The 112,239-nt window shown below is 68.0% G+C and carries 108 protein-coding genes, 1 tRNA gene and 1 pseudogene (1 of these 110 only partly in view); 65 read left to right on the forward strand and 45 right to left on the reverse strand.

Annotation, left to right across the window (positions count from 1 at the left end):
• Positions 1-104: 104 nt before the first annotated feature.
• The 3 genes from ACFOSH_RS15935 to ACFOSH_RS15945 are packed head-to-tail and all read right to left on the reverse strand — an operon-like array spanning position 105 to position 3,139.
• Positions 105-1,289 (reverse strand): PQQ-dependent sugar dehydrogenase, encoded by a 1,185-nt coding sequence (locus tag ACFOSH_RS15935; RefSeq protein WP_378239668.1) that lies wholly within the window; start codon positions 1,287-1,289, stop codon positions 105-107.
• Positions 1,290-1,310: 21 nt separating this feature from the next.
• Positions 1,311-1,976 carry a response regulator gene (locus ACFOSH_RS15940; RefSeq protein ID WP_378239669.1) on the reverse strand — a complete coding sequence of 222 codons (666 nt, stop codon included), beginning with the start codon at positions 1,974-1,976 and terminating at the stop codon, positions 1,311-1,313.
• Positions 1,973-3,139, reverse strand: coding sequence for a sensor histidine kinase (locus ACFOSH_RS15945; protein ID WP_378239670.1), 1,167 nt, complete (start codon positions 3,137-3,139; stop codon positions 1,973-1,975). Before ACFOSH_RS15945 ends, ACFOSH_RS15940 begins: the two co-directional genes overlap by 4 nt.
• 131 nt (positions 3,140-3,270) lie before the next feature.
• Here ACFOSH_RS15945 and ACFOSH_RS15950 point away from each other — a divergent pair, with 131 nt between their 5' ends.
• On the forward strand, positions 3,271-3,900 hold the full coding sequence (locus ACFOSH_RS15950; protein ID WP_378239671.1) for a class I SAM-dependent methyltransferase: 630 nt from the start codon (positions 3,271-3,273) through the stop codon (positions 3,898-3,900).
• On the opposite strand, the gene ACFOSH_RS15955 is transcribed toward ACFOSH_RS15950, so the two are convergent.
• Positions 3,827-4,591 carry an MmyB family transcriptional regulator gene (locus ACFOSH_RS15955; protein ID WP_378239672.1) on the reverse strand — a complete coding sequence of 255 codons (765 nt, stop codon included), beginning with the start codon at positions 4,589-4,591 and terminating at the stop codon, positions 3,827-3,829. The genes ACFOSH_RS15950 and ACFOSH_RS15955 overlap by 74 nt on opposite strands.
• An 86-nt stretch (positions 4,592-4,677) precedes the next feature.
• On the opposite strand from ACFOSH_RS15955, the gene ACFOSH_RS15960 reads away from it, so the two are divergent.
• The 4 genes from ACFOSH_RS15960 (at position 4,678) to ACFOSH_RS15975 (ending at position 11,193) form a co-directional block, all read left to right on the forward strand.
• Positions 4,678-5,592 (forward strand): LLM class flavin-dependent oxidoreductase, encoded by a 915-nt coding sequence (locus tag ACFOSH_RS15960; RefSeq protein ID WP_378239673.1) that lies wholly within the window; start codon positions 4,678-4,680, stop codon positions 5,590-5,592.
• Positions 5,593-5,648: 56 nt separating this feature from the next.
• A complete protein-coding gene (mfd, locus tag ACFOSH_RS15965) occupies positions 5,649-9,203 on the forward strand; it encodes a transcription-repair coupling factor (RefSeq protein ID WP_378239961.1) in 3,555 nt (1,184 codons plus the stop codon).
• Between the two features lie 68 nt (positions 9,204-9,271).
• On the forward strand, positions 9,272-10,276 hold the full coding sequence (locus ACFOSH_RS15970; RefSeq protein WP_378239674.1) for a hypothetical protein: 1,005 nt from the start codon (positions 9,272-9,274) through the stop codon (positions 10,274-10,276).
• Entirely contained in the window at positions 10,273-11,193 is a 921-nt protein-coding gene (locus tag ACFOSH_RS15975; RefSeq protein WP_378239675.1) for a MazG family protein, read from the forward strand. The genes ACFOSH_RS15970 and ACFOSH_RS15975 overlap by 4 nt, the downstream gene beginning before the upstream one ends.
• Here ACFOSH_RS15975 and ACFOSH_RS15980 read toward each other — a convergent pair.
• The gene (locus tag ACFOSH_RS15980; protein ID WP_378239677.1) at positions 11,190-12,104 is read right to left on the reverse strand and encodes an NADP-dependent oxidoreductase; all 915 of its coding nucleotides are present in this window, start codon (positions 12,102-12,104) and stop codon (positions 11,190-11,192) included. The two genes, ACFOSH_RS15975 and ACFOSH_RS15980, sit on opposite strands and share 4 nt — an antisense overlap.
• Before the next feature lie 67 nt (positions 12,105-12,171).
• Here ACFOSH_RS15980 and ACFOSH_RS15985 point away from each other — a divergent pair, with 67 nt between their 5' ends.
• Genes ACFOSH_RS15985 through ACFOSH_RS16010 form a run of 6 tightly spaced genes read left to right on the forward strand, consistent with a single transcriptional unit; the run spans position 12,172 to position 16,754 of the window.
• The gene (locus tag ACFOSH_RS15985; RefSeq protein ID WP_378239678.1) at positions 12,172-12,588 is read left to right on the forward strand and encodes a winged helix-turn-helix transcriptional regulator; all 417 of its coding nucleotides are present in this window, start codon (positions 12,172-12,174) and stop codon (positions 12,586-12,588) included.
• Between the two features lie 54 nt (positions 12,589-12,642).
• Positions 12,643-13,185: an RNA polymerase sigma factor gene (locus tag ACFOSH_RS15990; protein ID WP_378239680.1), complete on the forward strand. Its 543-nt coding sequence runs from the start codon at positions 12,643-12,645 to the stop codon at positions 13,183-13,185.
• Positions 13,182-13,997: a zf-HC2 domain-containing protein gene (locus ACFOSH_RS15995; protein WP_378239681.1), complete on the forward strand. Its 816-nt coding sequence runs from the start codon at positions 13,182-13,184 to the stop codon at positions 13,995-13,997. The genes ACFOSH_RS15990 and ACFOSH_RS15995 overlap by 4 nt, the downstream gene beginning before the upstream one ends.
• Before the next feature lie 17 nt (positions 13,998-14,014).
• Entirely contained in the window at positions 14,015-14,818 is an 804-nt protein-coding gene (locus ACFOSH_RS16000) for an ABC transporter ATP-binding protein (protein WP_378239682.1), read from the forward strand.
• Positions 14,815-16,185, forward strand: coding sequence for a hypothetical protein (locus ACFOSH_RS16005; protein ID WP_378239683.1), 1,371 nt, complete (start codon positions 14,815-14,817; stop codon positions 16,183-16,185). The genes ACFOSH_RS16000 and ACFOSH_RS16005 overlap by 4 nt, the downstream gene beginning before the upstream one ends.
• Complete coding sequence (locus ACFOSH_RS16010; RefSeq protein ID WP_378239684.1) at positions 16,182-16,754, forward strand: hypothetical protein; 573 nt, start codon at positions 16,182-16,184, stop codon at positions 16,752-16,754. The genes ACFOSH_RS16005 and ACFOSH_RS16010 overlap by 4 nt, the downstream gene beginning before the upstream one ends.
• Positions 16,755-16,808: 54 nt before the next feature.
• On the opposite strand, the gene ACFOSH_RS16015 is transcribed toward ACFOSH_RS16010, so the two are convergent.
• Positions 16,809-17,219: a PPOX class F420-dependent oxidoreductase gene (locus ACFOSH_RS16015; protein WP_378239685.1), complete on the reverse strand. Its 411-nt coding sequence runs from the start codon at positions 17,217-17,219 to the stop codon at positions 16,809-16,811.
• A 331-nt stretch (positions 17,220-17,550) separates the two neighbouring features.
• Here ACFOSH_RS16015 and ACFOSH_RS16020 point away from each other — a divergent pair, with 331 nt between their 5' ends.
• Positions 17,551-22,767, forward strand: coding sequence for an AAA domain-containing protein (locus ACFOSH_RS16020; protein WP_378239686.1), 5,217 nt, complete (start codon positions 17,551-17,553; stop codon positions 22,765-22,767).
• A gap of 64 nt (positions 22,768-22,831) precedes the next feature.
• Here the strand turns inward: ACFOSH_RS16020 and efeB are convergent, their stop codons facing one another.
• From efeB to efeU, 3 genes are read right to left on the reverse strand one after another with little or no spacing between them, the layout of a single operon-like run.
• Positions 22,832-24,097, reverse strand: coding sequence for an iron uptake transporter deferrochelatase/peroxidase subunit (gene efeB, locus ACFOSH_RS16025; protein ID WP_378239688.1), 1,266 nt, complete (start codon positions 24,095-24,097; stop codon positions 22,832-22,834).
• Positions 24,094-25,224 carry an iron uptake system protein EfeO gene (gene efeO / locus ACFOSH_RS16030; RefSeq protein WP_378239689.1) on the reverse strand — a complete coding sequence of 377 codons (1,131 nt, stop codon included), beginning with the start codon at positions 25,222-25,224 and terminating at the stop codon, positions 24,094-24,096. Before efeO ends, efeB begins: the two co-directional genes overlap by 4 nt.
• A 5-nt stretch (positions 25,225-25,229) precedes the next feature.
• The gene (gene efeU / locus ACFOSH_RS16035) at positions 25,230-26,069 is read right to left on the reverse strand and encodes an iron uptake transporter permease EfeU (RefSeq protein ID WP_378239691.1); all 840 of its coding nucleotides are present in this window, start codon (positions 26,067-26,069) and stop codon (positions 25,230-25,232) included.
• A 274-nt stretch (positions 26,070-26,343) separates the two neighbouring features.
• Here efeU and ACFOSH_RS16040 point away from each other — a divergent pair, with 274 nt between their 5' ends.
• Positions 26,344-27,051, forward strand: a complete 708-nt coding sequence (locus ACFOSH_RS16040; RefSeq protein ID WP_378239692.1) for a murein transglycosylase — start codon at positions 26,344-26,346, stop codon at positions 27,049-27,051.
• Here the strand turns inward: ACFOSH_RS16040 and ACFOSH_RS16045 are convergent.
• Complete coding sequence (locus ACFOSH_RS16045) at positions 27,024-27,944, reverse strand: NAD(P)/FAD-dependent oxidoreductase (protein ID WP_378239693.1); 921 nt, start codon at positions 27,942-27,944, stop codon at positions 27,024-27,026. The two genes, ACFOSH_RS16040 and ACFOSH_RS16045, sit on opposite strands and share 28 nt — an antisense overlap.
• Positions 27,945-27,998: 54 nt before the next feature.
• Between ACFOSH_RS16045 and ACFOSH_RS16050 the strand changes: the two genes are divergently transcribed.
• Positions 27,999-28,568 (forward strand): helix-turn-helix domain-containing protein, encoded by a 570-nt coding sequence (locus tag ACFOSH_RS16050; RefSeq protein WP_378239694.1) that lies wholly within the window; start codon positions 27,999-28,001, stop codon positions 28,566-28,568.
• Between the two features lie 39 nt (positions 28,569-28,607).
• Here the strand turns inward: ACFOSH_RS16050 and ACFOSH_RS16055 are convergent, their stop codons facing one another.
• Positions 28,608-29,021, reverse strand: a complete 414-nt coding sequence (locus ACFOSH_RS16055) for a tetratricopeptide repeat protein (RefSeq protein ID WP_005155777.1) — start codon at positions 29,019-29,021, stop codon at positions 28,608-28,610.
• A 71-nt stretch (positions 29,022-29,092) separates the two neighbouring features.
• Between ACFOSH_RS16055 and ACFOSH_RS16060 the strand changes: the two genes are divergently transcribed.
• The 12 genes from ACFOSH_RS16060 to ACFOSH_RS16115 all read left to right on the forward strand — a co-directional run bounded on the left by ACFOSH_RS16060 (position 29,093) and on the right by ACFOSH_RS16115 (position 41,987).
• Positions 29,093-29,581, forward strand: a complete 489-nt coding sequence (locus tag ACFOSH_RS16060) for a VOC family protein (RefSeq protein WP_378239696.1) — start codon at positions 29,093-29,095, stop codon at positions 29,579-29,581.
• A gap of 104 nt (positions 29,582-29,685) precedes the next feature.
• Positions 29,686-30,972 carry a phosphopyruvate hydratase gene (eno, locus tag ACFOSH_RS16065; RefSeq protein ID WP_005155779.1) on the forward strand — a complete coding sequence of 429 codons (1,287 nt, stop codon included), beginning with the start codon at positions 29,686-29,688 and terminating at the stop codon, positions 30,970-30,972.
• A 186-nt stretch (positions 30,973-31,158) separates the two neighbouring features.
• A complete protein-coding gene (locus tag ACFOSH_RS16070; RefSeq protein WP_378239962.1) occupies positions 31,159-31,521 on the forward strand; it encodes an FtsB family cell division protein in 363 nt (120 codons plus the stop codon).
• A 57-nt stretch (positions 31,522-31,578) separates the two neighbouring features.
• Positions 31,579-32,055, forward strand: coding sequence for a DUF501 domain-containing protein (locus ACFOSH_RS16075; RefSeq protein WP_378239963.1), 477 nt, complete (start codon positions 31,579-31,581; stop codon positions 32,053-32,055).
• 183 nt (positions 32,056-32,238) lie between these two features.
• On the forward strand, positions 32,239-33,393 hold the full coding sequence (locus tag ACFOSH_RS16080) for a lytic transglycosylase domain-containing protein (protein WP_378239697.1): 1,155 nt from the start codon (positions 32,239-32,241) through the stop codon (positions 33,391-33,393).
• Positions 33,394-33,416: 23 nt separating this feature from the next.
• Positions 33,417-34,370 carry a Ppx/GppA phosphatase family protein gene (locus tag ACFOSH_RS16085; RefSeq protein WP_378239698.1) on the forward strand — a complete coding sequence of 318 codons (954 nt, stop codon included), beginning with the start codon at positions 33,417-33,419 and terminating at the stop codon, positions 34,368-34,370.
• A 256-nt stretch (positions 34,371-34,626) separates the two neighbouring features.
• Positions 34,627-36,243 (forward strand): peptide ABC transporter substrate-binding protein, encoded by a 1,617-nt coding sequence (locus ACFOSH_RS16090; protein ID WP_378239699.1) that lies wholly within the window; start codon positions 34,627-34,629, stop codon positions 36,241-36,243.
• Positions 36,244-36,330: 87 nt separating this feature from the next.
• Positions 36,331-37,257 (forward strand): ABC transporter permease, encoded by a 927-nt coding sequence (locus ACFOSH_RS16095; protein ID WP_378239700.1) that lies wholly within the window; start codon positions 36,331-36,333, stop codon positions 37,255-37,257.
• Complete coding sequence (locus ACFOSH_RS16100; protein ID WP_378239701.1) at positions 37,250-38,203, forward strand: ABC transporter permease; 954 nt, start codon at positions 37,250-37,252, stop codon at positions 38,201-38,203. Before ACFOSH_RS16095 ends, ACFOSH_RS16100 begins: the two co-directional genes overlap by 8 nt.
• Before the next feature lie 6 nt (positions 38,204-38,209).
• A complete protein-coding gene (locus tag ACFOSH_RS16105; protein ID WP_378239702.1) occupies positions 38,210-39,202 on the forward strand; it encodes an ABC transporter ATP-binding protein in 993 nt (330 codons plus the stop codon).
• On the forward strand, positions 39,195-40,193 hold the full coding sequence (locus tag ACFOSH_RS16110; RefSeq protein WP_378239703.1) for an ABC transporter ATP-binding protein: 999 nt from the start codon (positions 39,195-39,197) through the stop codon (positions 40,191-40,193). Before ACFOSH_RS16105 ends, ACFOSH_RS16110 begins: the two co-directional genes overlap by 8 nt.
• Before the next feature lie 75 nt (positions 40,194-40,268).
• Positions 40,269-41,987 carry a S8 family peptidase gene (locus ACFOSH_RS16115; RefSeq protein WP_378239704.1) on the forward strand — a complete coding sequence of 573 codons (1,719 nt, stop codon included), beginning with the start codon at positions 40,269-40,271 and terminating at the stop codon, positions 41,985-41,987.
• 87 nt (positions 41,988-42,074) lie between these two features.
• Here ACFOSH_RS16115 and ACFOSH_RS16120 read toward each other — a convergent pair whose 3' ends face one another.
• Both ACFOSH_RS16120 and ACFOSH_RS16125 read right to left on the reverse strand, forming a co-directional pair.
• The gene (locus ACFOSH_RS16120; RefSeq protein ID WP_378239705.1) at positions 42,075-42,737 is read right to left on the reverse strand and encodes a hypothetical protein; all 663 of its coding nucleotides are present in this window, start codon (positions 42,735-42,737) and stop codon (positions 42,075-42,077) included.
• 429 nt (positions 42,738-43,166) lie between these two features.
• Positions 43,167-44,663, reverse strand: coding sequence for a S10 family peptidase (locus ACFOSH_RS16125; RefSeq protein ID WP_378239706.1), 1,497 nt, complete (start codon positions 44,661-44,663; stop codon positions 43,167-43,169).
• Between the two features lie 28 nt (positions 44,664-44,691).
• On the opposite strand from ACFOSH_RS16125, the gene nfi reads away from it, so the two are divergent.
• The 7 genes from nfi (at position 44,692) to ACFOSH_RS16160 (ending at position 49,641) form a co-directional block, all read left to right on the forward strand.
• Positions 44,692-45,372, forward strand: coding sequence for a deoxyribonuclease V (gene nfi, locus ACFOSH_RS16130; protein WP_378239707.1), 681 nt, complete (start codon positions 44,692-44,694; stop codon positions 45,370-45,372).
• Positions 45,369-46,061 (forward strand): uracil-DNA glycosylase, encoded by a 693-nt coding sequence (locus ACFOSH_RS16135; RefSeq protein WP_378239708.1) that lies wholly within the window; start codon positions 45,369-45,371, stop codon positions 46,059-46,061. The genes nfi and ACFOSH_RS16135 overlap by 4 nt, the downstream gene beginning before the upstream one ends.
• A gap of 84 nt (positions 46,062-46,145) precedes the next feature.
• Positions 46,146-47,474: an NAD(P)/FAD-dependent oxidoreductase gene (locus ACFOSH_RS16140; protein WP_020631502.1), complete on the forward strand. Its 1,329-nt coding sequence runs from the start codon at positions 46,146-46,148 to the stop codon at positions 47,472-47,474.
• A 64-nt stretch (positions 47,475-47,538) separates the two neighbouring features.
• Entirely contained in the window at positions 47,539-47,691 is a 153-nt protein-coding gene (locus ACFOSH_RS16145) for a hypothetical protein (RefSeq protein ID WP_378239709.1), read from the forward strand.
• Positions 47,692-47,714: 23 nt separating this feature from the next.
• Positions 47,715-47,788, forward strand: a tRNA-Leu gene (locus tag ACFOSH_RS16150).
• Positions 47,789-47,852: 64 nt separating this feature from the next.
• Positions 47,853-49,115, forward strand: a complete 1,263-nt coding sequence (locus tag ACFOSH_RS16155; RefSeq protein ID WP_378239710.1) for a sulfite oxidase — start codon at positions 47,853-47,855, stop codon at positions 49,113-49,115.
• Between the two features lies 1 nt (position 49,116).
• Positions 49,117-49,641: a winged helix-turn-helix domain-containing protein gene (locus ACFOSH_RS16160; RefSeq protein WP_378239711.1), complete on the forward strand. Its 525-nt coding sequence runs from the start codon at positions 49,117-49,119 to the stop codon at positions 49,639-49,641.
• Here ACFOSH_RS16160 and ACFOSH_RS16165 read toward each other — a convergent pair.
• The gene (locus ACFOSH_RS16165) at positions 49,628-50,821 is read right to left on the reverse strand and encodes a type I restriction endonuclease (protein ID WP_378239712.1); all 1,194 of its coding nucleotides are present in this window, start codon (positions 50,819-50,821) and stop codon (positions 49,628-49,630) included. The genes ACFOSH_RS16160 and ACFOSH_RS16165 overlap by 14 nt on opposite strands.
• A gap of 201 nt (positions 50,822-51,022) precedes the next feature.
• Between ACFOSH_RS16165 and ACFOSH_RS16170 the strand changes: the two genes are divergently transcribed.
• Together ACFOSH_RS16170 and ACFOSH_RS16175 are read left to right on the forward strand one after the other, a co-directional pair.
• Positions 51,023-51,859 (forward strand): alpha/beta fold hydrolase, encoded by an 837-nt coding sequence (locus tag ACFOSH_RS16170; RefSeq protein ID WP_378239713.1) that lies wholly within the window; start codon positions 51,023-51,025, stop codon positions 51,857-51,859.
• Between the two features lie 43 nt (positions 51,860-51,902).
• Positions 51,903-52,487, forward strand: coding sequence for a DUF7010 family protein (locus ACFOSH_RS16175; protein ID WP_378239714.1), 585 nt, complete (start codon positions 51,903-51,905; stop codon positions 52,485-52,487).
• On the opposite strand, the gene ACFOSH_RS16180 is transcribed toward ACFOSH_RS16175, so the two are convergent.
• Together ACFOSH_RS16180 and ACFOSH_RS16185 are read right to left on the reverse strand one after the other, a co-directional pair.
• Positions 52,460-53,107 (reverse strand): response regulator, encoded by a 648-nt coding sequence (locus tag ACFOSH_RS16180; RefSeq protein ID WP_378239964.1) that lies wholly within the window; start codon positions 53,105-53,107, stop codon positions 52,460-52,462. The two genes, ACFOSH_RS16175 and ACFOSH_RS16180, sit on opposite strands and share 28 nt — an antisense overlap.
• Positions 53,108-53,137: 30 nt before the next feature.
• Positions 53,138-54,337, reverse strand: coding sequence for a sensor histidine kinase (locus ACFOSH_RS16185; protein WP_378239715.1), 1,200 nt, complete (start codon positions 54,335-54,337; stop codon positions 53,138-53,140).
• Positions 54,338-54,558: 221 nt separating this feature from the next.
• Here ACFOSH_RS16185 and ACFOSH_RS16190 point away from each other — a divergent pair, with 221 nt between their 5' ends.
• Positions 54,559-55,110 carry a DUF4190 domain-containing protein gene (locus ACFOSH_RS16190; protein ID WP_378239965.1) on the forward strand — a complete coding sequence of 184 codons (552 nt, stop codon included), beginning with the start codon at positions 54,559-54,561 and terminating at the stop codon, positions 55,108-55,110.
• Positions 55,111-55,185: 75 nt separating this feature from the next.
• Here the strand turns inward: ACFOSH_RS16190 and ACFOSH_RS16195 are convergent, their stop codons facing one another.
• Positions 55,186-55,464 carry a hypothetical protein gene (locus ACFOSH_RS16195; protein WP_378239716.1) on the reverse strand — a complete coding sequence of 93 codons (279 nt, stop codon included), beginning with the start codon at positions 55,462-55,464 and terminating at the stop codon, positions 55,186-55,188.
• Between ACFOSH_RS16195 and ACFOSH_RS16200 the strand changes: the two genes are divergently transcribed.
• Positions 55,457-56,011, forward strand: coding sequence for an acyl-CoA dehydrogenase family protein (locus tag ACFOSH_RS16200; RefSeq protein ID WP_378239717.1), 555 nt, complete (start codon positions 55,457-55,459; stop codon positions 56,009-56,011). The two genes, ACFOSH_RS16195 and ACFOSH_RS16200, sit on opposite strands and share 8 nt — an antisense overlap.
• Positions 56,012-56,120: 109 nt before the next feature.
• On the opposite strand, the gene ACFOSH_RS16205 is transcribed toward ACFOSH_RS16200, so the two are convergent.
• Positions 56,121-56,567, reverse strand: coding sequence for a MerR family DNA-binding protein (locus ACFOSH_RS16205; protein WP_378239718.1), 447 nt, complete (start codon positions 56,565-56,567; stop codon positions 56,121-56,123).
• Positions 56,568-56,695: 128 nt separating this feature from the next.
• Between ACFOSH_RS16205 and ACFOSH_RS16210 the strand changes: the two genes are divergently transcribed.
• A complete protein-coding gene (locus tag ACFOSH_RS16210; RefSeq protein WP_378239719.1) occupies positions 56,696-57,493 on the forward strand; it encodes a TIGR03084 family metal-binding protein in 798 nt (265 codons plus the stop codon).
• Between the two features lie 98 nt (positions 57,494-57,591).
• Positions 57,592-58,230 (forward strand): histidine phosphatase family protein, encoded by a 639-nt coding sequence (locus ACFOSH_RS16215; RefSeq protein WP_378239721.1) that lies wholly within the window; start codon positions 57,592-57,594, stop codon positions 58,228-58,230.
• Here the strand turns inward: ACFOSH_RS16215 and ACFOSH_RS16220 are convergent.
• From ACFOSH_RS16220 to ACFOSH_RS16235, 4 genes are all read right to left on the reverse strand, one after another.
• On the reverse strand, positions 58,227-59,432 hold the full coding sequence (locus ACFOSH_RS16220; protein ID WP_378239722.1) for a cytochrome P450: 1,206 nt from the start codon (positions 59,430-59,432) through the stop codon (positions 58,227-58,229). The genes ACFOSH_RS16215 and ACFOSH_RS16220 overlap by 4 nt on opposite strands.
• A gap of 37 nt (positions 59,433-59,469) precedes the next feature.
• Complete coding sequence (locus tag ACFOSH_RS16225; RefSeq protein WP_378239724.1) at positions 59,470-60,174, reverse strand: TetR/AcrR family transcriptional regulator; 705 nt, start codon at positions 60,172-60,174, stop codon at positions 59,470-59,472.
• Between the two features lie 107 nt (positions 60,175-60,281).
• Complete coding sequence (locus tag ACFOSH_RS16230; RefSeq protein ID WP_378239725.1) at positions 60,282-61,220, reverse strand: alpha/beta hydrolase family esterase; 939 nt, start codon at positions 61,218-61,220, stop codon at positions 60,282-60,284.
• Between the two features lie 176 nt (positions 61,221-61,396).
• The gene (locus ACFOSH_RS16235) at positions 61,397-62,638 is read right to left on the reverse strand and encodes a glycoside hydrolase family 3 N-terminal domain-containing protein (RefSeq protein ID WP_378239726.1); all 1,242 of its coding nucleotides are present in this window, start codon (positions 62,636-62,638) and stop codon (positions 61,397-61,399) included.
• 256 nt (positions 62,639-62,894) lie between these two features.
• On the opposite strand from ACFOSH_RS16235, the gene ACFOSH_RS16240 reads away from it, so the two are divergent.
• From ACFOSH_RS16240 to ACFOSH_RS16250, 3 genes are read left to right on the forward strand one after another with little or no spacing between them, the layout of a single operon-like run.
• On the forward strand, positions 62,895-63,257 hold the full coding sequence (locus ACFOSH_RS16240) for an ArsR/SmtB family transcription factor (RefSeq protein WP_378239727.1): 363 nt from the start codon (positions 62,895-62,897) through the stop codon (positions 63,255-63,257).
• A gap of 18 nt (positions 63,258-63,275) precedes the next feature.
• The gene (locus tag ACFOSH_RS16245) at positions 63,276-63,761 is read left to right on the forward strand and encodes an SRPBCC family protein (RefSeq protein ID WP_378239728.1); all 486 of its coding nucleotides are present in this window, start codon (positions 63,276-63,278) and stop codon (positions 63,759-63,761) included.
• Positions 63,762-63,766: 5 nt separating this feature from the next.
• Entirely contained in the window at positions 63,767-64,342 is a 576-nt protein-coding gene (locus ACFOSH_RS16250; protein ID WP_378239729.1) for a TIGR03086 family metal-binding protein, read from the forward strand.
• 283 nt (positions 64,343-64,625) lie between these two features.
• Here ACFOSH_RS16250 and ACFOSH_RS16255 read toward each other — a convergent pair.
• Positions 64,626-64,883 (reverse strand): annotated as a pseudogene (locus ACFOSH_RS16255) (MerR family DNA-binding transcriptional regulator); the annotation flags it as partial.
• On the opposite strand from ACFOSH_RS16255, the gene ACFOSH_RS16260 reads away from it, so the two are divergent.
• Genes ACFOSH_RS16260 through ACFOSH_RS16270 form a run of 3 tightly spaced genes read left to right on the forward strand, consistent with a single transcriptional unit; the run spans position 64,831 to position 67,122 of the window.
• Complete coding sequence (locus ACFOSH_RS16260; protein ID WP_378239731.1) at positions 64,831-65,160, forward strand: oxidoreductase; 330 nt, start codon at positions 64,831-64,833, stop codon at positions 65,158-65,160. The pseudogene ACFOSH_RS16255 and the gene ACFOSH_RS16260 sit on opposite strands and share 53 nt — an antisense overlap.
• A complete protein-coding gene (locus ACFOSH_RS16265) occupies positions 65,157-65,915 on the forward strand; it encodes an oxidoreductase (protein WP_378239732.1) in 759 nt (252 codons plus the stop codon). The genes ACFOSH_RS16260 and ACFOSH_RS16265 overlap by 4 nt, the downstream gene beginning before the upstream one ends.
• A gap of 28 nt (positions 65,916-65,943) precedes the next feature.
• Positions 65,944-67,122 carry an amidase gene (locus ACFOSH_RS16270; protein WP_378239734.1) on the forward strand — a complete coding sequence of 393 codons (1,179 nt, stop codon included), beginning with the start codon at positions 65,944-65,946 and terminating at the stop codon, positions 67,120-67,122.
• A gap of 82 nt (positions 67,123-67,204) precedes the next feature.
• Here ACFOSH_RS16270 and ACFOSH_RS16275 read toward each other — a convergent pair whose 3' ends face one another.
• The 4 genes from ACFOSH_RS16275 to ACFOSH_RS16290 form a co-directional block, all read right to left on the reverse strand.
• Complete coding sequence (locus ACFOSH_RS16275) at positions 67,205-68,326, reverse strand: cell division protein DivIVA (RefSeq protein WP_378239735.1); 1,122 nt, start codon at positions 68,324-68,326, stop codon at positions 67,205-67,207.
• Positions 68,327-68,444: 118 nt separating this feature from the next.
• Positions 68,445-70,436, reverse strand: coding sequence for an SDR family oxidoreductase (locus tag ACFOSH_RS16280; RefSeq protein ID WP_378239736.1), 1,992 nt, complete (start codon positions 70,434-70,436; stop codon positions 68,445-68,447).
• Positions 70,437-70,536: 100 nt separating this feature from the next.
• Positions 70,537-71,220 (reverse strand): class F sortase, encoded by a 684-nt coding sequence (locus tag ACFOSH_RS16285; RefSeq protein ID WP_378239737.1) that lies wholly within the window; start codon positions 71,218-71,220, stop codon positions 70,537-70,539.
• Positions 71,221-71,233: 13 nt separating this feature from the next.
• On the reverse strand, positions 71,234-72,703 hold the full coding sequence (locus ACFOSH_RS16290) for a SpaA isopeptide-forming pilin-related protein (protein WP_378239738.1): 1,470 nt from the start codon (positions 72,701-72,703) through the stop codon (positions 71,234-71,236).
• Positions 72,704-73,016: 313 nt separating this feature from the next.
• Here ACFOSH_RS16290 and ACFOSH_RS16295 point away from each other — a divergent pair, with 313 nt between their 5' ends.
• The 5 genes from ACFOSH_RS16295 (at position 73,017) to ACFOSH_RS16315 (ending at position 78,429) form a co-directional block, all read left to right on the forward strand.
• The gene (locus tag ACFOSH_RS16295) at positions 73,017-73,856 is read left to right on the forward strand and encodes a Bax inhibitor-1/YccA family protein (protein WP_378239740.1); all 840 of its coding nucleotides are present in this window, start codon (positions 73,017-73,019) and stop codon (positions 73,854-73,856) included.
• A 74-nt stretch (positions 73,857-73,930) separates the two neighbouring features.
• Complete coding sequence (locus tag ACFOSH_RS16300; RefSeq protein ID WP_378239742.1) at positions 73,931-74,464, forward strand: LppU/SCO3897 family protein; 534 nt, start codon at positions 73,931-73,933, stop codon at positions 74,462-74,464.
• Between the two features lie 144 nt (positions 74,465-74,608).
• Entirely contained in the window at positions 74,609-75,172 is a 564-nt protein-coding gene (locus ACFOSH_RS16305; protein ID WP_378239743.1) for an LppU/SCO3897 family protein, read from the forward strand.
• A gap of 228 nt (positions 75,173-75,400) precedes the next feature.
• The gene (locus ACFOSH_RS16310) at positions 75,401-76,669 is read left to right on the forward strand and encodes a YeeE/YedE family protein (protein ID WP_378239744.1); all 1,269 of its coding nucleotides are present in this window, start codon (positions 75,401-75,403) and stop codon (positions 76,667-76,669) included.
• A 224-nt stretch (positions 76,670-76,893) separates the two neighbouring features.
• Complete coding sequence (locus tag ACFOSH_RS16315; protein ID WP_378239745.1) at positions 76,894-78,429, forward strand: DHA2 family efflux MFS transporter permease subunit; 1,536 nt, start codon at positions 76,894-76,896, stop codon at positions 78,427-78,429.
• Positions 78,430-78,522: 93 nt separating this feature from the next.
• Here the strand turns inward: ACFOSH_RS16315 and ACFOSH_RS16320 are convergent, their stop codons facing one another.
• Positions 78,523-79,743 (reverse strand): acetyl-CoA C-acetyltransferase, encoded by a 1,221-nt coding sequence (locus ACFOSH_RS16320; RefSeq protein WP_378239746.1) that lies wholly within the window; start codon positions 79,741-79,743, stop codon positions 78,523-78,525.
• 181 nt (positions 79,744-79,924) lie between these two features.
• Between ACFOSH_RS16320 and ACFOSH_RS16325 the strand changes: the two genes are divergently transcribed.
• The 5 genes from ACFOSH_RS16325 (at position 79,925) to ACFOSH_RS16345 (ending at position 85,475) form a co-directional block, all read left to right on the forward strand.
• Positions 79,925-81,295, forward strand: a complete 1,371-nt coding sequence (locus ACFOSH_RS16325; protein ID WP_378239748.1) for a cystathionine beta-synthase — start codon at positions 79,925-79,927, stop codon at positions 81,293-81,295.
• Between the two features lie 233 nt (positions 81,296-81,528).
• The gene (locus ACFOSH_RS16330; RefSeq protein WP_378239749.1) at positions 81,529-82,911 is read left to right on the forward strand and encodes a hypothetical protein; all 1,383 of its coding nucleotides are present in this window, start codon (positions 81,529-81,531) and stop codon (positions 82,909-82,911) included.
• Positions 82,912-83,063: 152 nt separating this feature from the next.
• Positions 83,064-83,603, forward strand: coding sequence for a hypothetical protein (locus ACFOSH_RS16335; protein WP_378239750.1), 540 nt, complete (start codon positions 83,064-83,066; stop codon positions 83,601-83,603).
• A 42-nt stretch (positions 83,604-83,645) separates the two neighbouring features.
• Entirely contained in the window at positions 83,646-84,266 is a 621-nt protein-coding gene (locus ACFOSH_RS16340; RefSeq protein WP_378239751.1) for a hypothetical protein, read from the forward strand.
• A 51-nt stretch (positions 84,267-84,317) separates the two neighbouring features.
• Positions 84,318-85,475, forward strand: a complete 1,158-nt coding sequence (locus ACFOSH_RS16345; protein ID WP_378239752.1) for a cystathionine gamma-synthase — start codon at positions 84,318-84,320, stop codon at positions 85,473-85,475.
• Positions 85,476-85,606: 131 nt separating this feature from the next.
• Here the strand turns inward: ACFOSH_RS16345 and ACFOSH_RS16350 are convergent, their stop codons facing one another.
• From ACFOSH_RS16350 to hppD, 8 genes are all read right to left on the reverse strand, one after another.
• Positions 85,607-85,885, reverse strand: a complete 279-nt coding sequence (locus ACFOSH_RS16350) for a hypothetical protein (protein WP_378239753.1) — start codon at positions 85,883-85,885, stop codon at positions 85,607-85,609.
• A 131-nt stretch (positions 85,886-86,016) separates the two neighbouring features.
• Positions 86,017-86,868, reverse strand: a complete 852-nt coding sequence (locus ACFOSH_RS16355) for a ferredoxin (RefSeq protein ID WP_378239755.1) — start codon at positions 86,866-86,868, stop codon at positions 86,017-86,019.
• 8 nt (positions 86,869-86,876) lie between these two features.
• Entirely contained in the window at positions 86,877-87,329 is a 453-nt protein-coding gene (locus ACFOSH_RS16360) for a hypothetical protein (protein WP_378239756.1), read from the reverse strand.
• Between the two features lie 64 nt (positions 87,330-87,393).
• The gene (locus ACFOSH_RS16365; RefSeq protein WP_378239757.1) at positions 87,394-87,834 is read right to left on the reverse strand and encodes a hypothetical protein; all 441 of its coding nucleotides are present in this window, start codon (positions 87,832-87,834) and stop codon (positions 87,394-87,396) included.
• The gene (locus ACFOSH_RS16370; RefSeq protein WP_378239758.1) at positions 87,831-91,838 is read right to left on the reverse strand and encodes a hypothetical protein; all 4,008 of its coding nucleotides are present in this window, start codon (positions 91,836-91,838) and stop codon (positions 87,831-87,833) included. The genes ACFOSH_RS16365 and ACFOSH_RS16370 overlap by 4 nt, the downstream gene beginning before the upstream one ends.
• Entirely contained in the window at positions 91,838-92,152 is a 315-nt protein-coding gene (locus tag ACFOSH_RS16375; RefSeq protein WP_378239759.1) for a type VII secretion target, read from the reverse strand. Before ACFOSH_RS16375 ends, ACFOSH_RS16370 begins: the two co-directional genes overlap by 1 nt.
• Before the next feature lie 33 nt (positions 92,153-92,185).
• A complete protein-coding gene (locus ACFOSH_RS16380) occupies positions 92,186-92,734 on the reverse strand; it encodes a YbaB/EbfC family nucleoid-associated protein (RefSeq protein ID WP_378239760.1) in 549 nt (182 codons plus the stop codon).
• A 241-nt stretch (positions 92,735-92,975) separates the two neighbouring features.
• Positions 92,976-94,175: a 4-hydroxyphenylpyruvate dioxygenase gene (gene hppD / locus ACFOSH_RS16385; RefSeq protein WP_378239761.1), complete on the reverse strand. Its 1,200-nt coding sequence runs from the start codon at positions 94,173-94,175 to the stop codon at positions 92,976-92,978.
• Between the two features lie 122 nt (positions 94,176-94,297).
• Here hppD and ACFOSH_RS16390 point away from each other — a divergent pair, with 122 nt between their 5' ends.
• Positions 94,298-94,771, forward strand: a complete 474-nt coding sequence (locus ACFOSH_RS16390) for an Lrp/AsnC family transcriptional regulator (protein WP_378239762.1) — start codon at positions 94,298-94,300, stop codon at positions 94,769-94,771.
• On the opposite strand, the gene ACFOSH_RS16395 is transcribed toward ACFOSH_RS16390, so the two are convergent.
• From ACFOSH_RS16395 to ACFOSH_RS16405, 3 genes are all read right to left on the reverse strand, one after another.
• Positions 94,768-95,571 (reverse strand): MBL fold metallo-hydrolase, encoded by an 804-nt coding sequence (locus ACFOSH_RS16395; protein ID WP_378239763.1) that lies wholly within the window; start codon positions 95,569-95,571, stop codon positions 94,768-94,770. The genes ACFOSH_RS16390 and ACFOSH_RS16395 overlap by 4 nt on opposite strands.
• Before the next feature lie 90 nt (positions 95,572-95,661).
• Positions 95,662-96,162 (reverse strand): transcription elongation factor GreA, encoded by a 501-nt coding sequence (gene greA / locus ACFOSH_RS16400; protein ID WP_364039515.1) that lies wholly within the window; start codon positions 96,160-96,162, stop codon positions 95,662-95,664.
• A gap of 202 nt (positions 96,163-96,364) precedes the next feature.
• Positions 96,365-96,820, reverse strand: a complete 456-nt coding sequence (locus ACFOSH_RS16405) for a DUF4307 domain-containing protein (RefSeq protein ID WP_378239764.1) — start codon at positions 96,818-96,820, stop codon at positions 96,365-96,367.
• A gap of 145 nt (positions 96,821-96,965) precedes the next feature.
• Between ACFOSH_RS16405 and mca the strand changes: the two genes are divergently transcribed.
• Positions 96,966-97,859 (forward strand): mycothiol conjugate amidase Mca, encoded by an 894-nt coding sequence (gene mca / locus ACFOSH_RS16410; protein ID WP_378239765.1) that lies wholly within the window; start codon positions 96,966-96,968, stop codon positions 97,857-97,859.
• Entirely contained in the window at positions 97,860-98,174 is a 315-nt protein-coding gene (locus tag ACFOSH_RS16415) for a hypothetical protein (RefSeq protein ID WP_378239766.1), read from the forward strand.
• 69 nt (positions 98,175-98,243) lie between these two features.
• Here the strand turns inward: ACFOSH_RS16415 and ACFOSH_RS16420 are convergent, their stop codons facing one another.
• Together ACFOSH_RS16420 and ACFOSH_RS16425 are read right to left on the reverse strand one after the other, a co-directional pair.
• Positions 98,244-100,736, reverse strand: a complete 2,493-nt coding sequence (locus ACFOSH_RS16420; protein WP_378239767.1) for a polynucleotide kinase-phosphatase — start codon at positions 100,734-100,736, stop codon at positions 98,244-98,246.
• A complete protein-coding gene (locus ACFOSH_RS16425; RefSeq protein WP_378239768.1) occupies positions 100,733-102,100 on the reverse strand; it encodes a 3' terminal RNA ribose 2'-O-methyltransferase Hen1 in 1,368 nt (455 codons plus the stop codon). Before ACFOSH_RS16425 ends, ACFOSH_RS16420 begins: the two co-directional genes overlap by 4 nt.
• A 63-nt stretch (positions 102,101-102,163) precedes the next feature.
• On the opposite strand from ACFOSH_RS16425, the gene ACFOSH_RS16430 reads away from it, so the two are divergent.
• Positions 102,164-104,182, forward strand: coding sequence for a thioredoxin domain-containing protein (locus ACFOSH_RS16430; protein ID WP_378239770.1), 2,019 nt, complete (start codon positions 102,164-102,166; stop codon positions 104,180-104,182).
• On the opposite strand, the gene ACFOSH_RS16435 is transcribed toward ACFOSH_RS16430, so the two are convergent.
• On the reverse strand, positions 104,163-104,663 hold the full coding sequence (locus ACFOSH_RS16435; protein ID WP_378239771.1) for a hypothetical protein: 501 nt from the start codon (positions 104,661-104,663) through the stop codon (positions 104,163-104,165). The genes ACFOSH_RS16430 and ACFOSH_RS16435 overlap by 20 nt on opposite strands.
• A gap of 183 nt (positions 104,664-104,846) precedes the next feature.
• On the opposite strand from ACFOSH_RS16435, the gene ACFOSH_RS16440 reads away from it, so the two are divergent.
• From ACFOSH_RS16440 to ACFOSH_RS16450, 3 genes are all read left to right on the forward strand, one after another.
• Positions 104,847-105,407: a hypothetical protein gene (locus tag ACFOSH_RS16440; RefSeq protein ID WP_378239966.1), complete on the forward strand. Its 561-nt coding sequence runs from the start codon at positions 104,847-104,849 to the stop codon at positions 105,405-105,407.
• A gap of 69 nt (positions 105,408-105,476) precedes the next feature.
• Positions 105,477-106,838: a glycoside hydrolase family 28 protein gene (locus tag ACFOSH_RS16445; protein WP_378239773.1), complete on the forward strand. Its 1,362-nt coding sequence runs from the start codon at positions 105,477-105,479 to the stop codon at positions 106,836-106,838.
• A 66-nt stretch (positions 106,839-106,904) separates the two neighbouring features.
• Entirely contained in the window at positions 106,905-108,791 is a 1,887-nt protein-coding gene (locus tag ACFOSH_RS16450) for an acyl-CoA dehydrogenase family protein (RefSeq protein WP_378239774.1), read from the forward strand.
• On the opposite strand, the gene ACFOSH_RS16455 is transcribed toward ACFOSH_RS16450, so the two are convergent.
• Together ACFOSH_RS16455 and ACFOSH_RS16460 are read right to left on the reverse strand one after the other, a co-directional pair.
• The gene (locus ACFOSH_RS16455) at positions 108,748-109,494 is read right to left on the reverse strand and encodes a potassium channel family protein (protein WP_378239775.1); all 747 of its coding nucleotides are present in this window, start codon (positions 109,492-109,494) and stop codon (positions 108,748-108,750) included. The two genes, ACFOSH_RS16450 and ACFOSH_RS16455, sit on opposite strands and share 44 nt — an antisense overlap.
• Before the next feature lie 38 nt (positions 109,495-109,532).
• Positions 109,533-109,904, reverse strand: a complete 372-nt coding sequence (locus ACFOSH_RS16460; RefSeq protein WP_378239776.1) for a pyridoxamine 5'-phosphate oxidase family protein — start codon at positions 109,902-109,904, stop codon at positions 109,533-109,535.
• Positions 109,905-110,081: 177 nt separating this feature from the next.
• Here ACFOSH_RS16460 and ACFOSH_RS16465 point away from each other — a divergent pair, with 177 nt between their 5' ends.
• Entirely contained in the window at positions 110,082-110,498 is a 417-nt protein-coding gene (locus ACFOSH_RS16465; protein WP_378239777.1) for a prevent-host-death protein, read from the forward strand.
• Positions 110,495-110,920 (forward strand): cytotoxic translational repressor of toxin-antitoxin stability system, encoded by a 426-nt coding sequence (locus tag ACFOSH_RS16470; protein ID WP_378239779.1) that lies wholly within the window; start codon positions 110,495-110,497, stop codon positions 110,918-110,920. The genes ACFOSH_RS16465 and ACFOSH_RS16470 overlap by 4 nt, the downstream gene beginning before the upstream one ends.
• 7 nt (positions 110,921-110,927) lie before the next feature.
• On the opposite strand, the gene trhA is transcribed toward ACFOSH_RS16470, so the two are convergent.
• Positions 110,928-111,569: a PAQR family membrane homeostasis protein TrhA gene (gene trhA, locus ACFOSH_RS16475; RefSeq protein WP_449224188.1), complete on the reverse strand. Its 642-nt coding sequence runs from the start codon at positions 111,567-111,569 to the stop codon at positions 110,928-110,930.
• A 131-nt stretch (positions 111,570-111,700) separates the two neighbouring features.
• On the opposite strand from trhA, the gene ACFOSH_RS16480 reads away from it, so the two are divergent.
• Positions 111,701-112,239 carry the 5' portion of an isoprenyl transferase gene (locus ACFOSH_RS16480; protein ID WP_378239782.1) on the forward strand. It continues 238 nt past the right edge of the window, so the window shows 539 of its 777 coding nt (coding positions 1-539); the start codon lies at positions 111,701-111,703; its stop codon lies off the right edge, out of view.

Below are 112,239 nucleotides of genomic sequence, written 5' to 3' on the forward strand. Positions count from 1 at the left end.
CACCAGCCGATCAGGGTTAGTCCACACAACCGACCATGATCAACTGGTGGCCGCACCTGTCTGCGGGCAGCCCACCAGCGACATCACGAAGTCCGTCTGGAGTATTAGGCGCCCGGGGTGACGCGCAGCAGTTTGTCGTCCTTGCCTTCCGAAGTCGTGACGTAGAGGGCGCCGTCCGGTCCGCTCCGGACGGCCCGCAGCCTGCCGAACTTGTCGTCGAACTCCGGCGGCAACGTCACTTCGGTGACCTTGCCGGTTTCGTCGAGGCGGAACAACAGGAGTTTCTGCCCCTTCAAAGCTGTCACCGCGAGCGATCCTTCGATCGTTCCCCACTGCGATCCGGTGAGGAACTCGGCGCCGCAGATCGCCTCGGTGATCTCGCCGGTCGTCCACAAAGGACTGACCGCGTCCGGGAAGCGCTTCGTGTCGGTCATCGGGACGTCTTCGTCGTAACTCGTCTCGGTGCCGCCCTTCGACGGGTCCCAGCCGTAGTTCGCGCCGGCGCGTTCCATGTTGACTTCGTCGTCGATGGTCGGCCCGTGCTCGGCGGTGAAAACCTGCCCGGTGCCCGGCCGGACCGTGACGCCCTGGACGTTGCGGTGCCCGTAGGTGAACACGCGCTGTTCGTTCGGATTCGCGGACGTAATGAACGGGTTGTCCGGCAAGGGGTTCCCGGTCTTCGCGTCGACACGGAGCACCTTGCCGCCGAGGCTCGTGCGGTCTTGCGGGTGCTGAGGCCGGGCGGTGTCGCCGGTGCCGACGAGCAGCGCGCCGTCCGCGCCGAACGCGGGACGGCAACCCGAGTGCCTGCCGCTGGGGTTCACCGGCAGTCCGGTGAGCAGGTCCTTGACCTTCGTGGCGCTCGCGCCGTCGTCGGAAAGCCGCCAGGTGACCAGCCGGATGTCGACGGCGTTGTCACCCTCTTTGTGGGTCTGGCAGGTGATGAACTCGCGTGACGTCGCGAAGTCCTTGCTGATCACCATCCCCATCAGGCCGCCTTCGCCACGTACGAGGACGTCGGAGAAGTCGGCGGTGACGTCGCGCTTCGTGCCGCCGTCGACCAGGGCCAGTTTCCCGGGGCGCTGGGTGACGAGGATCTTCCCGTCCGGCAGGAAGCCGACGTCCCAGCCGTGTTCGAGCCCGGCCGTCACCTGCTCGACCTTCAGTTTCGTCACGGCGGACTTCGAGGTGACCGGCGGCGCGCTCTGCACCGTTTCGCTCGATGCCCCGGAACAGGCTGTGACCAGTAAGAACAGCGAGGCGAACGCGGCGACGGCGGTAGTGCGCATGGCATCAGCATGCCATCGCGCTCAACCGCCCGCGCGAACCAAACCGCTTTCGTAGGCGAACACGACGGCGTGGACGCGGTCGCGTAGTGACAGTTTCGCGAGGATCCGGCCGACATGGGTCTTCACCGTCGTTTCCCCGATGTAGAGCTTCGCGGCGATTTCGCCGTTTCCCAGACCGCGCGCGATGAGCGTGAGGACGTCCCTTTCGCGTTCGGTCAACTTCTCCAGCCGGGTGCTGGCGGCGACGTCCCGGTCAGCGGCCAGATAGCGGTCGAGCAGGCGTTTCGTGACCGAGGGGGAGACCATCGAATCGCCGCGAAGGACGCCTCGGATCGCGACGAGGATCTCGTCGGCAGGGGCGTCCTTGACCAGGAACCCGCTGGCACCCGCGCGCAACGCGGCGTAGGCGTACTCGTCGAGGTCGAAGGTGGTGATCATGAGAACGCGCGTTTCCGGCAAGGACGCGCAGATCCGCTCTGTCGCCACGACACCGTCGAGGACCGGCATCCGGACATCCATCAGGATCAGATCCGGCCGCAGCTTCAGGGCGGTCTCGACGGCTTCGGCGCCGTTGGCGGCTTCGCCCGCGACGATCAGATCTTCCTGACTCGCGACGATCATGCCCATCCCGACCCGGACCAGTTCCTGGTCGTCGCAGATCAGCACCTTCACCGGCGTCGCCGTCATCCCGGCTCCACCACCAGGTTCGCCGCGACCCGATAGCCGCCGTCGCGAGTGAGCCCGGTTTCGAGTGTGCCGTGGAACATTTCGACGCGCTGGGCCATTCCCGCGAGTCCCCGGCCCGACGACGGCAGCCGCGGCGCGAGCGGGCCGGAGCCGCCGGTGTTCGTCACCGCTATCCGGACGTCGCGGCGGTGGCCGCCCCGGCCGAAATCGATCTCGACGGTTCCACTCGCGTCGCCGGGCGCGTGCTTGATCATGTTCGTGAGGGCTTCCTGGACGATCCGGTACGCCTGGAGCGCGGCACTGGGTGGCAGCCCGTCGGCGTCGCCGGTCAACTCGAGGCCGACGTCGCGACCGCTCGCGCTCACTTGCGCCACCAGGTCGCGAAGCTCCGCGACGGCGGGTTGCGGGCTTCGTGCCGCTTCGCCGGCGTGGAGCACTTCCAGGAGACGGCGCAGTTCGGCGAGGGCGTCGCGACCCGCCTTGCCGATCGTGTCGAGCGTGCGGTCGACGGCGTCAGGATCCTTGTGCCGCATGAGTTTCGCGCCCTCGGCGTTGACCACGATGACGCTCACGTTGTGCGCGAGGACATCGTGCAGTTCCCGGGCGATGCGGGTGCGCTCCTCGGCGACGGCGGCTCGCGCGCGGGCTTCCTGTTCGGATGCCGCGAGTTCGGCTTTCACCGCTTCCTCGTCCGAAAGCCGTTGCCTCGCGCGGAAGAACTCGCCGAGCGCCCAGGCGGCGACATGCAGCGGGATCGTCGCGAAGATCGCCACCTGTGGCCCCTGCTCGGTGGTCGCCCCCCAGGTGAGACCCCACGTGATGTCGAGGGCGAGGACGGCGACGGCGATCAGCGCGGCGAACCGGCGGTTTCCCGCGCGGACCAGTGTGTAGAGCGCGACGGCCATCGCCAGTTCACCGCGGCCTCGGTCGTAGGCCCAGATCTCCACGAGGTTCTGCGTGGTCACTCCAGCGACGATCAGCACCGCGGCGATCTCGGGATGACGCCGCCGCCACAGGAGCGGGACGAGGAAGAGGTACGGCACGAGCAAGATCGCTTTGGGGATCGCTGAGGACCCTGTCGGAGCGAGGATCACGAACCACGCGTACAGGGGCATGTCGGTCGTCCACGGATGGGCGCGGAGCCGGTCGAACAGCCTGGGCACGATCCGAACGTAGCGCCGGCGGGTACGAGAGCGCGTCGTCCTGGAGTACTCCCGGGGTCCTCCCACGGGAGGACGGAACCGGCCGTCGCGGCCGACGCGGGGCCACGGAATCCCTTCCTAACGTCGGGATCATGTCGATCACCAGGGAATTCCTTCGCCATCCGATGTTGACCGGAGCCATCGCGGCCAGTTCACCGCGACTCGCCGAGGTCATGACGACCGGACTCGGACTGGAGACCGCCGGGCTCGTCGTCGAGCTGGGACCGGGCACGGGCGTGTTCACCGACGCCGTCGTCCGCCGATTGCCGCCGGGCGCACGGCTCGTCGCGGTCGAGATCAATCCCCGGCTCGCCAGGGAACTGCGGGCGCGGCATCCGGACGTCGAGATCGTCGAAGGTTCCGCCGAGAACCTGGACGAATATGTCCGCGAAGCGGCCGACGTCGTGGTCTCCGGTCTGCCGTGGACGGTCATGCCCGCCGAACATCAGGAGCGGATCCTCGACCGGGTGGCGGAGATCCTGACCCCGAACGGGCGGTTCACGACGTTCGCCTACGCGCACGCCGCCTGGACACCGCCGGCCCGGCGGTTCGCCGCCGCGCTGCGGGACCGGTTCTCGGTGACCGGGCGGACGCCGCTGGTCTGGCCGAACCTGCCGCCCGCGTTCGCGCACCGCGCGGCACTGCCGGTCAGCGCGTCAGGATCTCGGCCGTTTCGGCGTCGGCGGGAAGGAACGTCTCCAGTTTCAGTTCCGACACCGTGACGTCGGCGGCGGTCGCGAAGGTCGTGATGGCCGTGATCAGCCGCAGTTCGCCCGCCGAAGTGGACAGGCGCATCGGGACGGCGAACCCGAGGTGGTCCGGCCCGGGCGGCCCGGGCTCCGGAACGTAACTTTCGAGTTCGGCCAGCAGCGCGGTGAGCCGCTCGTCGGGGGCGTGCGCGATCTCCTGCGTGAGCCGCTCCAGGATGTGCCGTGCCCAGTCCGCGAGGTTCCGCACCCGCGGCGCCATGCCCTCCGGATGCAGCGCGAGCCGCAAGGTGTTGACCGGTTCCTCCAGCAGTTCCGGTGCCACGTCCTCGAAGAGCAGGTCGAGCGCGTCGTTGCGGGCGACGAGCACGCCGTAGCGGTCAACCACGATGGCCGGGTACGGCCGGTGCCCGTCGAGCAGGCGCCGCATGCCGTCGAGGACCGGCCGCAGCCTGGGATCGTCCAGGGACGTTTCGGGAAAACCGGGCGCGAATCCGGCCGCGAGCAGGAGGCCGTTGCGTTCCCGAAGCGGCAATTCGAGCGATTCGGCGACGCGCAGCACCAGGCCGCGGCCGGGGATCGACCGGCCGCCTTCCAGGAAACTCACGTGCCGTTGGGTGGTTCCGGCCCGGATCGCCAGTTCCAGCTGGGACAGCCGCCGCCGCTCGCGCCAGCCCTTGAGCGCGGGGCCGAATCCGGAAACCATGGTCTTCATCTTGGCCGAGTCGCGCGCGGCGCCGCTATTCCTTCGAGGGAATTGAGACGATTCCCCGCCGCGGAGATGCTTCCGGCATGAAATTCGGTCTGGTCGTTCCCACTTATCGGTCCATCCTCGACGCCGGGCGCACCGCGCCGGAAATGGTCGCCGTCGCGGTCGAAGCCGAAGGCCTCGGCCTCGATTCGGTCTGGGTCGGCGACACCCTCGCGAAGGCGCCCGTCGATCCGTTGACGTTGCTCGGCGCGTTCGCCGCCAGAACCGAGCGGGTCACCCTCGGCACCGCCGCGCTGCTCCCGGCCTTGCGGGATCCGCTCCTTTCCGCGAACGCGATCCTCTCGCTCGACCTGCTCAGCCAGGGCCGGATCACGCTCGGCGTCGGCGCGGGGTTCGCGGGCCGAAGCGAACCCGAATTCGCCTTCACCGGCGTCCCCTGGGAGCGCCGCCGCGCCCGGCTCGACGACATCGTCGCGCTGTGGCGGCACGTCTGGAGCGGGAAGAGCGGCCCGTTCCACGGCGAAGTGCTGCACTACGACACCCTTCCGGAGTACCCGGAGCCGCACCGTCCCGGTGGCCCGCCGGTGTGGCTGGCCGCCTTCACCCCCGGGGCGTTGAAGCGAGTGGGCCGGTCATACGACGGCTGGCTGCCGTATCCGCCCGACGTCGCGGACTATGCCGAGGGCCTCGCGAAGATCCGCGAAGCAGCCGTACGCCCCGTGACACCCGCGCTGTTCGCGACAGTGCTCATCGAAGACGACCCGGTCCGGGCACGCGAGCGGCTGGAGGACTACGCGCAGCGCAACTACGGCGTTCCGCTGGACTTCGTCGAGAAGATCCAGGTGCAGATCGCGGGTAGCCGGGATCAGGTCGCGGAGCGGCTTCGCGAATACGGGGAAGCGGGTGCCGAACACGTGCTGATCCGGATCGCGACGCAGGAACCGGCCGAGTTCGACGAGCAGCTCCCGAAGGTGGTCGACGCCCTGTCCAGGTAATCGCGCGGCGGACTGTCGGTGCCCCCACGTAGGCTGGGACGGTGACAAACGCTCCATTGTCCGGACTCCTTCATTCCATCCTTCCCGATCCGGCCCTTCGCGGGGTCGTCGAGCGGGCCGGTGCCCCGGTGCTCGAGCTCCAGGGCGCGATCGCCACCCGCCAGCTGGTCGCGGGCGCCCTCGCCGCGGACGAGGGCGCCGGCCGCCCCGTGCTCGCGGTGACCGCTACCGGCCGCGAGGCCGACGAGCTGACAGCCTCGCTGAAGTCGTTCCTCGGCGAAGGCGCCGTCGTCGACTTCCCGTCCTGGGAGACGCTGCCGCACGAGCGGCTGTCCCCGCGGGCGGACACCGTCGGACGGCGGCTGGAGGTGCTGCACCGGCTCAAGACGGGCGAGGACGGCCTGCGCGTCGTCGTCGCGACAGTCCGCAGCCTCATCCAGCCGATGGCTCCCGGGCTCGGTTCGCTCGCGCCGATCGACCTGGTCGTCGGCGAGGAGCAGAGCTTCGAAGGGCTGCTGGAGCGACTGGTCGAGCTCGCCTACACGCGGGTGGACATGGTCGAGAAGCGCGGTGAGTTCGCCGTGCGCGGCGGCATCCTCGACCTGTTCGGGCCGACGGCGCAGCATCCGGTGCGGGTCGAGTTCTGGGGCGACGAGGTCAGCGAGATCCGCGCGTTCGCGGTATCCGACCAGCGGTCGCTGCCGGGCGAGATCCAGCACGTCAGCGCGCCGCCGTGCCGCGAGCTGCTGCTCACCGAGCCTGTCCGGGCGAAGGCCGCCGAGCTGGCGACGACGTACGAGGCGGACGCCCAGCTCACCGAGATGCTCACCAAGCTGTCCGGCGGGATCCCCGTCGAGGGCATGGAGGCGCTCATCCCCGTGCTGTGCGAGGGCGAGCTGGACCTGTTGACCGACGCGATGCCCCAGGGCACGCACGTCCTGCTGGCCGATCCGGAGAAGATCCGCGCCCGCGCGGCCGACCTGGTCCGCACCGGGCAGGAGTTCCTCGAGGCGTCCTGGACCACGGCCGCCGCGGGCGGTCAGGCGCCGATCGATCTCGGTGCGTCCGCGTACCGAGGCCTCGCGGAGGTCGCGAAGCACGCTCAGGAGACGAAGCGTCCCTGGTGGACGCTGACGCAGCTGGCCAGTGACGACCCTGACGTCTACCGCGTCTCGATCGAGGCCGCGCCGAACTACCGCGGCGAGGTCGAGCGCGCGACTGCCGACCTACGCGCGCACACGGCCGCGGGGGGAACGGCCGTACTCGTCGTCGCCGGGCACGGCACCGCGACCCGTGCCGTCGAGCAGCTGTCGTCGGGAGACGTGCCCGCGTCGCTCGCCGAAGGACTCACCGGACCGGCGTCGCCCGGTGTGGTGACGGTGACGTGTGGCGGCCTTTCGGACGGTTTCGTCTCGCCGGAGCGCGCCCTCGTGGTGCTGTCCGAGTCGGATCTGACCGGCCGGGGTTCCGGCGCCGGAACGTCCACTAAGGACTTCAGTACCAAGATGCCTTCGCGGCGCCGCAACGCCGTGGATCCGCTCGCCCTCAAGGCGGGCGACTACGTCGTGCACGACCAGCACGGCATCGGGCGGTTCGTCGAGATGGTGCAGCGCACCGTCGCCGGCGCGACCCGCGAGTACCTGCTGCTGGAGTACGCCTCCTCCAAACGCGGGCACCCGGGCGACAGGCTGTTCGTCCCGACCGACCAGCTCGACGAGGTCTCCCGCTACGTCGGCGGCGAGCTGCCGACGCTGAACAGGCTCGGCGGGTCCGACTGGAAGAACACGAAGGCCAAGGCGAAGAAGGCGGTCAAGGAGATCGCCGCCGAGCTGGTGCAGCTCTACGCCGCGCGGCAGGCCGCGCCGGGGCATCCGTTCGGGCAGGACACCCCGTGGCAAGGCGAACTCGAGGACGCCTTCCCGTTCACCGAGACCAACGACCAGCTCGCCGCGATCGACGAGGTCAAGGCGGACATGGAACGCGGCGTCCCGATGGACCGCGTCATCTGCGGCGACGTCGGCTACGGCAAGACCGAGATCGCGGTGCGCGCGGCGTTCAAGGCGGTGCAGGACGGCAAGCAGGTCGCGGTGCTGGTGCCGACGACGCTGCTGGCGCAGCAGCACCTCAACACCTTCACCGAACGCATGAGTTCGTTCCCGGTGAAGATCAAGGGCCTCTCGCGGTTCACGAACAAGAACGAGTCCGACGCGATCCTGGAGCAGCTGGCCGCCGGCGAGGTCGACATCGTGATCGGCACGCATCGCCTGCTGCAGACCGGGATCCGGTACAAGGATCTCGGCCTGGTGATCGTCGACGAGGAACAGCGGTTCGGCGTCGAGCACAAGGAGCACATCAAGGCGCTGCGGACACACGTCGACGTCCTGACGATGTCGGCGACCCCGATTCCCCGGACGCTGGAGATGTCGCTCGCCGGGATCCGGGAGATGTCCACGATCCTGACCCCGCCCGAGGACAGGCACCCGATCCTGACCTACGTCGGCGCGTACGACGACAAGCAGGTCGGCGCCGCGATCCGGCGCGAACTGCTGCGTGACGGCCAGGTCTTCTATGTGCACAACAGGGTTTCTTCGATCGAGAAGGCCGCGAAGCGCATTCGCGAGATGGTGCCGGAGGCGCGCGTCGTCACCGCGCACGGGCAGATGAACGAGGAAAAACTCGAGAAGATCATCCAGGGTTTCTGGGAGAACGAGTACGACGTGCTCGTCTGCACCACGATCGTCGAGACCGGGCTGGACATCTCGAACGCCAACACGCTGCTGGTGGAGCGAGGTGACCTGCTGGGACTCGCGCAGCTGCACCAGTTGCGCGGCCGGGTCGGGCGCGGTCGTGAGCGCGGGTACGCGTACTTCCTGTACCCGCCGGAGGCTCCGCTCACCGAGACCGCGCACGACCGGCTGGCGACCATCGCACAGAACACCGAACTGGGCGCGGGTATGGCCGTCGCGATGAAGGACCTGGAGATCCGCGGCGCGGGCAACATCCTCGGCGCGGAGCAGTCCGGGCACATCGCCGGTGTCGGGTTCGATCTGTACGTGCGGCTCGTCGGCGAAGCGGTCGACGCGTTCCGGCGGCACGCGGGCGCGGACACAGCGGAGGACGAAGAACTCGCCGATGTCCGGGTCGACCTCCCGGTGGACGCGCACATCCCGCACGACTACGTCCCGGGCGAGCGGCTGCGGCTGGAGGCGTACCGCAAGATCGCGGCCGCGCCCGACCAGGCCGGGCTCGAAGCCGTGCAAGAGGAACTGGTCGACCGCTACGGCCAGCCGCCCGCCGCGGTGCGACGGCTGCTCGCGGTCGCCGCTTTCCGGCACACCTGCCGCGCGGCGGGCGTCACCGAGGTCGCCGTCCAGGGCACGTCGATCCGGTTCGCGCCGCTGCCGCTGGCGGATTCGCAGATGGTGCGGCTGAAGCGCTTGTACCCCAAGGCTCTCTACAAGGCGGTGACGAACACGGTTTCCGTGCCGAAGCCGACAGAGGGTCCGGCGGGCGGCCGCATCGGCGCTCCGGCGTTGCGGGACGAGGAACTTCTCGACTGGTGCGCGAAGCTGCTGACGAATCTGATGAAGTCGCCGGCACCCGTCGCGTGAGCGAAGCCGAATCGCGATTCACGACCTGGTTCTCTCGCCGGGGCCGGTATGAGAGGGTAGGCGCTGTGATGCGGATCATGGGGCGCCGTCGTGCGCTGGTCGGGGTTCTTGCCGGTTCTCTTCTCCTCGCCGGCTGCAACGCCGGACCCGGGCAGGTCGGCGCGGCGGTGATCGTCGACGGCAAGACCGTTTCGGTGGATCGCGTGCAGCAGCTGATCGACAAGGCAGTCCGCGAGCATCCGTACGGGCAGCAGCTCGCCTCGGAGCACAAGCTCGATCTCGTCGGCCGTGAGATCGTGCGCCAGGAGGTCCTCCACGACCTCACCGAGCGCGCCGCTCGGCGGGAAGGCGTCCAGGTCGACGAGTCGCTCGTCGTGAACGCGTTGCAGAACGATCCGCTGGCGAAGCCGATGGAGGCCAACCCGCAGAACGACCCCGCGATCAGCGTCCAGCAGCTCGTGGCGCGTGTGCGGGACCACCGCGAATCCCTGGTCGACGCGGCGGTGCAGACCCAGCTCGCGATGAAGTACCTGGACAAGCTCACCGTCACGTTCGACTTCAGCTCGATCTCCTCGACCGACGCCACCGGCTCCGACGCGGACAAGCTGCGCGAGCAGGCGATCGAGAAGGCCAAGCGGTTCGCCGCCTCGCCGACCGCGGCCGCCGAAGTGATCGAGCAGGACAAGACCGCGCCCGGCACGAAGGTGGATGTCGGGTTGAAGCTGCCGGCGATCCAGTCGCCGGGGATCGCGAGCACCGTCCTGTTCGGCATCCAGCCCAACACCGTCACCGCGTTCCAGCCGTCGCCGGAGCAGCCGGTGTGGGTCATCGCCGTGGTGCGTGAACGAGCCGCCGACAAGCCCGTCGCGACGGATCAGGCCACGCAGCCCAGCGCGCAGCAGCTGGCCGGCGTGGGTATCCGGCTCCTGCAGCCGTACCTCGACCAGGTCGACCTCAAGGTCAACCCGCGCTACGGCGTGTGGGACGTTGTGGGCATGGACCTCGCGCCCAACGAATCTTCGAAGAAGGGCATCGTGCTGCCAGTGCACGGTGCCGCCCCGCAAAACCCGTGACCGCTGCCGTCGTTGTGATCGCCCGCGGGGCGGCACTGCCCGCCGCGGCACTCTCGATCTTGCGAAGCAGTCCTTCCGTGTACGCGGCTTCCGATGTCGATCCCGACGTTTTCGGGATTCCCCCGCTCGGTGACGCACAGGTCCGCGACCTCGTGCTCATCGCCGGTTCGCGAGGGGAACCGAGGGCCGCGGCCCTGATCAGGGCGGGCGCGCGGGTGATCGAAACGCCGGTTCCGCCGCTCGTCGAAGCCGTCGAGGTGATGGATCGGCTTCGTTCGCCGGGCGGGTGCCCGTGGGACGCCGTCCAGACGCACGAGTCGCTGCGCCAGTACCTGGTCGAGGAGACCTACGAACTGCTCGACGCGATCGAGGAGGGCGACAGGGCCGCCTTGCGCGAGGAACTCGGCGATGTCCTGCTCCAGGTGCTGTTCCACGCGCGCGTCGCCGCCGAGGACGCGGGCGACCCGTTCGGGATCGACGAGGTCGCGTCCGATCTGGTCGGGAAACTCGTCGGGCGTCATCCGCACGTGTTCGCCGACGCTCCGCGGGTCGAGACCGTCGGTGACCAGAACCTCAAGTGGGAAGAACTGAAACAGGCCGAAAAGAGCCGCCAGTCCCTTGTGGATGGCGTCGCGCTCGGCCAGCCCGCCGTCGCGCTGGCCGGGAAGCTCGGCCAGCGCAGCGGCCGCGCCGGGATCCCGCTCGACCTGTTCCCCGCCGGTTCCGAAGCGGCGGCCCAGTTGTTCCGGGTGGCCGCGACCGCCCGCCGGGCAGGCGTCGATCCCGAGGGCGAGCTCCGTGCGGTGGCGAAGCGGTTCGCGCAGGACATCCGCGATGCCGAACAGGCCACCCGCGACGCCGGTCTCGAACCGACGACGCTGGAGGCCGACGGCTGGCGCAAGTTCTGGCCGAACTAGATCGTCAGCACGAGCTTGCCCTGGACGCGTCCGGACTCGCTCAGTTCGTGCGCCTTCGCCGCTTGTTCGAGCGGGAGGACTTCGGCGATCGAGACCCGGAGTGAACCGGCATCGGCCAAAGTGGCGATTTCCGCCAGATCCGTTCCGGACGGGGAGACGTAGAACTCTTCGAAACGGAATCCGAGTTCTTCGGCCTTCCGCCGGACCTCCGTCCGGTCCGGACCGTGCCCGACGATGTCGATCAGCGAACCTCCCGGTTTCAGCGTGTCCAGGGAGCGAGGACCGTAGTCGCCGGAGATCGGGTCGAGCACGACGTCGATGACCTGCGATTTCGAAAAATCGCCGGTCGTGTAGTCGATCAACTCGTCGGCGCCGAGATCGCGCAGAAACGCGTGTTTCGCCGCCCGTGCGGTCCCGATGACGTACGCGCCCCGGGCCTTCGCGATCTGGACGGCGAGATGGCCGACCCCGCCCGCCGCGGCGTGGACGAGCACCCGGTGACCCGGTCCGACCGGGAAGACCCGCGTGAACGGCTGCCACGCGGTCAGCGCCGCGATCGGGAGCGCGGCCGCCTCGACATGATCGAAACTTTCCGGTTTCAGCGAGAGAGCGTCTTCGCTGACCGTGACGTACTCGGCGTACGAGCCGTTCGGCGGGAACGTGACGCCGTAGACCTCGTCCCCGGGCCGGAACCGCGTCCCGGCCGAGTCGACCACTCCGGAGAAATCGAGTCCGACGGTCAGCGGCAGATCGCCGGTGACCAGCCCGTTCCGGATCTTCCAATCCGCCGGATTCACCCCGGCGGCGTGGACGCGCACCAGGACCTGGCCCTCTCCCGGAACGGGCTTTTCCGCTTCGGCGAGGTGAAGAACTTCGGGCCCGCCGAAGGAGACTTGCTGGATCTTTCGCATGGAAATGAGCATCTCGGTGTCAGGTACCCGTTGTGAAGTAGGCACTGCACTGGTATCTAGGTACCTCATGGGTACCTTCGATGAGCGGCGGATATTCGAGGAATGGGTGGCCGTGCACGGCCGTGACTGCCCGTCCAGGACGGTCATCGAAGTGCTCGCGAACAAATGGGCGCTCTACGTCCTCGGCGCGATCCGGCGTTATGAGCGGCCGATGCGGTTCAGCGAACTTCGCCGTTTGCTCGACGGGATCACGCAGAAGATGCTGACTCAGACGCTTCGCTCCCTGGAACGGGACGGGCTGATCCGGCGGGACGTCTATCCCACCGTCCCGCCGCGGGTCGAGTACGGGCTCACTCCGCTCGGTGTCGACGTCGGAAGGCTGACGAACGCCGTCGCCGAATGGGCCGTCGAAAACGTCGACCAGATCTTCGCCGCCCGCTCCGCTTTCGACGAGAAAGCGGCAGTGCCCGCGCAGCCGCTGTGATGCGGAACACAATCGAGTGAGAACCGATCACGTGATCCCGGCGTCTTGCCGGTTGTGAAGGGAACAGAACCGGACGAAGAGCAGCTCGTCCGCCGCACGGCCAAAGGTGACCGCGCGGCGTTCGAGGAGCTCTACCGCCGCACGTCGCCGTGGCTGGCCGTGCGCCTGCGCCGTCGCTGCGCCGACGAGCAGATCGTCGCCGAGGTGATGCAGGAGACGTACCTCGCGGTGTGGCGCGCGGCGGGCGCGTTCGCCGGTTCGGCCGTCGGCGGGAGCGCCGTCGGCTGGCTGTGGACGATCGCCGCGCGGCGGTTGGTCGACGCTTTCCGACGCCGAGCCCGGTATGCGCAGCCGATGCCGGTCGCGGAAACGGCCGTCGCGCCCGCCGCCGAGGACGAGGCGCTGGCCGGTGCGGTCGGCGACCACGTCGGCGACGCGCTGCGAAGGCTCGCTCCTGAACTACGCCAGGTCCTGCAGGCCATGGTGCTCGACGGGCTGACCGTCCGTGAGACCGCGGTCCTGCTCGGCCTGCCTGAAGGAACCGTCAAAACCCGCGCAAGGCGGGCTCGGATCGCGATGCGGGAGGCGCTGTCGTGAAGAAGGAACACGTGTCCGGACAGCTTCTCGCCGGTTACGTCCACGGGGACGGCGGCTTGGCGGGCGACGAGATCTGGGCTGTCGAAGCCCACCTCGAAGCGTGCGCGGAATGCCGGGGGAGGCTGTCCGAAATCAGTTCGCCGACGGTGTCGGCGCTGGTGGGCGACGTCTGGGCCGGGCTGGGCCCGAAACTGGCCGAAGCGGGGCCGGGGCGATCACGAAGCCGGTGGGCCGGGCGGCTGCACACCTGGGTGACGCCGGTGATGCTGCCGTGGCTGGTGATGATCATCCTGATCCCGGCGATCGGCTTCCTGCTGGACGGGGCCGGTTTCATCTGGAGCGGGCATTACTCGTTCGTCCAGCTCTTCTCGCCCTTGCTGCCGGTGCTCGGGGTCGCGGTGTCCTGGTCCAAGGGTCTTGATCCAGCCTACGAACTCGTCACTTCCGCGCCGAGGGGCGGGTTCTACCTGGTGCTGCGCCGGACGACGGCGGTCCTCGCCGTCATCCTGCCGGTACAGGCCCTCGCCGGCTGGGTCGCCGGCGGCGGATTCGGGCTCGGGCTCCTGCCGAGCCTGGCGTTCACCACCGGGACGCTCGCGCTCGGCGGGGTGATCGGGGTGACGCGGGCGGCGTATGTCCTGGCCGGGATCTGGCTGGCGGTGATCCTCTTGCCCGTGGTGGCTTCGCAAGGGCGTGCCACCGCGCTCGATCCCGGGCTGCTTCCGGTGTGGGGCGTGATCTTCGCGCTGACCGCGGTCGTGGTGGTGCTCCGTCGGGGTGCCTTCGGCCTGCTCAGCGGAACCGAACGATGAACGAAGGGGAGAACGTGATGCGTGCTGTCGGGGCCGCGGAGGTCGCGCCGACGACCTACGCGTGGCAGATCAAAGCGGAGGGACTGAAGATCCGGGTCGGTAAACGTAAGTTCGCCGTGAACGGGCTCGATCTGGAACTGGGCACGGGGGTGCACGGTCTGCTCGGCCCGAACGGGGCAGGGAAGACCACGCTGATCCGGGCACTGGCGACGGTGCTCCGGCCGGCGGAGGGAGGGCTGTCGCTGCTCGGTGAATCCGTCGGGGGGTTCACCGATCAGCGCCGCCTGCGCCGTCGTATCGGCTACCTGCCGCAGAATTTCGGCTTCTACAAGCGCTTCACCGTTCGCGAGTTCGTCGAGTACATCGCGTGGCTCAAGGAAATGTCCAAAGAGGACATCCCGGGAGCGGTGCAGCGTTCGATCGAACGGGTCGGCCTCGCCGATCGCGCCGACGACAAGATGAAGACGCTCTCCGGCGGCATGGTGCGGCGGGTCGGGATCGCGCAGGCGATCGTGAACGATCCGGACGTCCTCCTGCTGGACGAGCCGACCGCCGGACTCGACCCGGCGCAGCGCGTGCGGTTCCGGGAGCTCATGCAGGAAATGGGGCGTGACGCCTGCGTCGTGGTCTCGACGCACCTGGTCGAGGACGTCGCCACCGCGTGCACTGATGTCGTGCTGTTCGAAAACGGCAAGCTCGTCTTCCAAGGGACTCCGGACGAAATGGCCGCCGCCGGGACCGCCGAGTACGTCGGCGACAGCCCGATCGAACGCGGCTATTCGGCACTCCTCGGGCACGAACAGGGGAGGGGGAACTGGTGAACACGCGGATTCTGCGGATCGAACTCCGCCGCACCATCGCCCCTTGGGCCACTCTCGCGATCCTGGTCATCGCGTTCGGATTCCTGTATTCGTTCTCCGGCCCGTGGACGAAGACACCGTTCGCCTGGGACGAGCAATGGGTCCACGCCGCGGCGTGGAGCCGGTTCCTGCTGGTGTTCCTGTGGCCGATCGCGATCGGCGCCGGCGCTATCCAGGGCATGCGGGACAGCCGGTCCGGCACGGCCGAACTCATGACCACCATGCCGCGTCCCGGCTGGCAGCGGGCCGCGAAACTCGCCGGCGCACTGGGCGGCCTGCTGGTGCTGGGCTATCTGCTGATCTTCGCCGTCGGCGCCGTCCAGGCCGTCTTCAGCGGCGGGTTCTTCACCTTCGGCTGGCTGCCGATCGTCGTGGTCGGCGTGCTCGCGATGCTCGCGGGCGCCTGGATCGGGCTCGGGATCGGCCGGTTGCTGCCGCATCCGCTGACCGCGCCGGCTGTGGCCGTCGCCGCTTTCGTGACCGCGATCGTGTTACAGATCGCCGGGTCGGGAGGCAGCATCCTGATGGATGCCGCCCTGGCCCGGGTCTCGTTGCTTTCCCCGGCGTTGGACGTCGCCAACGATCCGTTCGTCACCACCGCCAGCCGGATGGATCTCGGGCAGGGAGCCTGGCTCGCCGGACTGGCCGCGACCGGGTTCCTCTTGCTGGCTGCACATTCCAAGCGGGCGAAGGCACTCGCCGTCGTCCCCGCGCTGGTGGCGGTCGCGATCGCGGTGCCGGTTCTGCCCGCGACCATGGCCGAAGCCAAGGTCGTCGACAAAAGCGCGACCGAGATGGTCTGCGATGGCGCGGTCTGCGTTCCCCGCGTGCTCGAGGCCGAACTCCCGCGTCTCGCCGGGCCTGGCAAGGAAGCGTTGCGGCTACTGGGAACGCTGCCGGACGCGCCGGTCAAGGTCACGGTACTGGACAGGCGGGTGGACTTCGACAAGGTGCCGCCGCGTGCCGCCGACACCGTCTCCGTCGACCTGCTGGACTGGTCCATCCGTTCGAGCATGAATTCGGACGACGTGACGCGGATACTGGTGGCCGGTGCCGGGACACCGACCTGTTATTCGCTCCACGGCACCTCGGACTTCTTGGACGAACTCGCCGCGCGGTCGATCTCGTCGAGCTGGTTCCTCGGTGAGTGGAAGATGCTCGAAGGTGCGTGGCTGACCGACGAGAAGAAGACCGAGCTCATCCGGAAGTGGGAGATCTTCCGTGCCCTGCCGCCCGACGTGCAGCGCGACCGGATCATCGCGCAGCGGAAGGCGGGCCTGACCTGCCAAGGCAAGCAACTCGACGTCCTACTCGGCGGTGCCCGATGAGATGGGCGGTGCTGTACGCCCGCTCACGTGCCATGCCGGCGTCGTTCGCGGCGCTGGTGGTGAGCATGGCGGTGATCTGGTTCCTGGCGCGGGACCGCTGGTCGGAGATCCCGGTTTCCCTGGCGCTCTTGGTGGCGGTCGCGGTGACCGCCATCGGCCTCGGCGGGCAGGACGTCGATCTCGATCGGACCGCCGCGATCCGGTGGGCGCCCCGGCGCGGCCTGCATCTCCTGTTGATCGGCGGCCTCGCCATCGGTGCCGTGCTCCTGCCGCGATTGTGGGAAGTGGAGCGGGTCCCGATGGAGATCATCGTGCGGAACGCGGGCGGGCTGCTCGGTCTCGTCGGGATCGCCGCGGTGCTGTTCGGCGGGGCCTTCGGATGGACGTTGCCGCTGCTCGTGTTCGTCGTCTCGTTCGTGGTCTGGGCCACCACGTCGGGCACGGACACCACGCACCTGGTGATCACCTGGCTCCTTCAGCCCGCCGACGTGGCCGAGGCCACGTGGACCGCGGTGGTGCTCGCCGTGGCCGGCTTCGGGACCTACATGGTCTTCGGCAACCGCCGCTGACCCTGTCGCGACGAAAGGGGCGTTCCCGGTGAATCGGGAACGCCCCTTTCCCTGTCAGACGTTCCGGTTGTGCGGAACGAGATCGAGCGGGTCGTGGTCCGGGTCGTCGACGCCGAGGCTGATGATCCGCGAGGGATGGATCCGGATCACCGCGCCGTCGAAATGACCGTCGGCCGTGCGGGCGCCGGTCAGCGCCTCGGCCCGGCCGCGGATCTCGAGGCAGCGGATCCTCGGCGGGTCGTACGACGGCATGTCGTCCACCACGAACGCGGCCTGCCCGTTGGCGGCCACGTTCCGGAACTTCTTGCTCTTCGCCAGTTCGTAGCCACTGATGTCGATCGTCTTGGTCTCGGTGTTGTAGGCGTAGCCGACCGGGCTGACCTGCAGCGTCCCGTCCGGCTGTGCCGTCGCGAGCCGCCCGAGTCCTTGGTCGGCGAGGTAGTCGAGTTCCGCTTCACTGAACATGGAACCCAGTGTGCGACCTCCACTTAACTGGAGGTCAAGAGAAGGGCGGGCAGGCTGCTTCTCTCAAGGCGACGCGCTGGACGAGCGCGTTCGCCCGCGCGGACAAGGTGGTCATGAAGGGGCGGTGATCCTCGCGTGTCTCGAACGGTTCTTTGCGCGTTTTTCTTGGATGAAGCCAAGATCGTCATGCGCGCAGCGGATGCCTTGCGAGCAGGGGTGGCACCCGCGCGATTGAAGCGCGTTTCGTAACGGTGTGGTGTCGACTGTATCGCCTTAGGCCACTTGGGCGATGAGAACGATGATCTATTCGGTGGCGAGAAGGGGAACGGCTGTGGCGAACAAGGACGCTGCTCCGAAGCCGCAGGGTACGGCGGTTGATCGAGCGGTACGGCTCTTCCAGTTCCTCGCGCGGAGTCAGCAGCTCAAGTCGAACTCGCCGCGCACCACCGACAGGTACGACTCGGTGCAGTGGTTCTGGCAATTGCCGGAGCATCCTGCCATCCGGTCCGCGCATCGCGAGGAAGCGCCGGAGCCGGGAGAGGTCTTGCTCTCGGTCGAGAGGGTCGCACACCACGAACCGCCCGAGCCGGATACGGAGCTGAAGTCCTGGCTGGACGGCGAGTGGGACGATCCGAGCACTCAGCCGGGGCTGCACGAGTCGATCGGTGAAGGAGACCAGCGCGTCTCGCTCGAGAATGTGCCCGATATCCGCGATGCCCACGTTGAATGGGTGGCTCGGTGGTCGGAGTGGGCCGAACTCGAACAGGCCGATCAGCCTGCCCGGGACGTCTACAACGACTTGTTCTCCGCCTACGTCACCGCGGCCGCGCATACCGAGGAACTCGAACTGGTCATCGGTGTCGGCTGTTTGTCGTGGTCGCCGCCTGGCCATTACGTCGTCCGGCGGCATCTCGCCACGGTGCCCGCGACGATCCACTTCGACGACGGCACGGGCCGGTTGACCCTCCAGCAGGCGGAGACGGCGGACGGCTTGAACATCGAGCTGGACATGCTCGATCCTGGTCGTGTCGCCAATCCTCAGCATGTCGTGCAGATCAGGAACGAAGGACGTGAGGTCACCGCCGCGGTCCTGGACCGCGAGATCGTGGGTGGCGTGTTGCGACGTCTCGTGCACGCCCTCGATGGCGATGCCGCATACCTCGACGAGGACGACGCGCAGAAGCCCGGCGCCCATGCGGTGGCGGCGTTCGCGCCAGCCGTGATCCTGCGCAGACGTTCGAGCCAGGGGATCGTCGACATCCTTGATTCGGTCGCCGCGCAGATCGACGAGTCCGGTGTCGTCCCGGATGGGCTGCTCCCGCTCGTCGATCCGGACCATCGGCCCGCGGCGGAGCGCTCACCCGAACCAGGCGCTCTGGTCGAGGTCGACGATGAGCCCTTCTTGCCTCTCCCGGTCAACGACCGTCAACTGCGTGTCCTCGCGCAAGTCGACTCGAAGGCCCAAACTCTTGTTCAGGGCCCGCCCGGGACCGGCAAGACGCACACCGTCGCAGCTCTGCTATCCCACCTTCTCGCACAGGGAAAGCGGGTTCTCGTCACCGCGCACACCGACCGTGCGCTGAAGGAAGTACGGGCGAAACTGCCTGAAGCCATCGCGCCGCTGGCTGTCTCGGTCGTCGGATCCTCGCGGTCGGACCTGGCAGATCTCAAGGTCGCGGTGGAACGAATCAGCCACATGGCCAGTGAGTACGACGCTGATGGGGCGCGACGGGCCATCGACGATCATCTTGGCGCTATCGAGGACCTGCGGTTGCGCCGCGCCGGGTTGTACCGGCGGTTGATCGACGCGCGTGGCGGACAAGTGACGGAGCATGAGATCTGCGGCTACCGCGGCACGCTTGCCGGCATCGCGCAACGCGTGGAGGCAGAGCGGACGCGTTTCGGTTGGCTGGAGGGCTTGGTCGACGCGATCGGGGTCGTTCCGTCCCCGATCGCCGCGAGTGACCTTGCCGAATGGCATCGAAGTGTCGTGGACGACGCGCTGAACGCCGACGAGTCGGAGGCACAGCTCAAATTGCCGCGTCTCGCTGATGTGCCCACACCTGAAGCGTTCTTCGCGCTCGTGGCTGCCGAACAACAAGCCATCGCGGTGGAAGAGGGACACGGAAGCCTTACTCAGCACACTGCTTTCGACGCTGTCCGCCGCCTCGATCAGTCCACGCGAACCGTGCTCCGCGAGCGGCTCAATGGGTTCGCGCGAGAAGCCGAAGACCTTTCGAGGCGGCGCGAAGAGTGGATGAACGACGCGCTTTCCGACGTGCTCGTCGGCCGCGCGAACCACTGGCGGTCGCGCTGGAACCAGATCGCCCAGCTCATCGGGCGCGTCGGTCCCCTCGTCGACCGCCTCGGCCCGGTCACCGAGGTACGGGTCGGTCCTGCCGACATGGGCGTACTCGTCGCCCTGGCCGGGACACTCCGTACACATGTCGGCACTGGCGGGAAGCTCAAGACCAATCCGGACGGTTCACCCAAGACCGGAGCACTCGCACCCAAGGCCGTCAAACAGGCACTGCCGTTGTTCCAGGCAGTCCGGGTGAACGGCCTTCCGCCGACCACGGCAGACCAGCTCGACGTGTTCCTTGTCTGGGCCGAAGCCAGCAGAACGCTGGACGCACTGGACCGGGCGTGGCCCGAGTCGGTGCGTATTCCTGCTGAAGACACGCTGGGCGAGCGGCTTCAATGGCACGTGACCGAGCTGGAGCAGCTGCGTCGAGTCTTGGCTCTGGGTGAAGCCCTCGAAGCAGAGGAGCGAGGTTTGGCGGGGCGCGGCCTCCCGCGTCCGAACTGGACCGACCTCGACGCTGTGCAGACCTACGCCCGGCTCGTCGACGCCGCGGCGGCTTCCGACGCACGCACCGCCGCGACGGTGCCGTTGCTGGACGTCGTCCGGGCTATCGCGGAGGTAGCACGGTGGGCGGACGCGGCACCTTGTGTGAAGCACTTGATGCAGGCAGTCGAGGAACGCGACCACGAGTCCTACGCGGCCGCTCACCGGAGGATGGTGCGTCTGACCGACGTCGCGGGGCTGGCGCGCCGACGTGACGAGATCGCGGCGGCCCTCACTCACCTGCTGCCGCGTCTTCAAGAGGCGGTGTCGGCGCATTCACGTGACCCCGCCTGGTCGGAGCGGCTGGCCGATTGGGACTCCGCGTGGTCGTGGAACATGGTGCTGAAGTGGCTCTTGGCGCGGAAAGCCGAGGACGTCAATTCGCTTCAGGCCGAGGTTCTGAACGTCGAGAAGCAGGTCCGCGGCCGGGTCGAACGGTTGGCTGCCGAGCGGGCCTGGGGGCACGCTGTGTCCCCGGACCGGTTGTCCGGTAAGGCGCGCGCCGACCTGCTTCAATACGCCCAGCTGGTCAAGCTGCTCGGTAAGGGCACCGGTGTGTACGCGAACCAGCGCCGGGCAGACATCAAGGCGGCGATGGATCGTTGCCGCCCTGCCGTCCCGGTTTGGATCATGCCCGTCTATCGGATCGCCGAGCAGTTCCGCATCCAGCCGGACATGTTCGACGTCGTCGTGGTGGACGAGGCTTCGCAGGCAGGACTGGAGGCGACGTTCCTCCAGTACCTCGCACCCAAGATCGTGGTCATCGGCGACGACAGGCAGGTATCGCCCACAGCTGTGGGCGTCGACCAACAGCAGCTGCGTCACCTGGCTGACCAGTACCTGTGGGACAACCCGTATCGGGCTACTTGGCAGGAGCCGAAGAGTAGCCTCTTCGACGAAGCGAAGAAGCGCTTCGAAGGCATGACGACACTTGTCGAACACCGGCGCTGTGTGCCGGAGATCATCGGCTTCTCGAACCGGATCGCGTACGAGCCGGACGGTATCCGGCTCGTCCCCGTACGCCAATACGGTGCGGATCGTCTTGAACCGATCAAACCGGTCTTCCTTGAGAACGGTTATGAACGTGGGGTGACCGACAAGATCAACCCCGTCGAGACGGACGCCATCGTCCAGCAGATCGAGAAATGCATCGCCGATCCGCGGTACGACGGGATGACGTTCGGCGTCGTGTCGCTGCTCGGTCGCGCCCAGGCGAAGAGGATCGAGAAGCGCTTGCTGGAGCGCATCCCGCCCGAAGAGTGGAAGGCACGTGAGCTGCGGTGCGGCGATTCGGCCGACTTCCAGGGTTCCGAGCGCGACGTGATGTTCCTGTCCATGGTCAAAGCCGCGGAACCAGGTAAACGGATCGCGTCGCTCACACAGGACATGTACGTCCAGCGCTTCAACGTCGCGGCGTCCCGTGCCAAGGACCAGATGTGGGTCTTCCACTCCCTGCGTCTGTCCGATCTCGGCAATCCCGAGGACATGCGCTTCCAGTTGCTGGACTACTGCTATGCGTTGTCAGGGCGTGCCAACGACGTGGATGGCGCCAGGCGTTCGATCGTCCCCGACGACGAGCGGGTGAAACCCTTTGACTCGCTGTTCGAGCAGCGCGTGTTCAATCGGATCGTCGACCGTGGGTACAGCGTCATCCCGCAGTTCCCGGCTGATGGCTATCGAATCGACCTGGTGGTCATAGGCGCCAAGGCCCGATTGGCGGTCGAATGTGATGGTGACGCCTGGCACGGACCAGAGGCATACGGCCGTGATCTCGCCCGGCAGCGTGACCTCGAGCGATGCGATTGGCGGTTCTTCCGTATTCGCGAGTCGGAGTTCTACGTGGATCGACCGGCGGTCCTGGCCCGGCTGTGGGACGTGTTGCACGGGTTGGACATTCATCCCTCCGGTTGGACTTCGGATGGCGACGATCCGTCCGCCGAGGTGCCGCGACAGCCGGCGGAGAACGTCGAGCCCGCACCGATGACGGTCGCACTTGAAGCGGTGGTGCCGCAACCGGTCCTGACCGAACCGGTTGTTCCGCAACAGACCTCGCACGCTCCGCTGGTGGAAACCGTTGTCCTGCCGGAACTCGCAACGGCAGTTGAGGACCCGGAGGCGTCCGGGGCGGTGGTTTTGGAGTATGAAGAAGAGTTGCCGCCAGTGACTGCCGACGAGCAGGTGGTGCGCGCGGAAGCGTCCATCCTTGCCGGGTACAGCCAGTTCAGTGGAGTCGCTGTCCAGGTCGGCACAGCGTCCAAACGGGAGCTGGTGGATGGCTTGGTGCGGATCGTCGAGGCCGAAGGGCCTGTGCTGGGCAGTCGGCTGCACACCGCCTATGTCCGCGCGTCGGGAGCTGTCAGGGTCACAAAGCTGGTCGCAGGTGAGTTGAACAAGGCGATCTCACAGGCGGTGAGACAGGGACAGCTGGTCGAAGACAACCCACTCGGCCAGAGCGGGATCAAACCGCGTACCTACCGGCTTCCTGACCAGCCCGAGGTGATGACTCGCCACCTGGGCCCGCGTTCTTTCGAGGACGTTCCTCCGAGCGAACTGGCGACGTTGCTCGACCACATCACAGTCAGGGACGGCGACAAGGGACAGGAAGCGTTGCAACGTGCGGTCTTGGAACTGCTCGGTTTGAAACGGCTCACCGACAACGTCAAGAACCGCTTCGCCGAGGTTTGGACTCTCCGGTCTTGAGGTGACTTGGTGGCTGGCTCCGTTTGTGTACCAGCCACCAACACCTCGCGCGCTTAACTGGAGGTCAAGAGAACAGGCCCTCGCCCCAGAAACCGCCTTCGCGCACGCCCGGAGGCACGGCGAAATGGGCGGATCCGGTGTGCTGCAGGTACTCCATCATCGCGTCCTTCGACGACAGCGCCTGCTGCATCGGCACGAACTGCTTGCGCGTGTCCCGGTTGAACGCGAGGAAGAACAGCCCCGCTTCGAGGTGCCCGACCCCGTCGGATCCGTCGACGAAGTTGTAGCCGCGGCGCAGGATCCGCGCCCCGTTCAGGTTCTCGTGCGACGCCAGCCGGACGTGGGAGTCCTCCGGGATCAGCTTCTCGCCACCGGCGCCACCGACCTGGAAATCGGGGGCGTCGAATTCGGCGGACTGTCCCAGCGGCGCGCCCGCGCCCTTCGACCTGCCGACGATCCCTTCCTGGCCCTTCAACGATTCCCGGTCCCAGGTCTCGATGTGCATCCGGATCCGCCTGGCCACCAGGTACGACCCGCCCGCCATCCACGGCTGCCCGTCTTCGGCCGTCGCCCACACCTGGTCGCGCAGGACGTCGGTCTCCTCGGACTTGATGTTGCGCGTCCCGTCCTTGAATCCGAACAGGTTCCGCGGTGTGGACTGCGCCCGTGACGTCGACGAACTGCGGCCGAACCCGAGCTGCGACCAGCGCACCGCGGTGACGCCGAAGCCCAGGCGTACCAAGTTCCGGATCGCGTGCACCGCGACCTGGGGGTCGTCCGCGCACGCCTGGATACAGATGTCGCCGCCACCGCGGGCCGGGTCGAGTTTGTCGGCAGGGAACAGGGGGAGATCGATCAGCGCGGCGGGGCGTTTCGAAGCGAGCCCGAACCGGTCGTCGAACAGCGAGGGGCCGAAACCGATGGTCAGCGTCAGTGACGACGCCGCCAGGTCGAGCGCCTCACCGGTGTCGCTCGGCGGGGCGGCGGGGGCGCCACCGACGGCGCCGCCCGTCCCGACCTCCTGGCCCGTGGTCATCCGCCGGGCGGCGTCCGTCCACGTGCGCAGCAGTTTGACCAGCTTTTCGCGATCCTTCGTCGTCACGTCCAGCGCGACGAAGTGCAGGTTCTCCTGCACCGGCGTCACGATCCCGGCCTGGTGCTCGCCGTGGAACCCGACGACGCTCTGCGCCGCCTGCGCCGGGCTGTCCCCGCCGAGGAGCCGGTTCGCGCCGATTCCGGCGGCGGCGCCGGTTCCGACCAGGGCGGCACCCGCTCCCGCCATGCCGAACAGCTTCCGGCGGGAGACCGAGGTGCGCTCCGCCCCGGTCATTGCGCCGCGACCTCGGCGACCTTGCTCAGCGGTTCGCTCAGCGCGTCCACCGCCGACGCGAATTCCTTGATCTGGTCCTGGCTCAGCGCGGTGTACGGCTTGAAGCCGTCCCCTTCGCGCTGCTTGTCCAGCAGGGCCTGCACGCTGCCGAACTCCTTGTCCAAAGTGGACACGAGTGCCGGGTCCTTCGCCTGCAGCAGCGGGCGCAGCGAGGCGATCGCGGCCTTCGAACCGTCGAGGTTGCCCTGGAAGTCTGAGAGGTCGGTGTGCGAGAACGCCTCTTCCTCACCGGTGATCTTGCCGGTGGCGATCTCGTCGAGCAGTTCCTTGGCGCCGTTGGCCAGGTCGAGCGCGTTCAGCTCGATCGCCGCGGACTTGGTGACCAGTTCCTTGACGTCGGCGAGCAGCTGGTCGGCGATCTGGCCCGCGTCGGCCTGGAGCCCGGTCACCCAGAGGTCCTTCTCCAGCCGGTGGAACCCGGTGAACTTCTGGCCCGGTTCGAGGTCGGCCTCACGTGCGTCGATCTTCGGGTCGAGGTCGCCGAACTTCTCGGCCACCGGCTCGACGCGCTCGAAGTAGACGCGCGTGCGGGCGTACGCGGCCTTCGCCTCGTCGACCTTGCCCGCCTTCACCAGCGCGACGAACTTGGTGGTCTCCTCGTCGAGCGCCTTGGTGTTGTTCGCGACGTACTCCGCGTAGCTCTTGACCGACTGCGCCTTCTGCGAGTTCGGGTCGTTCTGCTTCGCACCGCCGCCGGTGACGGTGAAGTCGCCCCGGATGCCGCCGCCGGTCATCCCCGGCTTGCACGCGGTCTGGTACTTGCCCGCCTCCGCGACCTCGACGATGAGCCGCCGGTTCAGCCCCGGCGCGATGTTCTCGACCTCGCCCATGATCCGGTCGCCCTCGGCGTAGAGGTAGAACTCGGTGACCTTGCTGCCCTTGTTTGTGATCTCGAAGGTCACGTTGCCCGCGTTCGCGGTGTTCACCGAGACAGCGCAGGCACTGTCGGAGGCTTCGACCTTGATCGGGCCGCCTGCCGCGGCGGGCGTTTCCCCGCCACCACCGCAGGCGGTGAGCACCAGGGCGCCGGCGCCGGCGAACGCGGCGAGCGGGAATCGACGAGACACGGGGGTTACTCCTTGATCGCGGCCGCGGCGGGTGCCGCCACGGCCTTCTTGGGCCTGAGGAACAGCGGCAGCACGATCGCCACGTACGCGACCCACGCGACGGCCTGCAGGACTGTCGTCTGCTGCGAATAGTTGAAGATCCCCTTGAGCAGCGCGCCGTACCAGCTGGTCTCCGGGAGGACGGCCGACGCGTCGAAAGCGAGCGTGTTCAAACCGGGCAGGAAGGCGGCCTCCTGCAGGTCGTGCAGGCCGTAGCCGAGTACGCCCGCCGCCACGAACACCAGCAGGACACCGGTGATCGTGAAGAACTTGCCGAGGTCGAACCGGACGGCGCCGCGGTAGATCAGGTACGCCAGCACGACCGCGACGAGAATGCCCGCGGTGAACCCGATCAGCGGCTCGCTCGTCCCGCCCTGCGCGGTCTGCACGGTGGAATAGAAGAACACCGCCGTCTCCAGGCCTTCGCGGCCGACGGCGAAGAACGAAAGAACGAGGACCGCGACAGGGCCCACGTCGAGCGCTTCGTCGAGCTTCCCGCGCAGTTCCGCGGCGATCGTCCTCGACGCTTTGCGCATCCAGAAAATCATCGCCGTCACGAATCCGACCGCGACGATCGACAGTGTGCCGCCGAGCAGTTCCTGCTGCTCGAAGGTCAGCTGCGCGGTGGAGTAGGTGAGGATCGCGCCGACCCCGACAGACAGCAGGACGGCGACGCTCACCCCGAGCCACACCCAGCGAAGCGCGTGCCGTCGTCCGGTCTTGACCAGGAACGCGACCAGGATGCTGACGACGAGGGCCGCTTCCAAGCCTTCACGTAGGCCGATGAGCGCACTCGCGAACCACACGTCGTTCTCCCTGGTCGTGCCGACTGAACCTCCTGGTTTTAGGTAAGGCTTCCCTGAAAGTCCAGGGGGAGTGACGCGGTCTGAAAATGGACGAAACGTTCGAAGAGGTCTTGATCGGACGGGGGGCTCGTAAGCTTCCCCAGGTCAGCGCGTCCTGGGTAAGGCATATAACGAATCGGCCGCCGAGGACCGGTCGCCGATTCGCTTTACCGTCAGTTGGCTTCGTAAGCCGAATGGGTCATCGCCCGGAAGAGTGGCGAAGTAACCTGACCGGGTGGCCGAAACCGCCCAGAGCACCGAAGCCCCGGAGCACCCTGCCCGTCCTCTGCCGCCGTACGTCCCCAGGCTCGCTTTCGCGGGCGGGCTCGTGCTTGCGGGCGTGGTACTGATCTTGACTGTCGGGGTGAGCCGGCCGGAGGGGTCGGAGCCGCCTCCGCCGCCGCCACAGCCCCAGCCCGCGCTCACGGTTCCCGACCAGAAGCCGCGGCCGGGGGCGGCGACGCCGCGAGCCGGGCTCGCCGCGCCGCCCGACCGGCCCACCGTTTCCGACGCGGCCGAACTCGAGATCTGGGCGAAACGAGTGGCAGGGAAGACCAAGCTCTCCGCCACCGACCTGTCCGCTTACGGCCGGGCGGAGATGTGGCTTCGGCGGCAGAAGCCGGGTTGTCACCTCTCGTGGGCGACCCTCGCCGGAATTTCCCATGTCGAAGCGGCGCAGGGGAGGCCCGGCCCGATCACGCTCGCGCCCGACATCTGGGCCAAGCATTCCGCCCGCGCCAGAAGCGACGGGAAGCAGCCGGATCCGAAGGACCTCGACGACGCCGCCTTCACCACCGCCCGCTACCTGTGCGCCGCCGGCGACGACGTCGCCACCCCGGAAGGCTGGTGGAAGTCGATGCGGACGTTCGACCCCGCCGTTCCGTACACGCAGGAAGTCTTCAGCGCGGCCGACGCCTACGCGGACGCCAGCGTCGCGCCCTGATCCTCGAGTACCAGATCGAAATTGAGCACGGTCGCCATCCGGTAGGCGTCGCCCGCCGCGACGACCAGCTGCGCCATCGGATCGACGACGTTCCCCGCCGCCCAGACGCCGTCCACGTTCGTCCGGCCCTGCGCGTCCACCTCGATCGCACCGCTCTCGGTGCGCGCGCACCCGATCTGGGCGAGAAGCCTGTCGTGCGGGACGAACTTCGGGCCGACGAACACGACATCGCGTTCGACGAAGTCGCCGTCGACCAGCCGGACGCCGGTCAGCCGGTCGTTTTCGACGGCGAGTTCGGACACCTTCCCGTCGACGATCCGGATGTCCAGCCCGGTCAGCTTCGCCCTGTCCTCGGCGGAGATCTGCTGTGTGTGCGTGAAGAAGGTCAAATCCTTGCTCCACTGCCAGACGATCAGTGCCTGGTGGATCGCCTTGTCGGAGGTGGCGAGCACGCCGAAACGCTGATCTCGCACTTCCCAGCCGTGGCAGTACGGGCAGTGCAGCACGTCGGTGCCGAAGCGCTCCGCGACGCCGGGGATGTCCGGCAGCTCGTCGGCCAGCCCGGTGGTCACGACGATCCGGCGCCCGCTGACGACCCGGCCGCTCGCCAGCTCCACCGCCTTGTCGTGCCGTAGCCGGTGGACGACGTCGTCGATGATCTCCACGCCGTAACCGCGGACTTCGTCGCGACCTATCGCCAGTAACTCTTTGGGTGGAATTCCGTCCCTGGTCAGGAAACCGTGCGCGTGCGCGGCGGGGGCGTTGCGCGGGGTGCCTCCGTCGACCACGACCACCTTGCGCCGCGCCCTGCCCAGCACCAACGCCGCGCTAAGGCCCGCGACACCACCACCGATGATCACCACGTCATATTCGTCGTCCATGCTCCCGAGCATCCGTACTTGTTCGAAATCTGGCAAAGTTCATTGCCGATTTGGCAAACTGGAGGCATGGAGGACATCGAACGGCGGCTCGCCGAGGTCGGCCCGAAACTCAAGCAGCTTCGCAAGGAGCGCGGCACCACCCTTTCCGCTCTTTCGGAGGCGACGGGGATCTCGGCCAGCACGCTCTCGCGGCTCGAATCGGGCACCCGGAAGGCCACCCTGGAGCTGCTGCTCACGTTGTCGGCGGCGCATCAGGTCCCGCTCGACGAACTGGTCGGCGAACCCGAGCCGTCCGATCCGCGGGTCCGGATGAAACCGCAGAAGTTCGGCCGGTTCACCGCCTGGTCGCTGACCGCGCAGCCGGGCCAGCCGCAGGCCTTCAAGCTGCTGATCCCGGTGGAGGACATCGAACCGGTGCAGCGGACGCACGAGGGATACGAGTGGATGTACGTCCTCAGCGGACGGTTGCGGGCGGTGCTCGGCGACCGCGACTTCACGATGGGTCCCGGCGAAGCCGCGGAATTCGACACGCGGGTGCCGCACTGGTTCGGGAGCGCGGGACCGGGGCCGGTGGAACTGCTGGTGCTGTTCGGCAAGCAGGGCGAGCGCGCCCACCTGCGGGCCAGGTCCAAATGAGAGCAAAGGTCCCTTGCTCCCGCCGCGACCGCGCTCAGGTCAGTCGCGCAACGCGATCCGCGCGCTGACCTCGCTGATCGCTTCCAGATACTCCGGGATCGGGTGCATCGCCGACGCGATCCGCATCTGCGCGAGCGCCTCGGTCAACCGGCCGAGGCGCTGGAGGGTCCGCCCGAGCACGAACCGTGCGTAGTGATCGGTCGGATCCAGTTCCAGCACCCGGGTGAAGGCCCGTTCGGCCCGCCGCAACTGTGCGGAGTGGAAGTACGCGCGGCCTGCCAGCAACTGAACGCTCGGTTTGTCGGTTTCTTCCTCCAGCAGGGGCTCGAGGGCTTTGAGGGCGTCGAGCGGCCTGCGGCTTTCGACCAGCGCCTCCGCCTGTCGGAAGGCGCGGAACCGAGACTCACCGGACGAGTCCTGACCGGGTTCTGGGGCGGGTTCGGCATCCATCATGGTCCGCTCCACGATACGCCGGGGCAGGGCCGATCTCGACTGCTGAAACGGTCATGGTGGACTGTCCTGCCATGAGCAGTACCGAAGCGGATAGGCCCGAAAGCGAGCCCGGCTACCTCGGGCTCGCGCCGTACCTCTACTACGCCGACGCGACCGAGGCGGTCGCGTGGCTGGTCAGAGTGTTCGGGTTCACCGAAGAGGTGCGCTTCGCCGATGGCTCGGGCGAGGTGTTCCAGGCCACGCTGTGCGCCGGCCCGGCCAAGATCCAGCTGGCCGGGGTCGGGCCCGAGTACTGGCAGGCCAAGGGGGTCGACGGCCCGGTCGGGCAGCTGAACATCGTCTACGTCGCCGACGCCGACGCGCAATACGAGCGGGTCCGCGCCGCACTGGGCGAAGACGCCGACCTCGACGCGCCCCAGGACCAGCCCTACGGCGCCCGCGTGTTCACCGTGTCCGACATCGGCGGCAACAGCTGGACTTTCTGGCAGCAGTTCTCCGACACCGTCGAGCTTCCGTCGGGCTGGCGTGAAGTTCGCGCAGGTGAACCAGTCGAGGAGTAAGTCCGCTTAAAGCTCGATGTGGCGCGTGCCTCCAACGGGTGAACGGCGCCGACGGCTAGGCTGGGCCCCGTCACCGCAGGCACGACCCACATGAGGAGCATGGCGTGGCGCTCATCGAGCAGGTAGGCGCTCGCGAGATTCTGGACTCGCGAGGCAACCCGACGGTCGAAGTGGAGGTGGCTCTCGACGACGGCACGCTGGCGCGGGCCGCGGTCCCCTCGGGTGCGTCCACCGGCGAACACGAAGCCGTCGAGCTGCGTGACGGCGACACTGGCCGGTACAACGGCAAGGGTGTCGAGCGCGCGGTCGCGGCCGTCCTGGACGAGATCGGCCCGGACCTGGTCGGCACCGAAGCCGTCGACCAGCGCATCGTCGACCAGAAGCTGGTCGACCTCGACGGCACCCCGGCGAAGTCCCGCCTCGGCGCGAACGCCATCCTCGGCGTTTCGCTCGCCGTCGCGAAGGCCGCCGCGGAGTCGGCCGAGCTGGAGCTGTTCCGCTACCTCGGCGGGCCGAACGCGCACGTGCTGCCGGTGCCGATGCTGAACATCCTCAACGGTGGCGCGCACGCCGACACCGATGTGGACATCCAGGAATTCATGATCGCGCCGATCGGCGCCGAGTCGTTCCGCGAGGCCCTGCGCTGGGGCACCGAGGTCTACCACTCGCTGAAGTCGGTCCTGAAGGGCCGCGGCCTGTCCACCGGCCTCGGCGACGAAGGCGGCTTCGCGCCCAGCCTGAAGAACAACCGCGAAGCGCTCGACCTGATCCTTCAGGCGATCGAGAAGGCCGGGTACGCCCCGGGCCGCGACGTCGCGCTCGCGCTCGACGTCGCGGCGACGGAGTTCTTCTCCGACGGCGCGTACACCTTCGAAGGTGCGAAGAAGAGCGCAGAGCAGATGTCGGCCTACTACGCCGAACTGCTGCGCGACTACCCGCTCGTGTCCATCGAGGACCCGCTGAGCGAGGACGACTGGGACGGCTGGGTCCAGCTGACCGCCGAGGTCGGCGAGAAGGTCCAGATCGTCGGCGACGACCTGTTCGTCACCAACCCGGACCGCCTCGAAGAGGGCATCACCCGCCGCGCCGCCAACGCGCTGCTGGTGAAGGTCAACCAGATCGGCACGCTGTCGGAGACCCTCGACGCGATCTCGCTGGCCACCTCGTACGGCTACAAGTCGATGATGAGCCACCGGTCCGGCGAGACCGAGGACACCTTCATCGCGGACCTGGCCGTCGCGACCGGTGTCGGGCAGATCAAGACCGGCGCCCCGGCCCGCGGCGAGCGGATCGCCAAGTACAACCAGCTGCTCCGCATCGAGGAGACCCTCGCCGACGCGGCGCGCTACGCCGGCGACCTCGCGTTCCCGCGGTTCAGCGCCGAGGGGTAACCAGCCATGGCAGACCGGGGGAAGGCGCGGACCCGTCGTAGCGGGCGTGCGGACGGCGGTGGCTCCAGCAGGGGCCGCCGGCCGGAGAGTGCCCGCCGCACGACGACGACGGAGGTCCGCGCCCGAACCCGGCTGCGCCGCAGCCTGGCGGCGAAAAGGGCATCGGGTGCCGCGAAGGTGCTCGGCATGTCCACCACCCGCCGGGCCGCGGTGGTGGCGATCGTGGTGTGCGCGCTCGCGTTCACCATCGCCGTCCCGCTGCGCACGTACCTCAGCCAGAAGTCCGAGGTGAACGAACAGCAGCAGTTGCAGTCCGAACTGCAGCGGACCGTCGCCCAGCTGGAAGGCCGCAAGGGCGAGCTGAGCGACCCCGCGCAGATCGAGGCCGAGGCTCGTAAGCGCTTCGGTTTCGTGAAGCCCGGCGAGACGCCGTACATCGTGCAGCTCCCCGAGGACAAGGCGCCGGAACAGGGAGAGCCGCAAGGCCAGCAGCCGGTGCCCGCGGGCTCCTGGTACGAGAAGCTGTGGGATCAGGTCGCGGGCGGCTGAAGCACTCCCTTTAGCCTTAGGGACGTGAACAGCACGGAAAAGTCTTCATACGAGCCTGTGACCGACGCCGACCGCGAGATCATCGCGGAACAGCTCGGCCGGGCGCCCCGTGCGCTGCGCGCCGTCGCCGCGCGCTGCCCGAGCGGCCACCCGTCGGTCGTGCAGACCAGCCCCCGCCTCGACGACGGCACCCCCTTCCCGACGCTCTACTACTTGACCTGCCCGAAGCTGACTTCGATGGTCGGCACGCTCGAGGCGTCCGGGCTGATGAAGGAGATGACCGACAGGCTCGCGGAGGACCCCGAGCTGGCGGCCACCTACCAGCGGACCCACGAGAGCTACCTTGCCGAACGCGACGCCATCGACTCGCTCGGCCACGAGGTCAGCGCCGGCGGGATGCCCGGCCGCGTCAAATGCCTGCACGTCCACCTGGCGCACACGCTCGCCGTCGGCCCCGGGGTGAACCCGTTCGGGGACGAAACCCTCGCGCTGCTCAAGGCCACCGGATGGCCGTCGGGCGACTGCCAGGGGTAACACCGGCGCCCGGTGCACAGATAGTTCCTCCAGGTGGGTTAATTCACCCTTCGTCGACCAACTGGTCCTCCCCTATGGGGTGAAACCGGTCACCGTATGCGGCAGGCTGTGCACGGTCGAGGGTTTGTCGGGGTGGGAAGTACCGGATCGCCGAGTCGCGGTCCGCCGGGAGGGTTCTGAGGTATGCGCGTGAGGCACGTGCCAGGCGCGGTGAACGGTCATGTCCGGAGACTCTGTCTCCGGCACCGCACGATCGCCGCGGTGACCGGAGGTGTCCTCGCCATCGTCCCGGCCGGTGCCGCGGTCGTCGGTGCCGGCAGCTGGGCCGCGACGGCGAGCACGGTCCATACCGGCAACGTCGCCCTCGTCGGCGGCTATGACCCGAAGAACCCGCTCGTCCAGCAGATCGGCGTCGACGGCAGCCTGCCGAACGCGCCGACCCCGCTCCCGCTCCCCGCGGACGAACTCCCCAACGGTCCGCTCGGCATCCCGGTCACCGCCCTCGCCGCGTACCGCAAAGCCGCCGACATCCTCATCGCCGAACAGCCCGGCTGTCACATCGACTGGGCGCTGATCGCGAGCATCGGCCGGATCGAGTCCAACCACGCGCGCGGCGGTTTCGTCGACGCGAACGGCAACACCCTCGAACCGATCCTCGGCCCGCAGCTCAACGGCGCCGGACCGTTCGCGGCCATCCCGGACACCGACGGCGGCAAGTACGACGGCGACACGGTCTGGGACCGCGCCGTCGGCCCGACGCAGTTTATCCCGTCGACCTGGGCCCGCTACGCCTCCGACGGCAACGGCGACGGTGAGTCGAACCCGAACAACATCTTCGACGCGGCGCTCGGCACCGGCCGCTACCTGTGCTCCGGCGGGCTCGATCTGTCCAAACCGGACCAGTTGCGCGCGGCCGTGTTCCGCTACAACAATTCCGACACCTACGTGAACACCGTGCTGATCTGGGCCGAGGCCTACCGCACGGGGGTCATGCCGACGCCGGACAGCCGGGTGCCCATCGGTGCCCCGAACGCCGCCGCCGCGCCGCCGCCCGCCTCGGTGCCGCCGCCCCCGGTGCCGCCGACGCCGCCCGGTTCGGTGACACCGCCGCCGTCGAGTTCGCTGCCGCCGAGCAATTCGGGTTCGTCCTCGTCGAAACCGTCGACGAGCAGCTCGAAGCCGGCGTGCCCCACGGTCACCGTGACGGAGACGCAACCGACCACCTCGAGCACGAGCCCGACGACCACGACTCCGCCGCCGACGACCTGTTCCTCGCCGACGACGACCACGACGACCACGACGGTGACCTCGACGAGCAACAGCACCAAACCCACCTGATCGGCATTGACTAGGCTGAACACATGCCTCGTGTTGCCGCGATCGACTGTGGGACCAACTCCATCCGCTTGCTCGTCGCCGAGCTGACCCCCCGTCACGACGGGACGGTCGACCTGCGCGACCTGCATCGCGAGATGCGGATCGTCCGCCTCGGTCAGGGTGTGGACGCCACCGGCAGGTTGGCCCCCGAGGCGCTCGATCGCACCCGCGCGGCGCTGGCCGACTACACGATCGCCGCGCGCCGCAAGGGCGTGGAAAAGGTCCGCATGGTCGCGACGTCGGCGACTCGCGACGCGAGCAACCGCGACGAGTTCTTCGCGATGACGCGTGAAGTGCTCGGTACCGAGGCCGAAGTCATCAGCGGCGACGAAGAGGCGCGGCTGTCCTTCACCGGCGCCGTCGGTGAGCAGGATCCCGATGACGGCCCCTTCGTGGTGGTGGACGTCGGCGGCGGCTCGACCGAACTCGTGGTCGGTACCTGGGACGGCCGTCAGGCCGAGGTCATCGCGGCCAAGTCGGTCGACATCGGCTGCGTGCGGATCACCGAACGCGCGTTGAAGTCCGACCCGCCGACAGCGGGCGAGATCGCCGAAGCCCGCGAGCTGGCCGCCAAGGTGCTCACCGAGGCCTTCGACGTCGTGGACGTGTCGACCGCCAAGACGTGGATCGGTGTCGCCGGGACGGTCACGACCCTGACGGCCGTGGCACAGGGGCTGTCCGAGTACGACTCCGAGCGAACCCACCTCTCGAAGCTCTCCCACGCCGAAATCGACCGCGTCGCGCAGTCGCTCCTCACAGCCGACCACGCGACCCGCGCCGCGAACCCGGTGATCCACCCCGGGCGGGTCGACGTGATCGGCGGCGGCTCGGTGATCGTGCAGGTCCTGGCGGAGCAGTTCGCCACGCGCGGTGGTCCTGACGAATTGGTGATCTCCGAGCACGACATCCTCGACGGGATCGCGCTGTCACTGGCTTGACAGCCGGGTTTCTCTTACGTGAAGCCATTTCTTTCGGTGATCAAGTGGTGACCTCCAGTCCGGATTAGCCCGTTCGGACCAGCCCCGTTCCTACCAACGTTGTGCTCTAACCGGGTGGTCCGGGACACCGTCACCCATTTGCAACACCAACGCACTGTGATCGGCTTCACCTGTCCCATAGCGTCGTCTCACCTTCTGGGCGGTGGGGCGCGACCAGCGCTCGCCGGACTATCCGACGACGAGAGTTGGAGGGGACATGCGGGCTTCACGCGGGTTCTGGGGAGCGACGGCGGTGGTGGCCACGGCGGCCCTGCTGCTGACGGCCTGTGGGGGTGGTGGGTCCAAGGACGACAAGGGATCCGGCGCCGCCGACGCCAACGCGTCCGTTTCGGTCTACGGCACCGAGCCGGAGAACACGCTGATTCCCGCCAACACCAACGAACTCGGTGGGTCCAAGGCGCTCAAGCCGGTCTTCTCGGCGCTGGTCGGCTACAAATCCGACACCGCCGAGCCGTACAACCTGATGGCCGAATCGATCACCACGACCGATTCGAAGGTCTTCGACATCAAGCTCAAAAAGGGCTGGAAGTTCCACGACGGGACCGAGGTCAAGGCCAAGAACTTCGTCGACGCGTGGAACTACAGCGCGAACGGCAAGAACGGCATGCAGAACGCGTCGTTCTTCGAGCAGATCCAGGGCTACGACGAGATCAGCGCCAAAGAGCCGACGGTCAAGGAGATGTCCGGGCTCAAGGTCGTGAACGACTACGAGTTCCAGGTCACCCTCAAGGGCCCGTTCTCGGTGTTCGCCACCAAGATCGGTTACCTCGCCTTCGCGCCGCTGCCGGACAAGTTCTTCGCCGACCCGGAGGGGTTCGCCAAGGCCCCGATCGGGAACGGACCGCTGAAGTTCGTTTCGCGCACGCCCAACCAGAACATGAAGCTCACGCGCTTCGACGAGTACCAGGGCGAGGACAAGGTCAAGTTCAAGGACCTGGAAGTCCGCATCTACACCAGCCAGGAGACCGCGTACCAGGATCTGCTGAGCAACCGTCTCGACTTCATGGAGGCGCTCCCGCCTTCGGCGAAGGCCGGCGGGAAGTACAAGGCCGACCTCGGTGAGCGTCTGGTCGAAGGAAACCTGCTCGGCATCAGCGCGCTCGCCATCCCTTACTACGTCCCGGGTTACGACAACCTGGACCTGCGCAAGGCGATCTCGATGGCCATCGACCGCGAGCAGATCGTCAAGACCGTCATGAACGACACCTACTCGCCCGCCGACGGCTATGTTTCGCGCGGTATCGAGGGGTACCGGCCGGGCGTCTGCGAGTTCTGCAAGTTCGATCCGGTGAAGGCCAAGGAGCTCTTCGCGAAGTCCGGTTATACCGGCAAGCTGACCATCGCCTCGAACGCCGACGGTGGCCGCAAGGAACCGCTGGTCGCGGCGTGCAACAGCATCAAGAACGCGCTCGGCGTCGAATGCGACTTCGTCCCGGCGACCGACTTCGGCCAGTGGCGCAGCATCGTCAACAACCGCCAGCTGACCGGCATGGGCCGCTCCGACTGGTCGGCCGACTACCCGTCGATCGAGAACTACCTGAACCCGCGCTACAAGAGCACCGGTTCGTCGAACGACTCGACGTACAAGAGCCCGGCCGTCGACGCGCTGCTGAACCAGGCGGACCAGACCGCCGACAAGACGGCGGCGATCAAGCTGTACCAGCAGGCGGAGGACCTGATCGCGAAGGACCTGCCGCAGATCCCCGTCTGGGAAGAGAAGGGTGTCGGCGGCAAGTCGAACCGGCTGAAGGTCGCGAAGCTCGACTTCGGTCGTCTCGCGGACTACTCGTCCATCGAGGTCGCGGCGAAGTAATCGCGTGGTCCGGCGGGCCGGGTGCGCATCGCGCCCGGCCCGCCGGAACCCCGGCTCCCACCACGCGATCCCCAGGACGGCACGCCCATGCCCCAATACATCCTTCGACGCCTCCTTCAACTCATCCCGGTCTTCTTCGGCACCACGTTCCTCATCTACGCCCTGGTGTGGGCGGTGCCCGGTGACCCGTTCGCCGGCAAATGCGGTCAGGTCGCCTGCCCGCCCGCCTACATCGAGATGATGACCGACAAGTTCAACCTCGACGATTCGATCTTCGTCCAGTACTTCAAGTACCTCGGCAACCTGTTCACCGGCGACTGGGGCGAGACCTTCAACGGTGTCTCGGTCGGCGAGCTGATCGGGAACGCCTATCCGGTGACCGTCCGGCTCGCCCTCATCGCGGTGGCCATCGAAGCGATCATCGGCCTGTCCGCCGGCATCCTGACCGGCCTGCGCGGCAAGGGTTTCCTCGACAACCTCGTGCTGATGTCCACCACGTTCCTGATCTCGATCCCGGTGTTCGTCACCGCGATCGTGCTCCAGATCGTCCTCGGTTCGGAACTGGGCATCATCGACGCGAGTGTGTCCGAGGACGCCACGATCGGCGAACTGATCGTGCCCGGAATCGCGCTCGGTAGTCTGTCCATGGCCTACATCGCCCGATTGACCAGAACGAGCATCGCCGAGAACCGGCACGCCGACTACGTCCGCACGGCCGTCGCGAAAGGACAGCCGCGCAGCCGGGTCGTCGGAGTGCACCTGCTCCGGAACTCGGTGATCCCGGTGCTGACCTTCATCGGCACCGACATCGGCGCGCTCATGGGCGGGGCCATCGTCACCGAAGGCGTGTTCAACATCAACGGCATCGGCGGGCTCATCTTCCGCGGTATCCAGAACCGGGAGGGCGCCACCGTCACCGGCGTCGTCGTTCTGCTGGTGGTGGTCTACCTGCTGGTGAGTCTCGTCGTCGACCTGCTCTACGCCGTTCTCGACCCGAGGATCCGTTATGACTGACCCCAACGTGGCCGGCGGCGTCTCCTCCGTGGACGTCGCGAGCGCCGGAGTCGCCGACGATTCCGCGGTGGCGCACAAACCGCGCAGTCTCGGCGGCGACGCCTGGCGAATGCTGCGCAAGCGGCCGTCGTTCCTCATTTCCGCCGCCATCATCGCGCTCGTCGTGCTCATCGCGATCGCGCCCGACCTGTTCAGTTCCCGGCCCGCCGGGTTCAGCGATCTGCTCCACGCCAACGAAGGACCGTCCGCGGACGCCTGGTTCGGTTACGACAACCAGGGTTACGACGTCTACGCGCGGACCATCCACGGCGCGCGGGCATCGCTGCTGGTCGGCGTCTTCGCGACGGTGCTGACGATTTTGATCGGCTCGGTGGTCGGGATCGTCGCCGGGTACTACGGCCGTCTCATCGACAGCCTGTTCTCGCGGGTGGGCGACATCTTCGCGGCGCTGCCGTTCGTGCTCGGCGCGATCGTCATCCTGACCACGTTCAACGCCCCCGGCTCGAACCCCGGCGCGGTCACCATCATCGTCCAGGTGGTCGTCTCGATCGCCGCGCTGAGCTGGCCGGTGGCGATGCGCATCATGCGCTCGGCGACGCTGGTGGCCAAGCAACTCGACTACGTCAAGGCCGCGCGCGGCCTCGGCGCGAGCACACCGCGCATCGTGTTCCGGCATCTGCTGCCCAACACGGTCGCGCCGGTGCTGGTCTACGGGACCATCGCGCTCGGCGCGTTCATCGGCGCGGAGGCGACGCTGGCCTACCTCGGGGTCGGCGTGCGACCGCCGGTCGTTTCGTGGGGCGTGATGATCAGCGACGCGCGGGACTACTTCCGGGTGAACCCGCACATGCTGTTGTTCCCGGCCGGGTTCGTCACCATCACCGTGCTCGCGTTCGTCATGCTCGGTGACGGGATCCGCGACGCGCTCGACCCGAAGGCCCGGTGATCGGCTGTGACCGACGAATTGCTGCTAGAGGTGGAAGACCTCCACGTCGAATTCCGCACCTCCGACGGCGTCGCGACCGTGTTAAACGGGGTCGACTACTCCGTGCACGCCGGGGAAACCCTTGCCGTGCTGGGAGAATCGGGTTCGGGCAAGAGCGTGACCGCCCAGACGGTGATGGGCATCCTCGACAGCCCGCCCGCCGTCGTCACCGGCGGCGCCGTCCGCTATCGCGGCGAGGATCTGCTCACCGCCACCGAAGAGCGGCGGCGTGAAGTGCGAGGCGGGGAGATCGCGATGATCTTCCAGGACGCGCTTTCCGCGCTGAACCCCGTCTTCACCGTGGGATTCCAGATCGAGGAGCAGCTGCGCGTCCGCCTCGGGATGTCCAGAAAGGACGCTCGCAAGCGGGCGATCGAACTGCTCGACATCGTGCGCATCCCGGCCGCGGCCCGGCGGATCCGCGAGTATCCGCACCAGTTCTCGGGCGGGATGCGGCAGCGCGCGATGATCGCCATGTCGCTCGCGCTCGACCCCGATCTGCTGATCGCGGACGAGCCGACGACCGCGCTCGACGTCACCGTGCAGGCCCAGATCATGGACCTGCTGGCGGAGATCCAGGCCGAACGGCGGATGGGGCTGATCCTGATCACCCACGACCTGGCGGTGGTCGCCGAGGTCGCCGACCGGATCGCCGTGATGTACGCGGGCCGGATCGTCGAACAGGCCGACGTCACCGAGTTGTTCCGCTCGCCGGGGCACCCCTACACCGAGGCGCTGATGGCCTCGCTGCCGCGGCTCGACCTCAAAGGACAGACGCTGGAGACCATCAAGGGCCTGCCGCCGAGCCTGCTGAACGTCCCGCCCGGCTGCCCGTTCCATCCGCGCTGCCCCCGGGCGGAGAGCCGGTGCGAGACCGAGCGGCCGGCTCTGCACAGTCTCGGCTTCGGCAGGGTCAGCGCCTGCCACTTCGCCGACGAGGTGGTGAGCGGTCGTGTCTGAACCCATTCTGCGGGTCGAGAACCTGGTGAAGTACTTCCCGGTGCGAGCCGGGGTTCTCTTCAAGCGCACGATCGGCCACGTGAAGGCGGTCGACGGAGTTTCCTTCGATCTCATGCCGGGGGAAACCCTGGGTGTGGTGGGGGAATCCGGCTGCGGAAAGTCCACTTTGGCCCAGGTGCTGATGCGGCTGGAGGAACCTACGGGCGGGCTCGCGACCTTCGAGGGACGCGACATCTTCGCGTTGCGGGGAGCCGAACTCAGGAAGCTGCGGCGCGAGATCCAGATCGTGCTGCAGGATCCGTACACCTCGCTGAACCCGAGGATGACTGTCGGCGACATCATCGGCGAGCCGTTCGAAATCCACACCGAGGTGGCGCCGAAGGGTTCGCGGGCGGCGAAGGTGCGGGAGCTGCTCGACGTCGTCGGGCTGAACCCCGAGCACATCAACCGCTATCCGCACCAGTTCTCCGGCGGGCAGCGTCAGCGCATCGGGATCGCGCGGGCCCTGGCGTTGCGGCCGAAGGTCATCATCTGCGACGAACCGGTTTCCGCGCTGGACGTTTCGATCCAGGCGCAGGTGATGAACCTGCTCGGTGAACTACAGAAGGAATTCGGTCTTTCCTACGTGTTCATCGCACACGATCTGTCGGTTGTCCGTCACCTTTCCACGCGGGTCGCGGTCATGTATCTCGGCAAGATCGTGGAAATGGGGACGGAAGAGGAGATCTACGAACATCCGGCGCATCCCTATACGCAGGCGCTGCTTTCCGCGGTGCCTGTCGCGGATCCGGCGTTGCGCGGGCAGCGGCAGGTGATCCGCCTGGAAGGCGACGTGCCCAGCCCGCTGGATCCGCCGTCCGGCTGCCGGTTCCGCACCCGGTGCTGGAAGGCGCAGGACGTCTGCGCCGATCAGGAACCCGAATTGATCACGCGGGCGGGCGGGCATTTGTCCGCCTGTCATTTCGCGGAGGAGAAAACAGTCGTTCCCTGACTTTCGTAGGGACTTCGTTGATTAGCGGAGACCGCTGACGTAGTTTGCACGAATCCTTTCTTCAGGAGGCAGGAAGTGAAAAAGCCAAGATCTCTCGTGATCGCGCTCGCGGTACCGCTGTTCAGCGCGATCGTCGCTACTCCGGTCGCATCCGCGCAGCCGGCGCTTTCCGGTGCGGCGACCGAATTCTCCGTCCTGGCCCGTGAAGGCCAGAGTGTCGCGTCGGTGGAAAAGGCGATCCGCGCCGCCGGGGGTACCGTCGTGACCAGCAACACCGCGGTCGGCCTGATCACCGCGACCGCGCCCGCCAACGGTTTCGCCGAACGGGTCACCGCCGACCGCTCGGTCTTCGGTGCGGCCAAAGCGAAGCCGATCGGCGCCGCGCCGAAGAGCGACAAGGCGAAGGTCAAGCCGAACCTCGTCGAGAAGGAAAGCCGCGGTGCCGCGTCGGCCAAGAAGCCGGCGCAGCCGAAGACCGTCAGCATGGACCCGCTCGACGACCAGCTCTGGGGCCTCAAGTCGGTCCGCTCGGACCTTTCGCGCACCAAGCAGCCCGGTGACAAGCGGGTGAAGGTCGGCATCATCGACACCGGTGTCGACGCGAGCCACCCGGACATCGCGCCGAACTTCGACCGCGCGGCGTCGCGGAACTTCACGAAGGACATCGTCTCCGACGTCAACGGCGCGGTCGTCGACGGTCCGTGTGAATTCCGCGGCTGCGTGGACCCGGTGGACCATGACGACAACGGGCACGGCACGCACGTCGCCGGCACCATCGGCGCCGCCGCGAACGGCTTCGGCGTCTCGGGCGTCGCGCCGAACGTGACGCTGGTGAACATCCGCGCCGGGCAGGACTCGGGCTTCTTCTTCCTGCAGTCGACCGTGGACGCGATCACCTACGCCGGCGACGCCGGTGTGGACGTCGTCAACATGAGCTTCTACACGGACCCCTGGCTGTACAACTGTGCCGCGAACGCCGCGGACACGCCCGCGCAGCAGGCCGAGCAGCGCACCATCATCGAGGCCACGACGCGAGCGCTGAACTACGCGCACCGCAAGGGCGTCACCCAGGTCGTCTCGCTGGGCAACCAGCACAGCGACCTCGCCGCCCCGCAGCCGGACGCGTCCAGCCCGGGCTACCCGTCGAACAGCACGCACCCGAGGCAGATCGACAACAGCTGCCTCTCGCTGCCCGTCGAAGGCCCGCACACGATCGGTGTCTCGTCCTTCGGTCCTTCGCAGGCGAAGGCGGACTACTCGAACTACGGCGTCGAGCAGATCTCGGTCTCCGCGCCCGGCGGATACTTCCGTGACTACTTCGGCACCCCGTGGTACCGCACGGTCGAGAACGAGATCCTCTCGACTTACCCGCGCAACGTCGGCGTCGCCGAAGGCAACATCGACGCGGCCGGGAACATCACGCCCGCCGGTGTCACCGCCGGGATCCAGAAGGCGACCGCCGCCGACGGTCGCGTCGGCTACTACCAGTGGCTGCAGGGGACGTCGATGGCGTCGCCGCACGCGACCGGTGTCGCCGCGCTCATCGTTTCGCAGTACGGCAAGGGCTCTCGCGACTTCGGGATGGACCCGGACGCGGTGCAGCGGGTGCTCGAAGGCACGGCTTCGGACATCGCGTGCCCGACGCCGCGGACCGTCGACTACCTGAAGGAAGGCCGGGACGCGTCGTTTACCGCGACCTGCACCGGTGACGCTTCGTTCAACGGCTTCTACGGTCACGGTGCCGTGGACGCTTGGTCGGCCGTCACGCACGGTTCCCAATACCTGCGAGGCTGATCTTTCGGTCCTGAGAGTGCTATGAAAGGTCCTTTCCTTGCAAATTTGGCAAGGAAAGGACCTTTCATAGCGCGACAGGCTGGGCTATCAGGCGGCCCGCTCGGAGCGGACCACGGAGATGGCAGGCCTCGGGCGTCGTGCCGCAGCCTCGGCCGCAGCACGGAGCTCGGCGATGACCTTGTCCGGCTCGTCGCGTATCCGGGACGGCAACGTCTGCACGACGACGATCCCCGCAGCGGCATACCGATTGTTGCGGTGAAGAGTCTTCCGGTAGGCATCCCTGCCGAAATGGAAGGCATACGAATCGATTTCCCACGCCATGGCGAGTTCGTCGCACCATGAATCGGGCTTGCCGATGTAGTTGCCGAAGGCATCGTGAATCTTGACGTTCTGCTCGGCTGGGGGTAGTCCGGCTCTCTTCCAGATCGCCAGCGCCGCAGCCTCAGGTACTGACTTGACCTCGGCCGCGAGCTCTCGGAGAACGGCACGGGGAAGCGCTGTTCCACGTCTGCTGCCTGACCCGAGTTCAGCGCTCAGTTCGCCGACTGTGCACAGGCCGGTCTCGACTGTCTCGATCAGCAAGGAACGCACCGGGTCGAGATCGCGAATGCGCCTGACACCGTCCAGAACTGCTCGAGCCGGGGCGGCCAACGGCACCCCCTCGATCACGCGACGTTCTGGCATGTCGATCGTTCTTTCGATGATCGTGAACTTGACGCTTCGCACTTTGCGCTGCTGGGGAATGAGCACGTGAACGGTGCCGTGGGGCCCAGACTGTCGTAGGCCGTACCTTCGTGCGGCCTCGAAACCGGTGACGACCCCTAGGTCGCCCGTGAGCATCAACGCGGCTTCGACTCGTTGCCGAGCGGTCGGTTTTTCCTTCGAGAGAAGGACGATGCCTGGCAGCAGGTGAGTCCACCTACCGCCAGGCTGGCATCTTCGATACGAAGTACTCTGCGTAACTCCTAGTTTCTCCAGGGTCGCCACGCGGATGACTCCGTACCGGCTGTGTTGACGTAGGTATGAGTCCGTGAGCGGAGCTCTTGATAGGTACATGCTGACATGGTGATCGACAGGTCCGACAGAACTTGGTGCCGGAATGCTATGAAAGGTCCTTTCCTTGCAAAATTGGCAAGGAAAGGACCTTTCATGGCGCTTGTCGAGCGGAAGGAGAGTGCGCTACTTCCCCGAAGCGGCCTTGATGAACTTCGCCAGGTCCTTCGCCTGCCGCACCCGCGACTCCTCGTGCACGTACATCATGTGCCCGGCCGGGTAGTACGCCGTGTCGATGTTCTCCCGCAGTTCCTCAGGAATCTGCAGTCGCGCCAACACGTGCTCCGAAGCGAAGTAAGGCGTCGCGCCATCGTAGTGGCCGAAGGCGACATGCACCCGAAGGTGCGGGTTCGCCCGCATGGCCGACGCGAGTGAGTCCACAGAGGACACCGAGCGGCCCTCGAAGTCGGAGTACGACCAGGCTTTGAAGACGTCCGTCGAGAGGATCTCGTACGGCAGGTCGTTCTCGTAGCCGAGCTCGGCGCGCACGTAGTGGTTGAGCCCGCCCGTGTAGGCGCCGATGATCCGCGAGATCGACGGGTCGTCACTCATGTGCTCGCGGCCGCCGTCGGGTTCCCAGGTGGTGAACCGGCCGTCCATCCGGCCGACGGTGAGACCCTTGTCCCGCAACAGCTCGGTGAAGTAGCGAACGTGCTCGATCCGCAGGTTGACGCGGTCCACATAGGACTCGCTCAAACCGGTCAACGAAGCGAGCGTCGCCACCGCTTCGGCTCGATCCTGTGTGGACAGGCGGGCGCCGCGTGCGAGAGCCCAGGGGAGTTCCTTGGCCGCGAAGTCCTCGGCATCCGCGAGGACGTCGTCGAGTGGACGGTCGCCGTGGAGCCCGTGGTAGTGCGCGATGGCCGCGTACGTCGGCACGTAGAGCGAGTACGGCAGGTCGTTGCCCTCGGTGAACCGCAGGGTGCCCAGGTCCAGCACCGACGAGATCAGCAGGAGCCCGTTCAGGTACATCCCGTGACGTTCCTGCAGATGCGACGCCAGCCCGGCCGCGCGGAGCGTGCCGTACGACTCGCCCGCGAGGAACTTCGGCGAGAGCCAACGCTGCTCGCGCGACACCCAGAGCCGGATGACCTCGCCGATGGACTCGATGTCGGCGGTGAACCCGTGGTACTCCTTGGCCTTCTCGCCGTCCACGGCGCGCGAGTAGCCGGTCGACACCGGGTCGATGAACACCAGGTCGCTGTGCGCCAGCAGGGTTTCCTGGTTGTCGGTCAGCCCGTAGGGCGGCGCGACCGGGTCGTCGACGTCGCCGGACAGCACGCGGCGCGGGCCGAGCAGGCCCATGTGCAGCCAGACGCTCGCCGAGCCGGGGCCGCCGTTGAACGCGAAGGTGACCGGGCGCGTACCGGACTCCGTGTCGTCGAGCGTGTAGGAGGTCACGAACACCTCGGCCTTGGCCTGGTGGCCTTCCGACTTCCCGTCGGTGACGACCTCCTTCCGCAGCACGAGCCGCCCGGTCTGGGCCGTGTACGCGAGTTTGCGCCGCTTGAGTGTCAGCGTGTGCTTCGTGGTGACCAGGTCGTCGGTCGGCTCGACCTTGGTTTCCACCGACGGGGTGTCCTTCTCGTCGGTGGCCGTTTCATCGGGATTGGTGTCCGGCATGCCTCCAACTTACTGGCAGTCTGTACAGGTGGACATCGTCATGGCGCATGATCGCCCGAACACGCCCCGCGAGGCGGTCGAGATCCAGGAAACCCTTCGTGGCCTGGTCGATCTCGAGGATCGTTGTCCACAAGAGATCGTCACGGTCACCGGGCTGGACGTCGCCTACGACGAGGGCAGCGGCCTCATCGCCGCCGCGGCGGTCACGCTCGAAACCTCCGGATTCCGCGTCGTGGAAAAGCGGGCCGTCGTTTCCGAGGTCTCGTTCCCGTACGAACCGGGCCTTTTCGCCTTTCGTGAGCTGCCGCCCTTGCTCGAAGCCCTGTGCGCGCTCGACCTCACGCCGGACCTGCTGGTCTGCGACGGGCACGGGCTGGCCCACCCGCGCCGGTTCGGGCTGGCGTGTCACATCGGGGTCGTGACCGGCTTGCCGTCCATCGGAGTCGGCAAGACCCGGTTCATCGGCGAACACGACGAGCCCGGCGCGGAACGTGGCTCACGGGCACCGCTGCTGGACGACGGCGAGGTAGTCGGCACGGTTCTGCGCACCCGGGACGGCGTGAAGCCCGTCTATGTCTCCGTCGGCCACAAGATCTCGCTGGACAACGCATGCCGCCAGGTACTGCGGTTGTGCCCCGAGTTCCGCCAGCCGGAGACGACGCGGCACGCCGATCGCCTCGCCCGCGACGCGTTGAAAGAGGCGCTATGAGGTTCCGGTCCCTCGCCGAACTCGACGCCGAGGTCGTCGGCTGCCGCGCCTGTCCGCGGCTGGTCGCGTGGCGCGAGGAGATCGCCGTGGTCAAACGCGCGGCTTTCGCAGACGAGACCTATTGGGCCCGGCCAGTGCCCGGATTCGGCCCGCCGGACGCGTCACTGGCCATCGTCGGCTTGGCTCCGTCGGCACACGGCGCGAACCGGACCGGCCGCATGTTCACCGGCGACCCCTCCGGCGACGTCCTGTTCAAGGCGCTTCACCGGGTCGGTGTCGCTTCGCAGCCGACGTCGACCCGAATGGGCGACGGCCTCGAACTGCGGGGAACCCGGATGGTCGCCCCGGTGCGATGCGCGCCACCCGCCAACAAGCCCACACCTGAGGAACGGGACACCTGCCGATCCTGGCTCGCGGCCGAGCTCGGGTTGCTGAAACCGACGTTGAAGGCCGTCGTGGTGCTCGGCGCGTTCGGCTGGCAGGCGCTGCTGCCGGTGCTCGCCGAGGCGGGCTGGCCGGTGCCCGCGCCACGCCCGAAATTCGGCCACGGGGCCGAGGTGAGACTCGGCGACCTGCGTCTTTTCGGCTGTTACCACGTGTCGCAGCGCAATGTCCAGACCGGCAGGCTGACGCTGGACATGGTGTGCGACGTCCTGGCCTCCGCGACCTCGGTGGCCGGGCTGAACTGAATCGGTGCGGAAACCGTGGCGACGCTGGTCACAGCGGGATGGGGTACACGAGCGATCTCAGCTGATGGGTGCGACTATAGGGATATGGCTGGTGTTAAGTCGGAACCGACACGGATCCTCGTCCTCGGTGGTGGGTACGTCGGGCTCTACACGGCGTACGGGCTCCAAAAGATGCTCCGGGCCAACGAAGCGTCCGTGACGGTCGTTGATCCGCAGCCGCACATGACCTATGCCCCCTTCCTGCCCGAGGCGGCGGCCGGTGCGATCGAACCGCGGCACGTGGTCGTGCCGCTGAGGCGCGTGCTCAAGCGCTGCCACGTGCTCACCGCGCGCGTGACGAAGATCGAGCACGAGCGCAAGGCCGTCACGGTCGAGGCCGCCGACGGGCACGTCGAGCAGCTGAACTACGACGTTCTCGTGGTCGCGCTCGGAGCCGTCGCGCGCATCCTGCCGATCCCGGGCCTGGTCGAGGAAGGCATCGCCTTCAAGACCATCGGCGAGGCGATCTACCTGCGCAACCACGTCATGACGAAGCTGGACGAGGCCGCCAGCACGCTCGACCCCGAGCAGCGCAAGCGCCTGCTGACGTTCACCGTCGTCGGCGGCGGGTTCGCCGGTATCGAGGCTCTCGCCGAGCTCGAGGACATGACCCGCTTCGCGGTGGAGAACTACTACCCGAACCTCAAGGTCGAGGACATCCGCTGGGTGCTCGTCGAGGCGGCCGGGCGGATCCTCCCCGAGGTGCGCGAGACGCTCGGTGTGTACACCGTCGAGCAGCTCGAAAAGCGCGGCATCGAAGTCTATTTGTCGACAGCGGCGAAGTCGTTCGAGAACGGCCACGTCGTGCTCTCGGACGGCACCGAGTTCGACACCGACACGATCATCTGGACCGCCGGCGTGAAGGCGAACCCGGTGCTCGCGACCTCGGACCTGCCGCTGGACAAGCGCGGCCGCGTCGAGGCCACCGCCGCGATGCAGGTCGTCGGGCACCCCGACGTCTGGACCGCCGGTGACAACGCAGCCGTGCCGGACCTCTCGCGCACCGAGCAGGACCCGACCGCGACCTGCCCGCCGAACGCGCAGCACGCCGTCCGCCAGGCGCGCCTGCTGTCGAAGAACATCATCAAGGTGATCCGCGGCGGCAAGCCGAAGGACTACTACCACAAGAACCTGGGTGCGGTGGCCAGCCTCGGCCTGCACAAGGGTGTCGCCGACGCGCTGAACCTGAAGATCAAGGGCTTCCCGGCCTGGCTCTTCCACCGTGCGTACCACCTCAAGGCGATGCCGACCTGGAACCGCAAGATCCGCATCCTGTTCGACTGGATGCTCGGTGGCCTGTTCCGGCGCGAGGTCATCTCGCTCGGCCAGATCAACAACCCGCGCGAGGAGTTCGACAGGCTGTCGAAGTCCTGAGGCGGTAGCTCCGTGAAGGCCTCCTTCCCTACCTTGAGCGTAGGGAAGGAGGCCTTCACGGCGTTTGGAGTGTTTCGGTGCGCTCGCCACCGGCCTGACCCCGCCCGACCGGATCGATCCTCGGCTGGTCGACGAGAAGTTCGAGGAGTATCAGGCCGTCTGGAACGAACTCGGCCTTCGTTGGCTCGAATATCGGCGTACTGAAGCCGCGAGCTGAGGGCCATCGCCTAGGCTGTCTGTGCCCCGGTAGCCCAACTGGCAGAGGCAGTCGACTTAAAATCGACCCAGTGCGGGTTCGATCCCCGTCCGGGGCACAACCCAGTTCCGCTCTGTGGACGCGCTGGTCCGCGCGGACGGCCGCTGCCGACAATGACCCACATGACCGGAACCGGCCTGACCGACGAAGCCACCTACGACCGCACACGGCTCGCGCGGTGGCACGCGGGAGAAGCGCGAGCCGATGGGATATCGCGGCGCGGAATGCTTCGGCTGGCGGCCTGCGGCTCGCTCGCGCTGACGGCGTTCGGAACGCTTCCTCCGGAGACGGCGTCGGCGGCGGCACCGATCGTGAAGCCGTTGCCGCCGGAGATCTTCGAGGTCTACGGCACCAACGCGGAGACGCGCTGGGAGGCGCTGAGCGGTCAGGGCTATCTGACGCCGGTCGAGCGGTTCTTCGTGCGAAACCACACCGCCACTCCTTCGATCGACGTCGGCACCTGGCGCCTGAAACTCTTCGGAACCGGGTTGCGCGGTGCGCCGACAGCGGACAGGCCAATCGAGTTCACCTATCGCGATCTGCTCCGGTTGCCTTCGGAGACGATCACCGCCGCCGTCGAATGCGCGGGCAACGGCCGGAGCTACTTCACCAGCCAGCAAGGGCAGACAGTGTCCGGCACGGCGTGGAAGCTCGGCGCGATCGGGGTCGCGCGCTGGCGCGGCGTCCGGCTTTCCACCGTGCTGGCCAGGGCGGGGCTGACGCGGCACGCGGTGGACGTCCTGCCGGAGGGCCTGGACGCCGATTACATCACCGGCGGGGTCAATCTTGGCAAGGTGCGCCGTCCACTGCCGGTCGCGAAGGCGCTGCAGGACGTCTTGCTGGCCTACGAGATGAACGGGCATCCGCTCCCGCCGGACCACGGCCATCCCGTCCGGCTCGTCGTGCCGTCCTGGATCGGGATCTCGTCGATCAAATGGCTGGGGCGCATCGAAGTCTCGGAGACGCCGCTGGTGTCACCGTGGAACACGCGGTACTACCGGCTGCTCGGGCCGGACTATCCCGCCGAGGGCACGGTCGTGACCAGGCAGGTGGTCAAGAGCGCGTTCGAACTGCCCTGGAACGCGGAGTTCGCGGCCGGCGGCAGGCACGTCCTGCGCGGCCGATCATGGTCGGGCAACGGCAGGATCCGACGGGTCGAGGTCGACGCGGGCGACGGCTGGCGGCAGGCGAAGTTCGTGGGCGCGGCGGCGGATCGAGGCTGGCAACGCTGGGAGATCCCTTGGCGCCCCGGTGTTTCCGGCGTTCGGACCTTGCGGGCACGGGCCACGGACATCGCCGGTGTCACCCAGCCCGATGTCACCCCGCACAACACCCAGGGCTACCTGTTCGACGCCGTCGTCCGGCATCCGGTCCGGGTGGTGTGAGATGACGCAGTCGGTCGCGGTGAGCGGGGAGCCGACCGTCGAGCTGACCCTGGCGTTGCGGGTGAGCACCGACTCCGAGCACGCCGCCGCCATCGCCGCGCGCCTGCTCGAATCCTTTGAGGACACTGTCGGAGTGACGCTGACGGCACGGACTTTCCAAGCAGGTGAAACGAATTCCGGCCAGGTCGTCGAACTCGCCGGACGGCGGCGGCGCCTCGGTGACTCCGCGCCGCCCCTGCGCATCGAGCCGGACTCACGCCGGGTGCTGCTGTGCGGCGAGGTGCTGGAGTTCACCAGGCTGGAGTTCGACCTCCTGCTGTTCCTGAGCCGGAATCCGGACCGCGTCTTCGACCGTGTCACGCTGATGGCGCAGGTGCGGGGCCTGGCCGGCGGGAACGGGCGGACCGTGGACGTCCATGTCCGGAAGATCCGCGGGAAGCTGGAGCCCGCGCTGACGCCGATCACGACGGTGCGCGGGGTCGGCTACCGGTTCGACGGAGCAGGCCAGGTGCTCATCGCGGGCTGAGTGACGAGTCGGCGAAGTCCGGCTCTGCGGCTTCGGCCGCTTTGGACTCGGAGGCGGCCGAGGAGTTGTATCGAGCCACGGTCTTCCGGAGCTGGTCGGCGTACTGGTAGATCTCTTCGACCGTCGCGATGGGGATCCGTGTCTCCACCTTGTTTTCGTCAAAGATGCCGAGGTATTTCTTCGCGCGATTGAACCACAGCCGGGCGATGGGCTTGCGATTGTTGTCGTCCAGCAGCACACCGAAATAGGTCTTCGTGTCACGCGCGACGATCCTCGCCGCCGGGACTTCTCCGCAGACGATGGCTCGAACGATCCGGTATCCCTCGAGTTCTTCTTCGGTCGTGACCACATCGCCGTTGTTGTCACGCGGTCTTGTTTCCTCAGTCGTCGCAGGCGAGCCCTCAGCTGGAATGCCCTGCTCGGAAGGGTCGGACGCGCCAGTGGAAACACTGACGAACGAATCAGGTCCGCCCAGTGCGTTCTTCAAACGGTCGTTGACCTGCTCGTTGAGGAACTGGCGCGCCGCCTTGTCCACGAGCGGAGCGAACTGATCGCGAACTCGCTGGGTGAAGGACCCTTCGTAGACCCGGCCGGCCAAAAACTTCACCCACTCGTCCTCGGGTGTCTTGAACTGGGTCGCGAGGATCCGTTTGATCTGGCCGATGTACTTGAGTTCCTCGGCCGCGTTGATGACCGAGTCCAAGTTGAAGGACTCTTTGCTCAACTTCGCGAGTTCGGGGATCAGCGTGTCGTCGATATCCGAAAAGTCCAGTACCAGGAAGGGCTTCGCGTCCATCCGGTTCGGCGCGTCCAGGTCGGTGTAGAACTGGTACGTCTCGCCGTTCGTGAGGATGGCGATTCTCGCGTTCGTGACGGCGAAGTACCGAAAGAGCTGGGACGCGTGCTCGATGCGAAGCGGGTCGTTGATTTTCTTGGCTTCGACCAGAACCTGTACTTGCCCGTCGTGCACGATGGCGTAGTCGATCTTCTCACCCTTTTTGGTGCCGACGTCAGCCGTGAATTCAGGGATGACTTCGGCGGGGTTGAAGACGTCGTACCCGAGGACCGTGCTGATGAAGGGCATCACGAAAGCGTTCTTGGTGGCTTCTTCCGTCTGGATATCAGCCTTGTGCTTCCGGATCTTCAGAGCCAAAGCCTGTGCGCGCTCTGCGATCTCCATAGTGATGTCCTCCGTACGACATGTTCCTCGGCGCGGTAGCCGCACCTTCCCCAGAAGCTTTCGCTGTGTTGCGGGAGCTAGGTCGTCGTCGGTGGCCCTCGCGTTACATTCCGTGCCTCGATGGCGGTGTCGAAGGTGATCGTCACGACCTTCGGCTCGAGATCGCCACGCGGGCAAAGCCGGGATGTCAGGATACGAACCGTGACTCCGACCTACGTTTTCGTCCACGGCTCCAACAGCAACTCGTTCACCTGGAACCCGCTGCAACGCGAACTCGCCCTGCTCGGCCACCGCACGCTGGCCGTCGACCTTCCCGGACACGGTTTCGAAGCCGGTTTCCACGCGGCCTACCAGGCGCCGCAGGACCTGGAAACGCTGGCCACGGCTCCGTCGAACCAGGCCGGTGTCACCTCCGCCGAGGTCGTCGGGCGAGTGGTGGACGTCGTGCGCGAGGTCGCCGGGCACGGGCCGGTCATCCTGGTCGGGCACAGCCGCGGCGGGGTCACGCTCACGGGGGTCGGCAACGCCGTCCCGGAACTCATCGACCGGATCGTCTACATCTCCGCGTGGTGTTGTGTCGACGCGACAGTGGGCGAGTACATGCAGGGACCCGAGAACGCGAGCAGTGCGCTCAACGACGTCGGCGGGGTCGTCGTCGCGAACCCCGCCGAACTCGGCGCGCTCCGGATGAACTGGCGCACGGCCGATCCCACGCTGCTGGCCGCGTTGAAGACCGCGATGCTCGAGGACGGCACCGAGCAGGAGTTCTTCGCCTACCTCAACACCCTCGAGCCGGACGAGACCCTCGACGTGGGCACCGAACGCGCCGACGCCGCCACCTGGGGCCGGATCCCGCGCACCTACATCAGGCTCACCGGAGACCGGTCGATCCCGCTCGCGCTGCAGGACCGTTTCATCAAGGAGGCGGACGCGCTCACCCCGGACAACCCGACCGACGTGCGTTCGCTCGAGAGCAGCCATGTCCGGTTCCTCATGCATCCGCGGGAGGCGGCGGCCATCCTCGCCGGGCTCGCGTAGGCCCCGGGTACTGTTCCGCCGGGGGGAGGAGGAGACCCGGGAGATGACGGACGGACAGTTCACCAAGGGGCACCTGATCACGTTGCTGATCAGTTCCGCGATCGGAGTGGGATTCGGTGCCGGGTGGTGGTTCTTCGGCGCCTCCTCCGTCTCCGGCGGATCGACGCCGCTGGTCGTCGTGGGTGTCGCCGCGGTGCTGGGGCTGGTGGGCTGGCTCGTGCTGACAGCCCGTCGGGGTGCCGGGCTGCCCGCGGGTGGCGGCCGGGAGGAAAGCCCGTTCGGCAAGCAGTACGGGATCGCCGTGCTGCTCATGGTGGTGGGGATCTTCGCCGGAGCGCGAGTGCTCTCGGCGGTCTTCGAACTCCCCGAAGCCGTGCCCGCGTGGGTGCTCTTCGTGGTCGGCCTGCACTTCCTGCCGTTCGCGAAATTGTTCGGCTCACGGCGTTTTCTGGTGCTGAGCGCCTTGCTGTGCGTCGTCGCCGTGCTCGCCGCCGTCCTCGCGATCGCGGGCTGGACGGCGGCCTGGCAGCTCGTACCGGGCTTCGGCGGCGCCGTGGTGCTCTGGGCGACCGTCGCCGCCGGGTTGCTCGGAACGGACCGTCAGGGCGCGACAAGCCCCGCTTCGTAGGCGAAGATCGTCAGCTGGACCCGGTTGGTCGCGTCGAGTTTCGCGAAGATCCGGGTGATGTGGGTCTTCACCGTCGCCTCGCTCAGGTGCAGTTGCGCGCCGATCCCGGCGTTGGTCCCGCCCTGCGCGACAGCGGTGACGATCTCTCGTTCCCGTTCGGTCAATGTGCTCAGCCCGGCTCGTGCTCGATGACGGCGAGGGCTCACCCTGGCGGCGACGAAGTGCCCGATGAGTTTCCGCGTCGTCCGCGGCGACAGCATCGCTTCACCCGCCGCGACCACGCGCACCGCGTCGATGATCTCCTGCGGCGAGCCCTCTTTCAGCAGGAACCCGCTCGCGCCCGCGCCGAGCGCGTCGAAGACGTACTCGTCGAGGTCGTAGGTGGTCAGCACGAGGACCTTCGGCGGGTTGGGCAGCGCGGTGACGGCGGCGGTCGCGGCGAGGCCGTTCATCCGCCGCATCCTGATGTCCATCAGCACCACGTCGGGCGCGTGCATGGTCACCTTCGGCACGGCCTCGTCCCCGTCACCCGCTTCCGCGACGACCTCGATGTCGTCCGTGCTGGACAGGATCATCGACAAGCCGGTTCGCACGAGGGGGTCGTCATCGACGAGCAGCACTCGCAGTGGGCGCTGGTTCACCCGGACAGGTTAGTGGTGTCCCCACGGTAGCCAAGCCCGGACGGCGAATGTGCGCTCCTCGGTGGGGCCGGCGCTGACGTTCCCGCCGATCAGCGTGACGCGTTCGCCGATCCCGGTCAGCCCGGTGCCCGCTCCCGACGGCTTCCCTGCGGCGGCGGTCGAGGACAGCGGATTGACGACTTCGACGGTCAGGCCGTTCCCCGGCCCGCCACGAACCGAAACCTCGGCGGCCGCGCCCGGCGCGTGTTTGAGGATGTTGGTCATCGACTCCTGGACGATCCGGTACGCGGTCGTGCCGAGCAGCGCCGGCGCGCCGCCCGCGTCGTCGAGCAGGATCGTCACGTTGACCCCCAGCCCGGCGCGGCGGGCGTTGGCGACCAGTTCGGGGATGTCCGCCAGCGTCGGCTGTGGTGGTTCGGGATGGGGCCCGCCCTCGCCGCTTTCGCCGAAACCCTGGCCGTCGCGAAGGACCCCGATGACCTGCCTCAGATCTTCGAGCGACTGGCGTGCGGTGGTGCGGACGGTCTTCGCCGCTTCGGTAGTCGCGGGTCCCTTGCTGACCTCAAGCGCGCCGGCTTGCAGGGACAGCAGGGAAAGCCGGTGCCCCAGGACGTCGTGCATCTCGCGCGCGATCCGGGTGCGTTCCGCGCGACGGGTCATTTCGGCGCGGAGCTCCTCTTCCTTGGCCTCACGGATCGCGAGCGTGTCCTGCATCCCGCGGACGACCCCGACGGTGAGCGGCACGGCCGTCATGACGACGGCGACCGTCAGCGTCCCCATCACCTGCACGGCGGAGAACTGCTTGCCGACGATCTGTCCCGCGACGGTCACCTCGGGATGGCGGTTGGCGTCGCCGAACAACGCCCACGCCGTGGCCAGGTAGACCAGTACGGAACCGATCCACATGAGACGGTCGCGGCGGTGCGCGGCCAAAGCGGCGAGGGCGACCAGCGCGGCCAGCGCGTCGGACCGGAAACAAAGCGGCGGCACCAGGGCGATGCCGAGGACGAGTTCCGGCCATTTGTGCCGCCAGCAGAGCATGACAGCCGCCGCGATCCCGGTGAAGAACCCGAGCGTGGACCACCACGTCGGGTCGAACGATTTCGTCGCCGGGAGATAACCCTGGGCGCTGAAGACGAAAATGCTGCTGATCACGCACGCCGCGACCGCCACCACGGTGAGCACCACACCGAGCACACGCCTTGCCATGCGCTGAGCGTACGCAAGCGGGCCAGGCCGCCCGCATCAGCGGAACCGATCCTTCCCGGCGCGCGGATTACGACTTTCGTCGTAACGGGTTCACGCGCCGAGGACGACGCGGCCGCCCCGTGATCGCTGGTTGTATGCCGCCTCGTTCATCCCGTTGAAAGGAAAACCCCGTGACCCAGCAAACCCCCTACACGCCGGCCCCGCAAGCCCCTGGCGGCCCGATGCCACCCCGCAACGGCATCGGCGTCACGGGCTTCGTCCTCGGCCTGGTGGGGCTGGTCTTCTCCCCGATCCCGTTCGTCGGCGTCATCGCCTGGCCGCTGGTGATCCTCGGCTTGATCTTCTCGATCATCGGGCTGATCCGCGTCAAGAACGGAAAGGCCTCCAACAAGGGGCTCTCCATCACCGGAATCGCGTTGTCGGCACTCGGGCTCGTGGTCTGTGTGGTGTGGATCTTCGTGTTCAACGCGGCCGTCGACGACATCAACAACGAGCTCAACCGCACCGCGAAGGTGTCTTACGAGATCACCGGCGACGCGACCAACGTCGAAGTCGTCTACGGCGAAGTGCTCAACCCGCTCACCGAAACGGTTCCGGCACTGCCATGGAACAAGGAAGTCGAGAACAAGGGCGTCTACAAGGGCGGGACGCTCACGGTCACGACGGGCGAGACCGGCGGCTCGGTCAGCTGCAAGATCACCGTCGACGGCGCGGTGGTTTCGACCAAGACCGCTTCCGGCGAATTCGCGACGGCCGCCTGCACCGGAGTGTGACGGCCGGACGGTGAAAGGCCTCCTTCTCCATTCTCGGGGTGGCGAGGAGGCCTTCGCGGTTCGGGCATGATGCGGTCATGACCGAGCCCGTCCATCCGTTCGCCCCGCCCGCCCACGAACGCCATCGGCGCCGCCGTCGGACTGGGCAGGCTGTCCGCTCCCGACATGGGCCGCTTCTACGCCGAGGAGCTGATCGAGGGCAAGCGGTTCGCCAACGCACTGTCGGAACCGAGCGGCGGCAACATGTTCCTGATGCCGCAGCAGATCGCCGAGCCCGTCGACGGCGGATACCGGCTCACCGGCGCCCACCTTCTTCGGCGTGGCGCCGGACGACACGATGACCTTCGTGCCCATCTGGGACACGATGGGACTGCGCGCCAGCCGCAGCCAGCTCGTCTCCTTCGAAGGGACCGTCCTGCGGGAGGACCGCCGGTGCCCGCCCTCGACCGAGCGGCGCCCGAACCACATCGGGGCCGGCCTCGCCTTCTTGTCCTTGGGCATCGCCGACGCGGCGGAAGACGCGCTGATCTCGCACTCCCGAAGCCGCGTCATCCCGGCGACAGGGCAACCGCTCGCCGAAATGCAATGGCTGCAGTTCGAAGCCGCGGATGTCCACACCCGGCTCGAAGCGGCGCGCATGTACTCCCGGCACATGGCGTGGCCGGCGGATCGGAATTCGCCGGAGTTCCTGCCCGCGACCATGACGGCGAAGGTGCTCGCGAACGACATCGCCCGCGACGTCGCCCAGCTCGCGTTGAAGGCGGGCGGCGGCTCGGGTTTCCTGCGCACTTCGCCGATCCAACGGCTGTTCCGGGACGCGCAGGCGGGCGGGTTGATGGCCTATTCGGCCGAAGTCTGCAAGGACCGGATCGGGAAGACGGTGCTCCTTCCGCAGGACTGACCTCGGATGCCCGGCCGGGTGACGTCACGCCCGGCCGGTCCCGCCGAAGCGGGTCAGCAGCAGCCGGTACCGCAGCAGTCGCAGTCGCACCAGTCGTCGTTCCGCATGGTCATCCACCTCCTTCCGCAGGTTCGCGGTCAGGCGGGCGCCAGGCCCCGGGAAGGGGGTCGGCGCATTTCTCGCCGGACATCCCGGACAGCAGGGAAGTGAGTTCGGCGCGCAGCTCGCCGAGCCGCGTCATCTCCGCCTCGATCTCGGCGAGATGGCGTTCCAGCATGGTTTCGGCGGGCTCGCACGGGCACACCCCGGTGTCACGCACGCTCAGCAGATCACCGATTTCCGTCAAGGTCAGCCCGAGTCGTTGGGTGCCGCGGATGAACCGCAGCCGGTCCAGGACGGCCTCGTCGTAGCGCCGGTGTGCCCCGGTCGTCCGCGCCGGGACGGGCAGGAGGCCGATGCGCTCGTAATAGCGCACGGTGTCCGGCCGCACGCCGGGTCGGGAGGTCACCTGGGACATGGTCAGCGCTGTCGGCGCCTTCATCGCTTCGGTTCCCATGGACCGAGGGTAGAACTTGGACCCGGCTCCAGAATCAAGCCCGAATTCGACGGGGCTCGCGAGGAGAAGACGACGGCGCGGCGTGTCCGCATCATTCGAAAGGGTGGAAACGGCGAGAGGACGGCACGGTGACTGACTTCCGGTACGTGATCAGGGACCTCACCACGGAGGGTGAACAGGTCGACGCCCTGGTGTCCGAGCTGGACGACGCGGGATGGGATCTGCCCACGCCCGCGGCCGGCTGGTCGGTCAGGCACCAGATCGCTCATCTTTCCTTCATCTTCAAGATCGCCGGGTTGTCCGCGGCCGAACCGGGGAAGTTCGCCGAACTCGCGAAGACTTCGATGGCGCGTGGCTTCGACGCCGCCGTCAACGCGGCCCTCGACGACTACCTCGGGGACCCCAACGAGGTCCTGCTGAGCCGATGGCGCGCCGAACGCGACGCCGGCATCAAGGCGCTCGCGGCGGTCCCGGCGGATCAGGTCGTGCCGTGGCTGGTCAACCCGCTGCCGCCGGCGATCCTCGCCTGCGCCGGGATGATGGAGCTGTTCGCGCACGGGCAGGATGTCGCGGACGCGCTGGGGGTACGGCCGGAGCGGACAGACCGGCTCGCGTACCTCGTCGGCTTCGCCGTCCGGGTGCGGGACTTCGGCTATGAGGCACGTGGCCTGACCCCGCCGGAGCAGGAGTTCCGCTTCGAGATCACCTCGCCGTCCGGGCAGCTGTGGACGTTCGGGCCCGAGGACTCGCGGCAGCGGATCACCGGGAGCGCGGAGGACTTCTGCCTCCTGGTCACGCGGCGCCGTCACCGCGACGATCTCGACGTCCGTGCCGAAGGCGCGCTTGCGGATCACTGGCTGGACATCGCGCAGGCGTATCGCGGCCCCGCGGGCGAGGGTCGCGCGCCGGGACAGTTCGACCGCTGAGCATCGCGCCGCTTCCGCGATGATTACGGCATCCTGGAAGTCGCGATCAACTCCACTCGGTGCGATCGTCGATGGCACACGGGGTCTAGGAGGCGATCGTGGCACGGGTGTGGTTGATCAGGCACGGCGAGAGCGAGAGCAACGCGGGCCTTCCCGGTGGCGAGCCGGGGGCTTCGGCGCTGACCGAACTCGGCAGACGGCAAGCCCTCGAAATCGCCGAATCGCTGGCCGGGCCTCGGTTGATCGTGACGTCGCCGTTCTTGCGGGCGCGACAGACCGCCGGGCCGACGATCGAACGGTTCCCCGGCGCGGAGTGTGAGGAGTGGCCTGTCCAGGAGTTCACCTTTCTCGGCGAACTCCATGGACAGGTCACCACCACCGCCACCCGTAAGCCGTATACGGAGGCCTACTGGGAGCGGGCCGATCCGCACCACGCGGTGAACGGCGCGGAATCCTTCGCCGCGCTCTTCACCCGGACCCAGGAATTCCTGGCGCGGTTGGGAGGACGGGAACCCGGGCCGATCGCCGTCTTCACGCACGGGCTCTTCATCCGCGCGGTCATGTGGTCGCTGCTGACCGGGATCACCACCCCGGACAGCGAGGCGATGCGAGGATTCCGGACGTTCGCCGACACCTACCTCGTGCCGAACGGCGACATCACCGAACTGCGGTATACGCCCGGGAAGCGGATCCCGCGGGTGGTGGTCCCGCTCGCTTCCCGGTTCGCCGACCGTTAGGGCTTCAGCAGCAACTGGAGCTCGTTCACCCCGGTCATGTGCGGGCTGGGGATGAACGACGGCGGAACGGCCGGATCGGTGCGCAGATCCGGGAACCGGTCCAGCAGGATGTTGAGCGCCGTCTTGCCTTCCAGCCTGGCGAGCGGGGCGCCGATGCAGAAATGGATCCCGCGGCCGAAGGCCAGATGCGGGTTGTGCGCCCTCGACGGGTCGAAGATGCCCGGATCCGTGAACGTGCGCGGATCCCGGTTCGCCGCCGCGACCCAGGTGAAGAGCATGCTGTCCGCCGGGATCGTCCGTCCGCCCAGCTCGACCTCGGTCGTCGTGGCGCGGGCGACGAGTGCGAACGGGCTGAGGAAACGCAGTGATTCCTCGATGGCGGAAGGCAGCAGCGAACGGTCTTCGCGGACGCGCCGGTACTCGTCCGGATGGGAATCCAGGCACAGCACCGTGTTCCCGAGCAGCATCGTGGTGGTGATGTGCCCCGCGAGCAGCAGCACGTTCGCGAAGTTGACGACTTCGTTCTGCGTGAGTTTCACGCCGTCGACCTCGGCCTCGACGAGTTTGGTCAGCAGGTCCTCGCGGGGGTTCTTCCGTCGGTCATCGACGTGTTCGCCCAGATAGTTGACGAGGTTCGTCACCTGTTCGCGCGTTTCCTCAGCGGCTTTCCTGTCCGCCTCGGTCTGTTCGATGAGCGACCGCTTCTGGCTGTTCCGCAGCAACGTGTCGACCCATTCCTTGAACAGGTCGCGATCGCTCGCCGGGATGCCGAGCAGTTCCGCGATGACGATCACCGGTAGCGGGTAGGCCAGGTGGGTGACCAGCTCCATCGAGTCCGCGCCGTCGACGGCGTCGAGGAGTTCGTTCGTCAGCGCGGCGATCCGCGGTTCGAGGTCCGCGACGACCTTCGGGGTGAAGGCGTGGCTGACCAGTGTGCGCAGCTTCTTGTGGTCCGGCGGATCCATCTGGAGCAGGTTGCCCTCGGTGAACTGGTCCTTCTCCGGCGACATCTCTTTGGGGATCAGGCGGGCGGTGTCGGAGGAGAACACCTTGGGATCACTCAGGGTCTTCAGTGACTCGGCGTGGCCGTAGACGTTCCACGCGCCCGTCTCGGCTTCGAAACCGACCGGTTCGGCCGGGAATTCACCTCGAAGCCAGAACTGGTCTTTGTGCACGCCCCAGTTTTCGGCGATCGTGGTCATGGCTTGCCCCCTTCTTCTCGTGGTGGAGGAGCTCGGATCAGGCAGGCTCCTCGGTACCGTCCTTTCGGTAGATCCAGGCGTCGTAGGACGAGATCAGATCCTGGAACGCTTGGATCACTTCGGCCGCGGTGGCGGCCAGATTCGCCGTGGACGGTGGTTCCGGCGGCTCGAACGCCGTCCGGATGATGTGCGCGAGAGCGTCGGCCTTCTCTTCGGCGGAGAGGCCGGTGCCGTCGAGGGTGAAGTTGTCCACCAGGTAGGACCCCAGCGCCGAGGCGCGCAGGGAAAAGAGCAGGTTCGGGATGTCGTCACGCAGCAGGCCCCGGTCGGTCATCGTCTTCAGATACCGATCGGCGACGACGGCGTCCTGATCCTGCAAGGGATGTTTCTTCAACCGGCCCAGCAGTTCGGTGTCGCCGGTGATGAGTGCGCCGAGCAACGGGCTTCGCTGGGTGAACAGGAACGCGGCCCGCTGGAACCGATGCGGGAGCACCTCCGCCGGATCCGTGTCCAGCAGATCGAGAAGATTCTCCGCGGCCCGGAGGGATTCACGCAGGAGCAACGCGTGGAAGAGGTTTTCCTTGGTAGGCCAGTGCAGGTAGATCGTGCCCTTCCCGATGCCAGCCTGGCTCGCGATGTCCTCGATGGTGACCTTGCGATAGCCCAGCCGCAAAAGCAGGACGCCGGCCGCGTCGAGGATGCGATCGGCGCGGCCGGCGGTGCGGTCCGGACGTTCTGCCACGTGCACTCCCAGTCTCTGACTTCGTGACCAGATTTGCTTATCTGGTCATCCGGTCAGTTCGACGGTAGCGCCGGGTGGACGGGTCCGGCAAGGAAATCGACGAGTTCTTAACGCAGACGGTGGGAGAGCAAGAATTTCCAGATGACCGGCGTCGCGTTGATGACGGTCGGGGTGGTGGAGTCGTTGTTCGGTGCCGTGCTCGGCCAGACGTGCCCGGCGCCTTCGACCCGGTAGTGCTGGAGCGAGCAACCGAGCCAGCGCTGGACGGTGACATCGGTCTTCGATGAGTACTGGATCGGGCGTGAGAAGCAGCCGTTCCGGTCCGCCCAGGCGGCGAGCCAGTCCGGCAGCGTCGGCAGGCCCTTCGCGGGATTCCCGGTGTAGGGGATCGTCGTGTCGGCCGTTCCGTGGAAGTCGAGAATCGGAGCGGGCCGCGACGGGTGGCACTCGCCGCCTTGTGGGTAGAACGCACCGGCGACCGGGGCGAACGCCGCGATCCGGCCCGGCATCCGGCAGGCGAGGACGCCGACGAACCCGCCGCCGTTCGACTTGCCCGTCGCGTAGATCCGGCGGGAGTCGACGCACAGTTCCCGCTGGAGTGTGTTCAGCAGGTCGCTGGTGAAGAGCACGTCGTCGGCGGCCGCCGAATACGGCGCGCCGGTCCAGGCCGATTCGCCGTCTGTGCCCACAAGTCCCTGCGGGTAGACGGAAATCGCGTCATACGCGGAAAAGCCGGACAGCTCCTCCTGGTACTTCGACGTCCGTTTGTGACCGTGGAACGACAACACCACCGGGTACTGCCGCGATGGCCGGTATCGCGCGGGAACATGCACCGTGTACTCGCGGACCAGGCCGCCGGACGTCAAAGTCCGCAGTGTCGTCGTCCCGACGGGAACCGGGGACGGACGATGACAGCCGGTGGTCGGCACCGGACGATCGACCGGCGACGGCGCGGCCGACGCCATCGGTACGGCGAGCAGACTCAATCCGGCAGCGGCGGCAGTCGCCAGCGCGAGACGGCGCAGGTGCTTCGTGGGACCAGGCACGCGATCCTCCTTGATCGGGCGGCGGGGCGGTGATCAGGGTCACCCTCGGCACGAGCCTGGTCAGCATTGTGTTCATTGAGTTTTCGGACCGCTTTTCCTGTCACCCCACCGGGCGACGCCGCCTGGCCGTCTCACCTGGCCACCTCGCCTGGCCGCCTCGCCAGGCCCGAGGCTGGTCAGCCGCAGGCTTGTTTCGCCGTGAGCACCCGAGTCAGGGCCTCGTCGACCCGGGCGGCGGGAAGAGCGCCGGACGCAAGCGCTTGCTCCAGTGTGGTCAGCACCGTGCCGACGTTGCCACCGGAGGACCACAACGCCTGATCCGCCCCCGCCTGCAAGGCCTTGAGCACCGCCGTCGGCAGCGGATACTGCGACGTGATCGCCTTCATCGCCCCGAGATCGTCCGTGATCACCGGGCCGTCGAACGCGTAGTCCTTCCGCAGCAGCCGGTACGCCGGCGCGGACAGGGTCGACGGTGTGCCGCCGGTCAGATCGGGCACGTCCAGATGCCCGACCATGACGCCGACCTCGCCGTACTCGCCGATGTCGCGGTACGGCACCAGGTCGACCTTCCGCAGTGAGGCCAGCGGCGGCGTCCGCACCAGTCCCTTGTGGGAGTCCCCGCTGGCGTGCCCGTGCCCGGGGAAGTGCTTCAGCACCGGCTGCACCCCGGCGTCCCGCAAGCCCTGCGCGAACGCCAGGACATACTTGCGCGCGACTTCCGGGTCGGCGCCGAACGACCGGTCGCCGACGATGTCGCGGTCCGGCTGGTCGGTGATGTCGGCGTCGGGCGCGTAGTCGACGGTGACGCCGCGGGCCCGCATTTGCCTGCCTCGTTCGGTAGCCTTCGTCCGCACCTGCGCCGGTGTCATGGTCGCGGCCATCTTCCGGGCGCTGGGCATGTTCCCGTCGAGGGCGTCGATCCGCTGGACGCGGCCGCCTTCCTCGTCGATCGCCACCGACACCGGGACCTTCGCGGCCCGCTGCACCTCGTCCAGCGCGCGGTTCTGTAGCAGGGCCGTTTCGTTGCCGCCGAGGAAGATGCCGCCGACCTGCTGATCGCGGACCAGCTTCACCGCCGCTTGCGGGTCACCGGCGTTCACGCCGACCACCATCAGCTGGGCCAGCCGCTGCCGGGGGCTCATCCCGGCGATGGCGGCCTCGCAGCCCGGACCAGGCGCCTGCTCGACCCTCGGTGACGGCGAGGAAGCGGGCGGACTGGAGCTGGATGGGCTCGAAGCGGTGCTGCTCTGTGGCGGGGGTGTGGTCCCGGCGGGCTGCGCCGATCCGGCCTGTTCAGTCGTCGTGCCGCACTGCACGCTGGTGAGCAGAACGGTGACCGTTCCCAGGATGACGGTCAACCATCGCTTCGTCGTCTTCGGTCGCCCGGAGTTCATCGGCTCGTTTCGTTCGTCGTCCATGCCGACATCGACGGTAACCCCAGTTGCCCTTCAGTACGCGATCGCGTGCCCTTTTGCGCGTGCTGGCACTGGTCGGGCTTCGGCCTCGCCTCCTTCCTCGAATCGTGTTCTGGCTGGTGGGAGCTTGACAAGCCGATCCGATGCGAACTACATTACCATATGGTTATGGAACCGCAAGGTTATCCACCGTCGCGGCAAGCGCCGACGGAGCCGGACGTGAGAACTCGAACTCGTGAGAACTGAAAGGCGGGCGACCGTGGCACAGGATCTGCTCGATGTCACCTTCGCGGCACTCGCCGATCCCACCCGCCGCGCGATCCTCGCGCGGCTCGCACACGGCGAGGCCACTGTGACGGAGCTGGCCGAGCCGTTCGCGATGAGTCAGCCCGCCATCTCCAAGCATCTGAAAGTGCTGGAGAGGGCAGGGCTGGTGGCGAGGGGGCGTGACGCCCAGCGCCGCCCCTGCCGGCTCGTGGCCGAGCCGCTGAAGAACGCGAACGAATGGCTGGGCGGATACCGCCGCCACTGGGACGAGGCCTTCTCTCAGCTGGACCTCGTCCTCGAAGGTGAGTTGCAACACCCGGAGCGCCGGGACGAGACCGATCGACCACTCGCATGAGCGGAAAGGAGTAGCACGATGGGACGCACTCTCAGGGTGACGAAATCCGGCGATCTCGAGATCGTCATGACAAGGTCCTTCGACGCGCCGAGGACGCTGGTGTTCGACGCCTGGACCAAACCGGAGCTGGTACGCCGCTGGTTCGGCCCGCACGGCTGCGAAGTCGTCGAATGCGAGATCGACCTGAGGGTCGGCGGCAGATGGCGCTACCGGCTGCGCTACGACGGCGGGATGGAGATGCTGCTGCAGGGTGTCTACCAAGAGGTCAATCGTCCGGAAAGGCTCGTTTCCCTCGAGACGAACGAGGATTGCGAGGCTTCGGAAGGCCAAGCTCTGGCGACTCTGACGTTGGTCGAACACGGTGGGGTCACCACCCTGACGCAAGTGCAGCGGTACGGCTCGAAGCGGATCCGGGACGCGATGCTCGAGTCCGGGATGGAGCGAGGGGTCGGTGAGGGCTTCGACAAGTTGGCCGAGATCGTGGCCGTTCCGGCAGGGGCGTGAACACGATGAACGCCATCACGGATCGGTATCGCGTCCGGGCGGATGCCTTCGAGAGCAAGGTCGCCGCCGTCGAAGCCGGACGGTGGGAGAGCAGGTCCCCGTGCGAAGAGTGGACCGCCAGGGATGTCGTCGGGCACATCGTCGACATGCATGGCGCCATGCTGCGCCCCGTCGGACGTGATCTCGGGCCGGCGCCTTCGCTCAGGGAAGATCCGCTCGGCGCCTTCCGGGCGGCTCGGTCCGCTGTCGAAGCCGTCCTCGCCGATCCGGCCCTCGCGACCGCGGAGCACGAGACGCCGGCGGGGAAGATGACCGCCGAACAGCACATCGATCAGGTCGTCAGTGCCGACATGGTGGTCCACGGCTGGGATCTGGCCCGGGCCACCGGTCAGGACGACACGATCGACCCGGAGGAGGTGTCCCGGATGTGGCCGGGAGCGCAGGCCATCCCCGAACAGATGAGGATCCCCGGTGCCTTCGGGCCCGGCATCGTCGTCTTCGGCCCTGAAGTGAAGGTGCCCGAGGACGCGCCCTTGCAGGACAGGTTGCTCGGGCTGCTGGGCCGAGACCCGAACGCCTGATCCGGGTCAGACGTGAATCCCCCGGTGCCGCCGGGCGGGCCGGGGAAGGTATCGGTACCTCGGCGGTATCGGTCCCCTTGGCCGCGGCCAGGACACGCTCCAGAACCGACAGAGAGGTGGTGAGCAAAGAGATCTGGTTCTGGATCCGAGTCTTGGCGATCTCCAGTTCACCGGTCATCCCCGGTGAAGGCACCAAGTGCGTGTCGTCTCTGGAAACACAGGGAAGGAGTTGCGCGATCTTGCCGCTGCACAACCCGGCCGAATAGAAGAGCTGGATCTGCAGAACCCGGGCGACGTCGTCTTCGGTGAAGGTCCGATAGCCATTGCCGCGCCGATCGGGCCGAAGCAGGCCTTCTGTTTCGTAGTAGCGCAACGAACGGACGCTCACCCCGGTTCGCTCCGCCAGTTCGCCGATCCGTATGAGTCCACAGTAGCCGCGGAAACCGAGGTTGACCGTGACGCCGATGTCAGGGTTTAGCTTCGCGTTCATGAGGTTGCTCGAAGCATTCCGCGGCACCGCGATCCAGTTGCCGAATCGCATCGCGATGGCCCCGATGACCCGAGGGCGGGCCGATGACAAGACGGGCGTGCCACATCCGCGGACGGCCGAGTACTACGCGCAACGCGCGAGCGCGGGTTTGATCGCGAGCGAAGGCGTCTGGGTCAACCAGACCGGTAAGAGTGGCCCGGGTATCCCGGGACTGGTGACAGAGCGGCAGGCCGAGGCCTGGCGTGAGGTGACTGAGGCTGTGCATGAGAAGGGCGGTCGCATCTTCGTGCAGTTGTGGTACGCGGGCGGGTCAGCCATCCCGGCGTGACGGGCCGGACGCCGTCGGCGGTCCGGCAGACCGGGCGGATCTTCTCTGCCGAGGGCTGGACGGACACGGTCGAGCCCCGCGCACTTGGCGAGGAAGAGATCGGCGAGGTCGTCCAGGACTTCGCCATGGCGGCACGCCGGGCTGTCGACGCAGGGTTCGACGGCGTGGAACTCCACGGTGCCAACGGGTACCTCATTCAGGAGTTCCCCGCCCGCAGCGCCAACCGCAGGGAGGATCGGTACGGCGGTTCCGTCGCCGCCCGGCTCGCCTTCCCGCTCGAGGTGGTGGCGGCCGTGGCCGAACAGGTCGGCGCGGCCAGGGTCGCTCTGCGGATTTCGCCGGGCAACCCGGAGAACGACATCGTGGAAGAGGATGGGAAGGAGGTGTACTCACGACTGCTCGCGGAACTCCGCCGGTACGAGCTCGCATACCTGCACGTCATCGACACTCCCGACGCCGAGGTGCTGTCCCATCTGCGGCCGCTGTGGCCGGGCACGCTCGTCGCGAACCTGCGTTCCGAGGAGCCGACCTCCCGGGACCAGGGTGAGTCCTTGATCGAATCCGGGCTGGCCGACGTGGTCGCCTTCGGCAGGCTGTTCATCTCGAACCCGGACTTGCCCGCCCGATTCGCGCTCCACGCCCCGCTCGCCCAGGCGGATCGCGACGTCTACTACAGCGCTCGGCTCGACGGCTTCACCGATTTCCCGGCGTTCGATCCGGACTCGGCGAAGTTCGCCTGTTCGGCGAGCAGCTGATCTTCGCCGTCCGCTCTAAAGTGCGGGGATGGTCAAGACGGCAGTGGAAATCGCGGCGGCTGTGCGCGCCAAGGAACTCGACCCGGTCGAGGTGACGCGTGAGGCGTTGGACCGGATCGCGGCGGCGGACGGGGTGGTCGGCGCGTTCCGCCGGGTCCGGGTCGAAGAGGCGCTCGCTGAGGCCGCCGCCGTAGCCGAACGCGCGGACCTGGCCGATCTGCCGTTGGCCGGCGTGCCGGTCGCGGTCAAGGACGTCGCGCCGGTCGAGGGTGAGTACGCCTCGTGGGGGTCTCGCGCGGGTTCGTCAGCGGTGTCCACAGAGGACGGTGAGATAGCTCGACGGCTGCGCGCGGCCGGGCTGGTGCCCATCGCGCACGGCACCGACGGTTTGGGCTCGATCCGGCTGCCGTCCGCGATGTGCGGGATCGTCGGTCTCAAACCGGGTAAGGGTGTGGTCCGCGTGCCGGGAGAGAACGGCTGGTTCGGCCTGTCCACGCACGGTCCGATGACGACCACCGTGGCCGACGCGGCCGTGCTGATGTCGGTCCTCGCCGAACAACCCGGTCTGGCGGATCTCACCGACCCGAAGCGGTCTCGGATCGCCCTGTCCACTCAGGTCCCGATGACGAGGGCGCCGTTGCCACGCGCGTTCAGCAAGGCTGTCACGCAGGCTGGAGAGCTGTTCCGTGCGGCTGGGCACACCGTCGCGCCCGGAACACCCCGCTACAGCGCCGGCGCGGTCGGTGGCCTTCTCGCGCGCTGGGTCGCGGGTCCGGCCGAACAAGCGGCCGAGTTCGATCTCGCCGCACTTCAGCCCCGCACACGCGCGCACGTCCGGCTCGGGCGTCTGATGGCCAACCGGGTCCGGGAGAGTACCCGGGAGCGGTGGCTGGAGCGTGCCGACGAGTTCTTCGCCGACCACGATGTCCTGGTCACGCCCGTGCTCGCGACTCTCCCGCTCAAGGCTCGCAGGTGGCACGAAAGCCGGTGGATCTCCAACGTGCTGCCGTCGGTGCGGGTGGCGGGTTTCGCGGGCCTGTGGAATCTCGCGGGCTATCCGGCGATGTCGGTGCCGGTCGGCGTGCATCCTTCGGGCATCCCGGCCTGCGTTCAGCTTGTCGCCGCGCCCGGTGGGGAAGCGCTCCTCCTGGGCCTGGCCGCCCAGCTCGAAGCGGCCAATCCCTGGCCCCGCACAACCGCCTCCTGACAGCGCCCAAAAGAGCAAGGGACCTTTGCTGTCGCTCTCCAAAAGAGAGTGACAGCAAAGGTCCCTTGCTACTTCTCGCTGGTCAGGAGCCGGTTTTGGCCGGTGACGGCTTCTGACCGTTCGCCTTGGGGCCGCTCTGGTCGCCCTGGCCGTTCTTCGGCGCAGCGGCGGCAGGCGCCGAAGAAGCGGGCTTGGCGGGAGCGGGTTTGGCCGGGGAGGGAGCAGCGGCCTTGGCCGCGGGCGGCTCGGCGGGCTTGCTCGCGGGCTTCGTCTCCTCCGCCTTGCTGTCGCCGCCGACGAGCTTCGAAGCGTGCGGGATCACTGACTCCTCGGGCAGGGCCGCGAGCATCGCTTCGCTGCCCTTCAGGACCTCGTCGGCCTGCAGCAGGCTCTTGCGGGCCTGCTCGCGGATCTCCGCCAGCCGCTCGACCTTCCGCTGGGCGGCGGTCGTGCGCTGGGCCGCGGTCGTCGTGGCCTCGTCGAGCCGGCGCTTGGCCTCGGTCGTCGCGTCGTCGACGCGGCGTTTGGCTTCCGCGGTGGCTTCCGCGATCCGGCGTTCGGCCTGGTTCTTGCTGGCCGTCTGCTGGTCGGCGATGTGCTTCTCGTGCGAAGCGCGCTGAGCCGAAATCGTCTGATCGAATTCGCGCTCGATCTTCCGGCGCTTCCGCTCGGCCTCGTTGTCCAGCAGTTCCCGGCGCTGGGCGGCCTCGACGGTCAGCCGCTGGACCTCCGCCCGCGTTTCGGCGAGCGCGGATTCGTGCTCGGAGTGCAGTGCGTCCGCCTGCTTGTCCAGCTCGGCGACGAGCCGCGTGTAGCGCTCACGGAGCTTCTTCGAGGCCTCGCTCGAGGACGCCCAATGCTTCTCGGCCGCGACCTCGGCGCGCTTCGTGACCTCCTCCGCCCGCGCTTGCGCGAGCGTGACGGTGCGCTGCATCCGCTCGTCGAGGTCTTCGAGCCGCTCCGGCGGCTTCTTCAGCTCCTCGATCCTGGCGTTCAGCTTCGCTACCTCGTGGCGCACGGTCTCGAGTTCGCGCGTGGCCGACGTCGCCTGCGCGATCGCGGCGTCGCGGTCGGTGATCACGCGATGCAGCTGGGCTTCGAGATGATCCAGATACTGGCGCACTTCGTTCCGGTCGAAGCCATGCCAGGCCTGGGTGTACTCGCGCCGCAGGGGCAACAGGCCATTGTCTCGCTCGGGAACCATGGTCACGACGGTACCTGCGTACCCGGCGTCGTCGTGGCCAGGCTTCGTGATTCACCGACGTGTGTCGGCTCCCAGCTGCGATCCCTCACCTGAACGGCCGCCACCCGTGTGCGCAGGGTCACCAATGGAAGCCGCGGCTGAGCCGGGCGAGGGCCATCGCCGCACGGGACAGATGCTGCTCGCCCTTCCCGATCTTGAGCCCACCGCCGCCACCCGCGGCCGCGGAGTCCGGGAACACCCGGAATCCTTGGTAGGCCACAGCATCCGTGAGACCCGGCGTGAGCGTGTACGCGAGTCCGATCGCCTGTCCGGCAGGCGTGCCAATGTGCTTCGGACGTTCCTTCAGCGCCTTCAGCACCATGTCCGCGGCCTGATCCGGGGATTTCGTCGGGAACGCGTCGTAGATCTTCGTCGGCCGGATCATCGGCGTGCGCACGAGGGGCATGTGGATGGTCGTGAAGGTGATTCCGTCACCGTGGGTTTCGGTCGCGGCGATCCGGGAGAAATAGTCCAAAGCCGCTTTCGACGCCGCGTACGCCGAAAAGCGCGGCGCGATTCCTTGCACGCCGATCGACGAGACGTTGACGATATGCCCGAATTTCCGCTCGGACATATGCGGCAGGACCGCGAGGATCAGCCTCACCGCGCCGAAGTAGTTGATCGCCATCGCGCGTTCGTAGTCGTGGAACCGGTCGTACGACAGTTTGATCGAGCGCCGGATCGAACGGCCCGCGTTGTTCACGAGCATGTCGATCCGGCCGTGCTCGGCGAGCATCGCGTCGACGGCCTTGTGCACCGATTCCTCGTCGGTCAGGTCGGCCGGGTACACCGACGCCGTGCCGCCCGCGGCGATGATTTCATCCCGCACTTCTTCGAGCTCGTGCTGCCGCCGAGCCACGAGCAGCGGCACCCCGCCCGCGGCCGCGACCTTGATCGCGGTCGCCCGGCCGATGCCCGAGGACGCGCCGGTGATGATCACGCGACGGCCGTCCAGTTCGCCGCGCGGGCCGTGCTTGCGGGCGCGGAACGGGTCCAGGTGCTCACGCCAGTAGCGCCACAGGGTGGGCGCGTAGTCCTCGATCCGGGGCGCCTCGACGCCCGAGCCGATGAGGGCCTTGCGCGTCGACGCCGACGAGAACACCGACGGGAACGCCATGGTCTCCAGCAGCACCGGCGGGATGCCGAGCCGCTCCATCACGGCGTCGCGCGCGATCGTGAAGCCGGGGATGTGCTCGCTCAGCTTCACCAGGTTGACGATGCCCTTGGACACGCGTTCGTTGAGCTGAACGGAGATCGTCGGCGCTCCCGCAGCCTTCGCGAAGGCGTTGTAGACCGAGACGACCGGCTGGGGCTCCGGGTTGACCAGGTGGAACGCGCGCCCATCGAGGCCCTTCGTGGTGATCAGGGCGTTCAGTGACTTCGCGACGTAGTCGACCGGGACGACGTTGGTGTCGCCGAGGTCGGGGCCGACGATCGGCACGTCGGGCAGCCCGGCCAGCCGGCTGATCGCGGGGAACAGGTAGTACGGGCCGTCGATCTTGTCCATCTCGCCGGTCTCGGAGTTCCCGACGACGACCGCGGGCCGGTACACCCGCCACGGCACTTCGTGCTGCTCGCGCACGAGACGCTCCGCCTCGAACTTCGTGCGGTGGTACGGCGTGACGAGCCGCTGCCCGACGTCGAACATCTCCTCGGTGAACATGCCCTCGTGGTCACCGGCGACGGCGACGGAGGACACGTGGTGCAGGCAGCCCGCGTTCAGATCGGCGGCGAGCGCGATCACCTGCGCGGTGCCTTCGACGTTGGCCTTGACGCTGGCTTCGTCGTCGGCGGTGAGGTCGTAAAGGGCGGCGAGATGCACGACGTGATCGACACCGCGAAGCTTCTCGCGGTCTTCTTGGCCGACGCCGAGCAGCGGCTCGCCGAGATCACCGGTGACGAGGCTGACGCGTTCCGGATGCGGCCAGCCGTTCACGAGTCTCGTGAGTTTGTCCTGTGAGGACGCACGGACGACGAGCGCGACCTTGTCGACATCGTCCCTGGCGAGCAGCAGCCGGGTGAATTGGCGCCCGATCAGTCCGGTCGCCCCGGTCACCAGAAATGTCGCCATCTGCTTCACCCTTCACCGTGCTCGCCCGCGTCCACCGGCATTCTGCTGCATCATCACGGTGAGTACCACCGTCGCGTCCCGTGAAGTTACTCACGGGTAACTAGGCGGGGTCGGCGATGACGACCCGGTTCTCGGCGTAGCCGGTCTCCCCGCCGACCCAGCGGCCGCCGCAGGTGACGAGGACTATCCGATGTGGACCGGACTGGCCGAACAGCTCGTCCGCCCGCTGCGGCAGTTCTTTCTTCTTCAGCGTGATCAGCTGGGAAACCTTGTACTGCCAGGATTTCCCGGCCTTGTCAACCACGGTGACGGCGCCGCCGATCCGCTCGGTCCACAGTTCCGCGAACGGGCCTGTCGCTCCCCGCCAGTTCACGTGCCCCGCGAAGACGCTCGCCCCGGTCTCCGAACTCAGCTCGGCGCCCCACCAGGTCACCTCGCCGAGGTTTTCCGGCACCGGCAGCTCCGCGCCCGGCCCGAGCTCCTTGCGCACGAGTTTCGCCGCGCCGCCCGCGGGAAGTTGGATCGTCCCCGGGCCCTGCGGCTTCGGGGCATCGGGTTCCTTCGGCGGCGGCGGAGCGGCCGTCGGCGTCGTGGGGACGATGTCCGGCGGAGGCGGGACCTCCTGTTGCGCGGGCGCGGCCGGGGCACCGCCCGCGACGGAGACGGAGACGGGCTGAGCCGTCCCCGCCACCACGGTCGTCGGCGGCCAGACGATCAAGGCCGCGACGAGGTCCGCGCACAGGACCGTGACGGCTCCCAGCGCGAACCCGCGTCGTACTGACATTCCAAAACCCTCTTTAGCGTCGCGAGGACCGCCGCGCGGCCACGCCCACCATCACCGAACCGAGCAGCGCGAGTGCGCCGACGCCGAGGATCCCGGCGGTCGACGCCGTGTTCTCGACGGTGCCCTGCATCATCGCCACCGGCCGGTCGCCGGCGGGAATGGTGCGCGGTACCTCGTTGGGCGTGTTGGCGACCTTGAGCGCCAGCGTCTCACCCGGCTTGACCTCGCCGCAGGCGGACGGCGGATTCTTCGGGTCGAACGCGTTGGTGTAGCCCGGCGGCGCGTTGACCTCGACCACGCAGATCTCCTGCGGGGTCAGCAGGTTCTCCACGGTGACGGTGCCGTTCTCGCCCTCGGTGGTGACGACGGCGGGCTTGCCGTCGGCGCCGTTGAGCGGCTTGCCGTCCTGGCCGAGGGCGGCGGCGGACTTGTCCTTGGCGGTGATCCGCAGCGCGGCGCCCGCGATGCCCTTGCCGGTCTTCGCGTCGACCTTGGTCACCTGGACCTTGCCCGGCTTCGAGACGACCGCGACACCCTGGGCCTTGAGTTCCTTCTCGCCACCGGTCGAGACGACCTTCTGCACGCCTGTCTGGAGCGGGAACTGCACGTACGGCCGGTCCGCGGGGGCGGACAGCGAGCTGGCCAGCTTCGGCTGCTCGCCGGTCGGCGTCACCTTGACCGTGACGGTGCCGTCCTCGCCGGTCTTCACCGTGGTGGTCTTCTCGGCCTTGGTTGTCGAGGTCGACGCGGGTTTGGTGGTCTCACCGCCGTCGACGGTCGCGTTCGACGGCGTGAGCTTCACCGGTACCCCGGAGATGCCCTTGCCCTTGGCGTTCTTGACGCTGATCGTCCACTCGTCCGCGGTGCCGATGTGCTGGTCTTCCTTCGGCGGCGCGATCGCGGTGGTCCACGGGCCGCGGTTGGCCTCGGCGTCCTTGGTCATCTTCTCGAGGACCGTGGCGGCATCGGAGTGCTGCGCCTTCAGCTTGCCGAGGGCGCCCTGGATGTCGTAGCCGATCTCCTCCGGCTTGAGGTTCGGCTTGAGGTCGGCGTCGGAGCGCGGCTTCGACGTCCACGAGTGCAGCAGGTGCGCAAGCGCCGCCGCCTCGGCGTTGTCCTGCGTGCCGCCGTAGCGCAGGAGCAGGTAGGAGATGTTGGCCGCGATGTCGTCCGGCAGCTTCTGTCCCCACTTGTCGAGGAGTTCGTCGCCGGGCTTGTACTTCTCGGCCGAGCCCGGCGCCTTCAGCTGGAAGCTGACGCAGAACACGTGCTTGCCGTTGACGACGTAGGAACCGAGCCAGTCCCGTGCCCTGGCTTGGCTGTTGACTGTCTGGCCGGGTGTGATCTTGTAGCCGACGCCTTCGTTGTCGGCGGCCGAGGCCGGTGTCGCCGCGACGGTGGCGGACAGAGCGCCGAGCAGGCACGTCGCGATCAGGCTGGTCAAGGCGCGCGAACGCACGCTCGGGCGTGTGGTCCACCCCATGGTGTGTTGACTCCTTTGGCCGTGTTCTGCCCCGGCGCATTTACGTCGACGCAGGTCACACGATCGATAGGTTCCCCGACACGCCTTCGGTGATTATCCGAACACGCAACGTGCAGGGTGTCCTGTGAGCAGCGGTTTTGGCAAGAGGTCATCAGGTGGGGTATCGGTGAACGGTCGTGATCTCCGCCGCATACGGTGTGGGGGATGGGCCTCGCGCCGAATGTGAGTAAAGTCGTCTTTACTTCGACGGGAACCGGGCGGCCCTCGCGGTCGTTGAACCCGATGCAGGTGCCAGTAGATCCAGGAGGATCAGGTGCGATCCAGTAGCAACCCGGCGTTCCGGAACCTGCCGCGTGGCGCGGCGGAGTACGGACCCAACGTAGGCTTCAACCAACCCCAGGGCGGCGTGCCCGGCTACGGCCCCCCGCAGACCTCCGCCGGCGCTGACGACCGTCCGATGACCGTCGACGACGTCGTCATCAAGACGGCGCTGAGCCTCGGCACCGCGCTGGTGACCGGCGTGCTCACCGCGATCTGGGCGATCAGCCAGATCCCGATGTCGGCGTCCGGCAAGATCTTGGGCATCCCCGGTGCCGTGATCGGCGCGCTCGTCGGCTCGATGATCGTCGGCCTCGTGATTTCGCTGGTGATCATCTTCAAGAAGATGCCGAGTGGCCCGCTCACGCTGGCGTACTCGGCCGTCGAGGGTGTCTTCCTCGGTGCGATCAGCGGTCTGTTCGAAGCGCTGTACCCCGGTATCGCGCTGCAGGCCATCGTCGGTACCGCCGGTGTCTTCATCGCGATGCTGGTCGTCTACAAGACGGGTGCCGTCAAGGTCACCCCGAAGCTGACGAAGTGGATCATCGGCGCCGTGGTCGGCGTCGCGATCATGATGCTCGTCAACCTTGTCACCAGCCTTTTCTTCAACTTCAACCCGCTGCGTGACGGCGGGCCGATCGCGATCATCTTCAGTCTCGTGGTGATCGGTGTCGCGGCGTTCAGCTTCCTGCTCGACTTCGACCAGGCCGACCGGATGATCCGCGAAGGCACGCCGTCGAAGTGGTCCTGGTACGTCGCCTTCGGCCTGATGACCACGCTGGTCTGGCTGTACCTTGAGATCCTGCGACTGCTGTCGTACTTCCAAAGCGACTGACGCGGGTTCTTCACGGAAGGGCGCTCCGAGCGGATCGGGGCGCCCTTTTCCGTTCCCGTGAATACTCTGGCCCCATGACCGAGCACAGTGGCGAACCCGCCAGGCCGAGGCGTTCCAAGTGGTTCTGGGTGAGCATCCTGGTGCCGGTCGCGATCGTGGTGCTCAGCGCGTCGTCGTGGATCGTCGGGTACCTCTCGAACACGGACGACGTCCAGGTGGGCGACTGCTACGCGATCACCACTTTCGGCGACGTCGACGCGGATCCCGCCAAGGCGGACTGCGGTTCGATCGAGGCCAACGCGAAGGCCGGGGCGAAGACCGACGTCGGCGGCGGGTGTCCGGCGGGCGAGTACGACCAGCTCGTCGTCGACAAGACGTTCGCCTCGTACAAGCTCTGCATGATGATCAACGCGAAGCAGGGCGACTGTCTCGAGAACTTTCTGGCCGACAGCGTGGCCTATCAGAAGGTCGCCTGCTCGGACCCCACGAAGGACGCGGAGGTCCTGAAGGTGGTCGACGGCGTCGCGACCTGTGACGACACCGAAGCGACTGATCTCAAGAGCTACTCGACGCCGCCGTCGACGGTCTGTGTGAAGAGCCTCAAATAGCGAACTCGACCAGGGGTTTTCACCCGTTCGGGGGCCCGGTTTATGTGGTTGGTCACGTTCGGTGTTTGATACCGGGGTTCTCATTCCTCTTCACACCTGTGAGGTTTCTCGGTGACCACTTCCCAGCCGGCCCCTGGGGGCCAAATGCCGGTTGGACAGCCCGACGCTTTCGGTCCGCCGCCCGGCGGCCAGCCGACGGCGCCCAAGCGCTCCAAGCTCGGTTGGCTTCGGTTCGCCATTCCGGTGCTCGTCGTCGTGATCGGCGGCGGCCTGTTCCTGTTCAATCACTTCACCGGGACGGGTAGCGCGCAGGCCGGCGAGTGCTTGAGCGTGACTGAGTTCTCCCGGACGGCCGACGAGCCGAAGAAGGCCGACTGCGGCGCGCAGGAGGCGAACGTCAAGATCGGCGCCCGCGTGGCCGGTGACGAGTCCTGCCCCGAGGGCGACTACGACACCATCTCGATGTCCGGTCGGATGTCGTACAAGCTGTGCCTGGTCGTCAACGTCAAGCAGGGCGACTGCCTCAAGGGCTACATCTCCAAGACCGCCGGCTACCAGAAGGTGTCCTGCACCGACCCCGCCAAGGACGCGGAAATGGTGAAGGTCGCCGCCGTCTCGGACCAGGCGACCTGCGAGGGCACCGAAGCCACGTTAGTGGCGACGTACTCGACGCCTCCGACGACGCTCTGCATCAAGGAAACGAAGTAAAGTCTCAAGCGCGTGAAGGCCCCCTTCCTTCGGCCACGGTTTTGAATGACCAGCCGAGAGAAGGGGGCCTTCACGCGTGTCGGGGAAGCGAGGGATCTTTGGTATCGCCGCCGCCATCCGGCCGTGTGTGAGCCGCCGTTCGTCGCACAGTGTGGGACGGGCTGCGACCGGACGGTCACCGGTCCTAACGTTGCTCGTCCCCAACCCGCCGATCGACCTGGAGTCCTGGTGGCGACGACAGAAACCCAAGCCGGTGAGAAGAAACTTCCCGACTTCCCGACGTCCTGCGCCGCCCCGGTCCCGCAACCGGAAGAGCCGGTCAAGATCGTGCCGCTGGCGGTCGCGGGTGCCCTCGCGGTCGGCCTGACCTGGTACGTCTGGGCGGCGCACGGGGCGAAGTTCGGGGTCCTGCTCGTCCTCGGCCTGCTTCTCGGCCTCGCGCTCTTTCACTCCCGGTTCGGGTTCACCTCGGCCTGGCGTCAGCTGATCGCGGTCGGCAACGGCCAGGGTCTGCGGGCACACGCGCTGCTGCTCGGCACGGCCGCGACGTTGATCGCGCTGATCGTCGGCACGGGATCCGGCCTCTTCGGCAGCAAGCCGAATCCGACCGCGGGCGGGCTGGGGCTCGCGCTGTTCGTCGGCGCGACGGTCTTCGCCATCGGCATGCAGCTGGGTGGGGCGTGCGCTTCGGGAACGCTGTTCGCGGTCGGTTCCGGGCAGTCGACGATCGTGCTGACCCTCGGCGGGTTCATCACCGGCTCGGTCCTCTACACGTGGGCGTATCCGCTGCTTTCGGGCTGGCCCGAGTTCAAGGGCGTCCTGCTCGCCGACCACGTCGGCTGGTTCGGTTCGTGGGCGATCACCGTCGCCGTCCTCGCCGCGATCGTGGTGGGCACCCGGTTCGTGCAGAAGCGCCGCAACCCGCCGCCTGTCGACGTCGTCCCGACCGCGCGCGGCTTCGCCCGGATCTACCGCGGTTCCTGGCCGATCCTCGTCGGCGCAGTCGTCCTCGGGGTGCTCGCGGGCGCGGTGTTCCTGGTGTCCGGCGGGATCTGGGGTGTCACGAGCGCGTTCAGCCTGTGGGGCGCCAAGATCCTGCAGGTGTTCGGCCTGCACCCCGAAACCTGGGAGTTCTGGCGCCTCAAGGCGAACGCGGCTTCTCTGGCCGGGCCGATCTGGAAGGACAAGAACAGCCTCACCGACATCGGCATCATGATCGGCGCGGGGGTCGCGGCCGCGGCGGCGGGCGCGTGGAAGATCCACAGTTCGATCCCGTGGCGGACCGCCGTCGCCGCGGTGCTCGGCGGGATCCTGATGGGCGTCGGCGCGCGGATGGCGGGCGGCTGCAACATCGGCGCTTACCTCGGCGGAATCTCGGTCGGCAGCCTGCACGGCTGGCTCTGGGGCGTCTTCGCGCTCGGTGGCACCTGGATCGGGCTGAAGCTGCGGCCGCTGTTCGGGCTCGGCAACCCGGCCCCGACGGACAGCGTCTGCTGATCACTCCTTGTGACATCCCGTATGCAGGCTTGCCCTTTCGGCCCGCATACGGGGAAATAGTTGGCAGGTAAAACCTGTGTTCGGCTACCCTCGGCTACATATCCGAGCTTGCGAATTTAGGCACAAGCTTGGTTGGGGAAGGCTCGGCGCCGCGCCGGGCGTCGATTCCGCAGTCGCGACCACGGGGGTTGTCGCGTCCACCGAACACCAGGGACGGATTCTTCATGTCAACGCAAAGCCCGGCCGCTCCGGGCGGCGACAAACTCGACGCGGGCGTGCTCAAGGTCGCCGGCGTCGTGATCCTCGGTGCGATCATGGCGATCCTCGACACGACCGTCGTCAACGTCGCGCTCCAGAAACTGACCATCGAGTTCCAGACCTCGTTCGACACCATCCAGTGGATCGCGACCGGCTACATGCTGGCGCTGGCCACGGTCATCCCGATCACCGGCTGGGCTTCGGACCGGTTCGGGACCAAGCGGCTCTACATGACCGCGATCGGGCTGTTCCTGATCGGATCGATGCTCGCCGGCATGGCCTGGGACGTCGAATCGCTGATCATCTTCCGGGTCCTGCAGGGCTTCGGCGGCGGCATGCTGATGCCCGCCGGCATGACGATCCTGACCAGGGCCGCCGGGCCGCACCGGATCGGGCGCGTGATGGGCGTGCTCGGGGTGCCGATGCTGCTCGGCCCGATCGGCGGCCCGATCCTCGGCGGCTGGCTGGTCGACGCGGTCAGCTGGCGCTGGATCTTCTACATCAACGTGCCGATCGGCCTGATCACCATGGCGCTGGCCTGGCGCGTGCTGCCGAAGGACCGCCCGGAGCCCAGTGAGCGGTTCGACTTCATCGGCATGCTGATGGTCTCGCCCGGTCTGGCGGCGCTGATCTTCGGTGTTTCGAACATCCCGTCGGCGGGCGGAGTCGGCGCGGTGGACGTCTGGCTGCCCGCGCTGGCCGGGATCGGCTTGCTGGTGGCGTTCGTGTTCCGGGCGAACCGGGTCACGAACCCGCTGCTGGACCTGAAGCTGTTCAAGAACCGGTCGTTCTCCGTCGCGATGGTGACGATGACGTTCTTCTGCGTCGCGTTCTTCGGCGCGATGCTGCTCCTGCCGACGTACTTCGTGCTGGCGCGCGGTGAATCGGCGATGAACGCCGGTCTGCTGCTCGCGCCGCAGGGGTTCGGCGCGATGCTGACCATGCCGATCGCGGGCAGGTTCGCGGACAAGATCGGCGCGCGGAAGATCGTGCTGCCCGGTCTCGTGCTGATGCTCGCCGGGCTGATCGCCTTCACCCAGCTCTCCGCGACGACGCCGTACTGGCTGCTGCTTTCGGCGCTGTTCGTGATGGGGCTCGGCATGGGCGCGACGATGATGCCGATCACCTCGGCCGCGTTGCAGACGCTCAAGCCGCAGGACATGGCGAAGGCGTCGACGGCGACGAACATCCTGCAGCAGACCGCGGGCGCGATCGGCGCGGCGGTGCTTTCGATCATCCTGGCGGCGCTGCTGGCCGGGAAGTTCGGTGTGCCGACCGCGCAGGGACAGTTGGCCGCGACCGCCGCGGTGTTCAACCCGGCGACGCGCGAAGCGGCTTCGGGGCTGACGGCGGACGCGTTCTCGACGACGTTCCTGTGGTCGATGATCCTGCTCGCGCTGTGCCTGATCCCGGCGGCGTTCTTGCCGAAAACCAAGCCGGTCCTGCCGGAGGGGGCGGCCGACGGCGAGGTCGCCGCGGCTCCGCCGATCATGACCCACTAGGCCCGAAGGGAGCAAGGGACCTTTGCTCACGTTCGTTAGCACACTAACTAACGTGAGCAAAGGTCCCTTGCTCTTTTTTCGCGGGTCAGGGGGTCAGGAGAGGCGCTCCAGCACCATCGCCATGCCCTGGCCGCCGCCGACGCACATCGTCTCGAGGCCGAACTGCTTGTCGTGGTGCCGCAGCGAGTTGATCAGCGTCGAGGTGATCCGCGCGCCGGTCATGCCGAACGGGTGGCCGACGGCGATCGCGCCGCCGTTGACGTTCAGCTTGTCGAGGTCGATCCCGAGGTCCTTGTAGGACGGGATGACCTGCGCGGCGAACGCCTCGTTGATCTCGACGAGGTCGATGTCGCCGATCGACATCCCGGCGCGAGCGAGCGCCTGCTTCGAAGCCTCGACAGGGCCGTAGCCCATGATCTCCGGCGACAGTCCCGAAACGCCGGTCGAGACGACGCGGGCCAGCGGCGTGAGGCCGAGTTCCTTCGCCTTGGTGTCGGACATGATGATCACGGCCGCCGCGCCGTCGTTGAGCGCGCAGCAGTTGCCCGCGGTGATCCGGCCGTCGGGGCGGAAGACCGGCTTCAGGCCGGAGACGCCTTCGAGGGTGACGCCGGCGCGCGGGCCGTCGTCCTTCGAGACCACGGTGCCGTCCGGCAGGGTCACCGGGGTGATGTCGTTGGCCCAGAAGCCGTCCGCGATGGCCTTCTCCGCGAGGTTCTGCGACCGGACGCCGAACTCGTCCATCTCTTCGCGCGACACGTTCTTCAGTCGCGCGAGGTTTTCGGCGGTCTGGCCCATCGCGATGTAGACGTCCGGGAGGACACCGTTCTCGCGAGGGTCGCTCCAGCTGTCTGCGCCCTCGGCCGCCACCTGCGCGGTGCGGGCCTCGGCGTCGGCGAACAGCGGGTTGTGCGTGTTCGGCCAGGAGTCCGAGCTGCCGTTGGCGAAGCGCGAGACGGTCTCGACACCTGCGGAGATGAACACGTCGCCTTCGCCCGCCTTGATCGCGTGCAGCGCCATGCGGGTGGTCTGGAGGCTGGAGGAGCAGTACCGCGTGATCGTGCAGCCGGGCAGGTGGTCGTAGCCGAGTTCGACGGCGACCGCGCGGCCCATGTTGAAGCCCTGCTCGCCACCGGGGAGACCGCAGCCCAGCATGAGGTCTTCGATCTGCGTCGGGTCGAGCTCGGGGACCTTGTCGAGTGCGGCGCGGACCATCTGCGCGGTGAGGTCGTCCGGGCGGATGCTCACCAGCGATCCCTTGCCGGCGCGGCCGATCGGGGATCGGGCGGTGGAGACGATGACGGCTTCGGGCATGGAACGACACTCCCTTGTTTTCGATCCAGACACGCGCTAAGCGGTTGCTCACCTCGCATCCTCCACCGGAGCGCGGTGCGGGTCAAAGGCGAACGCGATCCACACCACACCACTCGATGGCGCGGAGCCGCCGCCGGAGTTGAGTGGACACATCGCGACCTGCGGCGTTTAGGCTGTCAGCGTGGAATACGTCGAGCACATCGTGGACCTCGTGGGCAACACCCCTCTGGTCAAGCTGAACGCACTGGCCGAGGGGCTGCAGCCGCTCATCCTGGCCAAGGTCGAGTACGTCAACCCCGGCGGCAGCGTCAAGGACCGCATCGCGCTGCGGATGATCGAAGCCGCGGAGCGCTCCGGCGAACTGAAGCCCGGCGGCACCATCGTGGAGCCGACGTCCGGCAACACCGGCGTCGGGCTGGCCATGGTGGCGCAGCGCAGGGGGTACAAGTGCGTGTTCGTCTGCCCTGACAAGGTCAGCGAGGACAAGCGCAACGTGCTCAAAGCCTACGGCGCCCGCGTCGTGGTCTGCCCGACCGCGGTGGCGCCGGAGCACCCGGACTCCTACTACAACGTCTCCGATCGCCTCGTGCGCGAGATCGAGGGCGCCTGGAAGCCGAACCAGTACGCCAACCCGGAGAACCCCGCCAGCCACTACCACTCGACAGGCCCGGAACTCTGGCGCCAGACCGAGGGCAAGATCACGCATTTCGTCGCGGGGGTCGGCACGGGCGGCACCATCTCGGGCACCGGCAAGTACCTCAAGGAGGTCAGCGACGGCCGCGTCCAGGTCATCGGCGCGGACCCCGAGGGCTCGGTGTACTCCGGCGGATCCGGACGACCGTACCTGGTCGAGGGCGTCGGTGAGGACTTCTGGCCGGAGACTTACGACCGGAACGTCGCCGACCGGATCATCGCGGTGTCGGACGCGCATTCCTTCGACATCACCCGCCGCCTCGCGCTCGAAGAAGGGCTGCTCGTCGGCGGCTCGTGCGGGATGGCCGTCGCCGCCGCGCTCAAGCTCGCCGAGGGCCTCGGCCCGGACGACGTCGTCGTCGTGCTCCTGCCCGACGGTGGCCGCGGCTACCTCACCAAGGTGTTCAACGACAGCTGGATGTCCTCCTACGGCTTCCTGCCGCCGGACTCCAGCGGCGCGACCGTCCGCGACGTCCTGATGAAGAAGAGCGGCTCGCTGCCCAGCCTGGTGCACAGTCACCCGAACGAGACCGTCGCCGAAGCTGTGGCGATCCTCTCCGAGTTCGGTGTCAGCCAGATGCCCGTGGTCAGCGCGGAGCCGCCGGTCATGGCGGCCGAGGTCGTCGGCGCGGTCAACGAACGCGATCTGCTCGAGGCGCTCTTCACCGGCAAGGCGCAGCTGGCCGACCGGCTGGAGCAGCACATGTCGCCCCCGTTGCCGACCATCGGTGCCGGTGAACAGGTGGGTTCGGCGATGGACGCGCTCTCGGGTGCCGACGGCGCGCTGGTGCTGGTCGACGGCAAGCCGGCGGGCGTCGTCACCCGGCACGACCTGCTCGCGTTTCTCGCGGGACGGTAAAGAGGCATTTCATCGGATGGCCGGGCCGGGGCGTTACGAGCGGCCCACCCGGCTATCCGATAGCGTATTGGGTGAGTTGAACTTTTATGTCCTCGTCAAGGGGGTTCAAGACCCAAATGAGTGCTCCGCAGCCACCGAATCAGCCTTGGGGTGGCGCCCAGCCACCGCAGGGACCCCCGAGTGGCCCTCAGCCGCAGCAAGACAACCCGTTCGGTTCCCCGGAACCGACCCAGGTGGTGCAGCCCGGGCCGCCGGCCCAGCCCGACTACGGGCAACCGCAGTACGGGCAGCAGCCCTCCTATGAGCAGCCCCAGGGTGGCGGGTTCGGCGACACGCCGGAGCCCACACAGGTCGTGCAGCCGGTCCAGCCGGGTTCCGGCGACGCGAACGCGACCCAGGTCGTGCAGCCGGTGAGCCCTGGCGGGGAAACCCCCGCCAGTGAGTCCACCCAGCTCGTGCCGCCGGGTTCGCAGCCGCCCGCCATCCCTTACGCCCCGCCGCCGAGCGCGGCCGACAACCCGGCCGCCGGTGCCTACGGCGCCCAGGGCGGCGGCTACGGCCAGCCGCAGGGCTTCGGCGGACCCCCGCAGGGCGGGTTCGACCCGTCGCAGGGTCAGCAGCAGCCCGGTTTCGGCCAGCCGCAGCAGGGCTTCGGCGGACCGCCCCAGGGCGGATTCGGCCAGCAGCCCGGCTTCGGCGGACCGCCGCAGGGTTACAGCCCCGCTCCCGCTGGTGGCGGCGGCGGGAACCCGATGTTCGGGTTCATCGCCGGCGGCGTCGTGGCGTTGCTCGGCCTGATCGCCTTGATCGTGTCGTTCGTCTACTTCGGTGACGCCAGCGACTACTCGAAGATCTTCGACAGCGCTCCGAACCAGGAACAGATCGACAAGTTCCTCGACGAGGCCGGTGTGGCCGGTCCGGGCGCCACCTGGTTCTACGTGATCATGCTTCTGGTCGGATCGCTCGTTTCGATCGCCGGTGGTGTCGGTCTCGCTCTGGCGGGCAAGCTCCCGGGCACGGTGAAGAAGATCGCGCCGATCGTCGCCGCGGCCGGTGGCGCGCTGCTGGTGCTGTTCGGCGTGCTCCTGCTCAGCGGTTCGACCCCGTCGTCGGACTTCCTGGCCAAGCTGCCGGCCGCAGCCAGGGAAGGCGCCGGTATCGGCGGTGGCCTGCTGCACCTGCTCCTCGGCATCGTGATCCTGATCGTCGGCGTGCTGGGCCTGATCCCGGCGACCGCGCAGTTCGTCGGTCTCGGTGGCGGCGGTTCCGTGCTCGGTGCCCCGCAGGGCGGCCAGCCCGGTGGTTTCGGCGGCCCGCCGCAGGGAGGTTTCGGCCAGCCGGGGCAGCCCGGTCCGTACGGTCAGCCGCAGCCGGGTGCTTACGGCCAGCCCGGTCACCCCGGCCCGCCCTCGGGTGGTTTCCCGCAGCAGGGTCAGCCCGGTGGCTTCGGGCAGCAGCCCGGCCAGCCTGGTCCGCCCAGCGGTGGCTTCGCCCAGCCGGGTCAGCCTCCGCAGCAGCACGGTGGTTTCGGGCAGCAGCCCGGTCAGCCCGGCCCGCCCAGTGGCGGTTTCGGTCAGCCGGGGCAGCAGCCCGGTCAGCCGCCGCAGCAGTGGTGATTCGACACCACTGAACGGTTTCGCGCAGAATGCCCCCGGCCCGTCGGCCGGGGGCGTTCTGTTTTCGCCGAGGTCTTCCGATTCGCCTGCCGCGGCCAAGGCCGCCGGGCTAGGGTGAGCGCCGTTAACCCAGACCTGCCGATGGGGGCGACGTGACCGGTCCGTACGGCTATCCCGCACAGTCCGGATTCGGATATCACGCCCCGCAGGTCCGGCCGACCGGCGCGACGGCGATCATCGCGGCCTTTTCGGGGCTGATCGCCGCGGGTGCCGCCGGGTTCATCCCGGTCTACTTCTTCCTCGAACTGCCGTCCGGGTTCAGCATCGGCGATCTGCCCGGTCTCGTGCTCACCGCGCTGGGGCTGTATCTGCTGGCCGCGCTGTTCCTGTTGATCGGCGCGCTGTCGGCGTTCTTCCGCTCGGTCGCCGGCGCGGTACTACTGGTGCTCGGCTCGCTGATGGTGATCGCCGCCGTCCTGTTGGAACCGTTGGCGTTCAACGGTTCCTATGGACTGTACTTCCGCATGCAGTTCGAATTCGATTCCTTCGTGGCCATCGTGCGGGTGGTGATGTTCGCGGTCGTCCCGTTCACGCTGATCTTCGCGATCATCCCGCCGACACTGAAGTACCTGCGCTGGCGGCCCGCACCGGCCCAGCCCTATCGGCCGCAGGGTCAGCTTCCCGGCTGGTAGCGGGGCAGGCAGGATCAGGCAAGAATTTCGACAGGGGGAGAAATGACTTTTCAGCAGTACCCGCCGCAGGGCGGATATCCGCAAGCCGGTGCCTACCCGCCGCCGGGAGCGGCGCGGCAGCCGAGCGGTGCCACCGGGATCATGGCCGGGATCTTCGCGATTCTCGGCGGGATCTGGTTCCTCGCCGGGGTCGCCTTCCACGTCATCGAGCTCTCCCACTACGTCATCTCGTTCCTCGTCGTCGGCGCCGCGCTCGACCTCCTCACCGCGGTCCTGCTCTTGAGCGGCGGGATCCTGCTGCTCCTGCGCAAGGGCGCCGGGCGGGTACTCACCGTGATCGGAGCCGGGGTCACGCTCGGATGCGTGGCCCTGGTCTTCGTGTTCCGGGCGACAGGCTCGTTTTTCCTCTTCTCCTACAGCGGAGTGACCCTGCGTTTCGGCTTCGGCTGGCTTCTCATCGTGGTCTTGATCCCGGCGATCGCGACCCTCGTGCTCGCGCTGATCCCGCCGACAGCGCGCTGGATCGCGGCCAAGAAGCCGCCCGCGACGGCCATGCCGCCGCAGAACTTCGGATTTCCGCCCCCGCAGCCCGGGTATCCACCAGCCGGACCTCCGTCCGTTCCCGGTCCGCAGCAGCCAGGCCCGCCACCCGGGCAGTGGTGAGTTCGATCCCAGACGATGGGATCTCGAGGTAGTGGTCGTACCCTTGGGGGTATGGCCGATGACTACTCTCTGCTGGGCTTCGAGACGCGCGCGATCCACGCCGGGCAGACCCCTGATCCCCGGACCGGCGCGGTCATCGTGCCGATCTATCAGACCTCGACTTACGCGCAGGACGGCGTCGGCGGAACGCGCGAAGGCGACTACGAGTACTCCCGCACCGCCAACCCCACGCGCACCGCGCTGGAGGTCGCGCTCGCGGCACTCGAAGGCGCCCGGCACGGCCTCGCCTACGCGTCGGGGATGGCGGCCAGCGACGTCCTGCTGCGGGCGACCCTGCGGCCCGGTGACCACCTCGTGCTCGGCAACGACGCTTACGGTGGCACGTTCCGGCTGATCGACAAGGTGCTCAGCCTGTGGGGCGTCGAGCACACGGTCGCCGACCTGGGGAACATCGCCGAGGTCCGCGCGGCGATCCGGCCGGAGACGAAGCTGATCTGGTGCGAGTCGCCGACGAACCCGATGCTGGGGATCGCCGACATCGCCGCGCTGGCCGAGGTCGCGCACGGTGCCGGTGCCCGCCTGGTCGTCGACAACACCTTCGCCACCCCGTACCTGCAGAACCCGCTTTCGCTGGGTGCCGACGTCGTCCTGCACTCGACGACCAAGTACCTCGGTGGGCACTCCGACGTCGTCGGCGGCGCGATCCTGACGAACGAGGACGAACTGCGTGAGCAGCTGTTCTACCTGCGCAACGCGGCCGGCGCGGTGCCCGGACCGTTCGACGCGTGGCTGACCCTGCGCGGGATCAAGACGCTCGCGCTGCGGATGGAGCGGCACAGCGACAACGCCGAACTGATCGCCCGGATGCTGCTGAAGCACCCGAAGGTCGATCGCGTCTACTACCCGGGCCTGCCAGAGCACCCCGGCCACGAGGTGGCTTCGAAGCAGATGCGGCGCTTCGGCGGGATGATCTCGTTCACCCACGTCGACGGCGAACAGGCCGCGCTCGAGGTCGCGTCGAAGACGAAGCTGTTCATCCTCGCCGAGTCGCTGGGCGGGATCGAATCGCTCATCGAGCACCCGGGCCGGATGACCCACGCGAGCACCGCCGGGTCGACCCTGGAGGTGCCGGACAACCTGCTGCGCCTGTCCGTCGGCATCGAGGACGGCAGCGACCTGGTCAACGATCTGGCCAGGGCCCTGGGCTGACCGCCGCCGAGCCCAGGGCGGGAGCAAGGGACCTTTGCTATCGTTAGCGTACCCATGCTAACTAAATGACGGCAAAGGTCCCTTGCTCTCTTTGCGCTGGTCAGCGCGGTGTGGTGGGAGGAATCGCCCGGTTACGGGCGGAAGTTGCTGGGTGTGAGGCCGCTCTTCGCGTCTGCTTCGTGCGAAGTGCCCTGAGGGGCGGCAGGCAGTTCGGAGCCGTCGACGCAGCCGCCGACGAGTTCGATGTGGTTGTCGTGCCGGATGTACTGGCCAGGGTCCACGCAGCCCGCGCGGTCGACCGTGTAGACGGCGGCGCCGGTCAGCAGGGCGGCCGAGGTGAGGGCCAGCACGACCGGGAGCATCCCGGCGGAGCGGGTCGCCCGGACCCTGCCGATGTTCCCCCGTGTCATATGTGCTCCCTGGTCGCCTTCGCCGCTGTCGTCAAGAGTACCCGGACCGTGACCTTGCCCGGCGACGTATCCGCCAGGTGGCATGATCCGGACGCCCAGCGGTCCTGGAGCGCGCGTCGAATCGCTGGGTCCTAAGTGGACGATTGACCGGTGATGGCGGCGACCGCGAGTTCGCGTTCGGGCTCGCCGATCTCGGGCAGGGTGAACCGCGACGCCCGGATGTGGGTGAGCAGTTCGGGATCGGGCGCCACGTCGTGTTCGCGCAGGTAGTAGGCCACCGCGCCCGGCCAGTACCAGCGGCCGTCCGTGCGGAAGTTCAACGGTACCAACGGTTCCCGGTCGGGTTCGAACGCGTCGGCGTCGTAGCTCCGCGACGCCAGCACGACCGGCGCGCCGTCGAGATACTCCAGCACGCGGTCCCGCTCGGCGGGAGACAGCGGCTCGCGGTTCACCACCGGACGGCCCGCCGCGTCGAGCCCGTCGTAGACGCGTGGTGAGCGCAGGTCTTCGGCCGCTTCGGCGGGAGGCGTGGCCACCGGAGTGGGCTCCAGGCTCGCCCGCTGCCGCAGCCAGGGCGGGATGTTCTGCTCGGCCCGCGGGAAGAACCGGAGTTCGTCCTGGAAGCCGATAGGTGGCGGCGCCTGCCGCCACGGCGGCTCGACGTCGGCGAGGAAGTCGGTGCTGAGCACCGTCGCCGAGCCGTAGACCAGGATGGCGCTCAGCCAGGTGCCCCGGCCGGGCTGGTGCATCCCCGCACGCAGGTTCCCGAGCAGCTGCACCGCTTCCGGGCTCGGCTGGACCGGGCGCGGCAGACCGTCCTGACCGGTGACGAGCAGGTCGATCTCGACATGCCTGCCTGCCGCCCGGTACTCGACGCGCATCTGCTGCCAGCCGGGCGGCAGCGGCGTCGCGAGGGCATGGCCGATCTGCCAGACGAGCTGCTGTTGCTGCTGCTGGTTCAACGGCGTCGGCGGCTGGGTCATCGTCTTCCTCAGTCGGTCTTGGCGCCGGAGGCGGCCAATCCACGCTTGAACCACTCGGGCATGTACGCCTCGCCGCGGGGGAAGCGTTCCTGTTCCAGGGCGAATTCTTCCGGCGCGGGGTACGGCTGGAAGTCGGGCTCGTTCTGCCAGTTGTACTGCACGCGGAACCGTGACGGGGGTTCGATGACGAGCCTGGCCGAGAACCAAGTGCCTTCGCCCTCTTGGTACATGCCGCCGCGCAGTCGCTGGAACATGCGCCACGTCTCGACGGGCGGTTCCCACACCTGGTAGGTGCCGTTCGGGTCGAGCACGCCGACCGCGACGTCGATATTCTTGCCGACCGCCCGGTAGTCCAGCACCACCTCACGCCAGCCCGGCGGCAGGGCATTGACCACCGACAAGGTGATCTCGCCCAGGAGCTCGTTCTGTGCGACGGGGTCGAGCTGAGGCCATTGAGCCATCCGGTAAATCCTCCTCGTGGTCACCGCTGGAGTAGCGATGTCCCATCATGGCACGGGTGCCGGTTCAGGCCGGTGTGTCCCGTTCCTGCTCCAGTTGCGTGCCTTGGACGACCAGATTCCGCAACCACGCCGGCACGTGTTCCTCGTCGCGAGGGAACGCTTCCAGGTCGCGGGCGAAGGTGGTCGGATGCAACGGCGGCCACCATTTCGGGTCTTCGTCGAAGTTGAACGTGAACACGGGTGCCGCACCGGACGTCAGCACGAGCTTCGCCGAGAACCATGTTCCGCGACCTGGTTCGTACATCCGGGTCCGAAGTTCGCGGAATCCGCCGCGCACTTCGGCGGGCAGGTCGATGTCCCCGCTTCCACCATCGCTCAGCCGGACTTCCACGGCGTAGTCGTAGGCCAGCACGGTCGCGGACACCGTGAGGCTGATCCGCGACCAGCCGCCCGGAGCGGCCTTCGCCAAGGCCGACGTGATGTCGGCGGTGAGTTCGTCCGTCATGTGGTCGTCGTCCTGTTGTTCCCCGCGTACCGTGTCCGCGGACCATAGTTCACCTGGGAAGGATCATTCGGGAAGTCCCGTTGCCTGGTCACCCGGGACACCTCGATCGGTTTGCCGTCGGGCCCGGGAACGATGTCGCCGTTTCCGTCGACCTTGTACACGACTTCCTGCCAGCGCATCGTCACGTTCTCCGGAACGCCGTTGCTGTCGCCTTCCATCCGGACCTGGTAGTTCTCGATCTCCTGGCCAGGCCCGCCGGCGAACTTGCCGAGCTCGACCTCCTGAGCCCGCCAGGAGGCGTCGTAGATCCAGCCGTCCTTGTAGTTACCGCTGTTGGAGCCTGCCATCTGGGGATGCATGTTGATGTACTCCCCGGGGCCGCCCATCTCGTTCGCCGCGAGGTGACCGCCCGCCCAACGGACCGGTTTGTGTTCGGCTCCGTAGTCGGGGTGGTTCCTGAAGGCTTTCTTGCCTTCGGCGTTGGACCGGTCCTGCGAGGCCTGGTCTCGGAAGTCTTCGTTCTGTCCCCGGAAGGCCGGGTCGCCGGTCATGGCCGTCGGCTTCCCGTTGGCACCGACCTCGAAGGTCCAAGCCTTTTCCGGATCGTTGAAGTTGGGGATCCGGTATTGCGTGTTGGGCTGCAACGGGTAACGCAGATCGGGGTTGTGGAACGGCTCCTTGGTGCCGGCGGTCGCTTCGATATGCGTCACCCTGCCGTCGGCGTCGGTGAAGAACCGGCTGCTGGCGCCGTTCTTGTACTCCACCCTGTACTCGGCGTCGGGCGCCAGAGGCCTTTCCCCGCGAATGGCCTGCGGGACCCCTTCGGAGTCCAGCTTGGTGTTCTTGACGCGCGGTTCCACATCGTCGATGACGCGAGGCGAGTCGATCGGATCGTGCCCGTCCGGCCGATTCCGCTGCCCGGTGAACGCCGAGTCGTCCCGGCGGTTCCAGTCGGCGAACCGCTCGTTGAACTCCGGCGAGTCCGGGCGGATCGTCCGGGGCTTGGGAACGTCGTCATACGGCGGATGACCGGCGTCGTCGCCGTCGCCGCGGCTCTGGGCGCTGTCGGCGTCCACGTCCTGCTTGTCCGTGTGCGACGTGTCCGGGGTGAAGCCGTCGTCGCTCGCCCGGCGCGCGGTGCCGTCGGGGCTGTGGACATCCCATTCGCCGTTCGGCGGGATCCGGGGCCGGGTACGGCCGTCGGGACCGACCTCGTAGTCGGACGAGAAGACGCGCCCGTTCGAGTCGGTCCACGCCGGCTTGCTCGGCGCCATGACCTCGGTGTCGAGTTCCCGCGACAGACGGCGTGCGAAGTCGTTCGAGCCCGCGTCGCAGCCGATCAGCCGGATCGGGCGGCCGTCGTAGTCCCCGTTGCGGCGCAGGATGTCCGCGAACTCCTCCGGGGTGTAGGTGCGGTTGCCGATGCGGGCGTGCCCGTCCGGGGTGACGTGCACGTCGACGGTGTAGCGGCCGTCCGGATCCGGCTGGACCCGGTGCGGCAGGTCGCCCATGTCCGAGTCGCCGCGGTGGTACGAGCTGCCCGCCGGGGTGCCCTCGGAGTGCCGCTGGTTGACCTCGTCCGGCGTCAGCGGACGGTCCGGCTCGCCGTCGGGGCCGCGGTCGTGCGGTGAACCGTCGGGGTGGCCGTTCGGGTCCTGGCGCGGACCGTGCCCGCCGGGGCCGTGACCGTCCGGCGAATGCGGCGGCCCGGAGTGGCCACCGGGGCCGCGGCCGCCCGGTCCGGTGTTGCCTGGACCGGTGTTGCCGGGCCGGTTACCGGGGCCGTGCGTGCCCGGCGTGCCGGTGTGCGGCTGGGCGCCGGGGCCGAAGTCGTTGCCGCGAGCGGCGGGCTGCGGCTGATGCGGCTGGTTCGGCCTGCCGCCGGGGCCGGTCTGGCCCGGACCGCGGCTGGGGCCGGTGTGGGTGTCGGGAGTGCGCGGACCGTGTGTGTCCGGGGTGCGCGGCGAACCGGGCGTGCCCGTCCAGCCGCCGCCCTGCGGCCTGCCGCCGGGCGAACCCGGGCTACCGCCGGGCGTGCCACCCGGAGCGCCTTGCGGCGGCATGCCGCCTGCGACGGGCTGGCCCTGCGGCGGGACACCGGGCGAGCCGTCGCCACCGGTACCGCCGCGCTGCGACGGAACGTGTGACGGGCCCGCGTCGACACGAGGTGCCGTGGGCGCGGTACCGCTGGTCGTCGTGCCGCTGTCGGTCGGCCGGGTGGGATTGCCGCCGTCGTTGCCGGTGTGGTGGCCGGGCGACGGGTCGGACCGCGGCGTGGGCGAACCGCCGCCGTCACCTCCGTGCGTCCGGGGCGAACCGCCGCCGTCGCCGGTGTGGCTGGGCGAGCCGCCGGAATCCGTCCGCGTGTGCGGAGCGGGGGAGCCACCGTCGGGCGTGTGGCTCGGGGAACCGGCGTCGGGTGCGTGGCTCGGCGAACCGCCGCTTTCCGCACGGGTGTGCGGTGCCGGGGAACCGCCGCTGTCCGTCCGCGTATGCGGTGCCGGGGAGCCACTGTCGGGTGCGTGGTTCGGGGAGCCACCGGTGTCGGCGCGCGTGTGGGGCGCCGGAGCGGGAGAGCCCCCGTCGGGGGTGTGGCTGGGCGAGCCGCCGTTGTCCGCGCGGTTCGGGCTCGGCGAGCCGCCGTCGGGCGCGCGGTTCGGGGTGCCGGAATCGCCGGGAGAGCCACCGTCGGACCGGGCGGCACTGGGGGAGCCGCCACCGCCGTCCGGCGCGTTGCCGAGGTTTCCGTCCGAAGTGGACGGTCCGTCGCCGTCGCCCGCGCGACCGGGAGATCCACCGTCCGAACGAGAAGGCGAGCCGCCGCCGTCTCTTGTGGACGGTGAGCCGCCATCCCCGCTGCGGGTGGCGCTCGACGGGGAGTCGCCGCCGGAATCGCCTTGGCGCGATCCGCCGGAATCGCCGTCGGGGCCGTTCGAACCGGAATCGCCGGAGCCGTCACCGGAACCGCCGGAGCCACCCGAGTCGCCATCGGAGCCGTTCGAGCCGTTGGAACCGTCGCCCGAACCGTTCGAACCGTTCGAACCGTCGCCGGAGCCGCTGCCGGAACCGTCGCCGTCGGGGCCGTCCCCGGAACCGGATCCGCTGCCACCACCGTCGGGCCCGCCGGACCCACCGCGGCCGCCGCGCTGGACGAAGCCGCCCGGCTTGATGTTCCTGGTGTTGATCACGTCCAGGCCGGTGACCTTGCCCGCGATCTTGCCGAAGATCTTGATGATCTTCTCGAAGACGTCGGCCAGCTTGCCCAGCAGCGGCGAGACCCGCCGCATCGCGTCGCAGAGTTCCTTGAGCTTGTCGGCGATCCTCGCGGCCCACTCGGCGATCGCGGTGACGGCCTGCGCGACCACCACGGGCGTGCCGAAGCCGAGGGAGAACACCGTCTCCATGACCCAGGAGATGAGCTTGCCGACCGCGTCCGCGATCAGCTGGCGGATGAATTCGCGGACGAACGAGACGATCTCGCCGAAGATCATCACCACGGTGCTGATCGCACCGGCGACCGTGGCCGCTCCGCTGATCGCTTCCGCCTGCTCCGCGGCCTGCTTGCGGTACTGGTCGGCCGCGTCACCGGACCAGCCGGTGGTGCCGTTCTTGACCGCGTTCGAGAACTCGACCTGGGTGTCTTCCAATTTCTTGGCGACGTTGCCCCAGGTCTCGGAGTACGACTGGATGACCGGCGGGTCGCCCGCGACGGCGTCCAGCATGTCCTTCAGCGGCTGCATGTGTTCCATCAGGAACGACGCCACCGACGACATCAGGTAGCCGAACGGGTCGATCGCGGTGCTGGCGATCTCGCCCGCGAGGCTCAGTACACCGAGCCCGCCGCCGATCCAGTCGCCGTTCGAGATGCCGTTGAAGGCGTCCATGGCCGACTCGGCGACGCCGATGCCCGCCCCGTAGCCGTAATCGCTGTTCCCGGCCGTCAGCGGTCCCGGGCCGTCGCCATCCGTCGGCGCTTTCGCGACGAGCGGGTTTCCCTCGGGCATCAGTCAGGCACCTGCGCCTTCTTGAACTCGGCGGCGAAGTTCTCGTCCTGCGTCCGGTAGGCGTTGGACGCCGAACGCACGTTGTTCGCCACCGCCGTCGCTGCTTCGACGGCCTTGTTCAGCGCGTTGATGCCGAACTCCTCGACCGGGTCGAGCATCATCCGGAACGGCTGGCAGATGATGCCGTACGCGTCGGTCGGCATGCTCACCTGCTGCGCGGCGTCGACCGCACCGCGCAGCCCGTCGGCGATGCCGTCGATCTGCTTGGAGTGCGCGTCGAGGTCGGCACCGAGCTCGTAACCCTTGCCTGCCATGGTTTCTCCCCTCTACCAGGCCGGATGAACGTTCTAGGAAAGAATGTTGCCGCCGAAGTCGTCGTCATCGTCGTCCTGCGTGCGGCGGCGGCGCGGGACCGGCTTCGGCTGCGGCGGAGTGGCCTGGGGCGGAGTGGCCCGCGGAGGCTCTTCCTCGTCCGGGCCGAAGCGGTGGTGCCGCTCGGGCTCCGGCGGGGCGAGATCCTCCTCGGGAGGCGCCTCCGGGAAGGTGCTCTGCGCTTCCGTGATCACCCGGTTCGCCGTCTCGTCGGTCGTGCCGACGGTCTCGGCCATCGCCTGCTGCAGCAGCTCGGGGATCCGTGACTGCGCGAGCTGCACGAGCCTCATGACCTGCGCCGAGACCTCGGCCATCCGCTTGCCGCTCACGGCCTCGGAGATGACCAGGTTCTTGAGCAGGCCCTTCGAATCGACCGTCACTTCGATGGTGTTGTCCTTCGACCGCTCTGTCACGGTCTGCCCCTGCATGCGGGCGGCCATCGCCTGATAGCGCGCGGCGGTCTCCTGGATCTGCTTCGTCCAGTTGTCCACCATGCGTTCGCTGGCGTCGACGTTGTCCGGCATCGGGACCCTTCCACAAGCTGCATGCTGACGTCTTCACACTGACGGTCCGGAGGTGCCCCCGGTTCCGGTGTGTTCGAAGTTTAGTTCCCGTCCGGTGTACCACCCCGGACCGACAAAGTCGGCCCCATCACGCAGCGAAAGGGCCCCTCACCGCACGAAGTGCGATGAAGAGCCCTTTCACGCCCTGCGAACTGCCGGGGTCAGAGGTCAGCGCGGCGCCGCGCTGACGAACGCCTCGCGGTCAGAGATTGCCGCGACGCTCCTGCTCACGCTCGATGGCCTGGAACAGGGCCTTGAAGTTGCCCTTGCCGAAGCCGAGCGAACCGTGCCGCTCGATGAGCTCGTAGAACACCGTCGGGCGGTCGCCGATCGGCTTGGTGAAGATCTGCAGCAGGTAGCCGTCCTCGTCGCGGTCGACCAGGATGCGGTGCTCCTTGAGCTTCTCGATCGGCACCCGGACCTCGCCGATCCGCGCGCGCAGCGCCGGGTCGTCGTAGTAGGAGTCCGGGGTGTCGAGGAACTCGACGCCCGCCGCGCGCATCGCCTTCACCGTCGCGACGATGTCGTTGGTGGCCAGCGCGATGTGCTGGCAGCCCGCGCCGCCGTAGAACTCGAGGTACTCGTCGATCTGCGACTTCTTCTTCGCGATCGCCGGCTCGTTGAGCGGGAACTTGACGCGGTGGTTGCCGTTGGAGACCACCTTGCTCATCAGCGCCGAGTACTCGGTCGCGATGTCGTCGCCGACGAACTCCGCCATGTTCACGAAGCCCATGACGCGGTGGTACCAGTCGACCCAGTAGTCCATCTTGCCGAGTTCGACGTTGCCGACGCAGTGGTCGACGGCCTGGAACAGCCGCTTCGGCGCGCCCTCGGGACGGACGATCTTGCTCTCGCGCGGCTCGTAGCCGGGCAGGTAGACGCCCTTGTACTTCGACCGGTCGACCAGCGTGTGGCGGGTCTCGCCGTAGGTCGCGATCGCCGCGACGCGCACGGTGCCGTGTTCATCGGAGACGTCGTGCGGCTCCTCGAGGACGGTGGCGCCCTGCGAGCGGGCGTGCTCGATGCACCGGTCGACGTCGGCGACCTCGAGCGCGAGGTCGATGACGCCGTCGCCGTGGCGGCGGTGGTGGTCGAGCAGCGAGGAGTCGGGCTTGACGCCGCCGGTGATCACGAAGCGCGCCGAGCCGGACTTCAGCACGAAGGACTTGCGCTCGAAGTTCCCGGTCTCGGGGCCGGAGTACGCGACGAGCTGCATGCCGAACGCGACCTGGTAGAACCACGCGGTCTGCGTGGCGTTGCCCGCGATGAACACCACCGCGTCCATCGACTTCACCGGGAAGGGGTCGGTCGAAGAGTCGTGGTCGACGAGGCCGACGAGCTGACGCAGCTGGTCGTAGCTCACGTCGTCAAGAGCACCCTGGGGTTCCACTGTGTGCGTCATGCCCTGAAGCATCCGAGGGCGTGACAAAATGTGCAATGGTCAAAGATTTTGCTGCGCACTATGCCCAGTCGAGCGGCAGGTGGCGCAGTCATAGTGGACAACCTGCGCAGGAAGTAGGCACGATGTCGGAAGTACTCGACGAGCTGGACGCGCGGCTGCTGCTGTTGCTCACCGACTCACCCCGGCTCGGCGTGCTCGAATGCGCCCGCCGTCTCGGGGTCGCGCGGGGCACCGTGCAGGCCCGGCTGGACCGGCTGACCGAACGCGGGATCCTCGGCGGTTTCCCGCCCGAACTCGACCTCGCGGCGATGGGATACGGCCTGACCGCGTTCGCGGTCCTGGAGATCGCGCAGGGCCGCCGGGCCGAGGTCGCGGAGGCGCTGTCCGCGATCGACGAGGTGTGCGAGGTCTACGCGACGACCGGTCAGGGCGACCTCTTCGTGCGCATGGTGGCGCGCAACAACGACGACCTGCAGCGGGTGGTCGACGAGGTGGTCGGCGCGCCGTACGTGCGGCGGACGTCGACGTCGATCGCGTTGTCGACGCCGGTACCGCCGCGCGTACGGCCGCTGCTCGAACGACTGGCGCGAAGCTAGCTGACCTGGGTCAGGTACCGCTTCGCCGACCGCTGGACGGCCTCGTGCCCGTCGGTGCGGATGATCGCGTCCCACCAGGCGCCGTAGATCGCCTCGAACTCGTACGGTTCGAGCATCTCGGCCGCGCGGCGGACGATCTCCGGGCGCTCCGGGATCAGGTTCGGGTAGCTGTACATCATGCCGACGAAGCGCCTGTCCGGGACGACCTGCAGGATGTCGCCCGAGAGCACCGCGCCGCGGCCGTTTTCACCGCCCGGCCAGTGCAGCACGGTCCCGCCGGTGAAATGCACGCCGAGGTTGATCAGCCGCAGGTCGGGGGCGACGTCGAGGGTCGCGCCGCTCCACAGCTTGATCGCCGGATCCGGCCTGCCGATCCACTGCTGGTCGCCCTCGTGCAGGTAGATGGGCGCGTCGAAGGCGTGGGCCCACTCGACCATGGTGGTGTAGTAGTGCGGGTGGCTGATCGCGATGCCGGTGATCCCGCCGAGTTCGCGGACCTGGGCGACCAGGTCGTCGTCGATGAAGCCCGCGCAGTCCCACAGGAAGTTGCCGGATTCGGCCTTGACCAGCAGCGCCCGCTCGCCGATGGCGAAGTTGGGGGTGGACCCGACGCCGACGAGGCCGGGCCCCTGCTCCTCGATGCGCGCCGCGTACGTCCCGCTCGCGCGAATGGTGTTCAAATCGGTCCACTGCTGTCCGGCTCGCGGGACGTACTGACGTTCGTCCTCGCAGACCGGGCAGTCGGACCGGGATTCCGCGTACTGCATGCCGCAGGCGACGCAGATCGGTAGCTCGCTCATCGTTTCCCTCCAGATTTCTCCGGAGGGTCACGCTAACGGCTCATATGCGCGCCCGGCCATATCGGGCTGTCTGGCCGGGCGCGCGGAGGCTCATTTGTCGGTGTACGGCACGGCCTTGACGAGCGTCACCTTCTGGATGCTGCCGTTGGGCAGCTCGTACTCGCGGGTCTCGCCCTCTTTGGCGCCGAGCAGCGCCTTGCCGAGCGGGGACTCCGGCGAGTAGACGTCCAGGCCGCCCTCGGTGCCCTCTTCGCGGGTCGCCAAGAGGAAGTTCTCGTCCTCGTCGTCACCGTCGTAGCGCACGGTGAGGACCTTGCCCGGTCCCGCGCTGCCGTCGTTGGCGGGCGGCTCGCCCACCTTGGCCCCGCGGAGAAGCTCCTGGAGGTGGCGGATGCGGGCCTCGTGCTGGCCCTGCTCTTCGCGGGCGGCGTGGTAGCCGCCGTTCTCCTTGAGGTCGCCCTCTTCCCGGCTGTCGTTGATCTTCGCAGCGATGACCGGGCGGAGCTCGATGTAGTGGTCGAGTTCCTGCTTGAGCCTGTCGTAGGCATCCTGGGTCAGCCAGGTCACCTTTGTGTCGCTCACGGTCACCATCTCCTCGTAGGGGCCTGCCAGGCTTGGGTGTACAAGCCGGCCGCCAGGTTCGGCATGGCGTGCCGACCTGGGTGAGATAAAAGGAAAAACACGGCCCGTCTTGGGCCGTGCCGGTAGATCAGAGTAACACGGCGCGAGGCATCGCCGCCGGTGGAATTCGGTCGCGCCTCGGCGTTGGGCGCCCGTTTCACCCCGTTGGCCGCTATGGCCTTGACAGGTACCGTGGTACGTCGTATGAGCATCCGAAGATATCAGCCGTGACCGGCTTTCCGATGCTCTTGATGGTGGTAGTCACCCTGCTGTTCTTCGAACCAGGCTGAATCAGGACCTCTTTGCGGCCGCTTTCCGCACCGGCTTTGTCACGGACCCGGACGACACACACCCCGGGACGGTTCACATCGTCCCTGGTCACGTTGATCGTGATCTCCATCGCGTCGCCCGGCTTCTCGTCGAATGAGACGCGTTCGCCGTCGATGGGCGCGCTGCCGAAGTTCAGGAACATGGCGTACGCGATACCGCCGCTGACCAGCAGTGCGATCACTCCGAACACCAGGCGCCGCCAGCGGGCCGGCTTCGCGGCGCGGGTCTTGCCGTACCGGCCCTCGGGCAGGTCCGTCCGGGTGCTTTCCGCGGTGGGAGCATCCTGTCCCGTGCTCAACCCGGGCCTCCCGGTTGGTGTCGTCGTGCTCGCAGGGACAATGGGGTCGTATGCGAGTGGTTCCCCTCGAGTATCCGCGCCCGGCCGGGCGGGCCGTCAGGCAGGGTCGCAGGGGAATAGAGAACGAGAAGGGGACGTTCGGAGCATGGTGCTAGCCAAGGAACCGCCGAAGTCACGCCTCCGCCTGATGGCGGTGCACGCGCACCCCGACGACGAGTCGAGCAAGGGCGCCGCCACCATGGCCAAGTACGCCGCCGAAGGGCACGACGTCATGGTCGTGACCTGTACCGGCGGCGAAGCGGGCAGCGTGCTGAACCCGGCCATGGACCGTCCCGAAGTACTGAGCAACATGACCGAGATCCGCCGGGAAGAGATGGCCCGCGCGGCCAAGATCCTCGGCGTGAGTCACGCCTGGCTCGGGTTCATCGACTCGGGCCTGCCCGAGGGCGACCCGCTGCCCCCGGTCCCGGAAGGCTCGTTCGCGGTCATCCCACTCGAAGAGTCCACCGGTGCTCTGGTGAAGGTCATCCGCGAATTCCGCCCGCACGTGATCGTCACCTACGACGAGAACGGCGGGTACCCGCACCCCGACCACATCCGCACGCACGAGATCTCTGTCGCGGCCTTCGACGCCGCGGGCGAGGCGGAGCGCTACCCGGACGCGGGCGAGCCGTGGCAGCCGATGAAGCTGTACTACGTGCACGGGTTCTCGCGCGCCAGGATGACCGTGTTCCACGAGGGCCTGCTCGCGCGCGGCCTGGAGTCGCCGTACGAGGAGTGGCTCAAGTCGTGGGACCCGGAGAAGGCCGACGTCATGGACCGGGTGACCACCCGCGTCGAGTGCGGCGACTACTTCGAGCAGCGTGACGAGGCCCTCAAGGCGCACGCCACCCAGATCGACCCGGACAGCCGCTGGTTCGCCGTCCCGCGCGACCTGCAGCGCGAGGTCTGGCCGACCGAGGAGTACGAGCTGGTCCGCTCACTGGTGGACAGCACCCTGCCGGAGGACGATCTGTTCGCCGGTTTGAAGGAGGGCTAAATGAGTTTCGTGGTGCCGGCGTTCGCCGTCGTTCCCGTGACGGCGGCGTCGCAGTTCCTGGCGCAGCAGCCGGGCAACGGCGACAACGGCGGCCAAGGTGAGGACTTCGGCAAGTCGTCGCCGGTGGGTTTCCTGATCCTGATCCTGTTCTTGATCGCCGTCGCGCTGCTGGTGCGGTCGATGACCAAGCACCTGAAGCGGCTTCCGGAGAGCTTCGACGAACCCGCCGCCGCTTCTTCTTCGGAGGCGCCCGCTGAGGAGACTCCCGAGGAGCCCGTCGCGAAGACGGAGAAACCGGTTACCAAGTCCGACTGAGCGCTATGAAAGGTCCTTTCCTTGCAAATTTCGCAAGGAAAGGACCTTTCATAGCGTTTCTGAAGCGGCTCAGAGGCGCGGGTCGACCGGATCCGACTCCAGCGCCAGCACCGCGAACACGCACTCGTGCACCCGCCACAGCGGTTCCCCGCGCGCCAGCCGCTCCAGTGCCTCCAGTCCCAGCGCGTACTCGCGCAACGCCAGCGCCCGCTTCCGGTGCAGTCCGCGCTTGCGCAGCCGCTCGAGGTTCTCCGGCAGCGTGTAGTCCGGCCCGTAGATGATCCGCAGGTACTCCCGCCCGCGCACCTTCACTCCCGGCTGCGTCAGTCCGCGCGTGCCGCGCGTCAGGTTCGCCGCCGGTTTGACGACCATGCCCTCGCCGCCCGCGCCGGTCAGGTCCAGCCACCATTCGACGCCGCGTGCCACCGACGCCGGGTCGGTGGTGTCGACCGACAGGGTCCGCGTGCGGGTGAACAGGTCGCCGGTGAGCCGGTCCAGCTGCGAGAGATGCCACTCGTGCGGGCGGTCGTGGTACGCGTGTCCCTCCGACGCCAGGATCTGGAACGGCGCCAGCCGGACGCCGTCGAGTCCGTCGGTCGGCCAGCAGTAGCGCCGGTAGGCCTGCCGATACGCGTCCACAGTGGACTCGCGGATCCGCGTCCGCGCCAGGAGCTCCGACACCTCGATTCCGCGAGTGGCGGCAGCGTCGAGTGAAGCGACGGCGGCGGGCAGCACCGCCTGGGCAGCCGCGCCCACGGCGGCGTACTGACCCGAGATCAGCGACCCCGCTTTCGCGCTCCACGGCAGCAACTCCGCGTCGAGCAGCAGCCAGCCCGTGTCCAGTTCCCCGAACAGTCCTGACGCGGCTTCCCGCACCCCGTCGAGCAGTTGAGCGTTCTGCTCCGGAGTGAAGAACGGCCGCCCGGTGCGGGTGTACACCGCGCCGGACCCCTGGATCCCGAATCGCGCGGGCGCCACGTCGTCGTCACGGCAAACGAGCACGACGGCACGCGAACCCATGTGCTTCTCTTCGCACACCACGTGATCGACCCCCGCCGCGCGGAACTCTGCGAACGCCTCCTCGGGGTGTTCGAGGTAGTCGTCCAAGGCGGATGTCGAACACGGCGCCATGGTCGGCGGCAGGTACGGCAGCCAGCGCGGATCGACGGCGAAGCGGCTCATCACCTCGAGCGCGGCCGCCGACTGCTCGGCGGAGACCCCGACCCTGCCGTGGTGGTGGGTCTGGACGATCCGCTTCCCGGTGACGTCGCCCAGTTCCAGTACCGCGGGCTCACGTCCGCCCAGCGGCCGCTCCGGTTCGAGCGGGCGTGACGGCTCGTACCAGACCTTCTTCGCCTTCACCGAGACGACTTCCCGTTCGGGGTAACGCAAAGCGGTCAGCTTGCCGCCGAAGACACAGCCCGTGTCGAGACACATGGTCCCGTTGATCCACTCCGGTTCCAGCGTCGGTGTGTGTCCATAGAGGACCATCGCGGTACCGCGGTAGTCGCGCGCCCACGGCAGCCGCACCGGCAGGCCGTACTCGTCGGTCTCGCCGGTGGTGTCGCCGTAGAGAGCGGTGCTCCGCACCCGGCCGGACGCGCGCCCGTGGAACTTCTCGGGCAGCCCGGCGTGCGCGACGACGAGCTTGCCGTCGTCGAGAACGTAGTGCGCGATGAGTCCTTCGCAGAAGGCGTGCGCCTTCGCGCGGAAGTCCTCGTCCTGCGCGGAAAGCTGCTCCAGCGACTCCGCGAGGCCGTGCGTCACCTTGACGTTGCGCCCGTTCAGCGCGCGGACCAGCTTCTGCTCGTGGTTCCCGCAGACGACCAGCGCGCTGCCCGCCTCGGCCATCCCCATCACGCGGCGCAGCACGCCCGGCGTGTCGGGGCCGCGGTCGACGAGGTCGCCGACGAACACCGCGGTGCGACCCTCGGGATGCACACCGTCGGCGTACCCCAGATCGGTGAGCAGTTCCTCCAGTTCTTCGCGGCAGCCATGGACGTCGCCGATGACGTCGAACGGTCCGGTCAGCTCGCGGAGATCGTTGCGCAGCGGCTCGACGACGATCTCCGCTTCGGCGACTTCGGCAACGCTGCGTAACACGTGCACGCGATGGAAACCCTCGCGCTCCAACGACTTCAGCGAGCGGTGCAGTTCGCCGCGCTGACGGCGGACGACGTGCTCGCCGAAGCCACGGTCCGGCCGGGACTCGTTGCGCTCGTGGCAGACCTTCACCGGCAGGTCCAGCACGATCGCCGTCGGCAGGACGTCGTACTCCTTCGCGAGCTTCAGCAGGCTCGCGCGGGAAGCGCGTTGGACGTTCGTCGCGTCGATCACCGTGATCCGGCCCGCTTCGAGCCGCTTCGCCGCGACGTAGTGGAGCACGTCGAAAGCGGCGGCCGAGGCGCTCTGGTCGTTCTCGTCGTCGGCGACCAGGCCGCGGAAGTAGTCGCTGGACAGCACCTGCGTCGGTGCGAAATGCGTCCGCGCGAAGGTCGACTTGCCGGAGCCGGAGGCCCCGACGAGCACGACGAGGGACATGTCGGGAATGGTCAGTTTCATGCCACGGCCTCCTTTCGAGACGTGAAGACCGCCATTTGGGTCGGCGGTCCTGATTCCTGGGACTCCTGTCCCACGGGCAGATGGCGGACGTCGTAGCCGCGCCGGGACGCGACGCCTTCGGCCCACGAGCGGAACTGCTCGCGTGTCCATTCGAAACGATGGTCGGCGTGTCGGAACCGGCCCTCTTCGAGGAATTCGAAGTGCCGGTTGTACTCGGCGTTCGGCGTCGTGACGAGCACGGTCCGCGGCGCGGCGACACCGAACACGGCGTGCTCCAGCGCGGGCAGGCGCTCCTCGTCGACGTGCTCGATCACCTCCATCAGCACGGCCGCGTCGTACCCGGCCAGCGACGGATCCGCGTAGGTCAGCGCGGACTGCTTCAGGGTGATCCGCGTCTTGTCCCTCAGTCGCTTGTCCGCGATGTCTAGCGCGCTCGCGGACACGTCGACACCGACGATTTCCGTGAACGACGGCTCCTTCTGGAGCACGCGCAGCAGCGCGCCGGCACCGCAGCCGAGGTCGAGCACGCGCCGCGCGCCCGCCGCCCGGAGCGCCGCGAGCACGCTCCCGTGGCGTTGCACGGCCAGCGGTTCGGGTCGGTCCGGCAGTTCGGTGACGCGGGCTTCGCTCTCGGCGGGGACGTCGTCCGCTTCGGCCAGCTGCGCGAGCGCGTACGACACGATCGGGCGACGCCGTTCGAGGTACCGGTTGGTGATCAGGTCCCGTTCCGGATGCCCGGCGAGCCAGCCCTCGCCGACCCGCAGCAACTTGTCGGCTTCGTCCTGGCCGATCCAGTAGTGCTTGTCGCCGTCGAGAGCGGGCAGCAGGACGTAGAGGTGCCGCAACGCGTCGACGACGCGCTGGCTCCCGGTCAACCGGAGATCGACGTAACGGGAATCGCCCCACTGCGGGAATTCGGGGTCGAGCGGGATCGTCTTCGCTTCGACCTGCCAGCCCAGGGGTTCGAACAGCTTGTGGACGACTTCGGCGCCGCCGCGCGCGGTCAACGACGGGACATGGATCTCCAGCGGGAACCGCTCGTCGACCAGCTCCGGCCGGTTCGTGCACCGCCCAGCCAGCGCAGTGGTGAAGGCCGCCCGCAGCGCCACCGCCAGATACGAACCCCCGGCGTACGGCCGGTCGTTGACGTACTGGGTCAACGACGTCCCGCCGCCGCGCACGAGGTCGACAGGGTCGATCTCGACCAGCAGCGCGACGGTGCAGCGTTCGTCGGCCGCCTCGGGGTAGAAGACGTGCGCCGTCCCGGCCGAGAGCGTGAACGACTGCGCCTTCTCCGGATGTTTGTGCAGGAGAAAGCCCAGGTCGGTGGCGGGTGTCCGGGTGGTCGTCATGGTCAGCAACACCGGCTCAGTGTCGCGCAGACGGGCGTTCCGCGCGCCCGCTTTTCCGCGTGCGACCCTGGTGTCATGTCGAACCGCCTGAAGGCCGCGACCAGTCCGTACCTGCTGCAGCACGCCGAGAACCCGGTGGACTGGTGGCCCTGGGGCGAGGAGGCGCTGGCCGAGGCGAAACGGCGGAACGTGCCGATCCTGCTTTCGGTCGGCTACGCGGCCTGCCACTGGTGCCACGTCATGGCGCACGAGTCCTTCGAGGACGAAGCCACCGCGACGCTGATGAACGCGAACTTCGTCAACATCAAGGTGGACCGCGAGGAGCGCCCGGACATCGACTCGGTGTACATGGCGGCCACGCAGGCGATGACCGGTCAGGGCGGCTGGCCGATGACGTGTTTCCTCACGCCGGAGGGCGAGCCGTTCCATTGCGGCACTTACTACCCGCCGTCGCCGCGGCCGGGGATGCCGTCGTTCTCGCAGCTGCTCGTCGCGGTCGCCGAGGCCTGGGGTGAGCGTCCGGACGAGCTGCGTTCCGGCGCTCGGCAGATCATCGCGCACCTCACGGAGAAGAGCGGGCCGCTGCCCGAGTCCGTTGTGGATGGTGCCGCGCTGGAAGCCGCGGTCGCGTCGCTGGGCAAGGAGTACGACGCCGAGAGCGGCGGATTCGGGGGAGCGCCGAAGTTCCCGCCGACGATGGCGTTGAACTTCCTGCTCCGTCACCACGAGCGCACCGGATCGGATCTCTCTTCGGTCGGGCACACCGCCGAAGCGATGGCGCTCGGCGGGCTCAACGACCAGCTCGCCGGTGGTTTCGCGCGCTACTCGGTCGACGCGCGGTGGGAAGTGCCGCATTTCGAGAAGATGTTGTACGACAACGGCCTGCTCCTGCGTTTCTACGCCCAGTTCCACGGCGCGACCGGCTTCGATTACGCGCGGCGGACGGTCGAGGAGACCGCGGAATTCCTCCTTCGCGATCTCGGCACGGCCGAAGGTGGCTTCGCCGCTTCGCTCGACGCGGACACTGACGGCGTCGAAGGTCTCACCTATGTCTGGACTCCCGCGCAGCTCGTCGAAGTGCTCGGCGAGGAAGACGGCGCTTGGGCGGCCGAGCTGTTCCAGGTGACCGAGCGGGGCAACTTCGAGCACGGCGCGTCGACTCTGCGGCTGCGTGAGCCGCACCCAGAGGACGAAACGCGTTACGAGCGAGTCCGCCGTGCCCTTCTGGTCACACGTGACGGACGCCCCCAGCCCGCCCGTGACGACAAGGTCATCGCGGCCTGGAACGGGCTCGCGATCGGCGCGCTCGCCAAGGCGGGCTCGCGGCTTGATCATCCAAAGTGGATCAATGCGGCCGCTCGTGCCGCGGCTTTCCTGATGGACACCCATTTCGTGGACGGACGGCTGCGCCGGACCTCACGCGACGGCGTCGTCGGCACGACGGCCGGGGTGCTGGAGGACTACTCATGCCTCGCCGAAGGGCTCCTCGAACTCCACCAGGCGACCGGGGAGCCGCGGTGGCTCGCCGACGCGATCACCCTGCTGGACCTCGCGTTGGCCCATTTCGGCATCCCGGACTCGCCGGGCGCCTATTACGACACGGCCGATGACGCCGAAGTCCTGGTGCAGCGGCCCTCCGACCCGACCGACAACGCGAGCCCGTCGGGGGCTTCGGCGCTGGCGAACGCGTTGCTGACCGCGTCCGTGCTGGCCGGGCACGATCAGGTGGGCCGCTACCGCGAGGCGGCCGAGCAGGCGCTGGCGCGGGCGGGACGGCTCGCCGCCCACGCGCCGCGGTTCGCCGGGCACTGGCTCACGGTCGCCGAAGCCGCCGCTGCCGGCCCGGTCCAGGTGGCCGTCGTCGGGCCGGACGCCGCCTCGCGCGCGGACCTGCTGGCCGCGGCCGTCGCGTCGCTGCCGGACGGTGCGGTCGTCGTGAGCGGGACTCCCGACGCCGAGGGCGTGCCGCTGCTCGCCGACCGCCCGCTGGTCGAGGGCGGCGCTGCCGCGTACGTGTGCCGTGGGTACGTGTGCGAGCGGCCGGTCACCACCGCGGCGGACCTGCGCGCTCAGCTCACCAGTCCCACGCCATAGGGCCGAAGGCGCCGCCGCCGGTCTGCGGTGCTCCGACCGGCTTCACCGCGACCTGTGGCTTCGGCTTGGCCGTCGTGGACTTCGGCGGCTTCGTCGAGGTGGTCGGCTTGCCCGGTTTCGTGGTGGTGGCCGGCGGGACACCGATCACCGTGAACGGCCGGGTCGACTCGCGTCCGTCGGTGCAGGTGAGGGTCGCGACGTACTTGCCCGGCGTCTTCACCGCGCGCCCGTAGCCGCCGTACTTCCCGAAGTTCCCGCCGATGGTCCACGTGACCGGCTCGGCCAGACCCGGCGAGGTCACCGGGCCCTTCGGGGTGCAGCCGCCCGCCGCGGCCCTGGTCTCGGCGTAGATCTGGCCGCCGGGTTCGACCTCGCTCGGCGCGAGGCCCCACGACGGATCGGTGGCCGCCGAGGCGGGCGCGATCACCGCCAGTTGAGCCGCTCCGAATACAAGAGCGCCGATCATGGCCTTCTTCAGCATGTTGTGCCCCTTTCCCCAGGTGCTGCCGAAGGAGACACGTTCGCGCAGGTCATCAGGTTGCCTCGGGTTTCGCCGGGGGAGAACACGGCTGAATGTCGGCCGTTGCGCGCGTAGCGTCGGTAGCGTTGTAATCATGTAATCGCGGAGGCGAGCATGCACACCTACTTCAGGACGGCGAGACATATGGGACGCGGTGGCTGGAAGGGCAAGGGCGGCTGGCAGCAGGCGGAGATCCCTTCGGCGGACGACGCGGCGGCGTGGTTCGGCGGACGGCTCCCGGAGGGCTGGTTCACCGGGGACCCCGTGGTCACGGTGGATCGCGAAGAGATCGTCATCGTCGGCGAGCTCCAGCCGCTCAGTGGCGCATACGCCGACGACGCCGCTCGTGCGGCGGCCGAGGACGGCCGGATCAGCCGGTTCCGAGAGGAGACCCGCGACGAGCGGATCGAGATCGCGCGCCAGGCCGAGCACCGGTATCAGCGCAAGGTCGCCTGGGGCGCGAGCCTCGGCGGCACGAGGCACCTGTTCACCACGCACTCGGCGCCGGTCATGACCAGGCTGCGGCAGCCCGAGCGCCTGGTCCTCGACACCCTCGTCGACGCCGGAGTCGCCCGTTCGCGGTCGGAGGCGCTGGCCTGGGCGGTCCGGCTGGTCGGGGAGCACGCGGACAGCTGGCTCGCCGAGCTCCGGGAGGCGATGACCAAGGTCGACGATCTCCGCTCACAGGGACCGGACCTTTCCTGAAGCCGGGGTCCGCCCCTAGAGTCGGGATTCCGCCGTCTTCACCGAAGTCCTCTTGCGAAAGAAGGCGTCATGGACGGCAGATTCTCCCGGCGTTGGCTGATCAAGGGCGGTCTAGTGGTGGCCGCGAGCCCCTTGCTCGCGTCCACCGCCTCGGCGGCCCCGGCCCTGAAACTTCCCTGGCCCGAGGCCGACGACATCGTCGCGCGGACGAAACGTCCGGTCTTCCCGGACCGGACGTTCTCCGTCCTCGATTTCGGTGCCAAGGGCGACGGGAAGACCGACAACACGGCCGCGATCAAGAAAGCGATCGAGACGGCCAACGCGCGGGGCGGCGGGCATGTCGTCGTGCCGAAGGGCACCTTCGTCACCGGTGCGGTGTACCTCAAGAGCGACGTGGACCTGCATCTCACCGCGGGCGCGGTGCTCAAATTCGGTTCCGACGCCTCGAAGTTCCCGAACGTGCTCACCCGCTACGAGGGCATCGAATGCGTCAACCGGTCGCCGATGATCTACGCGTACCAGGAATCCAACATCGCGGTGACCGGGCCGGGCACGCTCGACGCGGCCGATACGGCTTCCTGGAACAAGGGCAAGGACCGCGAGTACCTGGAATCGCTGGTGGCCAAGGGAATCCCGCCCGAGAAGCGGATCATTCCCGGCTCCGGGCACGCCATGCGATCGACGTTCGTCGAGCCGTATTCGTGCGACACCGTGCTCATCCAGGGCGTGGCGCTGAAGAACCCGGTGTTCTGGCAACTGCACCCCACGCTGTGCCGGAACGTCACGATCGACGGAGTCCGCACGGACGCGAGCACCGCCCACTCCAACACCGACGCCTGCGACCCCGAGTCCTGCGACCACGTCGTGATCGTGAACTCCCATCTCGGCGCGCACGACGACAACATCGCGCTCAAAGCGGGCCGGGACGCCGACGGCCGCCGGATCGGCGTGCCCTGCCGGAACATCGTCGTCGCGAACTGCGTGATGGACGGCAACTGGGGCGCGATCACCTGCGGCAGTGAGCAGACCGGCGGCATCAGCGACGTCTACGCGTACAACCTCACCGTCACCGGCGAGACGAAATACGCGCTGTACGTCAAGTCGAACACCTTGCGCGGCGGGTACACCGAGAACGTCAACCTCGACAGCGTCTCCGGCACGTTCGCCCGCTCGATCGTGTACGTCCTGCCGGACTACAACGGCCAGACCGGCACGGACGTCCCCCGGTTCGGGCCGTTCACCATCAGCGACTCGGCGAGCACGAAATGCGGCCGGGCGGCGTTCGACGTCCGCGGGTTGCCCAACTCACACGTTCGGGGCCTGCGGGTGCGTGATTGCCGCTTCGACGGCGTCGCGACCAGGGAAAACGTCCTGAAGAACATCGACGACCTGAGGTTCGAGAACACGACTGTCAACGGCGAGCCGGTTTAGGGAAGTCCTGCGCTCCCCGATGCGGTGCGGCAGGCTGAGCACAGACCGCACCGCATCGGAGGAATCGTGGACACACCAGGACTTCCCGCGAAGATCGACCCGGACGCGCTGACCACCGTCCTCGATGGACGGTGGGCCGGGCTACGCCGGGCGGTGCGCGCGCAGATGGCGGCGGAAGACTTCAAGGACCCCGTCGACCTCGACGTCGAAGCACACCGCGCCCAGGTCCTCGAATGGCTGCGCCTGCTCGCGCGCACCGACCGCCCGGGGCTCGGCTTCGACCCGGCGCACGGCGGTGGCGGCGATGTCGGCGGGTCGGTGATGTCGTTCGAGATGCTGGGGTTCGGCGACCTCTCGCTGATGGTCAAGGCCGGTGTCCAATGGGGTCTGTTCGGCGGCGCTGTGCAGCTGCTCGGCACCGAACGCCATCACGAGCGCTACCTGCGCGAGATCAAGGACCTGGACCTCCTGGGCTGCTTCGCGATGACCGAGCACGGCCACGGCTCGGACGTCCAGCACCTGCGCACCACCGCGACCTACGACCCGGCCACGCGCGAGTTCGTCGTGCACACGCCGGACCGGGGCGCGACGAAGGAGTACATCGGCAACGCCGCCCGCGACGGTGAACTCGCGGTCGTGTTCGCGCAGCTGATCACCGGTGGCGAATCGCGCGGCGTGCACGCGTTCCTGGTGCCGATCCGCGGCGAGAACGTGAGCGGCGTCGAGATCGAGGACTGCGGCCGCAAGGCGGGCCTCAACGGCGTCGACAACGGGCGGCTCACGTTCACCCAGGTGCGGGTTCCGCGCGAAGCGTTGCTCAACCGGTTCGGTGACGTCGCCGAGGACGGGACGTACACGAGCCCGATCGAAAGCGACGGCCGCCGGTTCTTCACGATGCTCGGCACGCTCATCCGCGGCCGGGTCAGCGTCGCGGGCAGTGCCGGCAGCGCGACGAAACGCGCGCTGGCCCTGGCCGTCCGGTACGGCGAGCGGCGGCGGCAGTTCGCGCGGCCGGACGGCGACGAGGTCGTGATCCTCGACTATCGCGCCCACCAGCGGAAACTGCTGCCCGCGCTGGCGACGTCGTACGCGCTGCACTTCGCGCAGGAAGCGCTCGTCGCGACTCTCAACGACATCGCCGAGGACGACCCGGAGGAAGAACAGCGAGAGCTGGAATCGCGTGCGGCCGGGATCAAGGCCGTCTCGACCTGGCACGCGACGGCGACCATCCAGACCGCCCGTGAGGCGTGCGGCGGTTCCGGCTACCTGTCGGAGAACCTGCTCGCCGGGCTGAAGGCCGACACGGACGTCTTCACCACCTTCGAGGGTGACAACACCGTTCTGCTGCAACTGGTCGCGAAAGGCCTGCTGACCAGCTACAAGGACCATTTCGAGGATCTCAGCCCGCTCGCGACCGCGCGGTTCGTGGCGGAGCAGTTCGTCGAGGCCGTGATCGAACGGACGTCCGCGCGCAAGGTCGTCGAGCGGCTCACCGACGCCGACGACAGCGACGTGCTGTACTCGCGCGAATGGCACCTGAAGCTGTTCGAAGACCGCGAAGAGCACGTACTCGGCGGTGTCGCGCAGCGTCTGCGTAAGGCCGCATCGGATCCCTTCGGCGTCTTCAACGACGCGCAGGACCACGTGCTGCGCGCCGGCCGCGTGCATGTCGACCGGGTGGTGCTGGAAGCGTTCATCAACGCCATCGAGCGCTGCGCCGACGCGGATGCACGTGAGCTGTTGGAGCGGGTCTGCGACCTCTACGCGCTCGCGAACATCGAGGCGGACCGCGGCTGGTTCCTCGAACACGGGCGCCTGACCTCCGGGCGCTCGAAGGCCGTCACCGCCGCGGTGAACGCGTTGTGCGCCGACCTGCGCCCGCACGCGCGGACGCTCGTGGACGCCTTCGCTATCCCCGAGCAGTACCTAGCGGCTCCGATGCTTCAGGACTGAGCCCGGCACGCTGCTCGGCGAGCTCGGCCCGCAACGCCTTGACCTCGCGGGTCAGCTCGTCGAGATGCTCGCGGGTGACGGCCTGCGCGCTCTCGTCGGCCTCGGTCACCCGGCGGATCAGCCACGACGCCAGCGTCGCGGTGACGACACCGAGCAGGGCGATCCCGGCCACCATCAGCCCGACCGCGACGACGCGGCCGGCGCCGCTGACGGGATAGCGGTCGCCGTAGCCGACCGTGGTGATCGTCGTGATGGACCACCACACCGCGTCCGGGAAATCGGTGATCGGCGCGTCCGGCGTGGCCCGTTCGGCGTCGAGCACGGCGAGCGCCGAACAGAACACGATGAGCGCCGTCGCGCCCACCGTGTAGACCACGACGCGGCCGCGCAGCGACAGGCCGGCGTTGCGGTTGAGGACGTTGAGCACCGTGACCAGCCGGAGCAGCCGCAGCTGCCGGATCAGCGGGAGCACGATGATCAGCAGGTCGAAGACGTTGCTCTTCAGGAACGCCCGTTTGTCCTCCGCGTGCTTGAGGCGGACGCCGTAGTCCAGGGCGAAGACCGCCCAGGAGAGCCAGGTGACGACCTCGCACCAGACCCGGCCTGTCTGCCCGAGCGAGGGCTGGAGGATCGGCCAGGCGTACGCGGCCAGGAACAGTACGGCGGCGGCGTTGAGCGGCCACTCCATCCGCTTTTCCCACATCGGGTGTCTCCTCACCTGGCCTTTTCCAGGTGCGTACGTTAAGCGATGTCGAGGGCTGTTCCATAGAGTTTCTCGGCCCTGAGGGTGATGTAGAGCCTGTCGCCGTCATCGGGTGTTCGCGTGACTTCGGAGAGTTCCGCTTTTCCTTCCGCGACCGCGAATTTCCAGTGGTCGGCGCTGGAGACGTAGAGCGAAGCGGTGGGGTTGTTGCGGAGCTGCTTGACCTTGAGGCGGTCTTCGGTCGTGCTGATCCGGATCTCGCGGGTCTCGGGGTCCCAGGTGTAGACGACGGTGGAGAGGTGTGGGCGGCCGTCGCGTTTGAGGGTCGCGAGGGCGCCGAAGGTGTGCTCGGCGAGGAAGTCGCTGAGGGCCGCTTCGTCGAGGGTGCGGGGCGTTGGGTTCTTGGCCATGGTGGCGATCATGGCTCTGGTGGCGGGGGCGCGGAAGAAGGCACTTTCTTGTGCCAGAGGGAACACGCGTGTGTCCGTCCAGGTCACCGTGGTCGTGAGTGTCTGTCGAGTACGTCGCGTACTTGACGTACGTGACGTACTTCGGCAGACTGGTCACGACTTGATCGGGAGGCCTCTGTGTCCGCTCTCCACTACGACAGCTATACCGAAGCTCGCGCGCATCTGAAGGATCTGCTGGATGCGGCGGAAAAGGGTCGCGTTGCCACGGTCCGGCGCGATTCGGTTCAGGCCGCCGTCGTGGATGTCGAGCGTCTGCGGTACTTCCTCGCGTCGCTCTTGCCGGCATCTGCCCAGGTTGTCGCCGAGGACGGCGGCTGGTCGGTGTTCATCCCCGGCCTGCCGGTGGCCGCGGACGGAGCCACTTTCGACGAGGCGCTGACCGAGATGGTCGACGCGCTGCGTGAGTACGCGGAGGACTGGCAAGTGCGGTTGCTGGACGCGCCGAATCACCGTGACAACTGGGGCCTGGTTCAGCTGATCAGCCTGAGCGACGACGATCAATTACGCGATTGGCTGGCGGGTACCGCGCGGTGAATTGGCCACAGCCCACCCGTAAGGATCACGAGTCGTTCTGTCAGGTCGAGGAGTGGCGCAGGGTTCGCGATGCCCGCGGCCGGACCGGTACGCATCACGTCACCTACGAACTCGGTCTCGTGGACGGCCGCATCCTGCGAACCCGGGTCTCGCATCCGGTGGATCGGACGGGTTACGGGAAGAGCATCTGGAAGCACATCCTTCGCGACCAGCTCGACGTCGATGAGCCGTGCTTCTGGTCGTGCGTGCAGGACGGCGTCAAGCCTGATCGCGGAGTACCCGTACCGCAGGCTGAAGCTCTCCCGGCCGACCTGGTGCACATGCTGCTGTCGCGGGTCGGTCTCACCGAATCCGAGGTCGCGGCCATGACCAAAGCCGAGGCCATCGCGAGGCTTCAGCAATTCTGGACCGAGGACACCTGAGCCGCGGCTAGGCGTACATGGCCAGCCAGATCGCGATGTAGTGCGAAATCGCGGCCAGCACCGTGCAGGCGTGGAAGTACTCGTGGTACCCGAAGGTCTCCGGGAAGTGGTTCGGCCACTTGACGGCGTAGAACACCGCGCCCATCGTGTAGAACAGGCCGCCCACGCAGAGCAGGACGAGGGCCGCGATACCGGCGTGCGCGCCCAGCTCGGGCAGGATGAAGACGGCGACCCAGCCCAGCGCGATGTAGATCGGCACGCCCAGCCAGCGTGGCGCGTTCGGCCACAGCATCTTCAGGGTGACGCCGCCGACCGCGCCGCCCCACACGATCGCCAGCACGATGTACCCGGTCGGCTGGGGCATCGCCAGAAGGGTGAACGGCGTGTAAGTGCCGGCGATGAACAGGAAGATCATCGAATGGTCGGCGCGCTTCATCCATTCGTATGCTCGTGGGCTCCACAAGCGACGGTGATAGAGAGCGCTGACGCCGAAGACGCCCAGCACGGTCAAGCCGTAGACCGAAGTGGCCAAAGCGGCTATAGGCGACACAGTGGACGCCGCGAGGCTGATCAGGGCCGCGGCTCCGGCGACAGCGCCGAAGAAGGACCAGAAGTGAAGGTGGCCCCGCAGGCGAGGACGTGTGTCCACCAAGGGCGTGGGGCCGGACGGCTGGGGTTCGGTCTCTACGCTCACTCTCCCAGGTTACGGCACCGTAGGTTTTTTGCCAGTGTCCGTGGCGCGTCCCACTGGGGCCTACAAGGTGACTAGTGTCCTCTGGCGTGAGTCTTCGGTCCTTCTTGTCAGACGTCGTGTACAGCGCCTACGGCAGGCGCCTGATCCAGCAGGCCAAGGGGCGCCATCCACGCCATATCGCCATCATGCTGGACGGGAACCGCCGCTGGGCGCGCGAAGCGGGCTTCACCGACGTCGCCGACGGCCACCGTGCCGGCGCCAAGAAGATCGCGGATTTCCTGAGCTGGTGCAACGAGGCCGACGTCGAAGTCGTCACCATGTGGCTGCTCTCGACGGACAACCTCGGTCGTGCGGCCGAGGAACTGAGCCCGCTGCTGAAGATCATCACCGACGTGACCGACGAACTCGCCGCGCCGCACACGCCCTGGCGGCTCCGCATCGTGGGAGCCCTTGACCTGCTGCCGCCGGAGGTCGCGAAGGCCCTCAGCGCGGCCGCGGAGCGCACTGAGGGGCGCTCCGGGATGGAGGTCAACATCGCGGTCGGTTACGGAGGGCGTCAGGAGATCGCCGACGCGGTCCGCAAACTGCTGCTCCAGCACGCCGACGAGGGCACCTCGATCCGCGA

The sequence above is a fragment of the Amycolatopsis speibonae genome (genome assembly GCF_042647925.1).
Lineage (GTDB): Bacteria > Actinomycetota > Actinomycetes > Mycobacteriales > Pseudonocardiaceae > Amycolatopsis > Amycolatopsis speibonae.

What these genes read in the sequence shown, in the direction of transcription:
- ACFOSH_RS15970 (WP_378239674.1), top strand. Translation starts at nt 9,272, where the DNA reads ATGCGGATCATGGGGCGCCGTCGTGCGCTGGTCGGGGTTCTTGCCGGT.
- ACFOSH_RS16185 (WP_378239715.1), bottom strand. Translation starts at nt 54,337, where the DNA reads ATGGCAAGGCGTGTGCTCGGTGTGGTGCTCACCGTGGTGGCGGTCGCG.
- ACFOSH_RS16270 (WP_378239734.1), top strand. Translation starts at nt 65,944, where the DNA reads ATGGTCAAGACGGCAGTGGAAATCGCGGCGGCTGTGCGCGCCAAGGAA.
- ACFOSH_RS16000 (WP_378239682.1), top strand. Translation starts at nt 14,015, where the DNA reads ATGCGTGCTGTCGGGGCCGCGGAGGTCGCGCCGACGACCTACGCGTGG.
- ACFOSH_RS16085 (WP_378239698.1), top strand. Translation starts at nt 33,417, where the DNA reads ATGCCTCGTGTTGCCGCGATCGACTGTGGGACCAACTCCATCCGCTTG.
- ACFOSH_RS15955 (WP_378239672.1), bottom strand. Translation starts at nt 4,591, where the DNA reads ATGGTTTCCGGATTCGGCCCCGCGCTCAAGGGCTGGCGCGAGCGGCGG.
- ACFOSH_RS16220 (WP_378239722.1), bottom strand. Translation starts at nt 59,432, where the DNA reads ATGACCACGATCGCCGAAAACTGGGGCGTGCACAAAGACCAGTTCTGG.
- ACFOSH_RS16420 (WP_378239767.1), bottom strand. Translation starts at nt 100,736, where the DNA reads ATGAAACTGACCATTCCCGACATGTCCCTCGTCGTGCTCGTCGGGGCC.
- ACFOSH_RS16415 (WP_378239766.1), top strand. Translation starts at nt 97,860, where the DNA reads ATGAGTTTCGTGGTGCCGGCGTTCGCCGTCGTTCCCGTGACGGCGGCG.
- ACFOSH_RS16190 (WP_378239965.1), top strand. Translation starts at nt 54,559, where the DNA reads ATGCCACCCCGCAACGGCATCGGCGTCACGGGCTTCGTCCTCGGCCTG.
- ACFOSH_RS16445 (WP_378239773.1), top strand. Translation starts at nt 105,477, where the DNA reads ATGGACGGCAGATTCTCCCGGCGTTGGCTGATCAAGGGCGGTCTAGTG.
- ACFOSH_RS16060 (WP_378239696.1), top strand. Translation starts at nt 29,093, where the DNA reads ATGAGCAGTACCGAAGCGGATAGGCCCGAAAGCGAGCCCGGCTACCTC.
- ACFOSH_RS16320 (WP_378239746.1), bottom strand. Translation starts at nt 79,743, where the DNA reads ATGCCCGAAGCCGTCATCGTCTCCACCGCCCGATCCCCGATCGGCCGC.
- ACFOSH_RS16070 (WP_378239962.1), top strand. Translation starts at nt 31,159, where the DNA reads ATGTCCACCACCCGCCGGGCCGCGGTGGTGGCGATCGTGGTGTGCGCG.
- ACFOSH_RS16155 (WP_378239710.1), top strand. Translation starts at nt 47,853, where the DNA reads ATGACCGGAACCGGCCTGACCGACGAAGCCACCTACGACCGCACACGG.
- ACFOSH_RS16235 (WP_378239726.1), bottom strand. Translation starts at nt 62,638, where the DNA reads ATGGACGACGAACGAAACGAGCCGATGAACTCCGGGCGACCGAAGACG.
- ACFOSH_RS16090 (WP_378239699.1), top strand. Translation starts at nt 34,627, where the DNA reads ATGCGGGCTTCACGCGGGTTCTGGGGAGCGACGGCGGTGGTGGCCACG.
- ACFOSH_RS16055 (WP_005155777.1), bottom strand. Translation starts at nt 29,021, where the DNA reads ATGATGGATGCCGAACCCGCCCCAGAACCCGGTCAGGACTCGTCCGGT.
- ACFOSH_RS15950 (WP_378239671.1), top strand. Translation starts at nt 3,271, where the DNA reads ATGTCGATCACCAGGGAATTCCTTCGCCATCCGATGTTGACCGGAGCC.
- ACFOSH_RS15935 (WP_378239668.1), bottom strand. Translation starts at nt 1,289, where the DNA reads ATGCGCACTACCGCCGTCGCCGCGTTCGCCTCGCTGTTCTTACTGGTC.
- ACFOSH_RS16290 (WP_378239738.1), bottom strand. Translation starts at nt 72,703, where the DNA reads ATGGGGTGGACCACACGCCCGAGCGTGCGTTCGCGCGCCTTGACCAGC.
- greA (WP_364039515.1), bottom strand. Translation starts at nt 96,162, where the DNA reads ATGGTGACCGTGAGCGACACAAAGGTGACCTGGCTGACCCAGGATGCC.
- ACFOSH_RS16245 (WP_378239728.1), top strand. Translation starts at nt 63,276, where the DNA reads ATGGGACGCACTCTCAGGGTGACGAAATCCGGCGATCTCGAGATCGTC.
- ACFOSH_RS16015 (WP_378239685.1), bottom strand. Translation starts at nt 17,219, where the DNA reads ATGTTCAGTGAAGCGGAACTCGACTACCTCGCCGACCAAGGACTCGGG.
- ACFOSH_RS16395 (WP_378239763.1), bottom strand. Translation starts at nt 95,571, where the DNA reads ATGAGCGAGCTACCGATCTGCGTCGCCTGCGGCATGCAGTACGCGGAA.
- ACFOSH_RS16160 (WP_378239711.1), top strand. Translation starts at nt 49,117, where the DNA reads ATGACGCAGTCGGTCGCGGTGAGCGGGGAGCCGACCGTCGAGCTGACC.
- mca (WP_378239765.1), top strand. Translation starts at nt 96,966, where the DNA reads ATGGTGCTAGCCAAGGAACCGCCGAAGTCACGCCTCCGCCTGATGGCG.
- ACFOSH_RS16315 (WP_378239745.1), top strand. Translation starts at nt 76,894, where the DNA reads ATGTCAACGCAAAGCCCGGCCGCTCCGGGCGGCGACAAACTCGACGCG.
- ACFOSH_RS16140 (WP_020631502.1), top strand. Translation starts at nt 46,146, where the DNA reads ATGGCTGGTGTTAAGTCGGAACCGACACGGATCCTCGTCCTCGGTGGT.
- ACFOSH_RS15940 (WP_378239669.1), bottom strand. Translation starts at nt 1,976, where the DNA reads ATGACGGCGACGCCGGTGAAGGTGCTGATCTGCGACGACCAGGAACTG.
- efeB (WP_378239688.1), bottom strand. Translation starts at nt 24,097, where the DNA reads ATGACCGGGGCGGAGCGCACCTCGGTCTCCCGCCGGAAGCTGTTCGGC.
- ACFOSH_RS15960 (WP_378239673.1), top strand. Translation starts at nt 4,678, where the DNA reads ATGAAATTCGGTCTGGTCGTTCCCACTTATCGGTCCATCCTCGACGCC.
- ACFOSH_RS16095 (WP_378239700.1), top strand. Translation starts at nt 36,331, where the DNA reads ATGCCCCAATACATCCTTCGACGCCTCCTTCAACTCATCCCGGTCTTC.
- ACFOSH_RS16355 (WP_378239755.1), bottom strand. Translation starts at nt 86,868, where the DNA reads ATGACCCAGCCGCCGACGCCGTTGAACCAGCAGCAGCAACAGCAGCTC.
- ACFOSH_RS16375 (WP_378239759.1), bottom strand. Translation starts at nt 92,152, where the DNA reads ATGGCAGGCAAGGGTTACGAGCTCGGTGCCGACCTCGACGCGCACTCC.
- ACFOSH_RS15985 (WP_378239678.1), top strand. Translation starts at nt 12,172, where the DNA reads ATGGGTACCTTCGATGAGCGGCGGATATTCGAGGAATGGGTGGCCGTG.
- ACFOSH_RS16135 (WP_378239708.1), top strand. Translation starts at nt 45,369, where the DNA reads ATGAGGTTCCGGTCCCTCGCCGAACTCGACGCCGAGGTCGTCGGCTGC.
- ACFOSH_RS16205 (WP_378239718.1), bottom strand. Translation starts at nt 56,567, where the DNA reads ATGGGAACCGAAGCGATGAAGGCGCCGACAGCGCTGACCATGTCCCAG.
- ACFOSH_RS16175 (WP_378239714.1), top strand. Translation starts at nt 51,903, where the DNA reads ATGACGGACGGACAGTTCACCAAGGGGCACCTGATCACGTTGCTGATC.
- hppD (WP_378239761.1), bottom strand. Translation starts at nt 94,175, where the DNA reads ATGACGCACACAGTGGAACCCCAGGGTGCTCTTGACGACGTGAGCTAC.
- ACFOSH_RS16050 (WP_378239694.1), top strand. Translation starts at nt 27,999, where the DNA reads ATGGAGGACATCGAACGGCGGCTCGCCGAGGTCGGCCCGAAACTCAAG.
- ACFOSH_RS16435 (WP_378239771.1), bottom strand. Translation starts at nt 104,663, where the DNA reads ATGCTGAAGAAGGCCATGATCGGCGCTCTTGTATTCGGAGCGGCTCAA.
- ACFOSH_RS16390 (WP_378239762.1), top strand. Translation starts at nt 94,298, where the DNA reads ATGTCGGAAGTACTCGACGAGCTGGACGCGCGGCTGCTGCTGTTGCTC.
- ACFOSH_RS16275 (WP_378239735.1), bottom strand. Translation starts at nt 68,326, where the DNA reads ATGGTTCCCGAGCGAGACAATGGCCTGTTGCCCCTGCGGCGCGAGTAC.
- ACFOSH_RS16280 (WP_378239736.1), bottom strand. Translation starts at nt 70,436, where the DNA reads ATGGCGACATTTCTGGTGACCGGGGCGACCGGACTGATCGGGCGCCAA.
- ACFOSH_RS16365 (WP_378239757.1), bottom strand. Translation starts at nt 87,834, where the DNA reads ATGACGGACGAACTCACCGCCGACATCACGTCGGCCTTGGCGAAGGCC.
- ACFOSH_RS16380 (WP_378239760.1), bottom strand. Translation starts at nt 92,734, where the DNA reads ATGCCGGACAACGTCGACGCCAGCGAACGCATGGTGGACAACTGGACG.
- ACFOSH_RS16360 (WP_378239756.1), bottom strand. Translation starts at nt 87,329, where the DNA reads ATGGCTCAATGGCCTCAGCTCGACCCCGTCGCACAGAACGAGCTCCTG.
- ACFOSH_RS16165 (WP_378239712.1), bottom strand. Translation starts at nt 50,821, where the DNA reads ATGGAGATCGCAGAGCGCGCACAGGCTTTGGCTCTGAAGATCCGGAAG.
- ACFOSH_RS16350 (WP_378239753.1), bottom strand. Translation starts at nt 85,885, where the DNA reads ATGACACGGGGGAACATCGGCAGGGTCCGGGCGACCCGCTCCGCCGGG.
- ACFOSH_RS16430 (WP_378239770.1), top strand. Translation starts at nt 102,164, where the DNA reads ATGTCGAACCGCCTGAAGGCCGCGACCAGTCCGTACCTGCTGCAGCAC.
- ACFOSH_RS16440 (WP_378239966.1), top strand. Translation starts at nt 104,847, where the DNA reads ATGGGACGCGGTGGCTGGAAGGGCAAGGGCGGCTGGCAGCAGGCGGAG.
- ACFOSH_RS16460 (WP_378239776.1), bottom strand. Translation starts at nt 109,904, where the DNA reads ATGGCCAAGAACCCAACGCCCCGCACCCTCGACGAAGCGGCCCTCAGC.
- ACFOSH_RS16195 (WP_378239716.1), bottom strand. Translation starts at nt 55,464, where the DNA reads ATGGGCACGAAGGTCATCGTGTCGTCCGGCGCCACGCCGAAGAAGGTG.
- ACFOSH_RS16305 (WP_378239743.1), top strand. Translation starts at nt 74,609, where the DNA reads ATGCCGGTTGGACAGCCCGACGCTTTCGGTCCGCCGCCCGGCGGCCAG.
- ACFOSH_RS16285 (WP_378239737.1), bottom strand. Translation starts at nt 71,220, where the DNA reads ATGTCAGTACGACGCGGGTTCGCGCTGGGAGCCGTCACGGTCCTGTGC.
- ACFOSH_RS16045 (WP_378239693.1), bottom strand. Translation starts at nt 27,944, where the DNA reads ATGCTCGGGAGCATGGACGACGAATATGACGTGGTGATCATCGGTGGT.
- ACFOSH_RS16455 (WP_378239775.1), bottom strand. Translation starts at nt 109,494, where the DNA reads ATGTGGGAAAAGCGGATGGAGTGGCCGCTCAACGCCGCCGCCGTACTG.
- ACFOSH_RS16100 (WP_378239701.1), top strand. Translation starts at nt 37,250, where the DNA reads ATGACTGACCCCAACGTGGCCGGCGGCGTCTCCTCCGTGGACGTCGCG.
- ACFOSH_RS15980 (WP_378239677.1), bottom strand. Translation starts at nt 12,104, where the DNA reads ATGCGAAAGATCCAGCAAGTCTCCTTCGGCGGGCCCGAAGTTCTTCAC.
- ACFOSH_RS16370 (WP_378239758.1), bottom strand. Translation starts at nt 91,838, where the DNA reads ATGCCCGAGGGAAACCCGCTCGTCGCGAAAGCGCCGACGGATGGCGAC.
- ACFOSH_RS16080 (WP_378239697.1), top strand. Translation starts at nt 32,239, where the DNA reads ATGCGCGTGAGGCACGTGCCAGGCGCGGTGAACGGTCATGTCCGGAGA.
- ACFOSH_RS16125 (WP_378239706.1), bottom strand. Translation starts at nt 44,663, where the DNA reads ATGCCGGACACCAATCCCGATGAAACGGCCACCGACGAGAAGGACACC.
- ACFOSH_RS16300 (WP_378239742.1), top strand. Translation starts at nt 73,931, where the DNA reads ATGACCGAGCACAGTGGCGAACCCGCCAGGCCGAGGCGTTCCAAGTGG.
- ACFOSH_RS16345 (WP_378239752.1), top strand. Translation starts at nt 84,318, where the DNA reads ATGGCCGATGACTACTCTCTGCTGGGCTTCGAGACGCGCGCGATCCAC.
- ACFOSH_RS16340 (WP_378239751.1), top strand. Translation starts at nt 83,646, where the DNA reads ATGACTTTTCAGCAGTACCCGCCGCAGGGCGGATATCCGCAAGCCGGT.
- ACFOSH_RS16250 (WP_378239729.1), top strand. Translation starts at nt 63,767, where the DNA reads ATGAACGCCATCACGGATCGGTATCGCGTCCGGGCGGATGCCTTCGAG.
- ACFOSH_RS16260 (WP_378239731.1), top strand. Translation starts at nt 64,831, where the DNA reads ATGAGGTTGCTCGAAGCATTCCGCGGCACCGCGATCCAGTTGCCGAAT.
- ACFOSH_RS16010 (WP_378239684.1), top strand. Translation starts at nt 16,182, where the DNA reads ATGAGATGGGCGGTGCTGTACGCCCGCTCACGTGCCATGCCGGCGTCG.